Below are 115,343 nucleotides of genomic sequence, written 5' to 3'. Positions count from 1 at the left end.
CGGCCTCGCTGGCGGCGCGCCACTCGTCGGAGAGCTCGTAGTCCGGATCGGCATAGCCGGGCCCGGCCTTATGCGTGCGGGGTGCCTTGCGGCCTTCCTGATAGGCATCCCAGGCGATGTGTTCGAGGCGGTCCAGCGCCTCATCCTCCTGCCGGTATGCGGGATCCGCGAAGCGCGCAAGAAAGCGCTGGCGGAACGTGTCGCGCGCCAGGGGGGTGGTCACCTGGCCCTTGCGCACATCTTCCGGGTTGCCGGGATGGCGCGGCGCACGCGGCGCATCCTGCGATGGCCGGGCTGGCTTGGGCGGGTGCTCGGGCATGACGGTCTCCGTACGGGATGCATGTCCCGCAGACATGCAAGATGAGCGCCATCCCCGGGGGGCATGCATTGCGCGCGGCGCCCTGCGTGGCGGCCGGCCGCGCGTGCAATTCATTCGTTGCCTTGTAAGAAATGCGGTCTCGGCCGGCGGCTACGGGCTTGCCTGCGGCGTCCGGTACTGCTGCTGCAGCACGCGAAACAGCTCGTGGCTGACCTGCGCCCCACGGTACTGGCGGCGCACCACGGCGCGCAGGCGCGTGCCCAGCACCTGCGTGCGCAGGGCCCGCGCATAGCGCCGCTGCACGGCGTGCTCGCGCTTGCTGACCTCCTGCAGGATGGACCGGTCCGAGCCGTGCTTGCCGATCGCGCTTCCGGCCGACGCAGCCGGGGCTGCCGTCATGTCGGGCAGCTGCCCCAGGTCAAGCAGGCACGCCTGCAGCTCCCGCGCCGCTTGCGCAAACGCATTGGCGCGGCTGGTGAGCAGCGATTTCAGGTGGGGATTGGCCGCGGCCAGCGCTGCGCCGCGGCAGCCAAGCTCGCCTTCGCGCGATGCCGCGATCAGCGCATTGAGCAACAGGATCTTCTTCTTCGCCATGACACACCTGCCCTGGTCCGCGCGCGGACCCGTGAAGTCACCGATCGGGGCCGGCTGCCGCCGGCGGTTGCTCGCTCGCGCCGGACGTGCGCCGCACACCGGGCTCGTGCAAGGATAGCGGCTCGTTCCGCGCGCCGCCAGTGGCCGCAAGCGCGCGCTGCGAGGCGGGCGGCCACGCCTTGCGGGCCTCGCGCATGCCGCGCAGGTTCATCGCGATCAGTGCCAGCTGCAGGACCACCAGCGCCTTGGCGCCGCCGTGCCAGCCCCAGGCAATCCACAGCACGTTGCTGGCAAGGAAGACCCAGAAGCCGGCGCGCCGGCGCGCGCTCCGGCGTGAGCCGACCAGCCAGGTGGCCACCACCGTCACCACCATCGCCGGCCATTGCGCTGCCTCCAGCCACCAGTCCATGCGCCTCCTTCCGCGGCCTTCCCACCGTGCCGGGAACAACACGCGCTGCCAGAGAGCGGCAAGAAGCGTACCGGCTGGACACCGCGCTCGCATCGGCCCCATTGCCCTGCGCGTTCTTTCCATCGGCACGGGGCGCGCCGGTAGTTTTTACAAGCAGTAAGGCATCGCGCACATGAGATGCCGCGGCGCTTGCCCTTGAGGTGCCTTGGCTGGGCGCGCAATTGGAGACTGGCCGGGCGCGCTGGCACGCACTTCGCATGGCTGTGCCATCCCGCCGGCCGGCCGCAAGGCGCCGGACCGGGATTTTGTTGCTCCGTCGGAGCGAAACACCGGGAGGATTTTGTGCGGATCTGCCAGATCGACCTGACCGGAACGCCCGATGCCGATGAACACGCGCTCCAGCGCGTGGCGGCACTGGGCTTCGACCACGTACTGATCGGCGGCTGGCCGCACCTGCCCGGCGAAGACGCTTTCGCGGCTTGCGCCCGGCACGGGCTGGCCCCGCTGCTCGACATCTCACTGGACCGCTATGCGGTCGACCCCGCCGACGGCGCCGGGCCAGCTCCCGACCCTGGCTGGATCGACAGTGCGGTTCCTGCCTTCGCCCCACACGAGACCGACAGCCACATCCCCGGCGCGCGCCTGCGCTGGCATGACCAGCCCGCGGCCGAGGCGCTGGTGCAGTGGTGGGCGGCCCGGCTGCGCCAGGCCTGGGCGGCAGGCGCGGCGGGCTTCTGCTGCCGTGCGCCGGCACGCGTGCCCGGCAGGCATTGGGCCGCGCTGGCCGGCACGCTGCGCAGCGATGCCGTGCCGGCACAGGCGCGCGGTGCGCCATGCTTCCTGGCATGGACGCCGGGGCTGACGCCGGCACAACTGGATGAGCTGGCGCCCGCCGGCTTCGACGGCGCGTTCTGCTCGCTGCCGTGGTGGGATTTTCGCAGCCCCTGGCTGACCGAGGAAATCGCGCGCCTGCGCCCCTTCGGCCGGGTGCTGGCCGCCCCCGCGCTGACGCCGGCAAGCCATGACGCGCTCAGCGCGCGGCGTGCGCTGTGGACCGCCGCGGCGATCGGCGACGGCATCCTGGTGCCGGCCGGCTTCGAGACCGGCGGCGCGCTGGCACGCGACCCGCTGGCCGCGGATGGCGCCCCGCATCAGGGCGCGCCGTACGACATCACCCACGAGCTGCTGGAAACCAATACCTGGCTGGCTGCGCGCGATCCGGCGCCGGCACTGGCCGTGCGCCTGCTGAGCGGACCCGACGCGCCGCTGACGGTGCTGGCACGGCTGCCGGTGCCGGACGGCGCCTGCCCCGCTCCCGACGCGGCCGGCACCCGTAGCGACCCAGAGGTACCGGACGGTGCCCCCGCCCTGGCAGTGGTGCTCAATCCGGACCCCGCGGCGCCCGGCACGCTGGGCGCCGACCGCGTGCTGAGCGCGCTGCCGCACGCCAGCGCGCACCTGGAATCGTCACTGGGCGGTCCGGGCGGGACGGTCGATGCCAACCATCGGCTCGATGCGCTGGCCAGCATCACGCTGGCGCCGGCCGACATCCGCCTCTATGAAGTGCCACCGGTGCCCCTGACGCGGCCCGGCATGCCGGCAGCCGACGCGCGCGCGCCGCACGGCCATGAAACGCTGGCCGCCACCGGCCTGGGCAGCGTGGTGGCGGCGATGGAGGCCCCGCGCATCGCCATCGAGCACGTCGAACCCGCCTGCAACGAAGGCCGCTTCGCGGTGCGGCGCGTGGTGGGCGAGCGCGTGACCGTCAGTGCCGATATCTGGATGGATGGCCACGACAAGCTTGCCGCCACGGTGTTGTGGCGTGCGCCGGGCGAGACTGACTGGCACCAGGCGCCGATGCAGCCCGTGATCAACGACCGCTGGGAAGGCAGTTTCCCGCTGGTGGCGCTGGGACGGCATGAATTCACGGTCGAGGCCTGGCGCGACACCTTCGCCAGCTGGCTCGACGAAATCGGCAAGAAGCGCGCGGCCGGCCTCAACGTGGCGCTGGAGATCGAGGAAGGCGCGCGGCTGGTGGCCGATGCGCTGCTGCAGCCTGCCAGGAACGGGAAGCTGGGCAATGGCGGGAAGAACAGCCGGACGGCAACCGCGGACACCGAGCTCTCATCCATCGTCGACGAACTGATCACCGCCGCCGGCGATGACGCTCGCCGGCAGGAGATCCTGCTGTCGCCACGCACCGCGGCCGCGATGCAGGCGGTGATGGCAACCCCGGCGGGGCGCCCGTTTGCCTCGCGGCATCCGGTGGCCATGCCGGTCGAGGCCGATCGCCTGGCCGCGCGCTACGCCAGCTGGTACGAGCTGTTCCCGCGTTCGCAAAGCAACGACGAGACCCGCCACGGCACCTTCGACGATGTCATCGCCAGGCTGCCCGCGATTCGCGCGATGGGCTTCGACGTGCTCTACTTCACGCCGATCCACCCGATCGGCCGCACCCACCGCAAGGGCCGCAATAACAGCCTGCGTGCCGAGCCGGGCGATCACGGCAGCCCCTACGCCATCGGCGGCGCGGAAGGCGGCCACGATGCGCTGCATCCCGAGCTGGGCACCTTCGAAGACTTCCGCCGCCTGCGCGACGCGGCCGCTGCCCATGGCCTGGAGCTGGCGCTCGACTTTGCCATCCAGTGCTCACCCGACCATCCGTGGCTGAGGGACCACCCGGAGTGGTTTGCGCACCGCCCCGACGGTTCACTGCGCTATGCCGAGAACCCGCCCAAGAAGTACGAGGACATCGTCAACGTCGATTTCTACGCCGCGCCGCCCGCGGGCGCCGCGCTATGGCAGGCCCTGCGCGACGTGGTGATGTTCTGGGCCGACCAGGGCGTGCGCATCTTCCGCGTCGACAACCCGCACACCAAGCCGCTGCCGTTCTGGGAGTGGATGATCGCCGACGTGCGCGCGCGCCACCCCGACACCATCTTCCTGGCCGAGGCCTTCACCCGGCCCAAGATGATGGCGCGGCTGGCCAAGCTGGGCTTCAGCCAGTCGTACACGTACTTCACCTGGCGCAATGCCAAGTGGGAGCTGACCGAATACCTGACCGAGCTGACGCAAAGCCCGCTGCGCGACTTCTTCCGGCCGCACTTCTTCGTCAACACCCCTGACATCAACCCCTACTTCCTGCACCAGGGCGGGCGCCCCGCGTTCCTGATCCGCGCGGCGCTGGCCACGCTGCTGTCGGGGCTGTGGGGCATGTACAGCGGCTTCGAGCTGTGCGAGAGCGCGCCCTTTGTGCTGAACGGCAAGGTGCGCGAGGAATACCTCGATTCCGAGAAATACCAGCTGCGCGTGCGCGACTGGCAGCAGCCCGGCAATATCGTTGCGGAGATCTCACGGCTCAACGAGATCCGCGCCGGGCACCCGGCGCTGCAGAACCACCTGGGGCTGCGCTTCTACCATGCCGGCAGCGACGCCGTGCTGTGGTTCGCGCGCTTCATGCCGGGCACCGACTACCTGTTCGGCGACGACGTGCTGCTGGCCGCGATCAACCTGGACCCGCGCACGGCGCACGAGACCGATATCGAAATCCCGTTGTGGGAATGGGGGCTGCCCGACCAGGCCGGCCTGGCGGTGCACGACCTGATGCACGGCCGGCGCTTCGAGCTGCGCGGCAAGCACCAGCGCATCCGGCTCGATCCGGCGCAACTGCCCTTCACGGTCTGGCATGTGCGCCCGCTTGAGCGTCCCGCCCCCCGCCCACCCGCGGCGCCGGCCTCGACCGACCCGCACGGCGCCTGACAGGCATACGTGGAGACACGGATGAAACGCCTTACCGAAACCGGCAGTGCCGCCCTGCTCAACGCCGATCCGCTCTGGTACAAGGACGCGATCATCTACCAGCTCCACATCAAGTCCTTCTACGACGCCAACGGCGACGGCGTGGGCGATTTTGCCGGGTTGCTGGCCAAGCTCGACTACCTGGTCAACCTGGGCGTGGACACGGTCTGGCTGCTGCCGTTCTATCCGTCGCCGCGGCGCGACGACGGCTACGACATCGCCGACTACCGCAACGTCCACCCCGACTACGGCACGCTGGCCGAGGCGCGCCGCTTTATCGCCGCGGCGCACGCGCGCGGGCTGCGCGTGATCACCGAGCTGGTGATCAATCACACCTCCGACCAGCATCCGTGGTTCCAGCGCGCGCGCGCCGCCAAACCCGGCTCGGCGGCGCGGCGCTACTACGTGTGGTCGGACCATGACCAGGCCTACGCCGGCACCCGCATCATCTTCTGTGACACCGAGAAGTCCAACTGGAGCTGGGACCCGGTGGCCGGCGCCTACTTCTGGCACCGCTTCTACTCGCACCAGCCGGACCTGAACTTCGACAACCCGCAGGTGCTCAACGAGGTGCTGTCGGTGATGCGCTACTGGCTCGACATGGGCGTCGACGGGCTGCGCCTGGACGCGGTGCCCTACCTGGTCGAGCGCGAAGGCACCAGCAACGAGAACCTGCCCGAGACCCATGCCGTCATCCGCCATATCCGCGCCCACCTGGACGCGCGCTTCCCCGGCCGCATGCTGCTGGCAGAAGCCAATATGTGGCCCGAGGACGCGCAGCAGTACTTCGGCCTGACCGGCCCGGAGCCGGAAGGCGACGAATGCCACATGGCCTTCCACTTCCCGCTGATGCCGCGCATGTACATGGCAATCGCGCGCGAAGACCGCTTCCCGATCACCGACATCATGCGCCAGACGCCGGAGGTGCCGCCCAACTGCCAGTGGGCCATCTTCCTGCGCAACCATGACGAACTGACGCTGGAGATGGTGACCAGCAGCGAGCGCGACTACCTGTGGGAGGTCTACGCCACGGACCGGCGCGCGCGCATCAACCTGGGCATCCGCCGCCGGCTGGCGCCGCTGATGGAGCGCGACCGCCGCCGCATCGAGCTGATGAACAGCCTGCTGTTCTCGATGCCGGGCACGCCGGTGATCTACTACGGCGACGAGATCGGCATGGGCGACAACATCCACCTGGGCGACCGCGACGGAGTGCGCACGCCGATGCAGTGGTCGCCCGACCGCAACGGCGGCTTCTCGCACGCCGACCCCGAGCGCCTGGTGCTGCCGCCGCTGCAGGGCCCGCTGTATGGCTACGAAGCCGTCAACGTCGAGGCGCAGGCGCGCGACCCGCATTCGCTGCTGAACTGGATGCGGCGCATGCTGGCGCTGCGGCGCAAGCACCGCGCCTTCGGCCGCGGCACGCTGCGCTTCCTGTTTCCGGGCAACCGCAAAATCCTGGCCTACCTGCGCGAATACGAGGACGAGCACATCATGTGCGTGGCCAACCTGTCGCGCGCGCCGCAGGCCGTCGAACTGGACCTGTCCGCCTTCAACGGCCGCGTGCCGGTGGAGATGATGGGCGCCACGCCGTTCCCGGCCATCGGCACGCTGACCTACCTGCTGACGCTGCCGCCTTATGGCTTCTACTGGTTCGTACTCAGTGACGAGGCGCAGCCCCCGTCATGGCACGTGGAAGCACCCGAGCAGATGCCGGACCAGATCACCCTGGTGATGCAGAACACGAGCCGGCCGGAGCTGACCGACGCCTCGCGCCGCATCATGGCCAGCGACGTGCTGCCGCACTACATCAGCCGGCGCCGCTGGTTCGGCGCCAAGCACGAGCGCATCGAGCGCATCGAACCGGCGTACCTGCTGCCATTTGCGCGCGGCAGCAGCGGCGAAGATGTCTACCTGGGCGAGGTCGAGGTGACCCTGCCTGGCCGCACCGAACGCTACCAGCTGCCGCTGGGCATCCTGTGGGACCGCGAGAGCGCCGACAGCGTGTCGCAGCTGGCACATGGACTGTCGATGGCGCGCGTGCGCCAGGGCAGCCGCGTGGGGCTGGCCACCGACGGTTTCGTGGTCGAGCCCTTTGCGCGCGAGGTGGTGCGCGCGCTGCGCAATGACGTGCAGATGCACGCCGGCAACGACATCATCCACTTCCGCGCCGAAGCCGGCCTGGCCGCGCTGGAACTGGAGCGCGACCCGATCGAATACATGTCGGCCGAGCAGTCCAACAGCTCGCTGTCCTACAACAACACCGCCGTGCTCAAGATGGTGCGCCGGGTCTCTGGCGGCATCCACCCCGAGGCCGAGATGACGCGCTACCTGACCGCGCAGGGCTATGCGCACGCGGCGCCGCTGCTGGGCGAGGTGGTGCGCACCGGACCGGATGGCGTGCCGCATACGCTGCTGCTGCTGCAGGGCTATGTCCTGAACCAGGGCAATGGCTGGGACTGGACCCTGGACTACCTGGGCCGCGCCATCGATGACGCGCTGCCCTCGCAGGAGAGCGAGGACGAGTTTGCCGAGGCCATGAACGGCTACGCCGCGCTGGCTGGCACGCTCGGCCGCCGGCTGGCCGAGCTCCATGCGGTGCTGGCACGGCCCAGCGGCGACGACGCCTTCGCGCCGCTGCCGGCCACCGCAGGCGATGCGCGCGCGTGGGCCGAGCAAGCCCTGCGTGCGCTGCAGCGCGCGCTGACGCGGCTGGAGTCCGCGCCCGCCACCGTGCCGGGACCGGTGCGCCAGGGCTTCGAGGCCGACGTGCAGACCCTGCTGGCCGCGCGCGACGCGCTGCCCGCGCTGGTCGAACAGCTCGCCGCTGCCGCGCCGGGCAGCCTGCAGACACGCATCCACGGCGACTTCCATCTGGGCCAGGTGCTGATTGCGCAGAACGACACCTACCTGGTCGACTTCGAAGGCGAGCCCGGCCTGCCGCTGGACTGGCGCCGGCGCAAGACCTCGCCGCTGCGCGATGTGGCCGGGCTGCTGCGCTCGCTGGACTACGCCGCGGCCACGGTCGGCACCGACCGCCAGGAGCGCACCCACAGCGAACTGCCGCCGCAGCTGGCCGAACGCCGCGCGGTGCTGCTGGAGCGCTTCCGCAGCACCGCCAGCGAAGCCTTCCTGAACTCCTACCACCTGCACATGCAGGACTCGGGCACACCCTGGGTCGCGCCCGGCCAGCTGCAGCCATTGCTGGACCTGTTCCTGCTGGAACGGGCAGCCTATGAGGTCGACTACGAAGCCGCCAACCGCGTGGCGTGGATCGACCTGCCGGTCAGCGGCCTGGCGCGCCTGCTGCGCAAAGTGCTGGCGCCGGGAGACCAGCCATGAGCCCCGCCCATGGCACCCAACCCGGCATGCTGCCGGGCCACGAGCTCGAGGCCCTGCTTGGTGCGCGCCACCATGACCCGTTTGCGGTGCTGGGTCCGCACCCTGACGGCAACGGCACGCTGGTGCGCGCCTGCCTGCCAGGGGCGGCGTCGGTGCAGCTGACCGATGCCGGCGGCACGCCACTGGCGGAGATGGCGCAGCTCCATGGCGGCGGCGTCTTCGCCGCGCGGCTGCCGCGCGAATACAAGGGCAGTGCGCCCGATTACCGGCTGCGCGTGCAATGGTCCGACGGCACCGCGCAGTGCAGCGCCGACCCTTATGCCTTTGGCCTGCTGCTGGGCGAACTGGACCTGCACCTGATCGCCGAGGGCCGCCACTTCGAGCTGGGCGCCTGCCTGGGCGCGCAGTGCCAGCGCGTGGACGGCATCGACGGCGTGCGCTTTGCCGTGTGGGCGCCGAACGCGCAGCGGGTCTCGGTGATCGCTGACTTCAACGGCTGGCACCCGGCGCGGCACCCGATGCGGCTGCGCCACCCCAGCGGCATCTGGGAGCTGTTCATCCCCGCCGCGCTGGGCGCGCAGCCCGGCAGCCGCTACAAGTACGACCTGCTCGACCCGCACGGCACCGAGCTGCCGGACAAGGCCGACCCGCTCGCGCTGGCCACCGAGGCGCCCCCCGCCACCGCCTCGGTGGTGGCCGGACCGGACCAGGGCGCGCCCCCCTTCGCCTGGCATGACGCCGACTGGATGGCGCGCCGCGGCGGCACCGATGCCTATGCCGCGCCGATGTCCGTCTATGAAATCCATGCCCTGTCGTGGCTGCGGGCGGCCAACGACCCGCAACGCGGCTGGGAAATCCTGGCCGAGAGGCTGGTGCCGTACGTGCAGGAACTGGGCTTTACCCATATCGAGCTGCTGCCCATCACCGAGCACCCGTTTGGCGGCTCGTGGGGCTACCAGCCGCTGTCGCTGTATGCTCCCACCGCGCGGCTGGGGCCGCCGCAGGCCTTCGCCGCGTTTATCGACCGCTGCCACCAGGCCGGCATCGGCGTGATCCTGGACTGGGTGCCCGCGCATTTCCCGACCGATCCGCACGGGCTGGCGCGCTTCGACGGCACCGCGCTGTACGAGCACGAGGACCCGCGCGAGGGCTTCCACCAGGACTGGAACACCCTGATCTACAACCTCGGCCGCAACGAGGTGCGCGGCTTCCTGCTGGCCGGCGCGCTGCACTGGCTGGAGCACTTCCACGCCGACGGCCTGCGCGTGGACGCGGTGGCATCCATGCTCTACCGCGACTACAGCCGCGAGCCCGGCCAGTGGGTGCCGAACCGCTTCGGCGGCCGGGAAAACCTGGAAGCCGTCGACTTCCTGCGCGAACTGAACGCCGTGGTCCACGAACGCTGCCCCGGTGCGCTGACCATCGCCGAAGAATCCACCGCCTGGCCCGGCGTGACCGCCAGCGTCGCCAGCGGCGGGCTTGGCTTCGACTTCAAGTGGAACATGGGCTGGATGCACGACACGCTGCATTATCTCGGACACGAGCCCGTCCATCGCGCCTGGCACCACCAGGACATGACCTTCGGGCTGGTCTATGCGTGGTCCGAGGCCTTCGTGCTGCCGCTGTCGCATGACGAGGTGGTGCACGGCAAGGCCTCGATGATCGGCAAGGTGCCCGGCGACGAGTGGCAGCGATTTGCCGGCCTGCGCGCCTACTACGGCTTCATGTGGGCGCACCCGGGCAAGAAGCTGCTGTTCATGGGCGGCGAACTGGCGCAGTGGCAGGAATGGAACCACGATGCCGAGCTTGACTGGGCCTTGCTGGACCACCCCATGCACCGCGGCATGCACACGCTGGTGCGGGACCTGAACCGCCTCTACCGGGAGCTGCCCGCGCTGCATGCGCTGGACCACCGCCCCGAAGGCTTCCAGTGGGTGGTGGGCGACGACAACCATAACAGCGTGTTTGCGTGGCTGCGCCGCGCGGGCCCATACAGCCGCGAAGTGGTGCTGGTGGTGGTCAACATGACCCCGGTGCCGCGCTATGGTTACCGGCTCGGGGTGCCGTATGCCGGCGCCTGGCAGGAATGCCTGAATACCGATGCCGCCGTGTATGGCGGCAGCAATGTCGGCAACAGCGGCGCGGTAGCGGCAGTGGACGTGCCTTCGCACGGGCAGCCGGCTTCGCTCGCGCTGACGCTGCCGCCGCTGGCCACGCTGGTGCTGCGCTTCGATCCGGGTGGCGGCATCCAGGGCGCATCGACATGAGCCGACAGTTCGCGGACCGGCTGCTGCCGGGCAGGCCGTATCCCCTCGGGGCCCACTGGGACGGCCTGGGTGTCAATTTCGCGGTGTTCTCGGCCCATGCCTCGCGCATCGACCTGTGCCTGTTCTCCGACAACGGGCGCAAGGAGCTGGCGCGCCTGCGGCTGCCGGAATGCACCGACGAGATCTGGCACGGCTACCTGCCCGATGCCGCGCTCGGCACCCTGTACGGCTACCGCGCGCACGGCCCCTACGATCCCCCGCACGGCCACCGCTTCAACCCGCACAAGCTGCTGCTGGACCCGTATGCGCGCCAGTTGAGCGGCCCGGTGCGCTGGTCCGATGCGCTGTTCGGCTACCGCCTGCAAAGCGCGCGCGGCGACCTGACTCCGGACCGCCGCGACAGCGCCCCCACCATGCCCAAGGCGGTGGTGGTCGACGAGAGCTTCCACTGGGGCGACGACCGCCCGCCCGCGGTGCCGTGGCCGTCCACCGTCATCTATGAAGCCCACCTGCGGGGCCTGTCGATGCTGCGCGGTGACCTGCTGCCCAACCTGCGCGGTTCCTTCGCCGCGCTGTGCGACCCGCGCTTTATCGACCACCTGGTGCAGCTCGGCATCACCACCGTCGAGCTGCTGCCGGTCCACGCCATCCTGCAGGACCGCTTCCTGCTGGAGCGCGGACTGCGCAACTACTGGGGCTACAACACCATGGCGTACTTCGCGCCGGAGCCCGCCTACCTGGGCACCGGGCAACTGCAGGAGTTCAAGGTGGCGATGCGGCGCCTGCACGCGGCCGGCATCGAAGTGATCCTGGACGTGGTCTACAACCATACCTGCGAGGGCAACGAGCTGGGACCGACGGTGTCGTGGCGCGGGCTGGACAACGCCAGCTACTACCGGCTGGTGCCGGGCGACGAGCGCCACTACATCAACGACACCGGCTGCGGCAATACGCTCAACCTGTCGCATCCGCGCGTGCTGCAGATGGTGATGGACTCGTTGCGCTACTGGGTCCACTGCTACCACGTCGATGGCTTCCGCTTCGACCTGGGCACCACCCTGGGGCGCGAGGGCAACGGTTTCGATGCGGGCTCGGGCTTTTTCGATGCACTGATGCAGGATCCGGTGCTGAGCCGCGTCAAGCTGATCTCCGAGCCGTGGGACCTGGGCCCGGGCGGCTACCAGCTTGGCAACCACCCGCCCGGCTTTGCCGAGTGGAACGACAAGTTCCGCGACGTGGCGCGCCGCTTCTGGCGCGGCGACGCCGGCCACCGCGGCGAGCTGGCGGCGCGGCTGGCGGCCTCGGCCGACCTCTTCGACCGCCGCCACCGGCGCCCCTGGGCCAGCATCAACTTCATCACCGCGCACGACGGCTTCACGCTGGCCGACCTGGTCAGCTACAGCAGCAAGCACAACGAGGCCAACGGCGAAGACAACCGCGACGGCACCGACGACAACGCCAGCGCCAACTGGAGCCCCGACGGCAGCATCGAAGGCCCCACCGACGACCCCGCCATCCTGGCCTGCCGCGCGCGCGTGGCGCAGGCACTGATGGCCACGCTGCTGCTGTCGCAGGGCACGCCGATGCTGACCGCCGGCGATGAATGGGGCCGCAGCCAGCAAGGCAACAACAACGCCTACTGCCAGGACGACGAGATCTCGTGGCTGGACTGGAAGCAGGCCCAGACCCCCGGCGCGCAGCCGCTGCAGCACATGGTGCGCCGCCTGCTGGCCCTGCGCCGGCGGCTGCACTCCCTGGCCGGCGACCGCTTCGCGCACGGGCGCGAGGAACCGGCGCAGGGCATTGCCGATATTGCCTGGTTCGATACCGACGGCAAGCCGCCCACCCCCGAGGAATGGGCCGACCCGGAGACCCGCACGCTCGCGCTGCGCCGCGCGGCCGCGCCGCCCCAACCGGAGCGCGCGCAGCTGGGCTCGCTGGCGCAGGACGAAGAGAGCGATGCCGGCGCCGTGCAGGTAACCTTGCTGCTGCTCAACGCCGGCGATGCCGAGGCCTCCTTCCTGCTGCCCGGGCCCGCACTGGCCTGGACACTGCTGTTCGACAGCAGCCGGCCCGACGCCACCGAGGCCGAACTCGCGGGCGAGGCGGTCGCCGACAGCCAGGCGGTGGCGGGCCACTCGCTGGTGCTGCTGGCGGCCCAGGCCCGCAGCCGCCAGAGCGCGCCCCAGGAAAGCCCGCCGCTGGGCGCGCCGCAGGAGGCACAGGCATGAGCCGGCGCGCCACCCGCCACGACACGCCCACGCCGCTGCATGCGCTGGCACTGCGCGCGGGCCTGCTGCCCCGGTGGACGGATGCCTGGAACCAGCCCCAGACTGTGTCCGACGCCGCACTGCGGCGCGTGCTGGACGGCCTGGGCCTGCCTTGCGCCACCACTGGCCAGTGCGAAGCGTCGCGCGCATGGCTTGCCTCCGATGACGCCGCGCATGCACTGCCGCCGCTGGTCACCGCCGAGCGCGGCAAGCCGGTGGCGGTGCCGTGGCCACATACCCTGCCGCAGCGGTCCTACCGGCTGACGCTGGAAGACGGCGCCATCGTCACCGGCACCGCGGTGCGTGGCAACGACGGCAGCGCGCGCGACAGCGACGGCACCATGCTGCTGCCCGCCATCGACGTATGCGGCTACCACCGCCTGGAACTCGGCGATGCGCACACCGTGCTGGCGATCGCGCCGCCGCGCTGCTACGGCGTTGCCGATGCGCTGCGGCACGCCGGCCGCGCGGGCGAACTGACCCGGCCCTGGGGCCTGGCAGTGCAGCTCTACGGCCTGCGCCGCGGCGCGCCCTGCGGCCTGGGCGACCTGAGCGCGCTGACCCAGTGCTGCATCAGCGCGGCTGGCGCCAGCGCCGACGCCGTCGCCATCAACCCACTGCACGCCGGCTTTGCCGCGCTGCCCGAGCGCTATAGCCCGTATGCGCCGTCCAGCCGCCTGTTCCTGAATCCGCTCTATGCCGACCCCGCCGTGCAATTCGGGCAGGCCGCGGTAGACTGGGCCGTCGCCGCGCTCGGCGCGGGCGCGTCGCTGCAAGCGCTGGAAGCCCGCAGCGAGATCGACTGGGTCAAGCTGACGCCGCTGCGCTACGCCATCCTGCGGTGGCTATGGGAGCGCAGCGATGCGCTGCTGCCGCGCGCGGCGCTCGATGACTGCGCCGCCTTTCGCGCGCGCGGCGGCACCGCCTTGCACGCGCACGCCTGCTACGAGGCCATCCAGGCCCAGCGCCTGGCCGACAGCGCCAACGGCATGAACCACAACCCCGCGCCTGACTGGCGCTGCTGGCCGGTGACGCTGCGCGCGCCCGGCGATGCCGCCGTGGCGGCCTTTGCACAGGCCCATGCCGATGAGGTCGCCTACCACGCTTTCCTGCAATGGATTGCGGCCGACGGCATGGCACGCGCGCAGCGTGCGGCGCGCGGCGCTGGCATGGCGGTCGGCATCGTCTCCGACCTGGCGGTGGGGGCCGACCCTGGCGGCAGCCAGGCCTGGACGCGGCAACAGGAAATCCTGGCGGGCTTCCATGCCGGCGCACCGCCGGACCTGTACAACCCGCTCGGGCAGGACTGGGGCGTGGCGGTGTTCTCGCCGCGCGGGCTGCGCCGCCGCGGCTACGCGGCCTTCCTGGAGATGCTGCGCGCCAACCTGGCCCATGCCGGCGGGCTGCGCATCGACCATGTGCTGGGCCTGGCACGCATGTGGCTGGTGCCTGCCGGTGCCCCGGCCAGTGAAGGCGCCTACCTGCGCTATCCGCTGCAGGACATGTTGCGGCTGGTGGCGCTGGAATCATGGCGGCACCGCGCCATCATCATCGGCGAAAACCTGGGCACGGTGCCGCCGGAGCTGAATGCGGCGCTGTCGGCCCGTGGCGTGCTGGGCATCGATGTGCTGTGGTTCCAGCGCGAGGAGAGCGCGCCAGTGGATGCGGCCGAGGCAGCTCAGCGGGTGCCCGCCCCGGCGCCCGACACCGTGCCCGCCTTCCTGCCTCCCGCAGCCTGGCCGCCCGATGCCATCGCCACCACCTCGACCCACGACCTCCCCACAGTCACCGGCTGGTGGGCCGGCCGCGACCTTGCGTGGCGCGACCGGCTGCACCTGCTGGCGCCCGGCGAAACCCTCGCGGCGATGCAGGCCGGCCGTGCGCGCGAGCGCGGCGCGCTCTGGCAGGCGCTGTGCGCAGCGCGGCTGTGCAGCGGCGCCGTGCCGGACCCCGCCGATGCCCCGCTCGATGCCGTGCTGGCGTGGCTCGGCACCGCGCGCACCGCCATGCGCCTGGTGCCGCTGGAAGACCTGCTGGGCGAGGCCGAGCAGCCCAACCTGCCCGGCACCACCAGCGTCCATCCCAACTGGCAGCGCCGGCTCGATGCCGATGTACGTGCGCTGTTCGATACCCCGGCGGTGCAGGCGCGAGCCGACGCCTTGCGCGGCGGCCGCCACGGCGCACGCCATCCGCCGCCACGCGCGTAGCCACGGGTCGCCCGCAATATGTGCCGCTTGCACGACCAGAGCCGCGATCTCGGTGCAGGGATTGCTCCATCCACTAAGCTTGACCCACGCACATGCGCAGGAGCCTCGCCATGAAGGAATCTGTCCGGCCCGAGCATGCCGATGACACCCGTACCGCCCTGTCCGGCGCCAGCCTGCGCCGGGCCTTCCTCGACCACGTCTTCCATACCCAGGGCAAGCTGCCCGGCCACGCCAGCCAGAACGACCTCTACCAGGCAGCGGCGCATACCGTGCGCGACCGCCTGGTGCAGCGCTGGATCAGCACCGCCGAGGCCTACCTGGGACAGCCCTCGCGCACCGTCGCCTACCTGTCGGCGGAATTCCTGATGGGCCCGCACCTGGGCAACAACCTGATCAACCTGGGCATCTTCGACGAGGTGCGCGAGGCCATGGCCGCTGCCGGGCTGGATCTCGACCGCATCCTGGAGCAAGAGGTCGAGCCGGGGCTGGGAAATGGCGGCCTGGGCCGGCTGGCGGCCTGCTTCATGGATTCGCTGGCGACGCTGGAAATCCCCGCGCTCGGCTATGGCATCCGCTACGAGTACGGCATCTTCCAGCAGACCATCATCGACGGCATGCAGGTGGAATCCACCGACACCTGGCTGCGCAACGGCAACCCGTGGGAGATCCAGCGCTCAGAGTGGGCCGTGCAGGTGCGCCTGGGCGGCCACACCGAGCACTACACCGACGACCGCGGCCACTACCGCGTGCGCTGGGTGCCGGCCAAGACCGTGGTGGGCGTGCCGTTCGACTCGCCGATCCTGGGCTACCGCGTCAATACCGTGAACACCCTGCGGCTGTGGCGCGCGGACGCCACCGAGGCCTTCGACTTCCATACCTTCAACCGCGGCGACTACCTGGGCGCGGTCAGCAAGAAGGTCACTTCCGAGAACCTGACCAAGGTCCTCTACCCCAACGACGAGACCAGCCAGGGCAAGGAGCTGCGGCTGGAGCAGCAATACTTCTTCGTCGCCTGTTCGCTGCAAGACATGCTGCGACTGCTCGCCGTCGACGGCATCCCGGTGACGCGCTTCCACGAGAAGTTCGCGGTGCAACTGAACGACACCCACCCGGCCGTGGGCATTGCCGAGCTGATGCGGCTGCTTGTCGACGACCATGACCTGGCCTGGAACGAGGCCTGGCACATCACGCAGAATGCCTTTGCCTACACCAACCACACGCTGCTGCCCGAGGCGCTGGAGCAGTGGCCGCTGCCGCTGTTTGCCCGTGTGCTGCCGCGCCATCTCGAGATCATCCTGGAGATCAACGCGCGCTTGCTGGACGAGGTGCGGATCCGCTTCTACGGCGACGAATCGCGCCTGGCGCGGCTGTCGCTGATCAATGAGCACGGCGAACGGCATGTGCGCATGGCCAACCTGGCGTGCGTGGGCAGCCACGCCATCAACGGTGTGGCCGAGCTGCACTCAAGGCTGATGCGCGAGGACGTGCTCAAGGATTTCTACGAGATGTGGCCGGAGAAGTTCACCAGCATCACCAATGGCGTGACGCCGCGGCGCTGGCTGGCGCTGTCCAACCCGCGTCTGACGCGGCTGGTGTCGGAGGCGATCGGCGACGGCTGGATCTCCGACCTGGCGCAGCTCCGCGCGCTCGAGCCGTATGCCGAGGACGCGGGCTTTCGCGAACAATGGCAGGCCGCGCGGCACCAGAACAAGGTAGCGCTGGCCGAGCTGGTCCGCGACACCACCGGCGTGGTGGTGGACCCGTCCTCCATGTTCGATGTGATGGTCAAGCGCATCCACGAATACAAGCGCCAGCACCTGGCGGTGCTGCATGTGATCGCGCTGTACCACCGCATCAAGTCCGACCCCGGCACCGAGATCCAGCCGCGCACCTTCCTGTTCGGCGGCAAGGCGGCGCCGGGCTACGCCTATGCCAAGCTGATGATCCGCTTCATCACCTCGGTGGCCGACGTGGTCAACCGCGACCCGCAGGTGCGCGACCGGCTCAAGGTGGTGTTCCTGCCCAACTTCAATGTCACCTACGGGCAGCGCATCTACCCGGCGGCCGACCTGGCCGAGCAGATCTCGCTGGCGGGCAAGGAAGCGTCCGGCACCGGCAACATGAAGTTCGCGATGAATGGCGCGCTCAATATCGGCACCATGGACGGCGCCAATATCGAGCTGCGCGAAGCCGTGGGCAACGACAACTTCTTCCCGTTCGGACTGACCGCGCCGGAGGTCTATGCGCTGCGTGCCAGCGGCTACGACCCTGCCGCCTACTACCACAGCAACCCGCAGCTGCGCGCAGTGATCGACCTGGTCCAGCAGGGCTTCTTCTCGCGCGGGGACCCGGGGCTGTTCCGTCCGCTGTTTGACCCGCAGCAGAGGCACGACCCCTACCTGCTGATGGCCGACTTCGCCTCCTACATCGAGTGCCAGGAGAAAGTCTCCCAGGCCTTTGCCGAACCGGCGCGCTGGCAACGCATGTCGGTGCTGTCGTGCGCGCGCTCCGGGCGCTTTTCATCGGACCGGGCGATCCGCGAGTATTGCGAGCGCATCTGGCACATCGAGCCGGTGCCGGTGCGGCTGCTGCACCGCGCCAGCGGTGCGCCCTGGCAGGCTGAATCTCCGGTGCGCGCCGCGTAAGCGACGTGACGGGCACTGCGGGCGTGGGCTAGCGCACGTCCGCACTGCGCGGGAAGTTTCTACAATGGCCCATGTAACCAAGCCCGCGCTGGCGGCTACGCCCCGCCAGCATGCGCCCTCGCAAAGCGTTGTTCCGTGGGCATGGAGTTCGCGTTGGACACAAGGACCGGCCATCCGGCCGGCTCTCCCTTTGCACGTTCCACAGCTGTTCCGAAGCCAGGAGCCGAATTTGCACGCCAATCCGTTTCTTCTCGCCCCCGGCGCCCGCTCCGCCACGCCCAACCTGGCCCCGCACGACTGCTTTGCGGCGCCCGCTGCCGTCGGGCAGCCAGGCCTGCCAGGCTACGACGAACCTGCGCACGATTACCTGTTCGGGCCGGCTTGGCTGCCAGACGGCCGCGTGCGGTTCCGGCTGTGGGCTCCGGACGCAGCCGAGCAAGGCCAGGCGGTACGGCTGGAGATCGCCGGGCTCGGTCCGGTGCACATGGCGGCCGGCGCCAACGGCTGGTTCGAGGCCATCGTTGCGTGCAGCAAGGGGGCACGCTACTGGTTCCGGCTTGACGACGGCACCACCGTGCCCGACCCGGCCTCGCGCTGCCAGGCCGACGATGTGCACGGGCCCAGCATCGTGCCCGCGCCCGACGCCGCCGGCGCCTTTGCGTGGGCCTGTCCGGACTGGCGCGGGCGCCCCTGGCATGAAGCCATCGTCTATGAGTTGCACGTGGGCCTGTGCGGCGGCTTTGCCGGCACGGCGCAGCAGCTGCCGCGGCTGGCGGCGCTGGGCTTCACCGCGGTCGAGCTGATGCCAGTGGCGGAATTCCCCGGCGCGCGCAACTGGGGCTATGACGGCGTGCTGCCGTTCGCGCCCGAGTCCGCCTACGGCACCCCGGATGAACTGCGCGCGCTGGTGGACCGCGCCCACCAGCTCGGCATGATGGTGCTGCTGGACGTGGTCTACAACCACTTCGGGCCCGAGGGCAACTACCTGCACCGCTACGCCAGCGCGTTCTTCCGCGCAGACCGGCAGACCCCGTGGGGGCCGGCCATCGATTTCCGCCGGCCGCAGGTGCGGCGCTTCTTCACCGAGAACGCGCGCTACTGGCTGGAGCAGTTCCGCTTCGACGGCCTGCGCCTGGACGCCGTGCACGCGATCGAGGACGAAGGCTGGCTGGCGGCGCTGCCCGGCGAGCTGCGCACCACGCTGGCCGAAGGCGACGGCGCCAGCCGCCATCTGCACCTGGTGCTGGAAAACGACAACAACGATGCCGAACTGCTGGCCAAGGGCTACGACGCACAATGGAACGATGACGCCCACCATGCCCTGCACGTGCTGCTGACCGGCGAGGGCGACGGCTACTACTGCGACTACACCCGCTGCGCCGATGAGGGCGAGGATGCGCCTGCGGGGCGCGGCGAGCCCGCGCTGCGCCACCTTGCGCGCGTGCTGGGCGAAGGCTTTGCCTACCAGGGCGAGTTGTCGGCGCACCGCTCTGCCGCCGCGCCGGGCGTGCCGTCAAGCGCGGACAGCGTGCGCCGCGGCCAGCCCAGCGCGCACCTGCCGCCCACGGCCTTCGTCTGCTTCCTGCAGAACCACGACCAGACCGGCAACCGCGCACTGGGCGACCGGCTGGCCGGCCTGGCGGACCGCAATGCGCTGCGCGCAGCGGTGGCGCTGCAGCTGCTGTGCCCGCAGGTGCCGCTGGTGTTCATGGGCGAGGAAACCGGCACGCAGCGGCCCTTCCTCTACTTCACCAGCCACCCGCCCGAACTGGCGCAGGCCGTGCGCGACGGCCGGCGCCGCGAGTTTGCGGCTTCCGCGGCATTCCGCGACGATGCGCGCGCCGCGGCCATCCCCGACCCCAACGACCCGGCCACCTTCGAGGCGTCGCGCCCCGAGCTGGAAGACGACGGCGACTGGACCCCGTACTACCACGAGCTGCTCGCGGTGCGCCGCCGTGAACTGCTGGACCGGCTGGCCGGCTGCCAGTCGGCCGGTGTCGATATCCTGGGGCCGGCCGCGCTGTGCGCACGCTGGCGGCTGATGGACGGCATGGAGCTGAGCCTGTGGCTGAACCTGGGCAGCGAAGCCGTGCCATGCATGCGGCCATGCCACGACATGAGCGCGGCGCTGCATGAAAGCCTGCCCGGCGCCGCGGCCGAGCTGTCCGCCGGCATGCTGCCGCCGCTGGCCTGCGTCGCCACCATGTGCGAGCCCGCAGCGGCGCGCGCCAGATAATGCCCGCCGGCTTGCCGGAATCCCTGCCAGGCGGTCATGGCGATGGCGGCGACCATGACCTGCCCCGCGCCACCGCCCGGCTGCAGCTGCACCCGGGCTTCACCTTTGCCGATGCCGCCGCCGTGGTCGACTACTACGCCGCGCTCGGCGTCAGCCACCTGTACCTGTCGCCAGTGTGCGGCGCGCGCCCGGGCTCCAGCCACGGCTACGATGTCACCGACTTCACCCGCGTGCGCGACGAGCTGGGCGGCGAGCCCGGCCTGAAGGCGCTGGCCGGGCGCGCCCGCGCCGCCGGCCTCGGCCTGGTGCTGGACATCGTGCCCAACCACATGGCAGCCGACCCCACCCACAACCACTGGTGGCGCGACGTGCTGACCCACGGACGCGCCAGCCGCTGCGCCGCCAGCTTCGACATCGACTGGACCCCGCGCGACCCCGCCCTGCATGGCAAGGTCCTGCTGCCGATGCTGGGCCAGTCCTACTGGGACACGCTGGTGGCGGGCGAGCTGCAATGGGTGCCTGCAAGCGCCGGCGATGCCGCCCACCTGCGCTACTTCGAGCACTCGCTGCCGCTGGCGCCGGGCAACGTGGATGCCGCCGCCGCAACCCAGCCCGGCTGGTACGACCCCACGCAGGCCGAAGGCCGCACCCGGCTGCACGCACTGCTGGAGCGCCAGCACTACCGGCTGGCCTGGTGGCGCACCGCCGCCGCGGCACTGAACTGGCGGCGCTTTTTCGAGATCAGCGATCTCGTCGGCGTGCGCGAGGAAGACCCGCAGGTATTCGACGCCGTCCACGCGCTGGTCTTCCGCCTGCTGCGCGAAGGCTGGATCGACGGCGTGCGTGTCGATCATGTCGACGGCCTGGCCGATCCTGCCGGCTACTGCCGCCGGCTGCGCGCCGAACTGGACCGGCACGCCGCCGCGCGCCCGCCGTTGCTGCGGCTGGCGCACCCGTGGCTGGTGGTCGAGAAGATCCTGGGCCCGCGCGAACGGCTGGCGCCGGACTGGCAGGTGGATGGCACCACGGGCTACGACTTCATGGACGACGTTGCCGCCGTGCTGCACGATGGCAACGGCGAGGCGCCGCTGGGCGCGCTGTGGACGTCGGCCAGCGGCGATGCGCGCCCGTATGCCGCCCATGTCGCGGCGGCACGGCGCCAGGTGCTGGAGCGTCACCTGGTGACCGAGTACGAAGGCGCCGCCGCCTGCCTGCACGACTGCGCGAAGCAGGAGCCCGGCACGCGCGACCTGACACGTGCGGCGCTGCGGCGCGCGCTGGCCGCGCTGATGGCGGCGGTGCCCGTCTACCGCAGCTACTTTGACGCGCAACCCGGCGCACGCGACGCCTCGGCCGCACAGGCCGACCACGCCATGCTGGACCAGGCCATGCAGGCGGCGCGCGCCGAGCTCGCCCCGGACGAGGCCGTGGCACTGGCCTTTATCGGCGGCTGCCTGCGCACGCCAGCCCCGCCCGACAGCGAAACCGGCGTGCTGCGCCGCCGCCTGCAGCAACTGATGCCCGCCCTGGCAGCCAAGGCCGGCGAAGACACAGCGTTCTACCGCTACGGGCGGCTGCTGTCGCGCAACGAGGTGGGCAGCGACCCCGGCACGCTGGCGCTGCCGCCGGCGCAGTTCCACGCGCGCATGGCGGCGCGGCGCATGGCCTGTCCTCATGCCATGCTGGCCACTGCGACCCACGACCACAAGCGCGGCGAGGACACACGCATGCGCCTGGCCGTGCTGAGCGAGATGCCCGACGCCTGGGCGGATGCCGTGGCGGCATGGGAACGCGCCTGCGCACCGCTGCTGTCGACGCTGCCGCAGGCCCCGGACCCCGGCGACCGCCTGATGCTGTACCAGACCCTCGTCGGCGCGTGGCCGATGGAGGACATCGGCAAGCCTGCAGGCGGCAACACCGTCGAGGCCTTCCTGGAGCGCGTGTCCGCGTGGCAGCTCAAGGCCATCCGCGAAGCCAAGCGCCACGGCAACTGGACCTGCCCCGACGCAGCCTACGAAGCCGCGTGCGAGGGCTTACTGCGCGCCATCGCGGCGGACTGGCCATTGGGTCTGCTGGCGCATATCGGCCAGTTTGCGCAGCACATTGCCGTGGCCGGCGCCGTCAACAGCCTGGCACAGGTGCTGGTCCAGCTGACCGCACCAGGCATCCCCGACCGCTACCAGGGATGCGAAGGCTGGGACCTGAGCCTGGTGGACCCCGACAACCGGCGCCCGCCCGATTTTGCGCAACTGCGCGCGCGCCTGGGCTGCAGCGCCGGCTGGGCCCACTGGCTGGCGCACTGGCGCGACGGGCGCATCAAGCAGCAGCTGATACGCCAGGTGCTGGCAGTACGCCACGCCCATCCCCGGCTCTTTGCCGACGGGCAATACAGCATGCTGGCGGCGCAAGGCGCGCTGGTGCCGCAGGTGCTGGCCTTTGCCCGCACCGCGGATGCGCACCAGGCCATCACCGTGGTGACGCGGCTGGCGGCCTCGCAGGTCGACCCGACCATCCCGCGCATCCCGCCCGCGGGCTGGGGCGACACCACCCTGAACGTGAGTGCGCCGCAGCCGAGCCGCTGGACCGATGCGCTGACCGGCCATGTGCTGGACGCACCCATGGGCCGGCTGCGCCTGCGCGAGGTGCTGGGCGGCTTGCCGGTGGCGCTGCTGTTGCGCCAGCCGTAAGCGGCCCCGGGGCAGCGCGAACGCTCGCGGCCTCAGGACTTCTGCACCGCCGTGTGCAACACGATCGGCGTCAGCGGGCCGTGGTGATGGCGTGGCGTGCCATGCGGCACCGCCTGGCCGTGCTGCGGCGGCTGCGCGCCGTCGTGCGGACCACGCCTTGCCTGGCCGGGCGAAGCGCCGCGTTCCTGCGGCAGGTAGGGCCGGATCACGACGGCAACGTAATCGTCCTCCTTGGGCGTGACGACGATATACGCCAGGCCCGACATCACCAGGCCGACCTCACCCAGCTCGGTCGCGATGCGCGCCACGATAAAGCGCTGCAGCAGCAGCGGGTTGACGCTGTCGTCAATCGCAAGCGCGGCCGTGCAGATGGTCAGGAAGCAGCGCTCGACCTCGCGGCACACCACCACCACCTCATCGATGGCGTAGCCCGAGCGGCTGGCGCGCACCAGCACCGACACCCCCGAGCTGGGCGCGGCGCGGTGCCAGCCCGGCTTGACCTTGAAGCTGGGCAGGGCCAGGCCGGAGCCGGTGTCGTGGGCCACGGTATTGAAGCGCTGGGCGAAGTCCGTGGGCGTCATCGCAAGCAGCTGGCGCTCCACCGGCGCCGAAGACACCGAGACGGACGAGGCCAGGACGACGGTGGACAGGATGCTGGCTAGGTTCATGACTACCTCGCAACGGATGAGCCGCTCCCCCCGGCTGCGCTGTCGGGCCCGGCGGCACGCGGCGCACAGGGGGCCGCCGCGGCATGGGGCCGGCGTTGCGGGCTGTGCTCGCCGGCACTTGCCGCTCGCCAGTTTTTGCCAGCATTTCCTCCACTATAGACACGACGGCACGCAATCACACGACGGCGCAAGCATCGCGCCGGTCATGCCGCGGCGGGCGCTGGCAGGCCGCACATGCAGTTTCTGCCGCGGCTGTAAAAACTACGCCGTGTGCGCCGAACCGGCAGCGTCGCAAGCCGCACAGGACCCAGCCCCGCACCGGCGGCGCCGGCGCCGGCGCCAGGAACGGAGCTTGCAGGTCCAAGGCAGATGCGGTGCAGGAATCGCCCTGCCCGCTGCCAAGTACAGGAGGATCGTCATGACACCACGCTTCCGCATCGCCCGCCTGGCGCTGCCTCTGGCGGTGCTGGCGATGGCCGCCTCCCAGGCCGTTGCGGCCGCCCCGACCGATGCGCCGGCGGCGCCGTCTTCAACGGGCCGCACGGCCGCGCCGCGCGACACAGCAGCCGCCAGCGACCGCGCCATCACTGCCGAAGTCCAGGCCCGCCTGGCCAACGCGCGCACGCTGGACCCCGCCAGGATCCGCGTATCCACCACTGACGGCGTGGTCAAACTGGAAGGCACCGTGCGCGACGATAAACAGCGTACGATGGCAATGGAACTGGCTCGTTCGGTGCGCGGCGTGAGCGCCGTATCCGACGAGCTGCGCGCCGGCACCGACTGACCGGCAGCGCCATGCCAACCTCCGTGGAGACGCCATGAGCACCCATCGCCAGCCCGACCATGACACCACGCGACGCCGCAGCGAGCGTCCCGACCCGCACAAGGGCGGCCCCGACACCGAACATGAACGGGGCAAGCCCGGGCGCGACCGCCGCCACGATGTCGAGCGCGAGCATGACATCCCGGACGAGAACACCGAGCCGCCTTCAGTCAGGCGCCGCGGCGACAGGCCCGATGACAGCGAAGCGCCAGTGGAGAACCACTGAATCCGCCGAGCCAACCGAACAGGAGGCACGATGAGCAAGACCGTACGTACCCACCGTATCGGCCCACGCCACGGTGACCGCGTGGGCGGCACCGCGCCGGCGCCGCGCGAAGGCGCGCAGGCTTCCGCCGGCCGCCGTTCGCGCGAGAACACCGCGTCCGGTGCCGCGCGCGCCGACGCGGGCCATATCCCGAGCACGCTCGACCCCGATCTCGAACAGGAAACCGACGATATCGATGAAGAAATCGAGCAACGCGAGAATGAGGCCCACACCGCGCAGGATGAGGAAAGCCCGGAGGAAGAGATCGCCGATGAAGTGATGCATGCCGCCGAAGACCTGCCGGCCGAAGTGCCGGTCGACAAGGCCGACCACACCGATGAGCGCGAGGAACGCCCACCCCGCGCACCGCGTTAGCTAGCGCCCGGCAAGGACGTATCCGTGCGGCAAGACGAACGGGGCCCCGGTGCGCCCGGAACCCCCGTCTTGATCCGGCCGGGACGCTCATCAAAGCTACCACTATGTCGTACTGAGGTCTCCACCGTCATACTGCGGCGCTGCGGGCACCTCAAAGCGAGCCAGCAGCGGCAGGTGGTCGGAGGCCACGCGCGCCAGCGGCGAACGGTGGCTGGCCACCGACACCAGGTGCGCGCGCGGCGACACCCAGATGCGATCGAGGGCAAACACCGGCCAGCGCGACGGGAAGGTGGCGGTGTGCGGCGTATGCTCGAAATACGCATGCAGCCAGCGCAACGGCCGGCCCCACAGGAACCATTCATTGACGTCACCGAGCAGGATGGTCGGCAACGGCGGCGCGGCGGCCACGTAGTTGAGCAACTGCTGCACCTGGCGCCGGCGCTCACCGGGGCGCAGGCCCAGGTGGGTGGCAATCACGCGCAGCGCGCTCTCCCAGCCCGACGCCGTGCACGCCAGCGTGACATCGATGGCACCGCGCGGCTCGCAGCCCTTCACCGTCAGGTCGATCTGGTTCACCGCCTGCGGCGCAAAGCGCGCCAGCAGCGCATTGCCATAGTCGGCATTGCCGCGCACGCGCGTAAATCCAGAGACCACGTGCATGCCGGTATGGCCGGCCAGGTATTCCAGGGTATGGTCGTTGCTGCTGCCGGATTCCACTTCCTGCAGCGCGACGATATCGGCGTCCAGTTCCTCCAGCACCGCTGCGATGCGGTCAGGCCGATAGCGGCGGTCCGTGCCCACGGCGCGGTGGATGTTGTAACTGACCACCGTCATGCTGGCGATGCCGGCCGCGTCCGCCGCGCAGTGCAGCCCTGCCCGTGCGCTGGCGACCGCAGGCGTGTCGCCAGGGTCACGCGCCTGGGCAGGATTTACAAGAGACGGTAAGTCCGGTTGCATTCGCATGGCCGGCAGCGCTGGCCGCTAGGCTCAGGCGCCATCCAGGAACTCGTTCGGCTTGCCGATGCGGCGGCCCAGGTCGGGGGTTTCCCAACGTGCGCCCTCCATGTATGGATCCGGGGTGCGCTGCATGGTCGTGCCAGGCACGCCAGGCTGCGCCGGCACGGTCGAAGGCTGGGCCTCTGGCGCGGGTGCCAGGTCGGTCCGGGTGGGTGCGTTGGCACCCTGGCTGTACGGGTCGAACTTGTCAGTGCTGCGCGCGCCTTGCGAATACGGGTCATAGGTGCCGCGCGGCGTGCCTGGCGCCTGCGCCAGGGCGGGGATTGCGGCAGCGGCCAGGGCCACCGCTGCAAGAAGTCGGCTGGGGTGGATATGCTTCATGGTTACCTCCGTTTGCACGCGATGTGCGCGCCAGTAGCCATGGTCAAGCGAAAGACGTGCCCGTACGCCCTTCGCCGCCCCGATTCATGCGCCACTCACCCTTACGCGATGCCCACTTTCCCGGCCTCGGCATTGCCCCGCGCCAGCACCGGCACCAGTGCCGCGCCGGTATGGCTGGCCGCGTTGCGCGACAAGGCCTCCGGATCGGCCGCGCCGACGATGGCGCCGCCGCCCGCGCCGCCTTCGGGGCCAAGGTCGATGATCCAGTCGGCCTCGGCAATCACGTCGAGGTCATGCTCGATCACCACCACGCTGTGCCCGCCGTCCGTGAGCCGGTGCAGCACGCGGATCAGGCGCGCCACGTCGGCCATGTGCAGGCCCACGGTGGGCTCGTCCAGCACGTACAGCGTATGCGGCGCCTTCTGGCCGCGGCGCGTGATGTCGTCGCGCACCTTGCTCAGTTCAGTCACCAGCTTGATGCGCTGCGCCTCGCCGCCGGACAGTGTTGGCGACGGCTGGCCCAGCGTCAGGTAGCCCAGGCCCACGTCCTTCATCAGTTGCAGCGGATGGGCGATGTTCGACATGGCCGAGAAGAACTCCACCGCCTCGTCGATCTCCATCGTCAGCACGTCGCCGATATTCTTGCCGCGCCAGGTGACCGCCAGGGTCTCGGGGTTGAAGCGCTGGCCGTGGCAGACATCGCACGGCACCTTCACGTCCGGCAGGAAGCTCATGCCGATGGTGCGCACGCCCTGCCCTTCGCATGCCGGGCAGCGCCCGTCGCCGGTATTGAACGAGAAACGCGACGCCGTGTAGCCGCGCGCGCGCGCTTCCAGCGTATCGGCAAAGAGCCTGCGAATGGTGTCCCACACGCCGATATAGGTGGCCGGGCATGAGCGCGGCGTCTTGCCGATCGGGGTCTGGTCCACCTCCAGCACGCGGTCGATCGATTCCCAGCCGGTGACGGCGTCGCAGCCATGCCAGTTGTGCTCGACCTTGAGCGGCTTCCTGGTACTTGACTTGGCTGCCTTGGCCTCATCCTTCGCAGCATTGCGCGCGCGCCGGGTCGCCGGCGACGACAGCACCGAGCGGCCCACCGCGTCGAGCAGGTTGGTCATCAGCACATCGCGCGCCAGCGTGGACTTGCCCGAACCGGACACGCCGGTAATGGCCACCAGCCGCGACAGCGGAATGCGCGCCGTCACCTTGCGCAGGTTATGCAGCGACGCGCCGTGCACGGTCAGCCATTCCGGCGGATCGGCGGGCTTGCCGGCGGCACCGGGCTTCACCTTGCGCCTGGCCTGCAGCGGATGGATGATCGGGTGCGCCAGGAACTGCCCGGTGGTGGAGTCCGGCGCCGCCGACAGGTCGGCCACGCCGCCCTGCGCCACCAGCGTGCCGCCGCGCTTGCCCGCACCGGGGCCGATATCGATGATGTGGTCGGCACGGCGGATGGTATCTTCATCATGCTCGACCACCACCAGCGTATTGCCCTTGTCGCCGAGCTTGCGCAGCGCGTCCAGCAGGATCTGGTTGTCGCGCGGATGCAGGCCGATGGTGGGCTCGTCCAGCACGTAGCAGACGCCCTGCAGGTTGCTGCCCAGCTGCGCGGCCAGGCGGATGCGCTGGGCCTCGCCGCCAGACAGGCTGGGCGCGGCACGGTCCAGGCTCAGGTAGCCCAGCCCCACTTCCTCCAGGAACTGCAGGCGGCTGCCGATCTCGCTGATGACATCGCGGGCGATCTCGGCATCGCGCCCCGTGAGGTGCAGGCCGTCGACCCAGCGGCGGGTATCGGACACGGTCCACTGCGCCACGTCGACGATGGCGTTCTCGTCGAAGGTCACCGCGCGCGCGACCAGGTTCAGGCGCGTGCCGTGGCAGTCCGGGCACGGCGTGTCGACCACGCCTTCGGGCTCCTGCTCTTCCGACGGCAGGCTCTGCTCGCGGCCGCGGTTGTCTTCCACCAGCACGGTATCGTCGAACGCCGCGCGCTGCTCGCGCGTCAGTGCCAGCCCGGTGCCCACGCAGGTGGTGCACCAGCCGTGCTTGCTGTTGTACGAGAACATGCGCGGATCCAGCTCAGGGTAGCTGGTGCCGCACACCGGGCAGGCGCGCTTGGTCGAGAACACCTTGATCTCACCCACATGCGCGGTGCCGCCGTTGTGCATGGCGTGGTGCAGGCCGTCCAGCGGCGCCAGCAGGTGCATCACGCCCTTGCCGGCCTCAAGCGTCTGCGCCAGCAGCGCGCGCAGCTCGGCCTCGTTCTCGGCCGACACCACCAGGTCGCCTACCGGCAGCTCGATGGTGTGCTCGCGGAAGCGGTCCAGCCGCGGCCACGGGTCGACCGGCAGGAATTCGCCATCGACACGCAGGTGCGTATTGCCGCGCGCCTTGGCCCACTTGGCCAGGTCGGTATAGACCCCCTTGCGGTTGACCACCAGCGGCGCCAGCAGCCCCACGTGCTGGCCGCGATGGTCGCGCAGCAGCTGGGCGGCAATCGACTCCGGGCTCTGCGAGGTCACCGGCGCGCCGTCATGCACGCAATGCTGGATGCCCAGCTTGACATACAGCAGGCGCAGGAAGTGCCAGACCTCGGAGGTGGTCGCCACCGTGCTCTTGCGGCCGCCGCGCGACAGGCGTTGCTCGATCGCCACCGTGGGTGGGATGCCGTAGACCGCATCCACCTCGGGCCGGCCCGCCGGCTGCACGATGGAACGCGCATAGGCATTGAGCGACTCCAGGTAGCGGCGCTGGCCTTCGTGGAACAGGATGTCGAAGGCCAGCGTCGACTTGCCCGATCCGGACACACCGGTGACCACGTTGAACTTGCCGTGCGGAATATCGACGTTGAGCGCCTTCAGGTTGTGCTCATGCGCATTGACGATGCGCACCACGTCCTCGCCCTCGACCTCGCGGCGCGCGCGCCGTGCCTGCAGCGCGGCCTGCAGCGGCACGCCTTCGATCTCGGCGCGCTCGGCGGCAAGCGTGCCGGCTTCGCCGAGCGCCGCGTCATAGTGGATCAGCGCCTGGCCGGTATGCGATTCGGCGCAGCGCTTCACGTCTTCCGGGGTGCCGGTGCAGACCACGCGCCCGCCGGCATCGCCGCCCTCGGGGCCAAGGTCGACCAGCCAGTCCGCGGCGCGGATCACGTCCAGGTTGTGCTCGATCACGATCAGCGAATGGCCACCGTCCAGCAGCTTGCCGAAGGCGCGCATCAGCTTGGCGATATCGTCGAAGTGCAGGCCCGTGGTCGGCTCGTCGAACATGAACAGCCGGCGCGGGATGGCGCTGGGCCGGGTCCGCGACGGCGTGGCCTGCGCCGCTTCGGCAAGGAAGCCGGCCAGCTTCAGGCGCTGCGCCTCGCCGCCCGACAGCGTCGGCACCGGCTGGCCCAGCTTCATGTATTCCAGGCCGACATCGACGATGGGCTGCAGCACGCGCAGCACCGCGGGATCGGCGGCAAAGCAGGCGGCCGCTTCGCTGACGGTCAGCTCCAGCACGTCGGCAATGCTCAGCAAGCGCGGCGGCTGGCCGGGCGCGGCACGCTCGATCTTCACTTCCAGCACTTCGGGGCGATAGCGGGTGCCGTCGCAGTCCGGGCAGCGCAGGTAGACATCGCTCAGGAACTGCATCTCGACATGCTCGAAGCCCGAGCCGCCGCAGGTCGGGCAACGCCCGTCGCCCGAGTTGAAGCTGAAGGTGCCCGCGGTGTAGCTGCGCTGCAGCGCCATCGGCGCCTTGGCGAAGAGCTTGCGGATCTCGTCGAACGCGCCCACGTAGCTGGCCGGGTTGGAACGCGCGGTCTTGCCGATCGGCGACTGGTCGACAAAGACCACATCGTCGACCAGGTCCGCGCCGGTCAGCTTGCGGAACGCGCCCGGCGACTCGGTGGCCTTGCCGAAGTGCCGCGCCATGGCCGGATGCAGCACGTCCTGCAGCAGCGTGGACTTGCCCGAACCCGACACGCCGGTCACGCACACCAGCCGCTGCAGCGGGATCTCTACCGTGACGTCCTGCAGATTGTGCTCGGTGGCGCCTGCCAGCACGATGCGCGGCAGCGTGGCATCCACCGGCCGGCGCTGCCAGTGCGAGGCATCGGCCACGCGGCGGCGCCCGCCCAGGTATTCGCCGGTCAGCGTGCCGGCATTGCGGATTTCGGCCGGCGTGCCGTCGAAGATGATATTGCCGCCACGCTCGCCGGGGCCTGGGCCCATGTCGATCAGGCGGTCGGCAGCCAGCATCACGGACGGATCATGCTCCACCACCACCAGCGTGTTGCCCGCATCGCGCAGCCGGTGCATGGCCTCGACAATGCGGTTCAGGTCGCGCGGGTGCAGGCCGATGCTGGGCTCGTCCAGCACGAACAAGGTGTTGACCAGCGAGGTGCCCAGCGCCGTGGTCAGGTTGATGCGCTGCACCTCGCCGCCGGACAGCGTGCGGCTCTGGCGGTCCAGCGTCAGGTAGCCCAAACCCACGTCGCACAGGTATTTCAGGCGCGTGCGCACCTCGGCCAGCAGCAGCTTGAGGGCATCGTCCAGCATCGCGCTGGGCAGGGTCAGCTCGTCGAAGAAACGGCGGATGCGCTCGATCGGCAGCAGCATCAGGTCATGCACGGTCAGGCCGGGCAGCGCCTCCAGCCGGATGCGGTCCCAGTCCACCCCGCGCGGCAGGAAGCGGCGCGGTGGCGCCAGCACGGCGTCGGCATTGTCCTTCGAGCCCAGGCGCCACAGCAGCGACTCGGTCTTCAGGCGTGCGCCGCCGCAGGTTTCGCACGGCGTGTAGCTGCGGTACTTCGACAGCAGCACGCGGATGTGCATCTTGTAGGCCTTCGACTCCAGGTAGTTGAAGAACCGCATCACGCCGTACCAGTGCTTGTTCCACTGGCCGGTCCAGTCCGGCGAGCCATGGATGACCCAGTGGCGCTCGGCCTCGGTCATCTCCGCCCAGGGGGTGTCGCGCGGAATGCCGGCCTTGCCGGCGTAGCGCATCAGGTCGTCCTGGCACTCCTTCCAGGCCGGGGTCTGCATCGGCTTGATCGCGCCCCCGCGCAGCGTCTTGCGCGCGTCGGGGATCACCAGGCCAAGATCGACACCGATCACGCGGCCGAAGCCGCGGCAGGTCTCGCAGGCGCCGTAGGCGGAGTTGAACGAGAACAGCGCCGGCTGCGGGTCCGCATAGCGCAGGTCGCTGTCCGGGCTGTGCAGGCCGGTGGAAAAGCGCCATACGGGGCCCTCGTCGCCGTCAGCCAGCACATAGATGTTGACGCGGCCGCCGCCGCGCTTGAGCGAAGCTTCGATCGCCTCCACCACGCGCACCTTCTCGGCATTGCCGATGCGGAAGCGGTCCGCCACCACATCGAGCAGCTTGCGTGCGCCGGTGGGCGACTGCACCACGCGCTGCGCCTGCACGCGCGTATAGCCGCTGACGGACAGCCACTGCTGGACCTCCTCATCCGTGGCGGACTCGGGCAGCTCGACCGGAAAGGTCACCACGAGCCGCGCATCGTGATGCGGCTGGCCCTCGGCCGTGCGCGCCAGCAGCTCGGCGTAGATGGTTTCGGGCGAGTCATGGCGCACCGGCAGCGCGGTCTGCTTGTCGAACAGCTCCGCCGCGCGCGCGTAGAGCAGTTTCAGGTGGTCGTTCAGCTCCGTCATCGTGCCCACCGTCGAACGCGAGCTGCGCACCGGGTTGGTCTGGTCGATGGCGATGGCAGGCGGCACCCCGTCCACGCGCTCCACCTGGGGCCGGTCCATCCGGTCAAGGAACTGGCGGGCGTAGGCGCTGAAGGTCTCGACGTAGCGGCGCTGGCCTTCGGCATAGAGCGTGTCGAACACCAGGCTGGACTTGCCCGAGCCGGACGGCCCGGTCACCACGGTCATCTCGCCGGGGCGCAGGTCGAGATCGACATTCTTGAGGTTGTGCTGGCGGGCGCCGCGAATGCGGATTAGCTGCTTGCTCGACACGATTTCTCTTTTCGAATCAGGACGTTAAGGAGGTGACGGGAAGCTGCCCGACCACTGTACATCCATACAGTCTATCAGGTTGGAAAAGAATTGGTATCGATCACCTCGCCCGGAATCAGACAAGTGACGGTGCGGCGCGAGAGGCGAGCGGTTTTCATGGACGTTCGCGCCAGGCCAATGCCTGACTTTCGCTGCATTGCTATTTATCGATTACCGATATACGATATGATCCAGTCATTCAGATGTTCGGACACGGCTGAACTGTTCGCGGGCCGCTGTGTACCACGCTTCGGCAATATCCGCGCCGTGGCCGAACGCAAGCTGCGGCTGCTGCAGAGAGCGTCGACGCTGGAGTTCCTGCGCTCCCCGCCGGGCAATCGCCTGCAGTTGCTGACGGGCGACCGCAAAGGCCGCTACAGCATCCGCATCAACGAACAGTGGCGAATCTGCTTCATCTGGACCCACGACGGCCCCGCGGCCGTTGAGATCATCGACTATCACTGAGGAAGACAGACATGGTTCGCTTCAAGGACGGCATGCGTCCCATCCACCCGGGCGAAATCCTGCGTGAGGATTTCCTGGTACCGCTCAACATGAGCGCCAACGCCCTGGCCCTCGCGCTGCGCGTGACCGCGGCGCGCATCAACGACATCGTCCGCGAGCAACGTGGCATCACGCCGGACACCGCCCTGCGCCTGGCGCGCTATTTTGGCGGCGATGCGCAGTCGTGGCTGAACCTGCAGCTGGACTATGACCTGAAGGTCGCGCAGCGCGACCACGGCGAGCGCATCACGGCGGAAGTGGCGCCGCGCAATGCCGCGGCGGCCGGTCAGCCGGCCGCTGAAAAGTAGAAACCGGTATTGCCGGGGCGACGCTGCCCACGCCGCCCCGGGGCCATCCCCCTATCGCATCAGCGTTTCCGCCAGCGCCCGGAAAGCACGGAACGTGATCGGATTGTTGGCCGCGTTGCCGGCCACGGGGTGCGACGCGTATCGCACGATGGTCAGCTCGGCCTTAGGGTCGATATAGATGCGCTGGCCATGGATGCCGGCGGCCTGGAACATGCCGTGGCTGTCGTGCGAGACCCACCACATGTCGCGATAGCTCCAGCCCGGCAGCACCGGCGCGCTGGCCGACCTGGCAAACTGGTCCCGGTCGCCGCCGCTGCGGATATCCGCCACGACCGAGGCCGGAATGATCTGCTTGCCGTTGAAACGCCCGTTGCCGCGGATGGTCTCGCCAAAGCGCGCGAGGTCGCGCAGCGTGGTGTTCAGCCCGCCGCCGCCCGACTCCGTGCCGATGCTGTCCACGGTGAAGTACGCATCCTGCTCCGCGCCCATCGGTTGCCAGATCCGCTCCGAGAGCAGCCTGGCCAGCGACTGGCCCGAGGCCCTGCGCACGATCCACGCCAGCACCTCGGCATTGACCGTCTTGTAGGCAAACACCGCATTGTGGTCGCCTTCCTTCTGCAGGGTCTTCAGGAAGTCGTAGAACGTCCCCGGGCCGCTGTAGCCCGCCGGGCGGGCCAGCATGCCGCCCGCACGCGCGTAGTCCCACACCTCTGCCTTGGGATTGGCATAGTCCTCGGAGTAGCGCACGCCGATGGTCATGTCCATGACCTGCCGCACCGTGGCGTCGCCATAGGCCGTGCCAGCCAGTTCGGGCAGGTAGCGCGTCACCGGTGCCGCCGGGTCGAGCTTGCCGTCGGCCGCGAGCATCGCGGCCAGCGTGCCGACGAATGACTTTGTGACCGACATGGCGATATGGGGCGTATGCCCGTCAAGCGCGCCGAAATAGCGCTCATAGATGACCTTGCCCTTGTGCATCACCAGGATGCCGTCGGTGTAGGTCAGCGCCAGCATCTCGTCGAAGGTGCGGCGGCTGCCGTCCGCATCGGTGAACTGCACCGAGCTGATATCCCGTTCCGCACGCGGCAGCGCGCTGGCCGGGCCGGCGCCGCGCCAGACGGACGCGGTCGGCACCAGTTCCCGGACATGCGAGAACAGCCAGCGATTGCGCGGAAACCTGTCGGCGCCCGGCGTATGCGTGATCAGCTTGTCCGGCGGCGGCGGGAAGCCCTGCATCCAGCCCAGGCGGTTCGGGTCGCTGTCCAGCGCGGCGACCAGGGTCGGCGCCGCGGCTGCCGGGGCGGCCGCACTCCCGGCGGTGCTGCCGGTGCTCTGGCTCCAGGCCGGCAGACTGGCCGCGCACAGCGCCATGCATGCCAGGCGGCGCCAGGGGCGCGAGGATTCCGGATAGGTCTTCAATGACATGCTGTCTCCTTGCCTTGTCTTGTTTGAGGGATTGCCGCCCGCGGGGCTAGCCCGCCTGCGCATCCGCGCCCTGCTGGTGCTCGATCAAGGCCGCGGTCAGCTTGTCGATGCAGCGGTCCAGCGTCTGCACCTCCGCTTCCGTCAGCACGGAAAGGAACATCTTCTCCAGCATGTCGCCGCGCTGGTACGTCCGTGCGACCAGTGCTTCGCCCGCCGCGGTCAGGTAAAGGTTCAACTGCCTGGCGTCGGCCTCGCCGACTTCACGGCGCAGCAGGCCCCGCTTTGCCAGCGCGGTGACCAGCTTGGAAGTCACCGTTTTCTCCAGCAACACCAGTTCGATCAGGCGCGTCAGCGTCAGGCCCGGCTCCAGCCCGGCAAAACGCAGCACACGCAACTCCCGCAGGCCGATGCCGAACTCGCGCTCGTAAAAGCCGGAGGCGGAACTCTTGGTCATTTCGCAAAGGCGGTTCAGGCGAAACGACATGAATTCCAGGATGGAATCGGTGGTGCTGGCAGTGTTGGACATGGGAACGGGTGATCAGGCGGCCAATAGATTCTATGAGCAATAGTTTCCACGAGCAACTAACCAAGGGTAAGTACGGTTCTTCGCGCGATCGCCGGGCATAAGAAAAGGCCCGCCCCAGGATTCCTGGCAGCGGGCCGGTCCAGGCAGCGCGGCGGCCGCCTGCAGCGCTCAAGCGCGATCAGTCGAGCAGGTGCCCCATGCGCGTGCGCTTGGTAGCCAGGTACTTCTCGTTCTCGGCGTTGGACGGCACGATGTGGCGCAACTGCTCGGTGACCGTGATGCCGGCCTTCTCGAGCGCTGCGGCCTTGAGCGGATTGTTGCTCATCAGGCGCACGGACTTGACGCCCCACTGGTGCAGCAGGTCGGCGGCGAAGGCGTAGTTGCGTGCGTCGATCGCCTGGCCCAGGGCCAGGTTGGCGTCGACCGTGTCGAGCCCGCCGTCTTGCAGGCGATAGGCGCGGATCTTCTCGGCCAGGCCAATGCCGCGGCCTTCATGCCCGCGCAGGTACAGCAGGATGCCGCGGCCTTCGGCGGCAATCTTTTCCATGGCGAGCTCGAGCTGCGGACCGCAGTCGCACCGGCAGGAACCGAAGACGTCGCCGGTCAGGCATTCGGAATGCATGCGGATCAGGACGCCATCGCCCGTCACATCGCCCACGCTGAGCGCCAGGTGTTCAATGCCTGAATCGGCGCCCTTGAAGGCGTGCGCCGTAAAGTCGCCGAATCGCGTCGGCAGGCGCGCCGAGTCGATCAGCTCAATTTCTGTGTCATTCATACCGGAATTCTTGGTCAAAAGGCGGGGGCGCGGCCCGGCACCGCCGACATTATGAGCGGAATTGCACCTTCGCGCTCGGATTCCCCGCCGTGGCGGGGCGGGACGGCCGTCGGCGAAGTCCTACAGCAGTACGCGCAATCCCCTTATGCAGCCGCTTCAAGCGGGTCGGTAGACTCGGTTTACAGCACATCGCCGGAGCCGTTCCAGGCGACAAAAAGCGCAGCGCGCATCACCTGACGGCGGCCCTCGGCCCCAGCAGGAGCAGGCCATGACCGGTAATCCCTTGAACGCTGAGCAAGCCAGTACCAAGATCGCAGCACTGTTCGACACCAGGTCGGCAGCCAACGACGCCGCCGAACGGGTCTGCCATGAGGCCCATCTCCGGCGCGGGCAGGTGCGGCTGGTGCATCCATACGAAGCGCACTTCGGCCGCAAGCTGGAGCCCGAGAACGACGCCATCGCGCGCACCGCGGTGCGCTCGCATCTGATGATGGGTACGCTGGGCGCGGTGATCGGGCTGGCCATTGTCGGCATCCTGCACCGGCAGGGAGTCGAGGCCGTCATGGACAGCCCGGGATTCGCAGTCGGGGCGGCCCTCTTCCTGGGCATGGTGTTCGGCATGCTGCTGGCGGGGCTGGTGACCGCACGACCGGACCATCAACTGGTGATAACGCCGGTGCGTGAGGCCGTGCAGCATGGCCGCTGGGCGCTACTGGTACATCCGACCACGCCGCAGCAATGCAACGAGGCTATGCGCGCGCTGCGCAATACCACCGCCGAGGTGCTCAGGACGGCCTGACAAGCTGCTCAGGGCTCGACCGAAGGCTCGCGCTTGAGCGTGCGCAGCACAAAGGTCGAGCGGCTGTGGCGCAGGCCAGGCAGCTTGTATAGCTTGTGCCGCAGGAACTCCTCATAGCCCAGGGTCCCCGCCACCGCGACCTTGATCAGGTAGTCATATTCGCCGGTCAGCAAGTGCGCCTCCATCACTTCAGGCAGTTCCGCCAGCGCCTTGCCGAAGCGGTACAGCATGTCGTCGTCGTGCCGCTCGAGCGTAACCTCGATCAGCACGGTATCGGGCAAGCCCAGCGCTTTCTGGTTCAGCAGCGCGGCGTAGCCTTCGATCACCCCGCTTTCTTCCAGCGCGCGCACGCGGTTCCAGCAGGGCGTGGCCGACAAGCCGACTTGCTCGGCCAGCTTCGCATTGGACAAGCGGCCATCGCGCCGCAGTTCACGCAGGATGCGCCGGTCGGTGTCGTCGAGTTTGGGCGGCTGTGCCATCACAATAGCTCACAAAAAAGAATCGTCCGTAAATTCTGCCACAAAAGGATAGTTATTCTCCAATACAAGCCATAGTGGAGAAAATATAGAAGCCAATTTTGCGCAGCGGCTGGTAAATTTACTTTATCGAACGACCTGCCGGAAACGACACATGCCAGCCGCCACCCTCCCCACCCTGCGCCTCTCGCTGCGACTCGAAACCACCGACCCGTTCGGCACCATGGAATGGGTGCTGGCCAATGCGCGCCGTACCGGCCTGGCGCCGGCGCAACTCAGCTTCGACGCCGCCCGGCAGGCCGTGCTGCATGCCACCCTGACGGCGGAGGATGCCGGCCTGCTGTGGCTGTTCCTGCGCCGCCTCGACAATGGTTTCGACGTGGAACTGCTGTTTGCCGACGTGGATGACCCGGACAGCGACGCCGTGGCCGAGCCGGCGCCGCGCGCCGCCATGCGCCGCACTGACAGTGAGCCGGCCCTGGCCCTGTCCGCGTGAACCGCGCCTAAGCAGCCTGCGGCAGCAACTCGATCCCATCGAGCTGCGCCGCGCACGTATCGCGCACGATCGAGACAAAGTCCGCCACGTAGGGCCTGCGCGCCATCGCCGCCGGCACCGTGGCATAGAGCTCGCTCCACAAGCCTCTGGCACCGATGCGCTTGGCCAGCACGTAGTCGTGGTCGACGTAGTTCTTCACCCCCCAGTTGGGCAGCGCCGCCACGCCGCGGCGGCTGGCTACCAGCTGCAGCACCGCTACCGTCAGTTCCGCCGTGCGCCGTTCCAGGTGGATGCCCGCGGGCTCCAGCACCTCGCGGATCAGGTCGATGCGCTGCTCTGGCACCGGATAAGTAATCAGCGTTTCGCCGGCCAGGTCCCCGGCTTCGATGCGGCGCTTGTTGCGCAGCCGGTGTTCATTGGCGATCACCGCCAGGATCTCGAAGCGGAACAGCGGCGCCACCTCCAGCCCGCGTCGGGCCGCCGGCTGCGAGCCGATCACCATGTCGGCGCGGCCGTCGCTGAGCAGCGCGATCGGGTCGGCGTGGAAGCCCGCCACCAGGTCCACCTCCACCTCCGGCCAGCGGCGGCGGAACTCATCCATCACCGGCATCAGCCAGTCAAAGCAGGTATGGCATTCCAGCACCACGCGCAGCTCGCCGCGGGTGTCGCCCTTGAGCCGTTCGATATCGCGGTCGGCCGCGCTGACCGCGGCCAGCACCTCGCGCGCCAGCGCCAGCAGGCGTTCGCCCGCCGGCGTGAAGCGCAGCCCCTGGCGCGTGCGGTCGAACAGCGGCAGGCCGTAGTGCGATTCGATCGCCTTGATCTGGTGCGACAGCGCTGACTGGCTGACATGCACGCGCTCGGCCGCGGTGGCCAGCTTGCCGGACTCGGCAATCGCCACCAGCGAGCGCAAATGGCGGACTTCGATCATGCGGCGCCCCCAACCTGTTGCCCGCCTATCTTGATATGAAACTCATTCATATGTTGTTTAAAACTTGTCGCTTGATTCATTTTACGGGCAAACCGACACTGTGCGCCAGACATCTTCCGGAGCAACCTCCATGGCACGCACCCATATCCTCGGCTTTCCCCGCATCGGCGAACGCCGCGAACTGAAATTTGCGCAAGAAGCGTTCTGGCGCGGCGATCGCACCGAAGCCGAGCTGCGCGACGTGGCCGCGCAACTGCGCCGCCGCCACTGGCAGCTGCAGGCCGACCGCGGCCTGGACACGGTCGCCACCGGCGACTTCGCCTACTACGACCAGATGCTGAGCCTGACCGCGCTGCTGGGCGCGCTGCCGCGCCGCTTCGGCTTCGATCCGGCCCGGCTCACGCTGACGCAGTACTTCGAGCTGGCACGCGGCAACCGCGAGCAGCCGGCCATGGAAATGACCAAGTGGTTCGACACCAACTACCACTACCTGGTCCCCGAGCTGGACGCCGAGACCACTTTCGACGGCGGCCCGGCCTGGTTCTTCGAGGAAGCCGATGAGGCGCTGGCGCTTGGCCTGCGCGCCCGCCCGGTGCTGATCGGGCCGGTCACCTACCTGTGGCTGTCCAAGAGCCATGTGGCGGGCTTCGACCGCCTGACCCTGCTGCCGCAACTGCTGCAGGGCTATCGCCGCATCCTCGGCCAGCTCAAGGCGCGCGGCATCGAATGGGTGCAGATCGACGAGCCGGCCTTGTGCCTGGACCTGGAGCCGGCCTGGCTCGACGCATTCGACACCGCCTACGCTGCCTTGCGCGAAGCCGGCCCCAAGCTGCTGCTGGCCACCTATTTCGACACCGCCGCCGACCATGCGCAGCGCGCCGCCGCCCTGCCGGTCGATGGCTTCCATATCGACCTGGTGCGGGCGCCGGAACAACTGGCCGCATGGCAGGCCGCGCTGCCCGCGCACGCCGTGCTGTCGCTGGGCGTGATCGACGGCCGCAATATCTGGCGCACCGACCTGCGCCGCGTGCTGGACACGCTGCGCCCGGTGCAGGCCGCGCTGGGCGAGCGCCTGTGGCTGGCACCGTCGTGCTCGCTGCTGCATGTGCCGGTGTCGCTCGCGCATGAAGTGCGCCTCGATGCCGAGCTGAAGTCGTGGCTCGCCTTCGCCACCGAAAAGCTCGACGAGCTGTCCGTGCTGGCCCGCGCGTTGAATCAAGGCGACGCCGTGGTCGCCGAAGCGCTGGCAGCATCCGACGCCGCGCAGGCCTCGCGCCGCGCCTCGCGCCGGGTGGTCAACCCGCGGGTGCAGCAGCGGCTGGCAGCCGTGAGCGCCGGCATGGCCGACCGCGCCAGCCCCTTTGCCGAGCGCATCGAGCGCCAGCGCCAGGCGCTGCAGCTGCCGCTGTTGCCGACCACCACGATCGGCTCGTTCCCGCAGACCGCCGCCATCCGCCAGACCCGCGCCGCGTTCAAGCGCGGCGAGATCGGCGCGCTCGAATACCTGGAGCGCATCCGTGCCGAGATCGCCGTGGCCGTGCGCAAGCAGGAAGCACTGGGCCTGGACGTGCTGGTGCACGGCGAAGCCGAGCGCAACGACATGGTCGAGTACTTCGGCGAGCAACTGTGCGGCTACGGCTTTACCGAGAACGGCTGGGTGCAGAGCTATGGCTCGCGCTGCGTCAAGCCGCCGGTGATCTACGGCGACGTGTACCGGCCCGAGCCGATGACGGTCGATACCGCCCGCTATGCGCAATCGCTGACCGAGCGGCCGATGAAGGGCATGCTCACCGGCCCCATCACCATGCTGCAGTGGTCCTTCGTGCGCGACGACCAGCCACGTGCCACCACCGCGCGCCAGCTGGCCCTGGCCATCCGCGACGAAGTGTGCGACCTGGAGCAGGCCGGCATCCGCGTGATCCAGATCGACGAACCCGCGCTGCGCGAAGGCCTGCCGCTGCGCCGTGCCGACTGGGATGCCTACCTGGACTGGGCCGTCACCGCCTTCCGCCTGTCGGCCAGCGGCGTGCAGGACCAGACCCAGATCCACACGCATATGTGCTATGCCGAGTTCAACGATATCCTGCCCGCCATCGCGGCCATGGACGCGGACGTGATCACCATCGAGACCTCGCGCTCGGCAATGGAACTGCTGGAAGGCTTCGGCGACTTCGACTACCCGAACGAGATCGGGCCGGGCGTCTACGACATCCACTCGCCGCGCGTGCCGTCGGTGCAGGCCATGGAGCGGCTGCTCGACCGCGCCTGCGAGGTGGTGCCGCCGCAGCGGCTGTGGGTCAACCCGGACTGCGGCCTGAAGACGCGCGGCTGGGAGGAGACCGAAGCAGCGCTGGCCAATATGGTCAGCGCGGCCCGCGCGCTGCGCGCACGGCTGTCGGCGCGAGGCGCAACGACATGGAAGCGCGTCAGCAAGCCTGCAGGCGCCACCGGTGCGGCAGTGCCCCACGCCAGCGGCGCCTGCACGGCTTGCGCCACGCACGCGCACTGAGACGGCGCAGCGGCAATTGCGCTGGCAAGAAATGACAAAGGCCGCATGCCCTGGCAGGCATGCGGCCTTTGTCCTTGCTCGCGGCCTCGTCAGTCCACCTGCATCACCGCCGGCGGCATCCAGGTGCCGTCCAGCAGCACCTGCTCCGGCCAGTACGCGCGCAGCATCATGTTCAGGCCATCGGGCGGCGCCGGCAGCCAGTTCGCTGCCTTGGCGCCGGCCGGGCGCTCGTGCTGGATATAGATATCGAGCGAGCCGTCGCGGTTGTAGCGCAGGCGGTCGCGGCTGCCCACGGCGTAGCGCTGGATCGGGTTGGGAATGAACGCCTGCCGGTCGTTGTACAGCGTCAGCGACCAGAACGCGCGCGCCGGCGGCAACTGGTCCTTGTCGAAATGCAGCACATAGCGCGCCCCGCCCTGCAGCGGCTTGCCGTTGGCATCCGTGCGGGTGGAGGCATAGATCGCGTCTTCGGGCAGGTTGGCACCCAGGCCCACCCACGCGGTCACCGCGCGGCGGCCGTAGCTGGTGCCATAGGTGCCCAGGTCGCGATGCATGACCCAGCCGTTGCCGGCATCGGCATTGCCCTTGCGCGCACCCTGCACGATCGCCGCCAGCGCAGCGGTGGCTCCCTCCTGCACCGCGCGCGCGGTGGAGGGCTCCATCACCGTGGTCTTGAACGGCACCCCCGGGGTGATGCCCATGCGGCGGAGCTTGTCGACCATGGCGGCATCGGCGGGCGCCGGCGGATTGGCCGGCAGCAAGGCGGCAAAGCGCGTGAAGAAAGCCTGTGCATCCATTGCCGCCACCTGCTCCACGGGCGAGCTTTCAGGGTCGATGGCCGTGGGCCGCGGCGCGGCCTTCTCCGCCACGCGCCGCCCGCCACCCCAGGCCGACAGCGGCGTCAGCCGGTACTGGTCCTGCAGCCGGTGCACCGCCGGGAAGTCCTGCTTGCCATTGGCCTGCGTACGGCCGATCAGCCAGACCATCGACGTGGGCGAGCGGATCTCCTGCATGCCCTTGGGCAGCGTGCCGCGCCAGTCAGGCCCGGTGATGGCGAAGTTGCCGCGGCGGGTGCCGGTGGTGCGCTTGCCCGGCGACGCGAACACATTGGTCCACGCATCCATCAGCGGCATCAGGTAGTAGCGCCCGTGCGTATCGGGCACCGACAGGATGACCGGCTCCCTGGACAGGTCGAGCCAGGCCGACGAATACAGCGTGTCGGCGTTGGGGCTGACCACGTCGGTGAAGCTGGCGTCCGGGAAGGTGCGCTTGTGGTGGAAGGTATTGACCGGCGTGCGCAGCGTCATCAGCTCGCGCGTCACGTCCATCAGCACCATCGGATAGGCGAAGGTGAAGACCTCGGCGGACAAGGCCTTCATGGCCTGGTCGGACGGCGGTTGCTCGGCGACTGCCGGGCTGGTTCCGTGATCCGGCGCGGACGCACAGCCGGACAGCATGACGGCGAGCGTGACCGCGCTCGCCAGTTGACGCAAGGATGGCTTCATGACCCCGTTTTCCCAATGTTTTTGCGGCTTTTCGGGTGTTGCGGCTATGACTGCCGGCATGTCTTCCCGAAGGCGCATCTATTCCGTGCGCATCTTGTCCCGCGCGCCGGTGACCTGTCAATTCCTCTGAAGCCGGGAAGCGAGGGCAAGCGCACCGAACGCCGGCGGCATCGGTCAGGGGTGAATCATAAAGCACTATCAGGGGTGATGAAAGCCGCACGCATGGGTGGGCCTTTCCGCCTCAAAGCCTCAGCGCGTCAGGAAATCCAGCACCACCTTGCTGAACGCCTCGGCCTGCTCCAGGTTGGAGATATGTGCGGCCTCCAGCTCGACATAGTGGGCGCCCGGGATCGTCTGCGCCAGGAACACGCCATCGCGCGGCGGCGTGGGCAGGTCGCCTGAACCCGCGACGACCAGCGTCGGCGTGGCGATCCTTTCGATTTGCGCGCGCAGGTCGGCATCGCGCACGGCCAGGCAGTTGGCCGCATAGCCCGCGGCCGGGGTGGCCCCGAGCATGGCGCGCAGCGATGCCACCAGCCCCGGATGCGCGGCCGCGTACGGCGGGGTGAGCCATTTGTCGACCACCGCGGCCGCGATCGATGCCACGCCGTCGCGCCCGACCGCAGCGGCGCGGTTGGTCCAGTTCTCCGGCGGGCCGATATAGGCGGCGGTATTGCACAACACCAGCTTGCGCAGGCGCGGGCCATGGTTCAGGGCCAGCCACATGCCAGTGATGCCACCCATCGACAAACCGCAGAAACTGGCCTGGCCGATGCCAAGGTGATCGAGCAGCGCGATCACGTCGCCGCCGAGCTGCGCGATGCTGTACGGACCCGCCGGCACCGACGACTCGCCATGGCCGCGCGTGTCATAGCGCAGCACGCGGAAGTGCTGGCTGAAGGCCGCCACCTGCGGCTCCCACATGCTGAAGCTGGTGCCCAGCGAATTGGACAGCACCAGCACCGGCAAGTGCTCGGCGCCATCGAGGCGGTAATGCAGTCGGACGTTGGCGAGGTCGGCGTATGGCATGGCGTTTGGCTCAGGATCAGGGGGCTGGGTGGCGGGCGCTCAGTTCGGCGCGATGGCCGAACCGTGTTGCGCCAGCGGCGTGACCTTGATCTCCATGTACGGGTACAGCGGCAGCGTGGTCAGCAGCGTGTGCAGTTCGTCGTTGTCGCCGACATCGAAGATGCTGACGTTGGCGTACTGGCCCACCACGCGCCACAGGTGGCGCCACTTGCCTTCGCGCTGCAGGCGCTGCGACATGGCCTTCTCGTCGGCCTTGAGCTGCTCCACCAGTTGTGGATCGAGCGATGCGGGAATCTTGACGGTCATTTCGGCCATGAACAACATGGGGTCTCCTTGTCTGGGGGTACGGTGGGATGGAGGCAGCGCGGGCTGCCTCGTCAAAGATGGCGCACGCCGTCGAGATAGGCCTTGCGCCAGCGCACGATGCGCACCTCGGCAAACAAACCCGCCTCGGTGAACGGATCGGCGTCGATGAATTGCTGTGCCGCGTCGCGGGTGTCGACATCGACGATATAGATGCCGCCGCCGGCATCCGAGCCATCGTCGTTGAGCTTGGCGCCGCAAGCCAGCAGCAGCGCCTTGTTGGCTTCCAGGTAATCCAGGTGGCTGGCGCGGGTGGCCTGGCGCACGTGCTGGAGATTGGGCTTGTCGACGGTTTCGATCAGGTACGGCATGGCAGTCCTCCTGTCAGCGGCGCGCTGGCCGCGGGTCAATGTCAGGCAATCTGCGCGCCCCACAGCAGCAGCGCGGCAATGTAGATCAGGCCCACCCAGAACATCATGATCACGGTGTAGCCCATCACGTCCTTCAGGTTCAGCCTGGACAGCGCCAGCGCCGGCAATATCCAGAACGGCTGCACCAGGTCGTTCCAGGCATTGCCGAGCATCACCGACATCGAGGTCTGGCTGACCGAGCTGTTGATGGCCTTGGCCGCATCGACCATGAACGGGCCCTGGATCATCCAGTGGCCGCCGCCCGACGGCGCGAAGAAGTTGATCACGAACGAGCTGAGCAGCCCCCAGAACGGCAGCGTCTGCGGTGTGGCGATCTCCACGAACACGCGCGAGATGGTATCCACCAGCCCCGAGCCGGCCATGATCGCCATGATGCCTGCATAGAACGGATACTGCAGGATGATGCCGGAAATGGTCTTGATGCCTTCGTTCAGCTTGGCCACGTAGTTGACCGGCGTGCCCAGCAGCAGCACGCCCGCGAACAGGATCAGGAAGTTGATCAGGTTCAGGTCGAGCGAGCCGCCCTGCGTGAAGTAGATGACCGCGTAGGCCATGCCGCACAGGCCGATGGCCAGGCTCAGGATACGGCTGTTGTTCAGGCGCGCGGCCAGGGTGTTCTCGCCGCCCATGCTGTGGGCCGAGCCGGCCTCGGCCTTGGCGGGTTCCTGGTCGCGGCGGATCTCCACCACATCGGCCGGGTTGCGCGGATGCAGCCAGGCATTGAGCAGCGGCAGCGTGACGATCACCGCCAGGCTGGTCAGCAGCATCGGCGTGGAGAAGATGGTTTCAGACAGCGGGATCACGCCCATCAGCTTTTCCATCGGGTGGCCCGGGGTGGAGATCAGCACCGGGATGCTGGCCGACAGGCCCAGCCCGTACAGGGTGAAGCCGCTGTACGCGGCGGCGATGATGAGCGGGTAATGCACGCCACGGACCTTCAGCGCCAGCTTCCTGGCGATGATGCCGCCGATCACCAGCCCGAAGCCCCAGTTCAGGTAGCTGCCGATGCCGCCCACCAGCGTGGCGACGATCACCGCGGTGCGCGGCGAGTGCACGGCGCTGACGATGCGGTCGAGCATGCGGTCAGTGAACGGCGCGGTGGCCAGCACGTAGCCCATCGCCAGGATCACCGCCATCTGCGTGGTAAATGCCAGCAGGTTCCAGAACCCCTTGCCCCAGCCGGCGATCACGGCCGGCGCTGCCTGCCCTTGCACCGTCACCGCCAGCGCCATCGTCAGCAAGGTCAGGCCGATGGCAAATACGAAGGGATCCGGCAGGTACCGGCGCATGAGTTCGGTGAAGAACCCGGCAATCTTGCTCATAGCTTCCTTGTCTCCAGTTTCGGCCAAAGTTACGCTATTAGAACTACAGTTCTATATGCGAACTTCGCAAATACGCGTGGCTATGCTAAAGGCCGGTCGACCGGTTGGTCAAGGAAATGGGGACGCGCGATTACATTCGTTTCGCGCAACAATTATTGAATGAGACCTGGAATTTTCTACGCAGGCCATGCAATGCGGCAGATCGGCAGGATCAATAGCGCATCTGCACATCATCGACCTTGCCCGTCCGCGCGTTGTACAGGCAGGCATAGTGGAAGCCGATCGCCGACGAACTGTCGTCAGGCTCGAACACGCCTTCGCCATTGACCGAGGTTTGCGCATTGGGGCGCAGGTAGTACTGCTCGCGGTCGGCCATCAGCATCACGCTGCCAGGCTGCGGGTAGCGGCGCTTGAGGGCTTCCGCCACGGCCGGCTCGCAGGCCGTGGACGCGGCCCTGGATGCGGCTTGTGGATCGACGGTGATGCGGGTGGTGGCCGGGGGCACCGGGCGCGGTGCCATCTGCGGCGGCGTTTCGCAGGCGGCCAGCAGGCACACCAGCGGCAGGCACAGGCAAGAAGCTCGGATCACGCGGACCTCCTCAGAAGGAGGGCGCCGGCAACGGGCACCCCAAAAAGTGAAGCGGAGCTATCAGGTTACTGCCTCTGGCCGGAAAAGCCAAAGCCGGCGCGCCCGGGCAGCCGGGCAATGCCCCGCCGATAGCGAATCCTTGAACGCGGCTAAACTATGGCACGCGGCAGCGCCCCGGGTTCCGGCCAGGTGCGTGCCGCCAGCACAACCATGATGCCGACACAATGACAACCACAGAGACAAGCGGCAACCGCCCTGCCACCCCTGCCCCCCTGCTGCGCACCGCCGCCAGCCTGCTCGTCGTGCGCGATGCGCCGGCCGGCATGGAAGTGCTGCTGGTACGCCGCGTCGAACGCGCCAACGACCGCAGCAGCGCCGCCTACGTCTTCCCTGGCGGCACGCTCGACGCGCAGGACAAAGCCCTGCACGCGCATGCCCACGGCCTGGACGACGCCCTTGCCAGCGAACGCCTGGGCCTGCCGGCCAGCGGCCTGGACTTCTACCTGGCCGCCTTGCGCGAATGCTATGAAGAGGCCGGCCTGCTGTTTGCCTGCGACCGCGACGGGCGCCCGCATTCGCCGCACCAGCTCGACGCCGCCCGCCAGGCGCTGCTGCGCGAGGCAGTGCAGCGCGGCGGCCCCGGCCTGGCCCACGCTTGCGAGCAACTGGGCCTGCACCTGGCGGCCGACCGGCTCGCCTATCACAGCTACTGGCTGACGCCGCCCGGCCTGCCCAAGCGTTTCGATACCCGCTTCTTTGTCGCCATCGCCCCCGAAGGCCAGATGGCCGTGCCCGACGGCACCGAGATCGTGGAGCACCGCTGGGTCCGCCCCGGCGAGGCCGCCGATCCCGCCAGCGGCCTGCTGCTGATGCACGTCACGCGCCGCACGCTGAGCTCGATCGCGCAGTTTGAAAGCGCCGCGGCCTGCTTCGCCTATTACTCGCAGTTGCGCGGCATTGCCTGCATCATGCCGCGGCTGGCCACCGGCGCAGCCGGCGTGCGCCCGGTGATGCCCAACGAGCCGTGCTACGCCGAGATCGGCCGCATCGATCCCGACGGCAACACGCACGGCCGTTATGAGCTGGCACCGGGCGTGCCGGTACGGCTGTCCGAGCGCGTCTGGCGCGTGACCGCCAACAACGGCAGCGTGATGACGGGCCCGGGCACCAACACCTACCTGGTAGGCGGCGGTGCGCGCAATGAATGGGCCGTGATCGATCCGGGCCCCGACGATGGCGAGCATGTGCGCGCCATCCTTGCTGCCGCACCCGGCCCGATCCGCTGGATCCTCGCCACGCATACCCACCTGGACCACTCGCCCGCTGCCGCCGCGCTGCAGGCCGCCACCGGCGCCACGGTGCTCGGGCGTGCCGCGCCAGCCGGCCAGTGGCAGGACCTCAGCTTCGAGCCACAGCGCGAACTGGACCACGGCGAGCGCCTTGCCATCACCGAGGACTGCACCCTGCGCGTGTGCCACACACCGGGCCACGCCTCGAACCATCTCTGCTACCTGCTGGAAGAAGAAAAGACACTCTTCACCGGCGACCACGTGATGCAGGGCTCGACCGTCGTCATCGGCCCGCCCGATGGCGACATGCGCGCCTACCTGGACTCGCTCGCAGCGCTGCAGGACGAAGACCTCGACTGGCTGGCGCCGGGCCATGGCTTCCTGATCGCGCGCCCGCAGGACGCCATCCGCATCCTGGTCCGGCACCGGCTGCAGCGCGAGGCCAAGGTCGCTGCCGCGCTGCGCGAACTGGGTCCGGCACCGATCGGCGAGCTGCTGCTGCGCGTCTACGACGATGTGCCGCCGCGCATGCATCCGGTTGCGCAGCGATCGCTGCTGGCGCACCTGCTCAAGCTGCGCGATGACGGCAAGGCGCAGGAAACGGACGGCATCTGGTCGAACGCCGCGGCGTAACACCGGGCGCGGGCATCGGGGCCACTTGAAGATTTTTGGCGGGGGGCTTGCGCAAACCAGAAATTGCGCTACAATGGCGCCTCTCGTGTGCGGCTGTAGCTCAGTTGGATAGAGTACTTGGCTACGAACCAAGGGGTCGTGGGTTCGAATCCTGCCAGCCGCGCCACCTATGCAGAAAGAAAAAGGGCTTCCGGAAACGGAAGCCCTTTTTTCATTGCGGCGCTCGCATCTGGCGCCACCCTCCCCACTACCACCGATAGCGCGCGCCGACCGTTCCGCCCGGGTTGCGCCCCGCCCTCACCTTGAACCACAGCTTCATGCCGGTCGACGTATTGCCATGCGCGCCGATGTTGAAGGAGAACAGCCCGCGCAGCAGGTCGGCATCGATCTTGGTGCCGTTGATGTTGATGACCTGCTTGCGGCTGTCCTGCCACCAGTCTGCCTCGACAAAGGGATAGATGCCGGCCAGCCGCGTCGGCTGCGCGCCGTACAGGCGCACGCCGATACCGGCGGCGCTGGCATCGCCGGGCATGGCTTGCATCGGCATGCCGGAGACGGGGGACATGCCAGGCTGGTAGGCCAGCTGCAAGCGCGGCTGGATGGTCAGCCCGCCTGCGCGCGGCACCACGGCATCGACCGCCAGCGCCATGGTGCGCACGCGACTGTCGGCAAAACCGCCTGCGCTGGTGATGTCGTCCAGGTGCAGCGACACCCGGCGCGGGCGTTCGGCCATGGCGGCAGTTTCACGGTCGACCGCGGCAAGGCCGGGAGCATCGTCATCGGGCCCGGGGCCTAAGGCGAGCGTTAACGCGGATGGGGACGACTGCGACGGCGCGGCATACTCGACGGTGACGGGCTCGGCGGGCGTGGCGGACCAGGCAGGAGCAGCGGTGTCGGCAACCAGCAGATCGGGCACGTCGGCCATGGCGGGCTGCCCGGCTTGCGCCTGCAGCGGCTGGTCCCAGCCGGAGACGCCCTGGCTTTCCGGAACGGCGTCATCTGCATGGGCCAGTGCACACATCAGCATGGCCAGGATGACGCTGTACTGCAGGTGATGCAGGACCATGCCGTGGTGCGCGGCACATGCGTGCCACCCGGGGCAAGTCCCCGCCTCCCTTTCTCTCGATGACAAGACCGTAGTCATGGCAACCACCTTCGGACGTTATATGTGCCTGCCCGATGAGCTTGAGCATAGGTCAAATGCCCTGCCAGCGTTAGCCGGTAATGTTCGGCCGCGCGCGCCCCGTACGACCCTGTCAGTGAGCAAATTCGGCCTGGCCGCTGCGCCTTTTCGTCAATAATGGCGGTAATGACAAATCTTGCAGACATCGCCCGGCAAGTTGCCGCCGGGAGCAAACCTTATGGCCTTGTGGCAACGTGCGCGCCGGCGTGAGTCCGAACCCGGGGGCATGGCACCGCCGGCCGGACGCAGCCGCAGCCTGAAGCGCAAGCTGGCGATCGCCACGGCGGTCGGCGGGCTCTGCACCCTGGTGCTCGCCGCGCTGGTGATGGCCCGCTCGTATGGCGACTTCACCTCGGCGCGGCAGAACCTGTATGACATCTCGGCGTACCGCGAGCTGCTCGAGGCCGCCAACGTGCTGTCCGCGGAACGCGGACCGGCCAACAGCGTGCTGGGAGAGCCACCCTCGCCCAACACTCCCGCGCGCGAACGCCTGCAAGCCTTCCGCGCCCGCAGCGATGCCGCGCTGGCGCGCCTGGCCGCGCCGCCGCCGGCACCCTTCGGCCTGCACAACCACCACCTGCCGCCGCTGATGGTCGAGCGCGTGCGCGAACGCCTGGCGCGGGCGCGGGCCGAGATCGACGAACTCGCCGGGCGCCCGCGCCAGGACCGTGACATGGACGAGATCCGCCATGCCATCGAAAGCATGTTCGAGGTCGTGGACGCGCTGCAGCCGGCCATCGCCTGGCAGGTGCGCGAACTGTCCGCCTGCGACGACGGCCTGGCGGCGCCGGCGCTGACCGGCAGGATGCTGGGCGACCTGCGCGAGTATGGCGGGCGCATCGCCTCGCAGATCATGGCGCCCGTGGCGGCGCGCCAGCCGATGCCGGTGCAGAGCCTGGTGGATGCCACGCGCTCGCGCGGCCGGCTGCTGGAGCTATGGCAGCTGGCGGGGCCGGCGTACAACATGTTCGGCGCCGTGCCCGCGCTGGAGCAGGCATACGCCGACGCCGGCCACCAGTTCTTCGGCCAGGGCCTGTCGATGATCGACAGCCTGGTTGCGCAGGGCCGCGTGTCGGGCCATTACTCGATGACGCCGACGGAGCTGACCAACCGCTATGTGCGCACGCTGGAGCCGCTGGAGCGGCTGCGCAGCGTATTCCTGGACGAGGTGGTCGCGCATTTCACCGCGACGCGCGCGCAGGCGCTGCGCGAACTGACGGCCGCGTGCGGCACGTCGGCGCTGATCCTTGCCGTGCTGGGCTACGTGCTGGTGTTCATGCAGCGCTCGGTGTTCCTGCCGCTGCTGCGCGCCGGCGACGAAGTGATCGGCCTGGCCGAGGCGCGCGACCACCCGCAGTACGCTGCGCCAGCGGCATCCGCCAGGCCCGCGGCGGAGATGCGGCGCCTGTTCGATGCCATCGAGATCCTGCGCCGCAAGCTGCGCGAGCGCGCCTCGCTGACCGAACAACTGGAACACCAGGCGCGCACCGACAGCCTGACCGGGCTGCTGAACCGGCGCGCGCTGGAGCTGGTGGCCGCGCAGTACGCGGCACACGACAGCGCCAGCCTGGTGCTGATCGACGTGGACCGCTTCAAGCAGATCAACGACCGCCATGGCCATGCCGCCGGCGACCAGGTGCTGCGCGACATCGCTGCGATGATGCGCGCACTGGTGCCGCCCGAAGGCGTGCTGGCACGCTTCGGCGGCGAGGAGTTCGCGCTGCTGCTGTCGCACGGCAGGCCGGGCGAGGCCGCCGCGCTGGCCGAAACCCTGCGCGCGGAAATCGCGTCGCGCCCGGTCTACCTGTCGGGCAGCACCCAGCTGTGCGTCACCGCCAGCTTCGGCGTGGCCATCGGGCGCGGCGGCGAGCGTCACTGGCAGCGGCTGTTCGGCGCGGCCGACGCTGCCATGTACCGCGCCAAGGCCGAAGGGCGCAATTGCGTGCGCGAGGCACAGCGCGAGGAAGGGGTGGCAACCGGATGAAGCAGGCCGGGCCCCGGAACCAGTACGGAAACGATGGACGAAAAAAAACCGCATCGCTGCGGGTTTTTTTCGGGCTGAAACGAAGAAAGGCTCGCTTGCGCGAGCCTTTCCAAATATTGGTGCCCAGAAGAGGACTCGAACCTCCACAGTGTTGCCACCGCTAGGACCTGAACCTAGTGCGTCTACCAATTCCGCCATCTGGGCTTCGTTTCGCTGCATTGCTGCTTCGATGCGAAGAAGGAAATTATGCCGAGCGCGTCAGGAACTGTCAACACCCTGACACAAAAAATTTGTGATTCTTATTGCCCGCCGCCGCGCCGCAGGAAATCCACCTGCGCCGGCCGGCCAGGCAGGTCCAGCGCGGCCATCGCAGGGGGCATGCTGGCGATGGTCTTGCCGGCACGCAGCACCCGCAGCCGCGTGGCGCGCAGGCGGATTGCCTCCACCGGGTCGCGCGCCTGCAGCAGCACCAGGTCGGCGCGGCAGCCAGGCGCCACGCCGTAGCCATCCAGCCCCAGGATCTGCGCGGGCGTGGCGGTCACCGCGGCGAAGCAGGCGCGCATGGCCTCCTGCCCGGTCATCTGCGCAACGTGCAGCCCCATGTGCGCCACTTCCAGCATGTCGCCGGAGCCCAGGCTGTACCACGGATCCATCACGCAATCGTGGCCGAACGCCACCGGCACGCCGGCCGCCAGCAACTCCGGCACGCGCGTCATGCCGCGGCGCCGGGGATAGGTATCGTGCCGCCCCTGCAGCGTGATGTTGATCAGCGGATTGGCGATCGCCGCCACGCCGGCCTCGCGCATCAGCGGAAGCAGCTTGGACACGTAGTAGTTGTCCATCGAATGCATCGAGGTCAGGTGCGAGCCCGCCACCCTGCCCTGCAGGCCGAGCCGCACGGTCTCGCTGGCCAGCGTCTCGATATGGCGCGACAGCGGGTCGTCGCTCTCGTCGCAGTGCATGTCGACACGCAGGCCGCGGTCCGCCGCCAGCTCGCACAACAGCCGCACCGATTCGGCGCCCTGCGCCATGGTGCGCTCGAAATGCGGGATCCCGCCGACCACGTCGACGCCCATGTCCAGCGCGCGCTTCAGGTTGTCCAGCGCGCCGGGCGCGCGCAGCACGCCGTCCTGCGGGAACGCCACCAGCTGCAGGTCCAGGTAGGGACGCACGCGCTCGCGCACGTGCAGCAGCGCCTCCACCGCCAGCAGCCGCGGATCGCACACGTCCACATGCGAGCGGATCGCCAGCAGCCCGCGCGCCACCGCCCAGTCGCAATAGGCCAGCGCGCGCTCGACCAGCGCTTCCTGCGTCAGCATCGGCTTGAGCTCGCCCCACAGCGCGATGCCTTCGAGCAGCGTGCCCGACTGGTTCACGCGCGGCAGCCCGTACGACAGCGTGGCGTCCATATGGAAGTGCGCATCGACGAACGGCGGCGTCACCAGGTGGCCGGCCGCATCGATCTCGTCGGCGGCGCGCGCGGCCAGTGCCGGCTCAACCGCGGCGATGCGGCCCGCGGCAATGCCGATATCGATGTCGGTGCGCCCGTCGGGCAGGTTGCAGTGCCGCAGGATCAGGTCGAGCATGGAGGTCTCTCAGGCAGGAGGCACGGCGATGTTCTCACGGCGCCGGCTCCGGCGCCACGGCGTCATGCGCGCCGGTCGCGTGCTGCGGGCTCGGGGTCGAGTCCGCAGCCGCGCAGCAGCAGCGCCACCAGGTGCTCGGTGGCCTGCGCATAGTCCTGCTGCTCCAGCTGGCTGACGCCGAGCACCGCGCATACCTGCGACTCGAAATCCGCATAGGTCTGCGTGGCCGCCCAGATCGTGAAGAACAGGTGCTGGGGGTCGACCGGCGCCATCTGGCCGCGGTCGATCCACTGCTGCACCACCGCGGCCTTGCGCGACACCAGTTCGCGCAGCACCTGCCGCAGGACCTCGCCGATCTCATGCGCGCCGTGCAGCAGTTCATTGGCAAATACGCGCGACGCATCCGGATGACTGGCCGACAGCCGCATCTTGGCGCGGATGTATTGTTCCAGCGCCACCTGCGGTGGCAGCTCGGCGCGGATGATGTCGGTCTCCGACAGCCACAGCTGCAGCGTATGCGCCAGCACGGCACGGTACAACGCCTGCTTGGTGCGGAAGTAGTAATGCAGGTTGGACTTGGGCACCCCGGCGCGCACCGCGATCTCGGCCATGGTGGCGCCGGCAAAGCCCGCGCGCGCAAAGACATGCTCGGCCGCGCGCAGGATCATGGCCTGGTTCTCCTGCCGGATGCGCCCGCCCGGCGCATCGCACGCGGGCAGCGGGCGCCGCGCCGCGGCGCTGGCCTGCGTGTCCATCAGCGCGTGCCGTAGAGGCGGTCGCCGGCGTCGCCCAGCCCGGGCACGATATAGCCGTGCTCGTTGAGCGTGTCGTCGATGGCCGCGGTGACGATGCCGACCTCAGGGTGCGCCGCGCGCAGCGCGCGCAGCCCCGGGCGCGAGGCGATCAGGCACACGTACTTCATGGTGGTGACGCCGGCCTCTTTCAGGCGGTTCAGCGCGGCGATGGCCGAGTTGCCGGTGGCCAGCATCGGGTCCACCACGATCACCATGCGCTCCTGGATGTCTTCCGGCATCTTGAAGTAGTACTCGATCGGCTCCAGCGTCTCGGGGTCGCGGTACAGGCCGATATGCCCGACGCGCGCCGCCGGCAGCAGCTCCAGCATGCCGTCGATAAAGCCGTTGCCGGCGCGCAGGATCGACACCAGGCACAGCTTCTTGCCCGACAGCACCCGCGACTGCATCGGCGCGATCGGCGTGCGGATGGCGACCGTCTCCATGGCCAGGTCGCGCGTGGCTTCGTAGGTCAGCAACTGGCTGATTTCACGCACCAGCCGGCGGAAGTTGTCGGTGGTGGTGTCCTCGCTGCGCACCAGGGTGACCTTGTGCTGCACCAGCGGGTGGTCGACGACCAGCACGCCGGCCAGGCCGGCAGCATCGGCATCGAATGTATCAACAGCGGGAACAGCGGACATGTCGTTCATGGTGACGCTCCTGATGCCAGGTTTCACATGCAATGCCTGCCGGCAACGTCGGCCGCCTGGCGGCCGACTTGCTCAGAACACGGTGCCGTCGCTGATGATGGCGAACGGCGGCGCGCCACCCGGGCGCCGCTTGGCGGCAATGCGGCGCCCCGCCGCCCAGGTGCCGCCTTCGAGCACGCGCGCCAGCGGGAAATTTTCTTCCTGCAAGCCAAGCGCCTGGCGCACGCCGTCGGCCACCAGGTCCAGGCCGGTCACGGTCAGCGCGCGCCATTCGACGATCACGGGCTCATCCACCGCATGCGGCACGGCGGCAAAGCCGGGGTCGCGCGGCACCATCAGCTCGAAGTCGTAGAGCAGGCCGCCGTTGCGGTATTCGGGCAGGCCCGTCAGCGCGTCCAGCCCGGTCACGGTCAGGCCGGCGTCCTCCAGCGGCTCCAGCAGCGAATAGGTCAGCCATTGCGTGAGCTTGTGGAACGGCACCAGCCCGCCCGGCGCGGCCGGATGCCGCCAGCAGTCGCCCAGCGACACGCCTTCGACAATGATCCGCCCCGGCCATACCGGCCCCAGGCCGACCAGCAGCGTGCGCAGCAGGAAGCGGGCGTCGAGCTGCCCGTTGACCGCATGCGCCTTCAGGTAGTCGTACAGGTTGCCCAGCCGCGCCGGCCGGCCGAACAGCGCCGGGGTCGCCTCCATCACCTCGCCCAGGCGGCGCAGCAGGCCGGCGCGGCCTTCCAGCCCCACCAGCGGGTTGTGCTGCGCGACCTGGAAGGCGTGGGCGATGCTGTCGGCATCGATGCGCTGCAGCCGCTCGGCGTCCGCGCGCAGCGGATCGCCCGGCGCGGCCGAGAAGCCGCCGCGCGCGAACAGGTCGAAACTGGCCACGCCCAGCCCTTCCGAGCGCGTCAGCACCAGGTCGCTGGCCGGATCGCGGTAACGCCAGTCAGGGCCGGCACCGGCATCGAGCAACACGCTTGGAATCACCAGGTCGATGCCGATGCGGGCGCGCTCCTCGCGGTGCTCGGGCCCGCTCAGCGCGGCACGCTCGCACAGCACCTGCCAGCGGTCCGCGCGCTGGTCGACGCCGGCGCTTTCAAAATGGCGCCAGCGGCTGTGGTACGGCACCTGCAGGTCCGGATAGCGCTGGCGGATGGTGCTGGCGACATAGTCGGCAATGGCATGCACGCGGTCCGGATGCCAGGTGAAAAGTTCGGACGCGCCGCTGGCCACGTGCTCGGTGACCGCCGCGCAATGCGTGCGCACCGCCTCGGCACACAGCAGCGCCGAAGCGGGATGCCCTTCCGGCACCGGGCTCAGCCAGCCGGCACCCGGCCGCATCTCGTTACCTGTGCCCTGGCGGTCCATGCCGGGCTTGCCATCCTCGGGAAACATCGTCATTCGTTCAACCCCCTGCCCTTTGCCAGGGCCAGTTCGTTCGCATCCGGCGGCGTGTAGTGCGTAAAGTAGCCCGCGGCCACCTTGGCATCGATCTCGACACGGGCGTCGGCGGGAATCAGGGTCTCGGGGATGGCCACCTGCTCGACCACCTCGATGCCCTGCGCCACCAGCGCGCCATGCTTCATGTTGCTCATCGACGCCCAGCGGTCGATGCGGCGGATGCCCAACCAGTGGAACACATCCGGCATCAGCTCCTGGAAACGCATGTCCTGCACGCCTGCCACGCATTCGGTGCGGGCAAAGTAAGTCTCGGCACGGTCGCCGCCCACCTGCCGCTTGCGTGCGTTGTAGACCAGGAACTTGGTCACCTCGCCCAGCGCGCGGCCCTCCTTGCGGTTGTAGACCACCAGCCCGACACCGCCCTGCTGCGCCATCTCGATGCACACCTCGATGCCATGTGCCAGATACGGCCGGCAGGTACAGATGTCTGACCCGAACACATCCGATCCGTTGCATTCATCGTGCACGCGGCAGGCCACGCGGGTTTCGGGCTTGCCCAGCTGGCTCACGTCGCCGAAGAAATACAGCGTCATGCCGCCGATGGGCGGCAGGAACACCTTCAGGTCCGGCCGCGTCACCAGTTCCGGGAACATGCCGCCGGTCTGCTCGAACAGGCTGCGGCGCAGCACGCTTTCCTTGATGCCGAAACGGGCCGCCAGCCCGGGCAGGTACCAGACCGGATCGACCGCAGCCTTGGTCACGCGCACATCGCCGTTGGCATGGAGGATGTCGCCGTCGGGCTTGAGCCGGCCGGCCGCGATGGCCGACATCAGCTCCGGCATGTTGATATGCGCGCGGGTGACGGCGATGGTCGGGCGGATATCCACGCCGGCCGCGATGCGGTCGGCAAACACAGTGGAAACCAGGTGGCCCCAGGGATCCAGCGAGACAATTTTCTCCGGGTCGCCCCACTGCGGATGCGGGCCGATGGCCTCCGCCGGCGCGGTATCGGTCAGGTCGGTGCGATGGTCGCGCTGCAATGCGCCCGCGGCAACCGCCAGGGCCCGGTAGATCGCGTAGGCACCTGCGTGAGTACCGATCACATTGCGCTGCGCCGGATTCGCCAGGCTGGCAATGACCGGCCCGCGCTCGGCCGCCGTGGGGGCGCCCCAGTGGATAGGCTCGGCCGGCTTGTCGCGGCGTGCGTGCGAGGTCAGGACGATATGGTCGGACATGGCACCCTCGGTTCCCGATGGAATCCTGACCAAATGGTCAGGTTTACGATTCCATACTAGGCAACCTTTGTGCCATCGCCCAATGCCGTTTACGCGAGTGTTGCTCCGATGTGTGTGGCGCCGAACGCAAGTTCGGGCGGGCGGCATGCACGCATGGCGTGCAGGCGGCGTGGCATAACGGGTGCACAAGCACCAACAAGAAGCGCGCACGGCCATGCTGGCACGGCGCCGTCCGGGAGAAGCCGTACCACCGCTGCACGACCGTGCCTGCAAACGTTACACGCGTTGCCGGCTGGCGCGGTCGCGGCCGTTGCCCAGCAGCGCACGCAGCGCCGCCAACGGCCGGGCGCTTTCGATGTAGCGATAGAACAACGCGCCGGCCACATTGCTGAGCGCCCATGCTGCAACCATGCCGAGCGCGTTCAGCACCGGCCGGCCTGGCGCCAGGTTCGACACCAGCGCGTTGACCAGCAGGCAGACCGGAAAGTGAACCAGGAACACCGAATAGGAAATGCGCCCGAAGAAGCCGACCACGCGCGCCCGCGGCCAGCGCTCCAGCCAGCCGCCGCGGCGCGCCACCGCCAGCAGCAGCGCAGTGGCCAGCGCCACCGCGATGCGCAGCCGGAAATCGAAGGCCAGCGCCGCCAACGCCACCGCGCCGAGGACCAGCAGCGGCAACACCGGGCGACCGGGGTTGGACGCCCAGTAGGCCAGCGCCCCCATGCCATAGGCGCCGAAGAAGTACAGCGCCCAGATATCCCACGCGGCATCGCGGTTGAACCAGAACAGCGACGCCACTGCCACCAGCGCCACGATGCCAATGCTGACCCCGGCACCCGCCGGCGCTTTCCCGCACGCCGCGGCGCGCGCGGCCCACAGCGCGCCCAGCAGCAGCGCAAACAGCTGCAGGTCGATGGCCACGTACCAGACCCCGGCCGAGAGCGCGTCGACATCGAGCACGTTATGCAGCAACGTCACGTGCGCCAGGAACTGCAGCAGGCCGGGCGGCGCGGGGATCGAATCATGCACCATCCATTGGCGCGCCAGGGCGGCACCGGCGATGCTGAGCAGCAGCGCCGCGGCAAAGGGCACCACCAGCTTCTGGTAGCGCCGCCACAGCACCAGCAGCGGATGCTGGCTGATCTCCAGCCGGCCATGCGGCGCCAGGCTGCGCGCGGCGAGGAAACCGCTGACCACCAGGAAGACCTGCACGGCGATGCGGGCGTAGTCGTACAGCCAGTCCACCAGCCCCGGGGCCAGCCGATACGCGGTATCGGACATCGGGCCATAGAAGGCCAGGTGATGGAGCACGATCAACTGGGAGCTGATTGCTTTCAGGGCGTCAATGCACGGCAGGCGCGACGGACGGGGGCTCATTGTTATAGGAATGTTGCGATTGCACGGAGGGGGCAATTCTACCTGCTTGCACCGACTTCAATATGGCGCGTACGCCACTACATGGAGATTCGTTACACACTGCCCCGGCATGTTGCGAGTTTGCCGTCGCGGCCCAATACACCTGCAGGATAGATACGGGGGACGTCAGGCTTGAACCACCCATTGAAGGGGCGTTTCGTTGTGCGCCAGTAGGCTAAGCTAGATCCAGGATTGCCACTTTGGGGCCGCTTATGCAGCGCCGCACGCACTTCCCCCGCACCGGTCACGCCTTCCGTTGCGGCTTGGCTGAGTGCTCCCTCATCGCCCTTCTGGCCGCGGCCCTGGCGGGCTGCGAGGGAGTCCCCCGGGATACCGCGGCGACCCCGCCACCGCCGCGTCAGCCGATTGCGCCCAGCGACGACGTGTACCCCGCCCCGACCACGGTACGCGACACGCGACCTGCGGTGCGCACTCCGTAGGCGGCGTTTTTCCTACGCGGCCGGCATCCGGCCCTTGCACCCGGATGTCATCCCCCTGTCATCCACCCCAAACAAAATGCCATCCAGACAGGGTGCAGGCACCCGTCCGCCAGCCGCCTTCTGCGGCAGTGCAGCGACGGAATGTCTTGACGCCCCGTTTTTTCCACCTTCAATGAAAACGTTTTCATCCGGAGCTGCAAGCGTGAATCGCAAAGATCCAGCGGGGGGCAGGCCCGACACGACAGGTGGCGCCACCCTGATCGACGTGGCGCAAGCCGCGCGGGTGTCGCTCGCCACCGCATCGCGCGTGTTCAGCAGCCCGCACCTGGTCCGCGACAGCACGGCGCAGCGCGTGCGCGAGGCGGCGCGCCGGCTCAGCTTTCGCCCCAACCTGCTGGGCAGCAAGCTGCGCGCCCAGCAGACCCGCATGATCGGCGTGATGCTGCCAACGCTGGAAAACGCGGTGTTCGCCGAATGCTGGCACGGCATCGAGGAAGCGGCGCTGGCGGGCGGCTATTCGCTGATGCTGGTCACCAGCGGCTACGATCCGGCGCGCGAATGCGAGCGTGTGGAGTACCTGCTGCGCCATCGCGTGGACGGCATGGTGCTGACCGTGGCCGACGCGGCGCACAGCACGGTGCTGGATCAACTCGACGGCGAGGGCGTGCCCTACGTGCTGGCGTACAACCAGGCCGGACCGCGCAGCCGGCGTCATTCGGTATCGGTGGACAACCGGCGCAGCGCCTGCGCCGGCGTGGAGGCCCTGATCGCCGCCGGGCACCGCCGCATCGCCGTGGTATCGGGCGCCTTCGTCGCCTCGGACCGCGCGCGCCAGCGCTTTGCCGGCTATCAGGACGCCATGCGCGCGCACGGGCTAAGGCCCGCCACGCCAGTCTGCCTGCCATCGCACACCGCCAGCAATGCCGAACAGATCCGCGCGCTGGTCCGGGCAAACGATGCGCCCACCGCCTTTTTCTGCACCAATGACCTGCTGGCCATCGGCGTGATCTCCGACCTCAGGCGCCTCGGCCTGAGCGTGCCGCGCGACATCTCCGTGCTGGGCTATGACGGTATCGCGCTGGGCAGCGTGGTCGAACCGCCGCTGGCCACCGTCGTGCAACCCAATGCGGAGATCGGCGCCAGCGCCGTCGGCCGGCTGCTTGCCTGGCTGCACGATGGCGGACGAGCCTCGGCGGCGCTGGCGCGCGTCACGCTGCTGCCGCACGCACTGCGCGTCAACGGCACCGTGGCCGCTCCGCCGTCACCGTAACCGCGTGCGCATGTTGCATTCCCCACCCCTGTCCTCAACCAAGGAGCCTCTCATGCAACCTATTCCTTCCTGGCGCCGCCCGCTGCGCTGGATTGCCCTGGCGCTAAGCGCTGCCGCGTTCAGCCAGGGCGTGGCCGCCCAGACCGCGATCTGCTACAACTGCCCGCCCGAATGGGCCGACTGGGCGGCACAGATCCGCGCCATCAAGGAAAAGACCGGCGTTGCCGTGCCGCTGGACAACAAGAACTCCGGCCAGTCGCTGGCGCAGCTGGTCGCCGAGAAAGCCAGCCCGGTGGCCGACGTGGTCTACTACGGCGTGACCTTCGGCATCCAGGCCAAAAAGGATGGCGTCACCGCCGCCTACAAGCCCGCCCACTGGAACGACATTCCCGACGGCCTGAAAGACCCGCAGGGCAACTGGTTCGCCATCCATTCCGGCACGCTGGGCTTCATGGTCAATGTCGACGCGCTGCGCGGCAAGCCGGTGCCGCAGTCATGGGCCGACCTGCTCAAGCCCGAGTACAAGGGCCTGGTCGGCTATCTCGACCCCGCCAGCGCCTTCGTAGGCTATGTGGGCGCAGTCGCGGTCAACCAGGCCATGGGCGGCACGCTCGACAACTTCGGCCCGGCCTTCAAGTATTTCAAGGACCTGCAGAAAAACCAGCCGATCGTGCCCAAGCAGACCGCTTATGCGCGCGTGCTGTCCGGTGAAATCCCTATCCTGCTCGATTACGACTTCAACGCCTATCGCGCCCGCTACAAGGATCACGCCAACGTTGCCTTCGTGATCCCCAGGGAGGGCTCAGTGGTGGTTCCCTACGTGATGAGCCTGGTCAACAAGGCGCCGCATGAGGCCGAAGGCCGCAAGGTGCTCGACTTCGTGCTGTCCGACGCCGGCCAGGCGCTGTGGGCCAACGCCTACCTGCGCCCGGTGCGCGCCGGCGTGGTGCCTAAGGAAGTACAGGCGCGTTTCCTGCCGGCCACCGAATACGCACGGGCCAAGGCGGTGGACTTCGGCAAGATGGCCGACGTGCAAAAGGCGTTCAGCGAGCAGTATCTGAAGGAGGTGCGCTGACGACTGGCGATGGTGTCACCCGCCTGATGGTTGTCTCCCCGCAAAGGGGGAGACAACCGGGCGGCTCACCCAAACCATCGCCCCCCCCCATCACCCCGTCGCTGCCATGACAAACCGATCCCCCTCCCTCTTCCTGTTCGCCTTGCCGGCACTGGTGGTCTTCCTGGCCTTCTTCTGCCTGCCGATGGCGCGGCTCCTGGCGGTCAGCATCAACGGCGAGCAAGGCGCGGGCGTGTACTGGACCGTGGTCTCCAGTCCGCGCTACCTGCACAGCCTGGTGGTCACCGTGCTGCTGTCGGCCGCCGTGACACTGGCCACGCTGGTGATTGCCGGCATTGCCGGCACCTTCCTGCAGCGCAACGCGGTGCCTGGCAAGTCCGTGCTGGTGGCCATGCTGAGCTTTCCGCTGGCGTTTCCCGGCGTGGTGATCGGCTTCATGGTCATCATGCTCGGCGGCCGCAACGGCCTGCTGGCAATGGTCGGCGACAAGGTCGCCGGCGAGCGCTGGACCTTTGCCTACGGCCTGGCGGGGCTGTTCGTCGGCTACCTGTACTTCTCGATCCCGCGCGTGATCCTGACCGTGATGGCGGCCGTGGACAAGCTGGACGCCTCGCTGGAAGAAGCGGCCCGATCGCTGGGCGCCAGTCCCTGGCACGTGGTGCGCGACGTGATGCTGCCCGCGATGATGCCGGCCATGATCTCCAGCGGCGCGATCTGCTTTGCCACCAGCATGGGCGCGTTCGGTACCGCCTTCACGCTGGCCACGCAACTCGATGTGCTGCCGCTCACCATCTACAACGAGTTCACCAACTACGCCAACTTCGGCATGGCCGCTGCGCTGTCCATCCTGCTGGGCACCGTCACCTGGGCCTTGCTGGCGCTCGCACGCTGGTTCTCCGGCGACGCCGTGGCCGCGACCGCCTAGGAGCCAACCCATGACCCCAACCCATCGCCGCCCCGGCTACTGGCTGCAACTGGCGCTCACACTGGCAGTCTGCGCCTTCATGACCGTGCCGGTCGTGCTCTCCGTGCTGGCTGGCCTGACCAACAATATCTTCATCGGCCTGGAAAGCGGCCTGACCACGCGCTGGCTCGCGGAAGTCTGGTCGCTCTATCGCAATACCATCTTCCTGTCGCTGCTGATCGCGCTGGCCTGCCTTGCCTGCACGCTGGTGCTGGGCGTGCCGGCCGCGTACTACATGGCGCTGCGGCGCAACCGCATCACCCGGCTGATCGAGGAACTGCTGATGCTGCCCGTGGCCGTTCCGGGCCTCGCGACCGCGCTTGGCCTGATCCTGCTCTACGGCACCTGGCAGGCCCTGCGCACGAGCTGGCTGTTTATCCTGATCGGCCATGTGCTGTTCACCCTGCCCTTTATGGTGCGTTCGGTGCTGGCCATCCTTGCCGCCATCGATATCCGCACGCTCGAAGACGCGGCGGCCAGCCTTGGCGCCAGCCGCCTGCAGCGTTTCTTTACCGTGGTGCTGCCCAATTGCCGCCAGGGCATCCTGGCCGGCGCGCTCATGGTGGTCACGCTGTCGGTGGGCGAATTCAACCTCACCTGGATGTTGCACACGCCCACCACCCAGACGTTGCCTGTGGGCCTGGCCGACAGCTATGCCTCGATGCGGCTGGAGATCGGCTCGGCCTACACCATCGTCTTCTTCGTCATGATCATTCCGCTGCTGGTGCTGATGCAGGCGCTCAGCGCGCTGGGCGCGCGTTCCCGCAAGTACGTTCCCGAAGCGGTGCCCGCCCCTGCTGTTGCCGCCACGCCGGCCAACCCTCATACCGAGACCCGTCATGCATGAACCCACCACCATCAGGCTGCGCGATTGCGGCAAGACGTTTGCCGACGGCACGCTGGCGCTGCAGCCGCTGGATCTCGACATCGGCGCCGCGGAAACCGTGGTACTGCTAGGCCCGTCCGGCTGCGGCAAAACCACCACGCTGCGCATCATCGCCGGGCTGGAGTATCCCGATGCAGGCGGCGAAGTCTGGTTCGGCGATACCTGCGTGACCGCGCTGCCGATCGAGCAGCGCGGCGTGGGCATGGTGTTCCAGAGCTACGCGCTGTTCCCCAATATGACCGTCTCCGAGAACATCGGCTACGGGCTGCGCGTGCGGCGCGTGGACGCCGCCACGCGCCGCACGCGGGTCGCCGACATGCTCGCGATGATGCATCTCGAACCCTTCGCCGACCGCCGCGTGGACCAGCTCTCGGGCGGCCAGCGCCAGCGCGTGGCGCTGGCACGCGCCATTGCCGTGCAGCCGCGCGTGCTACTGCTGGACGAGCCGCTGACCGCGCTCGACGCCAAGCTGCGCGACGCCCTGCGCGCCGACATCAACCAGTTGCTGCGCAACCTGGGCATCACCGCCGTCTATGTCACGCATGACCAGGCCGAGGCCATGGCGCTGGGCGACCGCATCATCGTAATGGACAAGGGCCGCATCGCCCAGACGGGCACGCCGCAGGATATCTACCGCGCCCCGGCCAATGCCTTCGTGGCGGATTTCATCGGCACCATGAACCGCCTGCCCGCCGCTGCCGAGAACGGCGCCTGGCGCGTGCCTGGCGGCGTCGTGCCCCGGACGCACGAATCCGCGCCGGCGCAGCGCGCCGACCTGATGTTCCGCCCCGAAGACGTGGCGCTGGTGCACATGGACAACGCCCATCTGCACGGTAGCGTGGTCACGGCCCTGTTCCTGGGCAACTGCACGCGCCTGCTGGTGGAAGTCGGCGCCGCCGCGCCGCTCATCGTCGACACCACGCGCCGCGACAACTGGCACGCCGGAGACCGCGTCGGCCTGCGCATCGACACCGGCCACCTCATCACACTTCCCGAAGCCCTGGCAGCATGAACACCGCCCCCTACCTGGTCGCCCACATCACCGACCTCCACATCAAGGCCGGCGGCAAGCTGTCGTACCGGCTGGTTGACACCGCCGGCGCGCTGCACCGCTGCATCGACGCCCTGCTGGCAGCCCCGCAACAACCCGACGCAGTGATTGTCACCGGCGACCTGGTCGACTTCGGCGCCGAAAGCGAATACCAGTTCCTGCGCCAGATCCTGCAGCGGCTACCCATGCCCGTGCGGCTGCTGCCGGGGAATCACGACAGCCGCGGCGCGCTACGCCGGGTCTTTGCCGATCACGACTACCTGTTTGCCACCGGCAGCGGCGAAGACCCGGTGCACTACAGCATCGACGCGGGCCCGCTGCGGCTGGTGGCCTTCGACTGCACCGTGCCGGGCCAGCCCGGCGGGCACGTCGATCCCGGCGCGCTGCCATGGCTGGAAGCCGCACTGTCTGCCGACCCGGCCCGCCCCACCCTGCTGTTGCTGCACCATCCGCCGTTCTTTACCGGCATCGGCCACATGGACGAGCAGGGCCTGGCCAACTCCGACGCGCTCGAAGCCATCGTGCGCCGCCACCCGCAAGTGGAACGCGTGCTGTGCGGCCATCTGCATCGGCACATCACGCGCCGCTTCGGTGGCACGGTCGCGATCACCGCGCCCGGGCCGGCGCACCAGGTGGCGCTGGACCTGGACCCGCAGGCGCCCTCGTGCTTTCGCATGGAGCCGCCGGGCTACCTGCTGCACTGGTGGCATCCGGCACACGGACTCGTGACGCATGCGGCAGCGATCGGGGACTATGGGGCAGCGCATCCGTTCTTTGACGCGCAGGGCAAGCTGATCGACTAGCGGTGACGCTCTGGCAGGTTGTTCGTAAGCGCCAGGTGATGGCCTTGCAAAAGTACACGAATGGCGAAGCCATGCGTCGCAACCGCTTGCGCCATGTCCCAGCTTGCAGGTGGAGTCATCCGCGATGATTCCACCGCGGAGACTCCTCACCGAGGTGGTTTGCTGCTTTGCAGATCCGCTATTGCCAAACGGAGAATCAACGACGCATGATCGCCACGATCGAATCGACGCGGGTTCTGTCACAGGCCATTGCGATGCCATCTGCAAACACCGGTTGCGCCAGCCGTGTCAGCACATCACCCGGAGGCGCCTCCACCACCAGCCTGGCGCCATTGGCTCGTGCCAGCAGCATGGCTTCATGCCAGCGCACCGGCGTCGCCATGTTCTGCGCGAGATCCTCAGCGATCTTGCGTGGATCGCGCAGTTCGCGCGCCTTGCTCGCACTGAAGTAGCGCAACGTAGGCGCCGACATCGCCACCCCCTGCATGGCTTCGCCCAGGGAGCGCGCGGCGTCTGCCAGCAGCGGACAGTGCGACGGGACGTGGATGGCGACCGGCCTGGCGGCCTGCGCGCCAGCCGCTAGCGCCAGCGTCGACACTTCCGCCAGCGCCGACAGCTTGCCCGCGATCACAATCTGCGTGGGGGCGTTGAAATTGGCCAGGTACACCGGCTGCTGCGGCGTGCAGACCTGCGCCACCAGCGGTTCGAGCCGGTTCCGGTCCAGGCCGAGGATCGCCGTCATGCCATAGCCATGCGGAAAGGCCTGCGCCATCAACTCCCCGCGCAAGCGCACTAGTCGCAACGCATCGGCAAAGGCCAGCACACCTGCGGTCACCGCCGCCGCATAGGCGCCGATGGAGAGGCCGGCCACCGCGTCGGCGCGGGCGTCATGCGCGACCAGGCAGCGCGCCATGGCCACGCCTGCCGTCAGCAGGCAAAGCTGGGTCCATACCGTGGACTGCAGGCGTGTCGGCGTATCCATCTCCGCCGCCGGCACCTGCAGCACGTCTTGCGCCTCGGCCAGCACCGCGGCCACCGCGGGATGCGCGGGCAGGTCCTTCAGCATGCCGGGCCGCTGCGCGCCCTGGCCGGGGAAAGTAAGCAGGACATTCATGCCGTGGGTTGCCAGGGATCGTCGCACAGCCGCGGGCCGTGATCCGTCTTCAGCAGCACCCTGCCGCCGCTGCGCAGGCGTTCCAGCAGCGAAAAGCCACCAAACGGGGTCGCGACCTGTATATCGAGCCTGGCCGGCGCGGCGCGCTGCAGCTCGGCCAGCAGGTCCAGATGCGGGGCCGGGAGCGGTTGTGCGGCCTGCACGACGAGGTCAAGGTCGCTGTCGGCACGCAGCACGTTGTGCAGACAGGCGAGCGAGAAGCCGGCGCTGCCAGTCACGCCCCACCGGATACCGGCGGCGTCGAGCCAGTCGGCGATGGCCTCGAGCGCGAGGATTGCCGGCAGGGTCGCCAGCTCCGGCCGCCGCCGCCAGGCACGCTGCGCGGCCAGGTCCATCGGCGTGACGATCTTGCGGATCGCCGCGGGCGTGATCCAGGTGCCGAAGCGTTCCGCGCGCGTACCGCCGCGCAAGCCGACGGGGACTGCGCCAGGCCGGCGGCCGTCGCGCCGCACGACCAGCGGGATCTCGCGCAGCGCTGGCAGGCAGACCCATTCCGGCAAGCCGTCGCGGCCCAGGTCGCTGGCCGGATCGCCCGGCCAGACCAGGTCGTGTGGCGCGGGCGTCGCAGTGTTCAGGCTTGCCATTGCCGCGACAGGCAGTCACGCACTGCAGCCGACGCCTTGCGGTTTGCGCCCGCCAGCCGGCCGGACAGTCCGTGGGTCGGGTCGCGTCGGATCTCCGCCAGCGCGGAAAGGATGGTGTCGCGCGCCAGGTGCACATCGGCCGGCACCGGGGCGCTGGCCGACTCGACGTCGATCAGCCGCCACAGGATGCCCAGCGTGGCGAAGTTCTCGATGTCGTAGGCCATCGGCGGCACCGTCGACGCCAGCGCCTCGAGGTCCTCGACTGTGCGCATGGTGACCCTGGCGGCGGCCTCCTTGCCCATCGCATGCACCAGCACGCCCTCGTCATTGAGCGCGATGATGCGGTTGGCCTGGTAGCCGTGCGCGAGGAAGGCTCCCGACATGGCACGCCCGACGATCAGCGCCACCACCGGATGGCCGGCCAGCCGCGCCTCGGCATAGGCAGCGACAGCGCCAGCCAGCGCCTGGTGGATGCCGAGCGCTTCTTCGCGCCGGCCGTACGCCTGGCTGGGGGTATCGACGATCGCCACGATGGCGCGCCTGACCGGCAATTCGCGGTCCGCTTCGATCGCTTCGCGCACCGCGCGCGCCAGCGACCAGCCTTCGAGCAGACCGGCCTCGCCATGACGTGCCCGCGGAAAGCGGCTGTCGGCGTCAGGCACCAGGGCGATCCAGCGAACCGCGGTCCCCGCCAGTTCGCCGTCGGCAACCAGCACTGAGTCTGGCAGACCCGGCTGGACCTGCGCCGCGGGCGCCAGTGCCTGCAGCCAGCGTTCACCACGGCTGGGTTCGCGCGCGATAGCGGTTTGGGTTGGTGAGTTCATGCGTCGGTCCCCCGTTGCAACAACGCCTGCACATCGGCCGGCGTGGGCTGCGCACTGGCGTCGTACGCCTGCAGTGCGGCCAGATATTGGGCGTATTGCTCACTGCGATAGCTTCCGTCGACCGGGCCGCGCAACAGTTCGGCGACCTGCCTGCGCATCGCGTCGCAATCGTCATCGACATACGCATCGGCGAAGCCGGTGGCAACGCGCTGCGTGCCGCCGGTAAAGCTCCAGATAAAGGGCCGGTCACGCGAGTCGTACTCGGCGATGCCCGCCTCCTGCTCGATCACGGCCGGGCCGTTCAGGCCGAGGCGCCCTTCCTGCGTCATCACCAGCGCGGTACACAGGCCCGCGGCAATCGACATGCCGCCGAAGCAGCCCACCTGCCCGGCGATCACGCCGACTACCGGCTGGTAGCGGCGCAGGTCGACGATGGCCGCATGGATCTCGGCAATCGCGGCCAGGCCGAGATTGGCTTCCTGCAGGCGCACGCCGCCGGTTTCCAGCAGCAGCACTGCGCGCGTCGGTTCGCCGCGGCGGTTGTCCTCGGCGGCCAGCTCGAGTGCGCCGGCAATCTTGGCGCCGCCGACTTCGCCCATGCTGCCCCCCTGGAAGGCGCCTTCGATGGCCAGCACCACCACCGGCATCCCGTCGATGCGCCCCTTGGCGACCACCACGCCGTCATCGCTCTGCGGCACCACACCCTGGGGCGGCAGCCATGGCGACTGCAGGCCGTCGAACGGGCCCGCCAGTTCGCGGAAGGTGCCCGGGTCCAGCAGCGCACGCGCGCGCTCGCGTGCCCCCAGTTCGATAAAGCTGTTGCGCGCCAGCAGTTCCGCCGTGTTCATGCGCCCTCTCCTGGTTGCGGGTCGCCCAGCACCTCGAAGGCCTCCGCCAGGCGCATGCCGACCACGCCCGGCGTGGCGCCAAAATCGTGGATGCGGATCTGCATCGACGCGCGCGGCTCGGCGGCAAAGACGCGCGCGAGCTGCGCATCCCAGACACGGCCATAGCCATTGACCGAGGTGGTGACCTCAACCGTGGTCACGCCGCCGCTGCCGGGCTCGACCAGAACCTCGAGGTCGCCCGACCCCACCACGCCCACCAGCACGCGCGCCCTGGCAGGCTGCCCCGCCGGAAATTCAAATCGTAGTTGTTCCATCAAAGTCCCCTGAATTGTTGCCCATCGAGTCCTGCGACAGCCGGTCGAGGAAGATCGTCGCGGCCAGCAAGTCCGCCGCGCCGCCCGGCGAGGCGCGCTGCGCCAGCATGCCGGTGTCCAGGTTGCGCAGCTGCCGCCGTCCCACCACCGTGCCCGCGCCACCGGCGGCGAGCACCGCCTTGGCGCCGGCCTGCATGTAGTCCAGGCCCTTGCGCCCCGACCTCGCCAGCACGCAGGTATCGTCCAGCTCGCTCATCAACGCCAGCAGCGCATTGAGACGTGCCGTGGATTCGGTGTCGCCGCGCGCGCGGCTGCGTTGCAGGGCCGGCAGCGCCAGCCGCATCACGTGCGGGAACCCTGCCCGTGCCTGGGCCCGCGCACCGCCAACGCCGTACGCCAGGCAGGCGAGTTCGCCCTTGTTGCCGGTAACCACCGGCCGGTGGCGGTCGGGCAGCGCGGCGATGGCACCCGCCGTGGCACTGATCGCCGCGGCACTGGCGCGCTGCCCGGCCGCGCCGAGCTGTCCCGCGGCGCCGACCAGCAAGCCGATGCACCAGATCGCGCCGCGATGCGTATTGACACCGCCGGTGGCGGACAGCATCACCGCCTCGGCCTCGCGGCCGAGCGCGCCCAGTTGCTCGCGCAGCCCATATCCGACGCGCGGCGCCTGCAGGCCGGCATCGGCCATGGCCGCGAACGACGGGCCCAGCGACTGCGCCGAGCGCAGCATCAGCGGCAATGTCAGGTCGGCATGTGCGCCGCTACCACGGCTGTCGACCAGGCCAGGCTTGGGCGACAGCCGTGCTTCTTCCACGATCGCGCTGACCGCAAGGCCAGCGAGTGCCTGGGCGCGGGGAGCGGCCACCGGCTGGTGCCGGTGCTGCGCCGGCGTGTGCAGGATCCTTGCTGCTGCGCTCGCCATTACCAGCTCCGGAAGCGGGCGGGCGGCGCGTACAGCCCGCCGGACCAGTCCACCAGTTCGGCCATGCTCTTGGCCGCCAGCAAGCTGCGCGTGGCCTGGCTGCGCTGCACGCACAGGTCTTCGGGCAGCGCGATGAGGCCGTCGCTGCGCATCCGGCGCGTCGTGGCGGGGTCATGCGTCATGCCGATCGGCGTGACGCCCGCCACTGCGGCAATCATCCGGCGCCGCTCTTCCAGCGATTGCGCCTTGTACAGGTAGGCGATGCCTTCCTCGGTCAGCACGTGGGTAACGTCGTCGCCGTAGATCATCACCGGGGCGAGCGGCATGCCGCTTTCGCGCGCGACGTCGACCGCGTCCATCGATTCCACGAAGGTGGGCTTGCCGCCCGCCTGGAAGGTCTCGACCATCTGCACCACCAGCTTGCGGCCGCGCGCGAGCGGATCGTCGGTTTCGATCAGGTCAAGCCAGGCTGGCGTCGGGTGCCGCCGCCCGCCGGGCTGGTGGCCCATGTTGGGCGCGCCGCCAAAGCCCGACAGCCGCCCGCGCGTCACGGTGGACGAGTGGCCGTCGCCGTCGATCTGCAAGGTCGAGCCGATGAAGAGGTCCACCGCATACTGGCCGGCAAGCTGGCAGAAGGCCCGGTTGGAACGCATCGAACCGTCCGCACCTGTGAAGAAGACATCCGGGCGCGCGGCGACATAGGCCTCCATGCCCAGTTCGCTGCCAAAGCTGTGCACGCTCTCGACCCAGCCGGTCTCGATGGCGGGGATCAGCGTCGGGTGCGGGTTGAGCGTCCAGTACTTGCAGATCTTGCCCTTCAGCCCCAGCGACTCGCCGTAGGTGGGCAGGATCAGCTCGATGGCCGCGGTGTTGAAGCCGATGCCATGGTTGAGCGACTGCACCTGGTGGCGCTCGTAGATGCCCCGGATCGCCATCATTGCCATCAGCACGTGGACCGGCTTGATCAGGCGGGGGTCGCGGGTAAACAGTGGCTCGCAGAAGAATGGCTTGTCGGCCTGCACCACGTAGTCGATCCAGGAGCCGGGCACGTCCACGCGCGGCAGGCCGGCGGGGTTGTCGACGATCTCGTTGACTTGCGCAATGACCAGCCCGTCGCGGAAGGCCGCGGCCTCTACCAGTGCCGGCGTGTCCTCGGTGCTGGGGCCGGTGTAGAGATTGCCCTCGCGATCGGCCTTGTAGCCGGCGATCAGGACGACGTTGGGGACCAGGTCCACATACAGCCGCGCATAAAGCTCGATATAGGTGTGGATCGCGCCCACTTCGAGCTGGCCGTCCTCCAGGAACTGCGAGATGCGGATGCTCTGCGCGCCGGCGTACGAGAAATCCAGCTTGCGCGCGATGCCACGCTCGAACAGGTCCAGGTGTTCCACCCGGCTGACGCTCGGGATGATCATGTGGAGTGCATTCACACGCGCGGGATCGACCTGTGCCAGCGAGCGCGACAGAAAGTCGGCCTGCTTCTGGTTGTTGCCCTCCAGCACCACGCGGTCGCCCGAAAGCAGCACTGCCTCCAGGAAGGGCACAATATCGCTGGTCGGCACCAGCTTGCCCTGGGCAATGGCGGCGGCGTTCTGCTTGCGGCGCGCCTTGGCTTCCCTGCGGGTGTTCCATTGGCGGCCTGTGCTGGTGGTGGTCATCGCATCTCCGGGCTGACGTCTGTCTGATGTGCCCACCTTAAAACAGGCGGCGCCCACCGAACAATCACGTTGGGCGGAGAACCATTACGCTGGCCGGAAGCAAGGCCTGAAGCGCGGCCGGACCCAGCCTCGGCGTCTTATGGCTCCGCGTCGCGCATGGCCATGCGGCACACCGCGGCCAGCGCCAGCAGGTTGGGATCGCGCTCGCGGCGGCGCAGGAAGCTCAGGCCGATGGTCTGCTTGATGTCGTATTCGCCGGCCAGTGGCACGAACGCCACGTTGCGCGAATACACCCCTTTCACCCGCCCTGGCAGAAGCGTGTAGCCGATGCCACCGCCCACCAGGTTCATCAGTGAAAAGATATCGCCGACTTTCATCACCACATTTGGCGTGAATTGGGCAATACGGAAGGCCTCGACAAAGCCGTGATAGGTGACGAAGCCCTCGCTCAACGCCACGAACGGCTCGTCGCGGCAGGCTCGCAGGTCGACCGCCGGCATGGAGGCGTAGGGCGAGTCGGCAGGCGCCGTAAAGAAGATATCGTCCTCGAACAGCGGGATCGACTCGATCTCCGGGTCGGGCTCGGGCACGGCCATCAAGGTGGCATCGATAGAGCCCTGCTTGAGTTTGTGCAGAAGGTCCGCATTGGAGCCCAGCACCAGTTCAGTCTGCAATTCCGGGCGCCGCAGCTTCAGCCCGATCACGATCCTGGGCACGGTCTGGACCGTCAGCGAGTAGAGCGAGCCGATCTTGAGCTGGTCGGCCGAAAAGCCGGCGGCCTCGCGCGTGGCGCGGATGCCGTCGGCCATGGCCTTGAGCACTTCTCTTGCCGTATCCGCCAGCACATAGGCCGCATCGGTCGGGATCAGGTTGCGGCCCTCATGCCGGAACAGCGCGCAGCTCGTGCCCTCTTCCAGCGAGTGCAGCGCACGGTGCACGCTGACCGTGCTGGTGTCCAGGATCTCGGCCGCCTTGGCCAGGTTGCCGGATTCCATGAACGCCAGCAGGGCTTCGAGTTTGCGGAAGGTGATCTCTTCGCCAATGCGGATTCTCATGGTTCTGGGCTCGGGTGTGGGGGCGGCCTTCCATCTTAGCCGCGTGGCGGCCAGTTCGCATGATTAGCTGGCTTGGCCGAGCCATCGCGACCGGAACTCAGAGCACGACAAAGATAAACCACAGCACAACCGGCGCGGTCACGGTCACCAGCGCCCCATAGATCATCAGCTTGCGGAAGAAAGCCTGCCGGTCCACGCCCTGGGCGTTGGCCAGTACCAGCGCACCATTGGTCGAAAACGGGCTTACGTCCACGATCGTCGAGGACACCGCCATCGCCGCGATAAAGCCGATCGCGCTGACGTCGGAGCCTTGCTGCAGGAACGGCACGGCAAGCGGGATCAGCGAGCCCAGCACCGCGGTCGACGAGGCAAACGCCGACACCACCGCACCCACAAAGCACAGCAGCAGCGCCGCCATCAGCGGCGAGGTCAGGTGGGCCACGCTATGGCCGACGAAATCGATCGTGCCCATCTTGTCCATCACGCCCACAAAGGTGCTGACGCCGACGATCAGCATGATCTCGGGCCACGACACCTGGCCCAGCGCGCGCTTCTGCAGCTCCGGTGCCATCAGCGTGAGCACCAGCGCGATGGTCAGCGAAACGAAGCCGATATCGAGCTTGAAGTAGAGCGTGAGGACGGCCAGTGCCACCAGGCCGGCCACGGTCAGGTACTGGTAGAGTCCGGCCGGCGCCTCGGCGGTGCCGGCGGCATCGCCCTCGAACATCGATCCGCGGTCGCGCGCTCTCGTCTTCCGCTCTTCCATGCCGGCCTCGGCCTCGGCATCGCCATAGATCTGCGCGCCCTGTGCCGGCACGGCGTGGGCGCCGAAGGGATGGCCCATGGCCAGCACACCGTCGGCGACCGCCTGCGGCGCTGCCACCGCCGGCGCCGCTTGCCGCATCAGGCGCAGGCCGCCGAATGCGACGAACAGTCCCGCGGCCACGGCAAGGTTGACACCCAGGCTGGCAAAGGCCGTCGCCATCTCGTTCAGCGGCAGCCCCGCCTTCTGCACGATCTTGTTGGTGATGCCGCCATAGATGCTGATCGGCGAGAAGCCGCCGCCCTGGGCACCGTGGATCACCATCAGGCCCATCAGCAGCGGGTTGATGCCGTAGCGCGCGGCGAACCCCAGCGCGATCGGCGCGATGATTGCGACCGCTGCCGGGCTGACCGCGCCGACCGAGGTCAGCACCGCCGCGATCATGAACATGATCCACGGGATCGCCGCGATCCGGCCGCCCACGGCGCGTACCGCAAGCCTCACCAGCCAGTCGATGGTGCCATTGTTCTGCGCCACTGCGAACAGGTATGTGATGCCGACCAGCGTCAGGAACAGGTCGGCGGGGAATCCGGCCAGGATAACCTTGGCCGGCATGGCGGCAACCAGCGTGCCGACCAGGAATGCGCCGACAAAGGCCAGCGCGCCCATGTTGATGGGCAGGACCGTGGCGATGACGAACATCAGCCCCAGGACAGAAATGGAAATCAGGTGTTGCGACATAGCGGCTCCGTCGCGGCAGGCGCGCCGGGGCGCCCATCGCTTGGTAGGAATGACGTGGGATTGGTTCTCGGCGGGAACTGCCGAAGGTGATGCGCCGCTACGGCAAGGTGTGGAAGGGGTAGGCCGTCACATGCGTCTCCTTGGTGGATATGGCCTCGCTTGAATACTTCAAGTCGGCGCCATTTTTGAGTCTTGCTTTTGAGCCAAGAATAAGGTGGCGGACAATGAGCATCAATTAAGGTGCGGGGGCAATCCTTACGGAGACCGGAATAGCATCGGGAGGGCGAGTCGGGCAAAAGCCCTGTGCAAACGCAGAGGTGAAAGCTGCTGCGGGTCGAGCCACGAGGTGTGGTGAACCCAGGCGACGACGTGACGTGCGAGCGGACTGTCGAGAACGACCAATGGATTTAAGGCGGTCCCCCGCGTATGCGGGGTGAGGAACCACACTGGGTCATCAAGCCGCGAATTTGCTCGATCACGCTTGCGACCTCATTCGCGCGGGCCTCTTCAATCTGGGCTCACTTTACCCGCCGGCGATCCACGCGACATGAGGGACGGAGTTTTGCCAGGCTGGTGGTGAATAGTGGGCCTCCCGTGAGTTGAACACGGCACCAACGGATTATGAGTCCGCTGCGCTAACCAGGCATGAGCTAGAGGCCCAATTGGAAGGGGTAAAGCCGTCAGCACAAGGTTCGTCGGCCTCAGCTTTTCTCAGCAGTACCCCCATCTTGCATCAATCGGCTGGTTGGCGACATCGCGTTACCAGCCGAGGCAAGGATCACGCCGACGCTTCAGGCGACGCTACAGCCGGAACCACTTTCTTCGCCGAAGCCCGTTTTTTCGTCACGGATTTCACTGCGACCGCCTTCGGGCCTGCTTTCGCGGCGACCTTGCCCTTAGTAGCGGGTGCGGCCTTTTTCGCGACTGCTTTCGTTACGGCAGCTTTATTGCCCGTCGCCTTCTTGGCGCCTGCAGCCTTGGCCTTCTTTGCCAAGAGCTTGTCCTTTGCGGCTTGCTTTTCAAAGCGGGCCGCGGCCTTTGCGGCTTCCGCTGCCTGGGCAACCTCGCGCTTTGCCGCTTCAATTGCCTTCTTCGTGTCGGCGCGCAGCTTCAGCAAGCGCTTCTTCGCTGCCTGTGCCTCGCGGGCAAGCACGCTGGCCTTTTTCGTCGGCACGGCCACCTTCTTTGCGGCAGGTTTGCCCTTGGCAGTTGCACTTACCCGTGTCGTTTTAGTTGTTGCGACCATGTTTGGTTATTCATAGTTGTGAGTGAAGCGCGGAGTATAACCGCACGAGTGGCGTTACATAATACGTTTACCCCAAATGGCAAAGCACCGAACATTGCAATGCGATTTGACTACCCCCCTGTCGATCGGGACTCGGTTGCCTGACGGCAGGGTTGCGTCATATCGGGGCAAGCCCAAGTCATGGCGCATTTTCCCGCGCCTGGGCAACGGAGCAGGCCCAGACCAACCGCCCCGTTGCCCTGCCCTGCTCAGGACAAGCATTCCCCGCTGTCGCGCGCATCGCTGCGCGCACCGTCGGTGAAGCCATCGCGCGAGCTGATGCGGGCGCCATCGGTGTAAGGGTCAGGCTTGCGCATGCCGTCCAGGTACGGATCAAAGCCACGGACCGCGCACACGGACCTGCCCTGATGCGCGACCACGGGCAGCATGGTGGCCTCGGTGGACGGACTGTGCGCGCCATCGGTAAAGGCGTCGCGCTGGCCGCTGTGTCCCGGCGCGGCGACGACCAGCCCATCGGCATAGGCACCGGCGTGGGCGGTCTGGCTGAGCCCGGCGGCAAGTGCGGCAGCGGCAAGCAGGGTCTTGGCAAGAGTCTTATGCATTGCTATCTCCAACAGGGTGTCGGCGGCGTTGCCGCGACGGCACTCCTCGTGCAGGCGATCAGCTACGGAACGGTACGGCCCGCACGGGATCGCCTCTGCCGTGCAAGCCGTTGCCTGGCGTGAACCGGCTGCCATCCGACGTGGCAGCGGCGTCGCGCCGGACTTCTGGAAAGGGGTACCTGCGCCCCATGTCGCAAGCGTGGTGCGTCAGGCGGGCCTGATGTTCTGATTCACGCGAAACAGGTTGGCCGGGTCGTATTTGCGCTTGATCTCCGCCAGCCGCGCATAGTTGTCGCGATAGGACGCCTTCACGTTGTCATTGCCCTCGTCCATCATCATGTTGATGTAGCCGCCGCCAGCAGAGTGCGGATGCAGGGCCAGCCAGTAGTCCTTCGCCCACTGCACGATGCGATCGTTGTTGGCCGGGTCGGGATCCACGCCGACAATCACGCTGGCAAAGTTGGCATCGCGGTAGCTGAAGGCCGTGTCGTCGCAGCCGGCGCGATGCGCTGCACCATTGATCGGATACAGGTGCATGGTCGAGTGCATCGACGGCAACTGCTGCCCGTACTTGATGTGCAGATCGATGGCCTTGTCGCTCAGGTCGCTGACGAAGTCCGCTTTCCAGTACCACTGCAAGCCCGCCGGATACAGTCCGTCGAACAGGCCCTGCAGGACAGGCCAGGGTATTGGCCCGGCAAAGTCCACCGCCGGCGGCATGGCCTCGCGAATCGGACGGAAATGCGTTTCGGCCTGGTCGAGCGGGCCGGTGTAGCACCACACCACTGCGCACATCTTCTGCAGGTGAATTTCCTCCGGGAAGGGCGCTGCGGGAGGCACCGTGACGAAACCGAACCAGCCATTGATGTCCTGCGGCGCACTCAGGATGAAGTCGCGCCACCATGTCATCAGCTCGCGTGCCTGCTCCATCGGCCACAGCATCGGGCCGCCATAGACCGTGGCTACGGGATGAGCCTTGAACTCGAACGACGTCACCACGCCGAAGTTGCCACCGCCGCCGCGCAACGCCCAGAACAGGTCGGCGCTTTCGTCCTCGCTTGCTGTGACGACGCGCCCGTCGGCCAGAACGACCTCGGCGCTGAGCAGATTGTCGATCGTCAGGCCGTAGGCGCGGCTGAGGTAGCCGATGCCGCCGCCGAGCGTCAGTCCGCCCACGCCGGTGGTCGAGATGAAGCCACTCGGCGTCGCCAGCCCGTAGGCACTGGCGGCGTGATCCACATCGCCCCAGGTGCAGCCACCGCCAACCCGCAGTGTCTTGCGTCCGGCATCGACAAACACGCCCTTCATGGTCGACAGGTCGATCACCAGTCCACCATCGCATGTGCCGAGCCCGGCGCCATTGTGCGCGCCGCCACGCACGGCCAGCAGCATCCCGCCGTCGCGCGCGGCGTTCACCGCCGCGATGACGTCCGCAACATCGACGCAGCGCGCGATGATCGCAGGTCGCTTGTCGATCATTCCGTTGTAGACGGCACGCGCCTGGTCGTAAGCCGCGTCGCCCGGCTGAATCAGTTGTCCCCGAAAATGCGCCTTGAGTGCGGTTGCGACGGGTTCGCTCAATGAAGCTTCCATGGTTGCCTCCTGTCCGGTTGGTATGCAGGAGTTTTAGCAACCTCGGCGTTTTGAAAGCGTTAGGTGAACCGTTACAAAGGGATTCTGCCTCCCGACCGGCGCGCAGTGGTCGAGCCGAAGCTAACGCGCGAGTAACGCCCGCGCCTTGACGATGTCGGGCTGATCGAAGCCCTCGGTGAATCGCGCAAGCGGCGCCTCGACCACCTCATGCGCATTGACGCGCCCCTGCGAGGTTCGCAGCGTTGTCAATGACAGGGTGGCACGCAGCTCAAGCGGTAGCGCGTGCTGGGCTGTGGCGATCTCGATCGCCTTGATCAGCGATGACTCGGCTTCGGCGAGGTTGGCGGTGCTGCGTAGCAGCAATTCACCGCGCAGACGGTACAGCTCGGCGTCCACCCAGTGCTCGCCAGTGCGCCCGACGCATTCGAACGCGTGGTCCAAAGCCGCCAACGCAGCCTCGGTCTCTCCTACGTCGCCCTGGCATTCAGCGAGCATGGCCAGATACAGCGGCAGACGCAGGCGTGCGCCCGTTGCGTGAAAGCCCTCGATCGCCCCCTGCATCGCCACCACGGCGTCGGCGCCGGGCGCCTGTTTCGCGTTCGCCCAGGCGAGCAATATGCCTGCCCAGGCAAGGTAGTAGCCTACGTGGTACTGTTCGGCGATCTCGTGTGCCTGGCGGGCATAGTGCAGCGTGAGACCGTGCTCATGTCGCAGCGCATGCTGCGTCGCGAGATATGACAGCGCGAGCGCCTGGGAGAACGGGTGTGCTACCCGGTTCGCCACCTCCAGCGCTTCGCGTCCACGCTGAAGGGCCTGATCGGCAAGCCCCCTGAACCACAATGCGTGCGCCGACCACGCGGCGGCCAGCACGCCGAAGTTACCGCCCATCAGGGACGCATGCTCGGCGTGCTGGGCCTCGTCATAAGCGCGGTGCGCGCGTTGATACGCGGGCTCGGCAGCCATCCAGTCGCCTTGCTGGACCAGACTACCCATGACGCTGGTCCATGCCATCACCGAGTAAGTACCGGAGCCCAGCGGCCCCAATCCCGCAATCAGTTCCTCGCTCAGGCTACGTGCCTGTGCAAGTTCCGCCCTCACTACCAGGAAAAATGAAAGGCTGACCTGGGCGCGTGCTTGCTGACTGGCGTCACCCGCCAGCCGGCTCAGTTCCACCGCGCGTCGCAGCGGCGCCTCCAGTTCGGGGGCCGCCCAGCCTCGGGCGATGCGAATCGGTGGCGCCAGGTCGAGTTGCAGGGCCAGCGATTGACTGGCGCGCTCCTGCGGATCGGCAATCCGGTCCGCTTGCACCAGCCCGCGCGTCAGCAATGCAATGGCATCGTCATAGGCATACACACTCTGCGCAACGCCGGCCGCGCGCCGATAGAACGCCGCCGCCTGGGCTGGCAGGCCCGCCCGCTCATAGTGCGAGGCGATCTGCGCGCTTGCCGCGTCGGGCGCATCGCCTGACGCCTGCTCGAGCGCTCGCGCCACGCGCAAATGCAGGCGGCGGCGCTGTAGCGGACTCACGTCGGCGTATGCCACGTCGCGGATCTTGTCATGGCTGAAGTCAAACGCCAGGCCGCCACCGTCGGTCTGGCGCACGATGCGCCGCTGCCACAGCTCGTCCAGCGCGCCTGCCAGGGCATCCTCGCCGAGGTCGCCTGCCTGGGCGAGGATGTCGGTCGTGAACGCCCGTCCAATGATTGCAGCAACCCCGACGATTTCGCGGGCGCCCGGAGGAAGCTGTGCCAGCCGGTTCGAAATGATGGTGTAAACCTTGGGCGGCAACTTCGACGCCATGCCGCCCTGTGCGTCCCCGACCGGCATGGTGTCGGAGCGGGCCCGCATCATTTCGACCGCAAACAGCGGGTTACCCTCGCTCTCTTCGAACAGCCGGGTTGCCTCCGTGTCGGCCAGCGGCCGGTCCAGGATCTGGGCCGCTATCTTTGCCGTTTCGGCGGCGTCCAGTGTCCCCAATGAGATCTCGATGAACTGGTCGTCGCGGCGTAGTGCGTCCAGCAGCCGGTTCGCCGCGTGCAGCGGCATGATTTCCTCGGGGCGCGCCGTTGCGACCACCATAAGCCTTGCCGCCGCGTCGAAACGCATCAGGAAGCGCAGCCATTCGAGCGTCTCGCCGTCGCACCATTGCAGGTCGTCGAGCAGCAGTAGCAGCGGCCCGCCTTGTGCAAGCACCGCTCGCGCAAGCGCCTCGAAAAACCGTTGGCGTTGCCAGTATTCGGTAAGAGGCGACGGCGGCGACAGTCCGGATTGCTGCGTGAGGAATTCCGGCAACAGGCGCGTGACCTCGGTCAGCCACAGTTTGTCGAGCTTGCCGATCGCACCACTCAGGGCAGGGCTGCGCAGCCAGCCGGTCACCGGTGCAAACGCGAGCCGTCCCTCGGCCGCATAGGCGCGCGAATGCGCCACGGTGATGCCTTGCTCGGCCAGATGGACCAGCAGTTCCTCCGCCAGGCGCGATTTGCCGATGCCGGCTTCGCCCAGGATCAGGACAAACTGCTTGTCGCCCAGCTGGGTACGCTGCCAGACTTCAAGCAGCCGGCGCCATTCGCCATGCCGGCCAATCATTGGCAGCATCGCATCCCGAGGGCGTTGGCGCTGCATTGACGCAGCCTGCGCAGCCAACCGCGCATAGGCCTCGCGCATGGGGTCGCCGGGCAGGACGCCCAATTCGCGCGCGAGCGTTTCCACACAGCTACGATAGGCGCGCATGGCCGATGCGTGATCGTGGTTCAGCGCGTGCAGGCGCATCAGCGCCAGGCAGGTGGGTTCGCGGCACGGGTCGAGCCGCTGCAACTGCAGTGTGTACTTCAACGCCTTTGCATAGTCGCGCCGGTCTTCACTCAGTTGACCGAGGCGCGCGAGCGCCGTGATGCACTGTTCGCGCAACCTTTCGCGCTCAGGGTGGATCCACTCGTCATAGCAGTTGGCCAGCAGGTCACCGCGATAGAGATCGGCGGCATGCGTCAGCAGCGCTTCTTCAGCGCCTGCGTCGCCGTGCCTCGAGGCCCTGGCCGCAGCCGCAAGCGCGGACTGGAACTGCGCTACATCGAGGTCAAGCGGCGAATCGGGCAGCCATCGCACCGTTTGCGCATCGGCATGGACAAACTGATCTGCCTCCGGCCAGGTCTTGCGCAGCTGAAACAGCAGTTGGCGCAGGGCATTGCGCGCCTGCGCCTGCGAGGAATCAGGCCAGAACAGTACGGCGAGCTGCTGCCGCGTCTGCGGTGCGTCGCGATGCAGGACAAGGCAGGCGAGCAGCGCCTGCAAGCGGGGGGAGTTTGCGTTAAACAGGGGCGCGCCAGCGCCGTCGAGCTGGAACTCGCCAAACAAACGGACGGAGAAGCGGGCCTGCGAAGTCATGCTGGAGCGCAATGCGGCACAATGCGATGGGGAGCTCCTGTAGGCAGCGTGCGGTGCGCACTGCGCTAGCGCTCGTGCGGGAACTCTCCAACACGCAAGCCCGCGCGAGCGCAATTCATGACTATACTCGCGTTGGCGCGTCCCATCCGGCCAACATCGACGAGCAGTCACTCCCTTTCCCGCTAGGTCCTAGCCGAAGACCTCGGATGCGTCCGTCATCAGTCTAAGCCCATGGGCTCGGATTCGCGCCTGGGCACGCCGGGCAAAGACTGATGCATCCAGGTTTGACCCGAGCTTCCGTACGCCGTGGGAGACTCGCCGAAAAATGAAATCAACTTCGTTTTCGGTGAAGTCGCCGTAGGCAAGGTATGCCCTCAGCATCTGGTTAAGGTAGGCATCACACTCACTTCGCTGCAATACGAGTGCGCTTGCCAGCAGAGACCGCGAGTGCCACCGCAGCCACCGGCGTCTCCAGTGCTTGTAGTCGTCCTTTACCAATTGACCCCTCCATTGCCCGGCGGCACTTTTCTTTACGCTGCCCGCAATCACCAACGAGTAGGGAGCACGCGGCGCGCTATTTGAAAATCATCATAGCGTGACGGAAATAGCAGGGCAATCGGCTTTCCTCTGGAGAAGGTCCCACCAAAGAGGGGGTGTGGCGAGAATCTTGCGGTTGAGGGAAATCGTGTGGATCGCCGAGCGAAGCGGCGGGCGGGCACTCCGACCGGCCGCTCCCAATTACCCGGGGCGGGCCTCAAGTCAAAGATTGAGGCGCTGGAAATACCCGGTCAGTTCGAGGTAGCCCCGTCCGACCGCCTTGCCTCCCCGCAACGCCGTCACCGCGCCCTCCCAATAGACCGCGCCGGTGCTCGCGCGGCTATCGAGTTCCTGATCATCCATCAGCGGTACCAGTTCGAGCGCGAGATCGCCTGCCCTCAACCGCATGGCAACCGGATAGCTCGTGCCGGTATGAGGCGAGCGCCAACGGCGTGCCGGCATGAAATTGACCTCTTCGGGAGCCAGTACCTGGACGCGACCGTCGCTGCCGCGCAGCGTGCCGCCTCCCCAGAACTTGCGCCCCGCCTTGTCCCGGATCTGGAAGGCCATCAGCGCGCCGCCGTCATCGAGGTTGAGGCCGAGCCAGTCCCAGCCGACGGCCTCGTCGGCCAGCAAGGTCGACGACCATTCGTGATCCAGCCAGGCGCTGCCGTGCACGGTTTCCTGCAGGCTGCGCCGCTCCAGGGTGCCGCTCACCTTGAGCCCCGGCTGGCTGTAGTAATAGCTCGCCTGGGCCGCCAGCGGGCCCTTGCGGCTGTATCCCCGTTCGCCCTGCAGCAGCAGCCGTTGGGTTGGCTCCATTGTCAGATCGAGGGTGAAATCCCGCGCGGGAAATCTGGCTCGGTAGCGCCCCGTGGTCTCTCGGTGCAGCGACCAGTTGCCGATGTACACATCGGTATCGGCAGTATCGGCAAGCGCCAGGCCGAAGCCGCTGCGCGCCGCACGCTGGTCGTGCTGGAGCTTGCCGGCCACGGGATCGCTCAGTGCGACATTGGCGAACAGCAGTTGCTGCGGCGCGAAGCGGCTTGGATTGGCCTGGTCAAACTGCGGGCGCGAGCGGAAGAACGTAACCTGGAAGCCGAGCGGCGCTCCTGCCTGCGTCTGCAGCCAGCCGGTGGCATACCACCATTCGGTGCGATAGTCGGGGTGCGCGCCGTGGTCGCGCGGGAAGGCCAGGGTTCGGCCTGCGGCGACTGGCGGATAAGCGGGCGCTGCGCCCAGCGCCGCGGCCGCCACGCCGGAACCCGGCAACAACAGCAGGAATGAGCGCCTCTTCACCAATCCTCCAGAACCGCGCGCACGGCGCTACGCGACATCGCCTGCCGCCCGCTCGCCAGCGCAGCCAGCGAGGCCGCCGCCACCACCGCGCTTGCCACCTGGGCCAGGAATACCCAAGGCACATGCAAGCTCATGGTCCAGTGGAACGACTGCGGATTGACAACGTGAACCAGGATGACCGCGATGACCCATCCCAGCGCAAGACCGGCTACCACGCCAAGCAGAGCGAGTAACGCGCCCTCCAGTGCCAGCATCGCGCCGATCTGCCAACGCATGAAGCCGAGATGCCGCAGCATGCCGAATTCGCGCGCGCGCGCCAGGGCCTGCGCGCTGAAACTGGCGCCGATGCCGAATAGCCCGATCACGACCGCTATGCCCTCCAGCAGGTAGGTCACTGCGAAGCTGCGGTCGAAGATTTTCAGGGTGATGGCGCGAATCTCGCCAGGCTCGGAGAATGTAATGTGTTCACCGCCGGCGACGCGCTGGCGCAGACTCTCCTTGACCTGCGCCGGGCCCGTGCCCTGCTCCAGCCACAGGGCGACGTCAGTGACACGCAGCTCGTCCGTGAGCCGCCGATAATCGTCCTGGCTGATCACCACCGTACCGTGCTGGCGTGCGTAATCGCGCCACACGCCGCCCACCAGGAAGGCGACGGGCCGGCCCTGCAGCGGCAGCGTGATACGTTGCCCCGGGCGGAAGCCATAGAGGTCGACCATCGCCTCGCTGACCCATACCGCCGGCGGATCACCCGGCTGCGCCGCGACGGGCGCAGCCGTCAGCGGCAGCCGCGCGCCCGGATTGCGCGGGTCGATCGGCCGGGCAATGACCGTGACGGGGGGACGCTCGGGATCAAGCAGGATCTGGTTCGAACGTAGAAACTCGGCACGCGCAACGCCACGGAGGCTGGCGATGGCCGCCTGGTCGTCAAGCGAGAAATACGCGCTATCGCCGCTTGACGAAGCACGCAGATAGAGATCGGCCGGCAGGACATTGTGCAGCCAATCGTCCACCGAGATGCGGAAGCTTGACACCATGATCGCCATCGCGGCCATCAGGCTAAAGCTGGCGACAATGCCGGCCAGGGCGATGGCGGCGCGGCCCGGTGCGCCGGCGAGCTGGGTCAGGGCAAGCTGCGGCACAGCCTGTCGCAAAGAGGGCAGCAAGCCGAACACAAGATGCGCCAGCCGTGGCATCAGCAGGATGGCGCCCACCAACAGAAGCGCGATCGCTGCATAACCGAAGACCGGCAGATCCGCCACCGGCCGCAGTGGCGTCAGCCCGAGCCCGGCTGCCATCGCAGCAAGCCCGGTCCACGGCGGGCGTAGCCGCTTGAGCGGCGTCTCCTCATCGCCCGCCTTGAGCGCCTGCGCCGGCCGCGCGCGGGCGGCCTCCCATGCCGGTGCGAGACTGCCGAGCACCGCCGCCGACAGGCCGAGCGCGAAGAAGATCAGCGCTGCCGGCGCGTCGAAGCGGACCCTGGGCTTTACACCTTCAAAGTAGCCACCGCCCAGATCGCCGCCCGCGTACCCGAGCACCGCGGCGGCGAGGACGAAGCCAAGCGCCAGGCCGAGCATCGCGCCGAGCGTGCCTTGCGCCGCGCCTTCCGCCAGCAGCAGCCGCAGCAGACCACCGCGTGTCACCCCGAGGGCGCGCAACAGTGCAAGCTGCGAGCGCCGCCGCAGCACCGATACAGCCTGCATCGTGAACACCAGGAAGGCGCCTGTGAACAGCGCCACCAGCGCAAGCACGTTCAGGTTCACCCGATAGGCGCGCGACAGGTTGGAAGTCCGGCGCGCGTTGTCCTGCGGCGAACCCGCCACCACCCCTGGCGGCAGCAGCGCGGCCAGCGCTTGCGCAAGGTTGCCGGTGTCCACTCCCGGCCTGAGCTTGACGTCGATCCGCTGCAGCAGGCCAAGCCGGTCGAGGCGCCACTGCGCTGCTCCGATATCCATCACGCCCAGGCGCAGGCCCTCGCCCGCCGCCGGCAGCGTGCCGGCAATACGCAGCGTAAGCGCGGTCAGCCCGACTTGTACGGTGAGCGGGTCCCCGGGCTTGAGATCGAGCCAGCTCAGCGCCGCCGGCGAAAGGAACACGGCGTCGGGATCGAGAACGTCGAGCTTGCCCGCGCGCTCCTCGGCGGGCCGCCCGATCAGATTGGGTGTCACAGGCGCCGCCCGGAACACATCGATGCCAAACAGCGTCAGCGCACCGGTGCGCCCCGGCACCAGCGCAGTGACTTCCACCACGGGGCTGGCCGCCGCCACCTCCGGCAGGCCCGCGATGCGCGGATAGAGCGATTCGTCGAAGCCCATGCGCGGCCCGCGGATCTCCAGATCGGCATTCCCCATCAGGGAGCGCACCGCCTGGGAAAACTCCGCCAGTGCAGCGTGGTTGACCAGATGCACGCCATAGCCCATTGCCACACCGATGGCCACGGCAAGGATGCCGATGATGGCGCGTCCGGGATGGGCGCGCAATTCGCCCGGGAGTAGCGCAAGGCCGAGTGAGCGCGGCGTTCGCATGGCTTAGGCGGCCGCGCTCATCGGCGGCTGTGGCCCCAGCGGCGTCAATCCGCCTGGCGTCAATTGCAAGACGCGATCCGCCGTCGCCGCAGCCACTGCCGAATGCGTGACGATAATCGCGGCCGTGCCGTTTGCGTTGACCAGTTCGCGCAGCAGGCTCAGCACCCGCGCGGCCGTCTCGTGATCAAGGTTGCCAGTCGGCTCATCCGCCAGCAGCAGCATTGGACGGTGTACCAGGGCACGCGCAATCGCCACCCGCTGCAACTCCCCGCCGGAAAGCTCGCGCGGCAGACTGTCCTCGCGCCCCTCAAGCCCAACCGCGGCGAGCATCTCGGCAACGCGCGCCGACGCCCCTTTTCGCTCGAGGCCGTTCAACAGCAGCGGCAGCGCCACGTTCTGCGCCGCGCTCAAATTCGGCAGCACGTGGAAGGCCTGGAACACGAACCCCAGCTTGCGACGCCTGAGCAAGGTTGCGGCATCGTCGTCCAGCTTGCCCAGATCCTGTCCGTCGAACTGGATGCGGCCACTGTCGGGCCGATCCAGACCGGCGATCAGGTGGAGCAGCGTTGACTTGCCCACGCCCGATTCGCCCATGACGGCGACAAATTCGCCGGCGTCCAGCGCAAGACTGACTCCGTGGAGAACCGTGCGCGGTCGGGCGCCGTTGTATGTCTTGGAGACATCTGTAAGGGTCAGCACAATGTCGTCAGCCTCGCGTGGCGCGTCTCTCCGTCAAAGCTGTGACGGGAAAGCGGACACAAGCCATTCTGCCACCGTTGAAGTGCATGGACTTGTCGAAGAAGGCCGCTAGAAGTCGGACGATTCGCACTGGGAACGGTGCAGCCACTTTGCCATTTCCTGGCGCTGGTTCGCTTCGCCGCCGATCGGGGGGACTACCGTGCTTCAGGTCACCGCCGGAACCACAGCATCGAGAGCCCGCATGCCACCCCCAGCAGCAGGACCGCTGCTGCCGAGAACAATGCACTGATCTCGGTTTCCTTGCGCTCGAGCGCGAAGCGGGCGCTGAGCTGGCGATACACCTGGCTCAGGTCCGCAGCCGAGCCTGCCTGGAAGTACTCGCCGTTCGTTATCGCCGCTACCGCCCGCAAGGCGGGTTCATCGAGCTGCATGTAGTAAGACAGGCCCGACTCTGCCGCGGCTCCGCCCTGCGGCGTACCGAAGCCCACCGTATAGACGCGCACGCCGCGCTGGGCGGCCATGCGCGCGGCGTCCAGCGGGTCCGGGCCGGTGGTGCGGCGGCCATCGCTGAGCAGGATCACCGCACCGTGCCGATACGAGCCGGGCTGCGCCGCCGGCCGTTCCTGTTCGCGCTTGCGGACGGCATCCGCCGCGGCGGCCTCTGTCAGCGATCTGCCGCCGGGCCCGGGTGCGAGCGACTCGCCGCTGAAAAGGATGGCTTCCAGGTCGATGCCATCGTCGGGGAACAACACTGCCAGCGCCTGGATCAGCCCGCTGCCGGTCGCCGTGCCGAGCTGGAGCTGGAAGCGATCGATTGCGTCGAGCATGTCCTGCCGGTTGTCGGTGGGGGGCAGCACCACGGTCGCGGTGGCGGCAAAAGAGACCATGCCCAGGCGCACGCTGGCCGGCAGCCCGACGATGAGATCCCGGGCAGCCTGCTTGGATGCGCCGATGCGGGTGGGTGCAACGTCGGTCGCCGCCATGCTGCGGGAGGTGTCCATGGCCAGCACCAGGGTGATGGTGTCGGACGGCAGCGTGATCGTCGCAGTAGGACGGGCGCAAGCCAGCAGGGCCGCGCCCAGCGCGAGCAGGAAGAGCAGCGGCGGAATGTGACGCCGCAGCCGTTGGCGAGGGCCCAGGGCGGCGCGCGGCAGCGCAAGGCTGGCGTATAACAGCGCGATTTTCTTGCGCCGCGCAATCAGGTACAGGTAAGCGGCTGCCAGCAGGGGCAGCGCGAGCAACAGCCAGAGCATTTGCGGCCAGAGAAACTGCATGCACCTGCTCCTTGGCGCGTGGGTAAGACGATGGTACTGTATTTTTCACGGCGGGACGGGACCTCGGGGGCGGAATGAGACGGGTAACGATCTACGGATGGGTCTCGGCAGCGGTGGCGCTGGTGCTCGCGGCAGTCGTGGGCTCTGCCTGGCTGTTGCAGCCGACGCCGCGCGTCCTCAAGCAAGCCGACATCGACTCCGCCGTGCTGCACACGCTGGAAACCAAGCGTCTGCCTTCGCGCACAGCCAGGGCGGCAGAGGCGGTTCGCGAGTCGGTGGTGGAAGTTCGCAGCTATGCGCCAGCCGAAAAGGCTGCGGACAAGCCGAAGAAAGCGGCATCCGCCCCCCACGCCAAGCGTGATTCCCCTGCCACACGCCGCAAAGCACCTCCCGAATCGCCCCCGCTATCCCCGCCGCCCTCGGGCGATGAACTCGCCAAAGGCGACCCACCTGGCGGCAAAGGCGAGTCCGGCGGCAAGCGCACAGCCCGCCACATCGGTTCGGGGGTGGTCGTGACCGAAAGCGGCATCATTCTCACCAGTTACCACGTCGTCGCCGACGCCCTGCGCCTGGAGGTCAGGTTCCACGACGGCCACACGGCCGAGGCCTCGGTGGTGCAGGCGTTCCCGGAGAAAGACCTAGCCGTGATCCGGCCCAGTTCCATCCCCGACGACCTGCCGCCGGCGACGCTCGGTTCCAGCCGGAACCTCGCGCCCGGCACTGAAGTCGTCGCGGTCGGCTTTCCGTTCGGCATCGGCCCGTCGGTGTCTGCCGGCGTGGTGTCGGGGCTCGACCGCAGGTTCGTCTTGCCGGACGGCAAGCGGGACCTGGACAAGCTCATCCAGTTCGACGCCGCCGCCAATCCGGGCAACTCCGGCGGACCGCTGGTGAATCTGGATGGCGAGGTGGTAGGGATCGTCACCGCCATCCTCAACCCCAACCAGAGCGGCACTTTCCTCGGCATCGGCTTTGCTGTCACCATCGAAAGCGCCGGCGCTTCCATCGGATCCTCTCCTTTCTAATCGCGGGGGCCTATGAACGACCAAACCAGGGGCGCAGTGGACAGCGCCGAGTTGATGGAACGCCTGCTGTATGAGGTGAAGCGCGTGGTGGTGGGGCAGGACCACTTCCTCGAACGGGTGCTGGTGGCGATCCTTGCGGGTGGCCACCTGCTGGTGGAAGGCGTGCCGGGCCTGGCCAAGACGCTGACCGTCAAGACGCTGGCCAGGACCATGAGCGGCTCCTTCAAGCGCATCCAGTTCACGCCTGACCTGCTGCCGGCCGACCTGATAGGCACGCGCATGTATAACCAGGGCACGGGCGAGTTCTCCACCGTGCGGGGTCCGGTCTTCGCCAACCTGCTGCTGGCCGACGAGATCAACCGCGCGCCGGCCAAGGTGCAGAGCGCCTTGCTGGAAGTGATGGAGGAGAAGCAGGTCACCATCGCCGGCGAGTCCCATCTGGTGCCCACGCCCTTCCTCGTCATGGCCACGCAGAACCCGATAGAAACGGAAGGCACCTACCCCTTGCCTGAGGCGCAGGTCGACCGTTTCCTGATGAAGGTCCTGGTGGGCTATCCCAGCGAGGAGGAGGAGGCCGTCATCGTCAACCGTGTCACCGGCCCCAGCATCAGCGTGAGCCCCATCGCGACGCCGGAGCGCCTGGCAAGCCTGCAGGACGAATGCGGCAGGATCTATGTGGATCCGAGCCTGCTCCAGTATGCAGTGCGCGTGGTGGCGGCCACCCGCAAGCCGGGAGGCTACGGGCTGGAGGACCTGGATCGATACATAGCGTTCGGTGCCAGCCCCCGCGCCACCATCGGCCTGATCGAAGGCGCGCGCGCCCTGGCGTTCCTGCGCCGCCGGCACTATGCGCTGCCCGAAGACGTGGTCGACCTCGTGCCGGATGTCTTGCGCCACCGCCTGGTGCTCTCGTACGAGGCCATGTCCGACGGCGTGACTGCCGACCAGCTCGTCACCCGCATCCTGCAGGCGCTGCCGGTCCCGGAGCGCCCATTGGAATCCCATGTTCGGGCGCCTGCGCAATAGGCGCCGGAGCGGCCCGGAAGCCGCACCCCGCAGCACACCCGCCGGCACGGCGCTGGCCAGCGTCGACCCAAGGCAGACCGAGGCCTTGCTGCGCCGCCTGGAATGGACCGTGGTGCGCCGCCTCGATGGCCTGCTGCAGGGCGACTACCGCACGCTGTTCCGCGGCTTTGGGCTGGATCTTGCCGACCTGCGCGAATACCGCCCCGGCGACGACGTGCGGCACATCGACTGGAACGTGACGGCGCGGCTGCAGACACCGCACGTGCGTGAGTACCAGGAAGACCGGGAGGTCTCCGTCTGGTTCCTGCTGGACCTGAGCGGATCGGTCGGTTTCGGCTCCGGCAGCGTGAGCAAGCGCGACCTGTTGAGCGACTTCACCACCGTCATGGCGCTGCTGCTGACGCGCTATGGCAACCGGGTCGGCGCCCTGCTCTACGGCGGGGCCACAGACGCGGGCGCGTCGGTGGTGCCGGCGCGCTCGGGGCGCCGGCACCTGCTGCACCTGCTCGACCGCATGCATGCCACACCGGCCGCGTCGCCGGGCGACACCCGCTTGCGCGACCTGCTGGAGCGCGCACGGGCGGTCGCGAAACATCGATCGGTGCTGTTCGTGGTCTCCGACTTCATCAGCGCCCCGGGCTGGCAGGCATCGCTCCAAATGCTGGCCCGGCGCCATGAGGTCGTCGCCGTGCGGCTGGTCGACCCGCTGGAGATGGCCTTGCCCGACCTGGGCCTGGTCGTGCTGCAGGATGCCGAAACCGCGGAGCAGATGTTCGTCGACACGCACGACCCGGCCTTCCGCAAACGCTTCGCCGCCGCCGCCCAGGCGCGCGAGGACGAGTTGCGCCTGGCCTTCACCAAGGCCGGCGTGGCGTGCCTGACGCTGTCGACCTACGCCCGCCTGGACCTGGCCCTGCTGCACTTCACCCGCCGGCGCCGCCATCGTCGAGGGGCCGCTGCGCCAGCAAAGCAGGAGAACGGGCCCAAGGAGGCAGCATGACCGATGCCATAAGCCGGCTACCCGTCTTCAGCTTCCTGTGGCCAGGCATGCTGTGGTTGCTCGCGCTCGTCCTCGTGCTGTCCGCTGGCTACCTATGGCTCGACAGGCGCCGGCGCCACGCCACGGTGCACTCTCCCACCCTGAAATCCGTCGGCGTTGCCATCAGGGGCGGCGCGACCTTGCGCCGCCACGTGCCGCCCATGCTGCTCCTGCTGGCCCTGGCCGCGCTGACCCTCGCCATCGCCCGACCCCAGGCAGTGATGCTGCTGCCCTCGCACATCGAGACCGTGGTCGTGGTCATCGATCTGTCCGGCAGCATGCGCGCGCAGGATATCCAGCCCAGCCGCATCCGCGCCGCCCAGCAAGCGGCCAAGGTTCTGCTCGACACACTGCCCGCGGGCGTCAGCGCAGGAGTAGTCGCAATGGCCGGCACCGCCGCCGTGGCACAGGCGCCCAGCCGCAGCAAGGATGCCGCGGCCACGGCGATCGACCGCCTCAAGCCGCAAGGCGGCACCGCGCTGGGCAATGGCCTGCTCATCGCGCTGACGACGCTGCTGCCGCAGACGGCTGGTGACGCCGAGCGCCTCATGAACGGCGACACCACGCCGCTGCAAAAGCCGGACGCATCCCGCAGCGGCGAAGCCGTGACGCCCGGCTCTTATCCCTCCGGGGCGATCGTCCTGTTTTCCGACGGTGAAAGCAACACCGGCCCGGCCGCGACGCAGGCGGCGCAGCTTGCCGCCGCGCACGGCGTGCGCGTTTATACCGTCGGGGTTGGCACGACCGACGGCGTGGTGCTCTCGGTCGATGGCTGGTCGGCGCGCGTCAGGCTGGATGAGAAGGTATTGAAGGAAGTCGCCAATGCAACAGGGGCAGAGTACTTCCCGCTTGAGAATGCCGCGCAACTGAAAAAGGTGTACCGGGCGCTCAATATGCGGCTGGCATTTGGCAAGCGCGAACAGGTGGAAATTACTGCGTTCTTCGCCGCGCTGGGGGCGTTGCTGGCCACGTGTGCGGGGCTGCTGTCGTTGTGGTGGTTCGGGCGCGTGATGTAGGCACGGTGGCTCTGGCGGAGGAAACCCGGGCGTCCCTTTGCCGCAGCTGTGCCCCACACTCGGAGCCACTCAGTCACCGCCCCCTGCCCACAACGAAGTCCCAATAGCTTTTTCGGAGATCGGATCCTCGCACCGAGGATCGGAATCCATGCGCGCATTGTAGCTGGCTCATCAGCGTTTCCGCGGCAGACTTCGTCGTTGCCCCCGATTTTGCGGTCTCCAACAACGGCTATTTGCCGCACCTTCCCCTGTCTGCTGGTTTAGTGTCGCGCCACCGCGTCGGCGTCATCCCGAACTGCGCAGTGAACCAACGGAAAAACGAGCCATAAGCGGAGTATCCGAGCGACTCGGCAATGCGTCCCAGCGAGAGGCTTCCGTTCTCCATGTAGTGGATGACGAGATCGCGCCTTACGCCATTGACCATGTCGGAGAAGACCTCTCCGGCGCTTTCGAGCTGGCGTTGCAGCGTGCGCACGTTTATTCCTGCATGCGCTCGAAACGCTGGACCGCATGGTGCGCAAGGGGGTCTACAAGGGCCCGCTGAACCTGACCTGCATCGGCATCGGTGGCGGCCACCATGGTCCGCATCCGTACAACCTGTTCGACTTCATCCAGCGTGCACCGGATGGCTGCACCGTTACCGCCGAGTCGTTGTTCAAGAACGTACTCCCGTGGAACACGATGGCGTTGGCGATGGGGATGCCGATGCTGCTCGAAGAAGTCGCGCGCTTTGACGCGCATTCTCAAAGCAAGAAGTGAATCTCTTCCATCCAGCACACCATGCCAGTCAGCTTCATGCTCTGACTGGCATTTTGACCCATTCAAGCGCTTTCCATGGTTTTCCTGCTCCAGTCACCCCCTAGCGCCAACAATAGCGCAATGCGCTGGTTGAGATGATCGCCCCTCAGGTGGATCAGATCCATCTCGGCAGCCAGCATTGCCTGCCGAGCCTTCAGGACGCCGCGCGGATCGGAAGCACCAATGCTAACGCGCGCCTCCTCGCGCTGTACCAATAGCTGGCTCTCGTTCACCCGATCCTGCATTTGCCTGGTGCGATCTGCAAGATTCGATTCGGCACGCAACCCCGCATCGACCTCGCCCAGTGCCTGCAGGGCACTGTTGCCATAGGCGATCATGGCGGCCTTCTGCTCGGCGCTGTAGTAGTCCGCCCTCGCCTTGAGCTCTCCTCCCGTGAACAGCGGCGCGAAGATCGCGCCATTCAGTCCCTTGATCGGAGTGCCGGACTGGTTGAGCAGCAGCACGTCGCTACGGATGCCGGTAATGGCCGCGCTGATTGAAATGCTTGGCAGCCGCGCTGCCTCGGCGGACTGCCTCAGGTCGAAGGCCGCGGCGACGCGGTGCGCCGCGGCAGTCAAGTCCGGGCGGCGATCAAGCAGGTCTGCAGGCAGGCCTGCCTGCGGGGCTATGGGCATGGCGGGCAACTCCAGCTTCGCCACACTATTCCCGACTTCCCCGGCAGGGTAGCGGCCCAGCAGCAGCTCCAGGGCTTGCGCGGCCTGGCTCCTGGCCAGTTCGGCCTTCCGCAGCGAATCCACCTGCGTGCGCAGCGCATTTTTCGCTTCCACCGGTTCAGTATCCGGTGCCGCCCCAATGGCAACCCGCCGCTCGCTGATCTGCACCAGTTGCTCCTGTACCGCCACGGCCTGTCGCTGCCGGTCCTCCAGCTTTGCTGACCGGATCAGCGTGAACCATGCTTTGGCAGTAGCGGCTGCGACGACGCGCTGCGCCCAGAGATATTCGTCCGCGGTAGCGGCATACTGGGATTTTGCGGCACGCGATTGTGCACGGATGCGGCCCCAGAGATCGATCTCCCAGCTCGCACCAATCGAGAGGAACTGGGTTTCCGAATGGCCAGCCCTGCCCTTCACGCCCGCGCTCGGTAACAGGCCGCTGCTTTGCATGGTAACGAGTGCCTGCGCCTGCTCGACGCGCACTGCTGCCAGCCTGAGATCGCCGTTGTGCGCAATCGCTTCCCGGGCCAGCCGCTGCAGCTCAGCATCGTCGAAGCTTGCAAGCCAGTCGTCCGCGGGCTCGCCTGCTGCGGCCTCGTTTGCCCAGGTGCGCTGCCATTCAAGCGCGGGGACCGCCTGGCCTCGAAGGCTGGCGCTATCCGGCGGCGCCTGCAGGGCGCAGCCAAAGAGCATGGCGAGCGGCAGCGCCAGCAGTACCGGAAGGGTCTTGTTGAGAGATGACGACACAGGCTTGCCTTTAATGGAGCTTGAATACCAGATAGTTCAGCTTGGAACTGACGCGCAGGAAGACCATCCGAACGATATGGAACATCTTCATGTGCGAGGTGTAGATGGCACCCGCGCCGACCGCCCCGACCGGAAGCATCTGGCCCTTCGATTCGTCGCGCAGGTCCAGCTTGACGGCGAACCGGTTCGGTACGGCTTCCGTGGCACCAGTGTTCGGAATCATTCCACCCTGCGCGAACTGGCCTTGTGATTGCGCCCAGACGATCGAATCCACCCTTGCCTTGATGATTTCACCCGGGTGCGTCGGCAGGTAGATCTCGGCGGCATCCCCCGTCTTGACGTTGTATAGCTCGTTCTGCTTGTAGAAGGCGACCACCTCCTGCTCGTCCTCAACGAAGCTGAATGCCGGCGAGAACGGAAACGGGACCAGCATCGTGCCCACGCGCACCTGCAGGTTCACGACCTTGCCGTCGGCGGGCGCCCGGTACTCGGTTTGGCCAAGTTCCCATCGGGCGTTCTCGAGCATGACTTCGGTTTCCGCGCGCTTGGCGCGCGCCGTGGCGATGGCGGCGAATTCCCCCTGGCTTTTGGCAGACAGCTTCTGCCTGGCCTCGTCCTCGACGGCTTGAGCGCTGACCAGTTCGCCTTCCAGTTCGTGCCGCCGCGCCAGGGCATCTTCCCGGTCAAACTTCGATCCGGCACCTGCCGCAAGCAGTGCCTCATGTTCCCTGAGCCGCTGTCGGGCGAGCGACAGCTTGGCTTGTACCGTGGCAACCTTGCCGGCCGCTCCGCGCACGGACTCGCTGAGTTGGCGAGCAACGGCCTGCGCTTCGGCAAGCGCGGCATCGTCCGCCATCAACCTGCCCTCAAGTTGCCTGACCGAGGCCTGATAGGGCGTCGGGTCGATGCGCAACAGGACATCGCCTTTCTTGTAGTGCCGGTTACCCTCGGCCGGAAGTTCGACAATGCGCCCCCTTGCCTGCGGCACCACCTGGAGCACCTTGCCGACCACCCTGACATCATGGGACGAAGGTGCCACCACGTTCAGCGTCAGGACCAGCAGCGTCAGGGCAACCACCGGAATCGTGACCACGATGACCATGGACGTCGTGTTCCATGGCAGCCATTTGAACTTGAAAAAGATCAGCCAGACGGCCAGCGCGTAGATAGCAAGCAGCAGCGCATCCATTCAGCTCTGCTCCCCTGCGCCGGACGTAGCGCCGCGTGCCGGCGCCCGCAGGGACGCGACGTTCCCGGGCCGGCCGATGGGGGCATGTGCCGCGCCTCGCGCCGCTTCGTCTTCCGGCAGTTTGTCGGTGCCATAGGCCGCCCGGTAGAACACCGGCTTGGTGTGTGCCCAGAGCCAGGCCATCGGCCACAGCAGTCCGCCGAAGAAGAGCGAAAGCAGGCATAGCGCATGGATGGCTTCCCTTTGCGGATGCTGTTTCCGGTGGGCGACCTTATCCGGCCAGATATGCAGCATCCAGAACAGGTAGATGGCTGCGAGCGGCACGAATATCATCACCACCCAGGAGATGGCATTGGCGGCGCTCTCGAGGGCCTTTCCGCTGAGGAAGGAGGCGAACGCTGGTTCATGCATTGCCAGCAGGCCAACGCCCGCCAGCAGATATTGACGCAGTTTCATCGGGGAAATAGAGAGATCGGGCACCAGGGCCCGGTGTTTGACTTGCCAGGTACTGGTTGGGTTGAGAACTACAGTGTGCTGGCCGGCGCAGTACCCGCTGATTCGCTGCGGCTGTTCCTGGCGGCGCTATCCGGCATGCGCCCCGCTTGCCGGCCGGATTGTGCATCCGCCGGGCAGTTCCGACACGGGCTGGCTGGAACCGGCCCGGTTGACCTTTCGCTGTTGCCGGCCGGCACATCGTCCGCGTACAGGAGGTTGTACTTGCTCTGGCCGGCATTGCTGGCGGCACGGCAGGCCGCGGATTGCAGGCCGGCGCCAGTACCGGAGCAGGCTTCCGGCCGCGCGGCGGTGTCTCGCTGCGCGTGAGCGGGCAGGTTCTGCGCGTACGATTGCGCGGCGCCGGCAATCAGCAGGGCCATGACAAGGTTGGGCACCCCACGACCGCGCGCGCTGGCGCCCGCTATCGAGACAGCCGAAAGGCAGTGCTTGATCATTCCTGTAGTTTCCTTCGAAGTGGATCAGATACCGTCGACGCAAACCGGCGCGGCCGGTCGCATCTCCGTGGATGTGCACACCTTATGCCGGTGGCGCGGGCGGGGCTATCAAAGAAATTAGAAAGTGAGGGTGCGTCGAATCGATGCGCGCCAAGGGCCGCCCGGCATTTCGAATTCCTTTGATGGCCACCATGGCGAGGCAGGCTTACTCTGTCCGCCGTCGTATGCCCTCCCAGGTGAAGATCAGGTTCACCTGAACTGACTATCCAATGAATGCTGTTTCCGCGATTTCCACATGTGTTATTGCCATTGCCACGGCAAGCGCCATCTCAGGATGCGCGATCCCTACCTCTGAGACCTGGCATCCGTTCCAGGAGCCCTGGCCGTGGACCAAGATCGTCACTGTCAACCAGACCGATCATGACGTGCTGGCACTACGCGCCGGCCCTTGCGAGACCGGACCCGCGTCGCGGCGCTCGCTGTCGGCACCCTCCTTCTGCTTCCTTGGCACCAAGCCGGAGGGGCCCATCGCGATAACCTGGAGCGATGCCATAGCCGGCACGGAATTCCATGCCGCATCCGAACAGGGCGAACTGCTTGCCTCGACGGCACCCCTGCCACGCCTTTGGCGGGAAACGCCTCATGCGGGCAACGCCATCGGCAACTTCCTCTGCGTGGTCCTACGCAATGATGCGCGGGTAGATGTTGCCGTTACCGCCAGCGCAGAAGCCTGCGCCGTTCTTTAGGACGCCTCTGGCATGTTGCTCGGCGCGGTAGACCGGCTGCCGCCAGCCCGGTCTACCTCCGCGGTGCCGCCGTGCACACGGCAAGAGCAAGACTTCTACGATTGCTCATGAACTCTCCTGAGGAGGTGCCAGGCCGGGGCATGGCGCCATCTTTCCCCGGTGGCGGGGATTCGCGCCTCGGTGCGGCGGCAATCAGCGCCAGCCAATGCGCCCGGCCGGGGCACAGAGAAAAATACCCCCCGTACAGGCGGGCGAACCAAGGGCCTCGCAAGGGGGCAGTACCCAAGACGAGTGCGTGGTGCCTTAAGCAGGCATCCAGCCTTCCCCTCAATGCTGACCGCGCCCAGGTGCATTCACAATCATAGAAGTCAGAAAGCCAGCGGACGGGAACCGCAGGCGACCCCGTTCTCACCACGCCCGCGCTCGCATACGCTCATCAGGCCTTGAACGATGAAGGCGGACTGCAGTTCGATCTCGTCGTCCCAGCGCTTGGCTTCAGCCACGTGGCCGTGCAGGTCAGCGCAGAGTTCGGACAGTCCTGAGCGCCCCACGACCCCGAGCGTCCCCGCGATACGATGCAGCAGCCGTTCCATGTGGCGGATGTCTCGCGCTGCCCGGACCGCCTCGAATTCGTTCAGGTCCACCATGGTCTGCGCCAGGAACGCTTCGGCGTATTCTCCGGCGACCGACGGCAGCTCAGGGAGATCGTCATCGGTTAGCAGCACTGGCGCCGCCCCACCATCCGTGTGTGGCGGGTCGGCCTTGGCGGCAACAGCATCGAGCACCGAAGCCAGCGTCGCCAGCGACACCGGTTTCGTGAGATAGCCGGTAAATCCGCTTGCCAGCCCCTCGGTAACGTCCTTCGGTCTCGCGCTTGCGCTTACGGCATAGACGGGTATCTCCGGCCTGCACCGCCTGATTTCACGAAGCAGGTCGAATCCATTCATTACGGGCATGTCCACATCCGTCAGCACTGCATGCACGCCCTGCTGCGACAACACTGCCAAGGCCTCGTTGCCGTTGCCTGCTTCGATAACGCTCGCACCTAACAGGTGAAGCTGGTCGTGCAGCAGTTTCCTGTTCAGCAGATTGTCTTCCGCGACCAACACGGAAAGGCCCGCGAACAGCGCTGCAGACTGATCGTGTATGGCAGCCACGACACGGTCTTCGTCGACATGCCTGGTCTCCGGAGCATTATTGAGGACCGCCTGTGCAGCGGCATGGATACCGGCCAGGCTGTAGGCAGACACCTCCCGGCTGCCATCCGGCCGTATGGTCGGGACGAGCGGGCCCAGTTGCTTGAGCCACACGATAGTGGCGGGGTTCCGCCACCACGCTATGACTTGGGCCGGATCCAAGGACTCGGTCACGAGCAGGCAGTCGAACCTGTCCCCGTCAATGGGCTCGTCGATGCTGGACCGAAAAAATGGCTGTGATGATCCCCAGTCGAAATGGTTCAGCATTCCTTCGAGGCACTCTGGCTCACGGGACAGGACCAGCGCGCGGCGCGGCGCCGGGCGCCATTGCGCCGGGGTCTGATGCCCGCCCGGCGGGCTGAGCGGCAGGCGAACCGTGACGCGCGTGCCAACGCCTAGTACGCTGTCCAGCGTGATACGTCCGTTCATCCGCTTCACCAGCCGCATGCAGATTGACAGTCCAAGCCCGGTCCCGCCGGCCTGCGCGAGACGATTGTTGCCGACCTGGGAGAATGGCTGGAACAGCCGTTCCTTGTACGCCTCCGGTATGCCAACGCCGGTATCGGTGATGACGATCTCAAGGTTTTCATCCACCCATTGCGCGCGCAGGACAATCTTCCCCGCCTCGGTGAATTTGAACGCGTTGCCAAGCAGGTTGTTGACGATCTGGGTCAGGCGCACCGGGTCAAGATTGAGCCGCGCCGGAATCTCCTTGCCATATACCGCGAAGAAGCTCAGCCCACGCCGCGCCGCAAGCGGAGCGTGCGAGATTGCAATGCGACCCAGGAGTTCCGTGACGACGACGGGCTCCTCCGCCAGACGCATCGCTCCCACGTCGAGCTTCGAAAAATCGAGCACGTCATTGACGATCTGCAGCAACCCTTCGGCCGACACCTGCATGGCGCTTACCCGCGCCCGCTGCTCCGGCTCCAGCCTACCGAGGGCCACGAGCTCCATGTTTCCCAGCAGCGAGGAAAGCGGCGTCCGTATCTCGTGGCTCATCGACGCAAAGAACGCCACCTTGGCCTTGGCCGCAGCCTCGCTGGCGAGCCTCGCTTCGTGCAACAGCTGCTGTGCGCGTGCCGCTTCGGCATAGGTGCCGGTCAGGAAGCGATAGTTCCAGTATCGATACATCGCGAACAGCAAGGCGAGAAGCGCGGCCGTAACCAGGCCGGTTACAAGCAGTTCCTGCCGCATTTCCCGGAACTGCTGCCCTAGCGGCAGTGCGAAGACCAGGTGGCCGAAATCCGCAATGAGCAGCGGGCGCCGCAGGGCCCATCCATAGTCCTGGACCCAGTGAAACAGCCCCTCCGGAAGTCCCTCCAGCCTGGCGTCCAGGCGCCGTGCGTTGGCCCGTGCACCTGAAGCAACCAGTGGCGTGCCCAGGCGATCGACGACAATTGGCTCCGGGATCGACAAGTTCGGCCAGGCTGGCCGAAGCAAGTCTTGCAGCGGGATCCGCGTCAACACGATGGCGTAAAGTGCGTCGCCTTTCGCGACCAGCGATGCGCCAACCATCTCCGGACTCCCTCCGGCCGCATTCGCCGGGATGCCCAGCCATATGACACGCTTCTCCCGCGCTGCCTGCAAGAGATCCAAGTCGCGGCTCGGGAACCGTTCAAGAATCATCGTGGTGATGCTTGACGACGACAGCGGCGGAAGGGCCGCAGCCACGCCGGATCCCGATGCGTCGGGCGCTTCATACCGATACGTCGCCCCGTTCGCAATCGAGATCATCTCGATCGAAGGCTTCTGGCTTGCGGCAGTCAGCGTCCGGACAGCCTGGTCGCAACTCTGCTCCAACACCGGATCGGGAGGCGCAGACGGAGACACCTGTGTGCATAGACTGCCGGCATGCCCGCGCTGCGCCACGGGGACTTTGCCATTGCTGCGCAACTCAAGGATCAGGTTCGTCGCCGTCAGGGTGCTGCGGCGTTCGAGCACCGCATCGACGACGCCTTGCTCATACAGGCGCGCGACCTGCTCCTGGGCGCGCAGGGATTCATTCAGGCGGGCAAGCATTGCTGCCGAAGCGATCGCGATGGCGACCAGCCCCAGCAGCAGGACCACCATCGAGAACACACGGCGCTCCCGCTGCAGATTCCGCTCAACCGAGTGGTCGGCGTGTAGTGGCGATTGCTGCGAGCGCTCGCGCTCTTCCTGCATCAGGTAAGACCGTTGTCGCGTGCGTACGTGACAAGGTCCGCATTAGTGGTGATATTCAGCTTGCGCATTGCCGAGCGCTTCTGCGTCGCAATGGTAGCGAGCGATCGATGGAGATATCCCGCGATTTCCGTGAGCGTGCTGCCAGTCGCGAACATCCGCACAACTTCGATCTCCCGCGGGGACAGCGGGCTTGCCGTGCCGTTGACCAACGCCCCCGCACTTGACATCCTGGCCGCTATGCCCGGCGACAGGCGCTGGCCAGTACCTGTTATTGCATCGACACAGATTTGCCTCAGGATGCCCGGCTCCTCGTTCTTACCGACGATGGCCGCAACGCCCATCTCCTTGATGCGCGTGAGCAGTCCGCCATTGGTCAACATCGTGAAAACCACGATCGGTGTATGTGGACGCGACTGCCTGAGCCGGTGGATCAGCCGAAGACCGTCATCATTGACCTGGGAGCGCTCCATCGTGAAATCGGTGACGATAAGGTCAGGTTGTTGCGTTTGTAGCGCCGCAAAGAGCTCTTTTCCTGACGAGCATATTGCGCAAATCCCGACATTCGGGATCTCGCTCAAGGTGGCCTTGACTGCAAGTTGAATTACCGGATGATCGTCTGCGATGACGACGGAGATGACAGGTGGCGGCATGCGCGTTAACTCAGACCGGCAGCACGCTTGTATGGATCGGGGCGACGTGCCCAACCGGCGGAACTGGCTGCATAGAGCACCGGATTCTACCAAGGGGTACTCACCTTCATTTGACAAAACGGGACATATATTTGGCTGATCGTCCCACGCGGAGTAATCGTACTGCGTCCCAGTCAAAGCTCTTCCAGGCGCGATTCCTGTCTAACCGTGCACGCGAGAAGCTAGCGTAAAGAGCACGCGTTCATATAGATCACCTCAAACGGAAGACATCGCAGCAAGACGCTTGCACCTATTCTCGCTGCCTTAAAGCGCAAGCGTCACCACGCGCAGCGTGGCATCGTCTGGACACGCTAAATCGGCAAATCCAAAACGTTTAGCCAGTCGCCGCATGGCGGTATTCGACGACAAAACATACCCTTCCATGCATCGATAGCCGCGGCTCCGAGCGATGTCGATCAGTGTGCCCAGCAGTCGGCTGGCCAGGCCGAGCCGATGCCAGTCATCGGCGACAGTCACCGCAAACTCGCAGGTATCGCTGCCCGGCGCGGCGGCGTAGCGTGCGCCACCCACAATAGACGACCCCTTGTTTTCCGTGGCAAGCGCTACCAGCGCAAACTCACGCTCGGCCGACGGATGCGTCGCTTGCTCGAGCATCGCTTCCGGCAGCTGTTGCATGGCGGCCATGAATCTGGCGTAACGCGCATCGGCAGAAAGCCTGTTAAATGCCGCTAACAGGCCGACCTTGTCGTCTTCGGTAATCTCCCGCACCAGCACTTCCCGTCCATCGCACAGGGGCACGGTGAACGGGACGAAGTTTGTCGCGTCAGACTTGGCTTGCATGGCAACGGTGTCGTAAGGAATGAAAGCGAGTTCGTTGAATCGCCCCCGCAGCATTTGATAGTAGCTGATCCGGCGCAGTTTTCCGATATCGAACATAGGCGATTACGCACGACATCGCCGCCATCGAGCTGTATTGTCGCGCCAGTCCGACCGGAATCAATTTGCCCCCGGTCTCCGCTACGAGCGTCTAGAATGCTGGGTGAGCCAAGACTCACAGAAGCTCGAATGGAAGTCGTTTCCGTGCCAAAGGTCCAAACACACATAATGAACTGAGGAGAGCGACATGACCGTGCGCAAATTGCCAGCAGTTGGTTTCGCAGTCCTGATGGGACTGATTTCTATAGGCGCGGCCGCCCAGCCGGCACAAGGATCCCAACCGGGAGCGGCGCCAGCCGAGGTGCCGAAAGCTCCCCCGACTACGGCCCAGGCCAAGGCTCTGATTGCCGAGCGATTCAAGGCTGCCGATTCCAATCATGACGGCAAGCTGACTCGTGACGAAGCTCAGGCGGGAATGCCAAAGGTCTACGAAAGTTTCGACAAGATCGACGTAAAAAAACAGGGTCACGTCACCGAGCGCCAGATCGGTTCCTATTGGATGAAGAAGACCAAGGATCAGATGCAGAAGGAAGATCCGATCTGGAACTGAAGGCATCCCCTCTTGAACCGGCTGGATGAGCCTTGTGCCGTCAACCCACTTTAGTTTCCTCGTGGAAGCTTGGCTAGCTGATACGTTCAGGCATAGTGGCCACCCGATGCCCAACGACTGGATGCCAGCTAGACTCCGGGCGCCACCCTTTTTCCTCCCGCGCTGTCAACGAGCGCTGCGTTTCACGCCATGATATTGACGCCGCCGTCCACATACAGCGTTTCGCCCGACAGCCGCCGGGCGTAAGGCGTGGCCAGGAAGGCGCAGGTGTATCCCACATCCATAATATCGACCAGCTCGCCAAGTGGAGCGCGTTCCACAGCGTCAGCAAGCATCAAATCGAAGCTCTTCAGCCCGGACGCAGCGCGAGTCTGCAGCGGCCCGGGCGAGATCGCATGCACGCGAATGCCGCGCGGGCCCAACTCGTACGCCAGGTAGCGTGATACCGCTTCCAGGGCGGCCTTCACCGGGCCCATGACGTTGTAGTTCGGCACCACCTTGTTGGCGCCGTGATAGCTCATGGTGAACATCGTGCCACCATCGCCCATCAGGGGCGCTGCCAGCCGGGCCATGCGCACGAAGGAGTGGCAGGACACATCCATGGCCTTGGCAAAGCCTTCAGCCGAACAATTGAGCAGGCCGCCCTGCAGATCGTCTTTCGGCGCCCAGGCCACCGAATGCACCAGGATATCGAGCTTTCCCCACTGCTCCCCGATCCGCGCAAACAACTCGTCCATTTCCTCCTGGCTCGTGACATCCAGGGGGAGGAAGATGGAAGCGTCAAGCTCCTGCGCCACCGGCTCGACAAACTGGCGCGCCTTTTCGCTGGCATAGGTAATCGCCACCTCGGCACCCAGTTCGCGGAAGGCCTTGGCGCACCCGTAAGCAATGGAGTGCTCGTTCGCAATCCCGCAGACGAGTGCGCGGGCGTTGGCGAGGATAGGCAGTTGTTGCGCTGCAGTCATGTCACTCTCTCCTGGATTCATTGTTGCCAGCGAGCCGTAGCTGCCATGCCGCTGGCTTGGTCGGCTGTAGCGGTGGTCATCGAGCGGGTGCCGCCAGGACCTCCCTGGTATGCCTGGCAATCATCAGTTCCTCGTTGGTCGGGATGACCCAGACCGGGACCTGGCCCGAGGCTAAGCTGATGCGCGGTCCGTCGCTGGCGTTCGCCGCGGGATCGACACTCACCCCCAGCCATGCCGCCAGCCGGCATACGCGCTCGCGGATCGGCGCGGCATGCTCGCCGATGCCAGCGGTGAAGACCAGCGCGTCCAGCCCCTGTGCGGCGGCGGCCAGCGAACCAAGCTCCCGGGCGACGCGGTACGTGTACAGTTCGACGGCAAAACGGGCCTGCTCATCGTCGCTGGCGAGCAGCGCGCGCATGTCGCTCGACAGGCCGGAGACGCCAAGCAGACCGGATTTTCGATAGATCAGGTCCTCGATGGCGCGGGCATCCATGCCGAGTTCGCTGATCAGGTAGAGGATGACGCCCGGATCGAGGCTGCCGCAGCGAGTTCCCATCGGCAGGCCATCCACCGCAGTGAAGCCCATCGTGCTGGCCACGCTGCGCCCCGCCACCAGCGCACACATGCTGCTGCCGTTGCCGAGGTGGGCCACGATCGTGCGGCCCGCCGCCGCACCCGCATCAACGCTCGGGAGGACATTGGCGATGTACTCATAGGACAGTCCGTGGAAGCCGTAGCGCCTGACGCCGCGCGCGCTGATCTCCGCGGGCAATGCGAATGCCTGTGCCACTTCCGGCTGCGCCCGGTGGAAGGCGGTGTCGAAGCAGACTACTTGGGGCAGTTCCGGGCGCCTCTCGGCAAGGATGCGGATCGGTTTGAGATTGTGTGGCTGGTGCAGGGGTGCGAGCGGGCATAGCGAGTCCAACTCTGCCAGTAGCGCGTCGGTCACCCTTTCCGGCTGGGTGAAGCGTACCCCGCCGTGCACCACCCGGTGCCCGACCGCGCTCAGCGTATGCCCTTCCCCATGGCCGCGCAGGAAGTCCGCCAGGAAGGCAATGGCCCCCTCGTGCCCGAGCGTGGTACCGGCATCCCACCGCCTGGTCTCGACCTCAGCGCCCACGGCGTCGGTGGCGTGGAATGCCGGTGCCGCGTAGAGACCTTCGATGCTCCCGCGCAGCACCAGCCTCAGTGCATCGTCATGGGTATTGTAGGCACAGTACTTGATGCTCGACGAACCCGCATTCAGGACCAGGATCAGTTCGGCCATGGCATCACCCCGCCACCTGGCCGGACTCGCGGCGTGCCTTGGCCACCAGCGCGGCCACCGCGCACGACGCCAGCCGGGTCATGACCGAGTCGGCACGGCTGGTCAGGATGATGGGCACGCGCGCGCCCAGCACGATGCCTGCGGCGTCGGCGCCGGCCAGGAAGGTCAGGCTCTTGGCAAGCATGTTGCCGGCGTCCAGGTCAGGCACCAGCAGGACATTGGCGCGCCCGGCCACCGGTGAGTCTATCTTCTTGATCCGCGCCGCGTCCAGGTTGATCGCGTTGTCCAGCGCAAGCGGTCCGTCGACGATCGCGCCGGTGATCTGGCGGCGGTCGACCATCTTGCACAGCGCGGCGGCATCCAGTGTGGACGGAACCATCGGGTTGACGGTCTCCATCGCCGACAGGATCGCCACGCGTACCTCCTTGACCTGCAAGGCATGGGCCAGGTCGATCGCGTTCTGCAGGATGCCGGCCTTCTCGGCAAGCGTCGGGGCAATATTGACGGCGGCGTCGGTGATGATCAGAGCGTCCTCGTGGCCGGGCACATCCATCACGAAGCAGTGGCTGATGCGCCGGCCGGTGCGCAAGCCGCTGTTACCCGCGACCACGGCTCCCATCAGCTCATCGGTGTGCAGACTGCCCTTCATCAGAGCCTCGGCCTTGCTTTCGCGCACCAGTTGCACGGCGGCAGCCGCTGCCGCATGGCTGTGCTCGGCATCGACAATCGGGTACTCGCGGATGTCAATGCCGGCCGCGCGCGCGGCGTCCTCGATGCGGGAACGCGGCCCAACCAGGATCGGCGCGATCAGGCCCAGCCGGGCGGCCTCTGCGGCGCCTTCTAGCGAAGACTGGTCGCACGGATGCGCCACCGCGGTCGGTGTAGGCGGCATGGCCTTGCAGTAATCAATCAGGCGCTGGTACTTCTCATGCTTGGCGTTCACGGGCCACTCCTGCGTCAGGGTCGTCGGTGTCGGTCGGCTGCGAGGCGGTGTGCCAGCCGCGGCGCGCTAGGACGCGCGGGTGAGCGGCGCGGCCGCGCCGCGGACGCGTTCCGGCTTGGCGCCGAGCGCCGTGCGGATCCGCTCCAGCATTGCCGTCTGCTCGACAGTGGGCCTGGCGCCAAGCAGGCGCTCATCGACACGCAGCTTCTCCGCCAGCGCCTGCAGCCGCTGGCGGTCGGCCTGATACCTGAGCAAGGCCGGCAGCGTCGCGAGGGCCTGTACGGGCGCGTACCGCGTGATCAGCTCCTGCCTGCCGCGGATCTCGCGCCAGGCGTCCGGCTCAAGTTCCGGCAGCAGATCGGCGTAGTCCGTGACCAGCTCCTTGCGCAGCTCCAGCCTGGACAGCGGCAGGGGCTCACCCCTGCGGCTCAGCAGGCAGGCCAGCCGGGCAATGGCCTCGGCGTATCCGCCTTGCCCGACCGCGGCCAGCGCCGCTTTGACTTCCGGCAGGTCATGCGGGTCGGTCGCCGCCGGGGCACCCGCGCGGGCGGAAGGCTCGCTCCTTGGCTGGAACGGGAACAGGTTGGCGTACACGTTGAAAAAGGTGTATTCGGTCATCGCATCGCGCACGGCCCGGTATGCGTCCAAACCGGCGCTGAGCATTTCCGCGCCCACCTGCTCTTGCTGCCGCAGCGGATGATCCGGTTCCAACGTTTGCCGGCTGGCCCGGACCGCGTCGGCGGCGGGCTTCAACCATGCCATCCACGGATTCAGGTCCGAGAACAGCCAGTTCTGCATGCGTAGCGGATGGAATTCGCGCAGCACCCGCGCTGTCATCTCATTGGACACCGCCTGGACGTAAGGCTGCGCAAACAGCTCGTAGGCGCGCTGCGTGAAGTCCGACAGGTTGGCGACCGTCTCGAACGGCTTCTCGTCAACACGCTCAAAGCGGTTAAGCCTGCTGGCGATTTCCTCGAGCGAGTGCTCCTCGAACTGGACCTCATAGTCCACGCCATTGCTACCCTTGCGCTCACGGATGACCATGCCGTAGAGCCCAGGCGGCAGCAGTTCGATGCTCTTGAGCACCGAGACGATCTGTGCGTGCTCCTTCTGCGCGACCTTGCCGGAGACGAAGATGCCCAGATGGCCGACGCTCCGGTGCATCATGCCGACAATCACCTGGCCGCGAGCCTTGATCTCCTCGGTACTGCCGTAGATGTCCACCACCCAGTTGAATGCCTGCTGCGGCGGCGTGATGTTGTCGCCCATCGAGGCAAACAACACGATGGGCGAGCGGATCTCGCGCAGATCGAACGCCTTGCCGCCGGCGTTCTTGACTTCACCGCCCCAGAGCTTGTTGCCGACGAACAGGTTGCGCGTGATCCATTCGATCTCCTCGCGGTTCATCAGGTAGTAGCCGCCCCACCAGCGTTCGAACTCAAGAAAGCGCGGCGGCTCGGTATCGGCCTTCTTGTACAGGTTGTAGTACTTGTCCCAGAGACTGTTAGCCGGATTCAGGTTTTCGAAATTTTGTACCAACCAGGCGCCGTCAAACTTGCCGTTGCCGAGATCCGCCGTATACGACGCCAACCACGTGCCGCCCAGGAGCCCGCCGGAATAGCGCATCGGGTTGTCGCCTTCGCCCTCGCTCCAGGCACCGCTCCAGTACGACATCGGCGCGCCGTTGATCACGATCGGCCCGGTGTCGTCCGGGTCCGAGGCGCCGAGCATCATCGCAGCCCAGCCGCCTTGGCAATTGCCGATGATGGCTGGCTTGGCGCTGTGTGGATGCAGTTCACGCACTTTCTTGATGAACTGTTGCTCGGCCTCGCACACGTCCAGCAGGGTCTGTCCCGGCTCGGGATCGCGGAAGAAGATGACAAAATACACAGGATGGCCGGCACGCATTGCCACGCCGACCTGCGAGTCGTCCTTGAAACCGCCGATGCCCGGGCCATGGCCGGCACGCGGATCGATGATGACGTAAGGGCGGCGGCTATCATCGATCGTCACGCCATCGGGCGGGATAATCTTCAACAGCGCGTAGTTGACGGGCCGTTCGAACTGGCGGGCATCCAGAACGGTCTCGTAGCCAAAATGCAGGACCGGCTTGAGCCCCTGCATGGTGTTTTCGACAAAGTTGTTGCCCCGTTGCCTGAGCGTGTCCCAGAACAGGATGGCACGCTGCATGCTGTCGATGGCATAGGCATAGCTGCTCATCGGGTCCATGCCGGCCATCGGGTTGATCGGGCCGGCGCCCGGCTCCCCAACGGCTTGCTGCACGCGGCCACTAAAGGCCTCCTGCGCATTCTTCAGGCGCTTTTGCAGCACCATGCCGGTCTTGAGGCCAACTTCACGCGCGTGCACCAGTTGCTTTGCTGCATCCATGCCGTTCTCCGCTGCGAATTTTGTGACACGGTTGGCCAGGCGTGGCAGCCCAGCCCCCGATGTGCGTCGTGCTTCGAACTATAGTGTCGACCGTGGTCGCAATAGAACTTAATCTTTTCGGACGATGAGATAAGAAGGATTTCTTTCCAGGACGGCAGGATGAATGACCATATCCTATTGGACTCTGCGTGCGCTATGCTGAACTGGCGCGGCGCACACACCGCGGACCCGCTGGAGGAACGATCATGCGTTATCGCCTGCCCGCCTGCGTGACTGTCACAGTGGCGGCCCTTGTGCTGGGCGCCTGTGCCACTCTCCGGCCCCTGGAAACCGCAGAGGGCATGCTCGGCGGCCCGCAGCATGCCGTGCGCGATACGTTCGGCGCTCCCACGGAAACCTACCAGCTCGCTGATGGCACCACTCGGTGGATTTATTCGAAACAGCCGCTCGGCTTCGAAGTCTACGCGGCAGACTTTGACGCCAACGGCAAGCTTACGAGCTTTCGGCAGATGCTGACCGAGAAAGAAATCTACGAGGCACGCCCGGGGGTCTGGACCAAGCAGGATATTGCCGAGCGCTTTGGCCGTCCGCGCGAGCCCATCCAGTACTACCCGCTGATGAAGCGCGAGGCCTGGTCTTACCGGCTCTATGCGGGCGCCTACATGCCAGCGCATTTCAGTGCCTACTTTGACGAACGCGGCGTGCTCGACCGGACCATGATCATCGTCGATGCGATCGGCGGCGACACGCGAGACGGCAGCAAGTAGGTCGGAGCCGCACGGCACCGCCGAGTCCGAGTTACAGACGATTGCCGGAGGGCCCAGGCAAGGCTTTCGGGGCAGGGAATTTGCTTATGACAACAATGTCCTTCGCCCGCCCCAACCAAGGGTATACCCTCTCGTCTTTGCCTTTGCCGGCCGCTTTCCGGTTTCCCCCGCATGCCTGCCTTCACCCTGCCCGCCCTGTCCGCCCGACTCCTCCGCGCCCGCCGCTCGCTGGCCGCCGTCGCCCTCGCCGCCATGTCCGCGGCCGCGCTGACGCCGGCACTGGCCAGCACCCAGAGCCCTGTGCTCGACAAGATCCGCGAATCCGGCACCATCGTGCTCGGTTACCGCGAGTCGGCGCTGCCATTCTCGTTTGCCGATGACAAGGGCCAGCCGGCCGGCTATGCGGTCGACCTTTGCCTGCGCGCTGCCGAAGCAGCGCGCAGGCAACTGGGCCTGAAAGACCTGAAGGTGCGCTGGATGCCGCTCACGCCGCAGAACCGCATTCCCGCCGTGGTCAACGGGCTGGTGGACCTGGACTGCGCGCCCAACACCAATTCGCTCGAGCGCCAGAAGCAGGTTTCGTTCAGCGTCTCGCACTATGTGTCGACCGTGCGCATGCTGGTGCGCGCCGACTCGGGCATCCGCTCGTTCGGCGACCTGCGCGGCAAGACCGTGGTCACCAGCGCCGGATCGACCGGCGACCGCCACGTGCGCCGCATGAAGGCCCAGTACGGCTACCACGACGTCTACGCCAAGGACCATGGCGAATCGTTCCTGCTGCTCGAATCCGGCCGTGCCCAGGCCTTCGTCATGGACGACGTGCTGCTGGCCGGCCTGCGCGCCCGCGCCAAGGACCCGTCGCAATACGTGATCGTGGGCCCGGCGCTGTCGGTGGAGCAGAATGCGCTGATGCTGTCCAAGGCCGATCCGGAATGGAAGCGCCTGGTCGACCAGGCGCTGGCCAACACCTTTGCCGGCCCGGAGGTCACGGCGCTGCAGAAGCGCTGGTTCCAGCAGCCCATTGGCAGCCGCGGCATCAACCTGGCGCTGGCGCCGTCCGGCGAGGTGCGCGCGGCCTGGAAGCACCCGTCGGACGCGGTCACGGAGTAAACGGGCAAGCGGTCCCGAACCCCAATTGGGCTGGTGCCGCAATTCAGGGTTTCCATGAGGCCGTGGCGCCGGGGCAAGCCCCAAGTTGACAGCGATGAGCGATGTTGGCGACACTGGGCCGAGCCGTCCCGTGCAAGGGAGAGGCCACATACACGACCGCCCGACGGCGGCATTTCTCAGGAGAAACCATGAACAAGTACGTCGCGACCGCGATCGCACTCTGCCTTGGCGCCGCTTCTCTGGCCGTGCAGGCACAGACCGGCGGCAAGAAGCAGTTCGATCCGTATTCCCAGGGCGCCAAGTCGGGTGAGAAGTTCGACCCGTACAGCCAGGGGGCCAAGGCCGGCGACAAGTTCGACCCGTACAGCCAGGGCGCGAACAAGAGCACCCGCAGCGACCTGACCGACGCTTCCGCGCCGGCCGCCGAGCAAAAGCCGGCCAAGAAGTCCACCAAGAAGAAGAGCAAGAAGAAGGCCGCTTCGGCGCCGGCTGCCAGCTGAGCCGCAAGCGCCTGACGCAAAAAAACCCGCCTTGGCGGGTTTTTTTGCGTCGTGCCCAGGCGCACAAGCCTATGGCGCTTGCGTGTCGCGCTCCAGCGCGGTGACATCGACGCGTTGCACCTTGTCATCCTGGCGCACTTCAGTGCGCAGCACGAACGCGTCGGCCGGGCAATACCAGTCGGTGACGTGCATCACGGTCGGCTCAACCTGCACCACTTCTTCGCCAACCAGCACCGGCCCCAGCGAGGTGCGCTTCTCGAAGGTAACCGGCAGGCATTCCTTGCGCCCCAGGACGGTATTGATCGTCTGCCGCTTGCCGACGTGGCGCGAGCCGATATGGATCGACGCATGCTGCGCTCGCATGGTGCTGACCACTTCGTCCGATCCCAGCGGATAGACCTTCAGCGAGACACTCGATTCAAAGGTCTCGCCCTCCAGCGTGGCGCCCTCGCGCAGGTCCAGGCCGGCGTAGTTGAACACGCCCATGCCGCGGAAGGCCGCCTCACCGTACATGCGCGCGTAGCGCGCGCGGGCGTTGATGACGGCATGCTGGCTCTCGATGCTGGTCGGGCCGCCGGGCGAACTGCGGTCGATCACCACTTCATGCACCTGGGTGGTAATCACCGGCGGCCCCATCAGCGCCGACAGGGCAGTCTTGGAATTGATCTCCAGTTGGGCGCGGCAGCCGGTCGGGCTGCGCACCACATCGCGCAGGGTCATGCTGACCGACATTGGCATCACGCCGTCGCCTTCCATCTGCACATGCGAGCCGGAGCGAAACCATGGGGCACTGCACAGCACGGCCGCCGCCGCTGCCTGCGCCTGGCTTGCCGCGGCCTGCGCCACCGCCGGGCCGGCGCCCGGCAGCACCACACCCTGTGCGCCGGCATGCTGCGCCAGGGCCATGGCCGCGCCCGCCACCAGGCCTGCCAGCCGGTCTTGCTGCGCCTTTTTCTTCACATGAATCCCCGTCTAGAGTTTCCAGGCGCCCCCGCCCCAGCGCCCGGCCTGCCAGGCGACCGCCTGGACACTGAAATTATCGCGTTTTGTTGCATGTGTAACTCGGATTTTTCGCGCAGATCCTGTGGCAGCCGGTGGCCGACGCGCTGGCGGTGCTATGGCTGATCGGCTCCTGGGCCATCGTTTGCGGCATTCTGCTTATCCGCATGGGCCTGCGCCGTGCCCAGCGCCGGCGGGTAGCGTGCAACAGCCGGCCTGAGCAGCACTTTCCCCCTCCCCCGCGGCAATCCGGCACCCCGCAGGCCGTCTCCGGCACCCGCCGGGGGCGGCCTGCCCACCGTGCTACCATTGCCGGCCTCGCGTGTGCCGAGGCGGCAGTGGCGTGCGAGGCGCTGCCAGCGTGCCAGCCGCAGGCGACTTGCCTCCCTGGTGTCCACCAACAGGCAAGGCCATGCGTTGTGATGGCTTCCCGTCACCGCGCGCCCCACGCAGGACCATCGATCCGTCGCGCTTTTCCAGGAGATCTATGCGTAGTTCATCGACCTCGCGGGCTGCCGCGCTGTCCGTTGGAGCCACCACCGCCAGTGCGGTCGCACTGGCCAGCCTGTTTATCCTGCTGGTCTGGTTCGGCACCCTCGACATGCGTCACCTGCTGCGCTCCGATGAAGGCCGCTACGCCGAGATTGCCCGCGAGATGTTCGCCACCGGCGACTGGGTCACGATCCGCTATCAGGAACTCAAGTATTTCGAGAAGCCGCCCTTCCACCTGTGGGTGACCACGCTGGCCTACACGCTGTTTGGCGTGGGCGACTGGCAGGCGCGGCTGTGCGTGGCCCTGTCCGGCATCCTGGGGCTGGGCGTGTCGATGCTGGCCGCGGCACGCTGGTACGGCCGGCGCGTGGCGATGCTGACGGGGCTGGTGCTGGTTTCCGCGCCGATGTGGAATATTGCCGGCCACTTCAACTCGCTGGACATGACGCTGGCCGGCGCCATGGCGTGCGTGCTGGCCTTCATGCTGCTGGCCCAGCACCCGGATGCCACCCGCGCCGAACGCCGCAACTGGATGCTCGCCTGCTGGGCGGCGATGGGCGTGGCGGTGCTGGTCAAGGGGCTGGTCGGGCTGGCGCTGCCGGGGCTGGTGCTGGTGGTCTACACGCTGGTGACGCGCGACTTCCGCTTGTGGTGCCGCCTGCATCTGCCGGGCGGCATCGTCGCCATGCTGGTGGTGACGGTGCCGTGGTTCTGGCTGGTGTCGGAACGCAATCCGGAGTTCCTGCATTTCTTCTTTATCCACGAGCACTGGCAACGCTATACCTCGAACGTGCACCAGCGCGAAGGCGCGATCTGGTTCTTCGTGCCGCTGCTGCTGGGCGGCTTCCTGCCCTGGCTGGGCCTGGTTCCGCAAATGTGGAAGGCCGTGCGCGAGCGCGCCGGCGTCGCTCGCGGCACCTCGCCGCGGCCATTCCAGCCCGCCCTGCTGGCAGCGCTGTGGGCCGTGGCGATCTTTGTCTTCTTCAGCCTGTCCGGCTCCAAGCTGCCCGGCTATATCGTGCCGATCTTCCCGGCGCTGGCGCTGCTGGCCGGCGTGGCGCTGGACACGTTGACGGAACGCACGTGGCGCTGGCAGGTCAATGCCATGATTGCCCTGGGCGTGGTCGGGCTGCTGGCGTGCCCGTTTGTCGGCATGATGGACAAACCCAGCACGCCCAATGTGGTCTATCGGGAATTCGCAGTGTGGACCGGCATCGCCTTCGCGGTGATGCTGGGCGGCGCACTGCTGGCGCGCCGGCTGCTGCGCACGCGTGGGGTGTTTCCCAGCGTGGTGGCCTATGCGCTGGCGATGTTCATCTGCTCCACGGTGGCGCTGCGCGGTCACGAAGCCATGGGCCGGCCCAGTTCCGGCGCGGACCTGGTGCCCGCCATTAATGCCGTGCTGACCCCGGACATGCCGCTGTACAGTGTGGGCATGCTGGACCACACGCTGCCGTTCTACCTGCGCCGCACCACCATCATGGTGGCGCATCCCGATGAGCTGGAATTCGGTATCGGCCAGGAACCGCAGAAGTGGATCCCGACCATCGATGGCTTTATCGCGCGCTGGCAGGACGGCAAGCGCGCGGTAGCGATCATGTTGCCCTCGACCTACAACGCACTGGCTGCGCGCGGCGTGCCGATGCACAGGATCGCCGGTGACCGCCGCCGTGTGGCGGTCGCCAATTTCGCGCTGCCGGGCAATGGCCCGCAGACGCAAGCCCCAGGACAGTAACCTGCAACTCCTGCTACTCCTGCACTACGCAGTGCCATGACGCTTTCCACCTTCGCTTTCATCCTGACCGGCGTGCTGCTCAATGCGGCTGCGCAACTGTTGCTCAAGGCCGGCGTCAATGCCATCGGCGCGATCACGCTGGACCGCGGCACGCTGCTGGTGACGGCGCTGCGCGTGCTGACCCAATGGCCGGTGCTGGCCGGGCTGACGCTGTACGTGGTCAGCGTGGGGGTTTGGATCGTAGGGCTGTCGCGCGTGGATGTGTCGATCGCCTACCCGATGCTGTCGCTCGGCTATGTGGTCAATGCACTGGCCGCCTGGTGGCTGTTCGGCGAGATGATCGGCCCCTTGCGCGTGGCCGGCATCCTGCTGATACTGGCGGGCGTCTTCCTGATCGCCCGCTCATGACGCGCCTGCGCGCACGCCGCCAGGTCCGACACCGACCGTACTTCTTCGCCCTGCCATGACCGCATCCGCCCCTGAGTTCCTGCCTTTTGTCCGGCCTGACATCGACGCCGCCGCCATTGCCGAAGTCGGCAAGGTGCTGGCCTCGGGCTGGATCACCTCCGGCCCGAAGATGCAGGCCTTCGAGGCTGCGCTGTCAGGCCTGTTCGGCGGACGCCCGGTGCGCACCTTCGCCAATGGCTCGGCCACGATGGAGATCGCGCTGCGCATTGCCGATATCGGGCCGGGCGATGAGGTCATCACCACGCCGGTCACCTGGGTCGCCACCGCCAACGTGGTGCTGGCAGTGGGCGCGCGGCCGGTGTTCGTCGATATCGAACCGCGCACGCGCAATCTCGACCTGGATGCCGTCGAGGCCGCGATCACGCCGCGCACGCGCGCCATCATGCCGGTGTACCTGTCGGGGCTGCCGGTGGACATGGACCGCCTGTACGCCATTGCCAGCAAGCACGGGCTGCGCGTGATCGAGGATGCCGCGCAGGCAATCGACTCGCGCTGGCGCGGCCAGCGCATCGGCGCCTTTGGCGACCTGGTCAGCTTCAGCTTCCAGGCCAACAAGAACATCACCACCATCGAAGGCGGCTGCCTGGTGATGAACACGCCCGAAGAAGCCGTGCGCGCCGAGCGCCTGCGGCTGCAGGGCGTGATCCGCACCGGCATGGACGGCATGGATGTCGAAGAGCCCGGCGGCAAGTTCAACCTGACCGACGTCAACGCCGCGGTCGGGCTGGCGCAGCTGGGCAAGCTCGACACCATCACCGCGCGCCGCGCCGAGCTGGCCGAGACGTATTTCCGCTGTGCCGCCGACAGTGGCCTGGAGGCGCTGGGCATCGAGCTGCCGCAAGCGCTGGATGCACACGATGCCACCACCAACTGGCACATGTTCCAGGTGGTGCTGCCGACCGAGCGCCTGCAAGGCGGCCCGGCCCGGGCGCGCCAGCAGGTCATGGAGGCCATGCGCGAGCGCGGCATCGGCACCGGCGTGCACTACCCGCCCATTCATCTTTTTACCTACTACCGCTCGCTCGGCTGGCGCGAAGGCATGCTGCCGCATGCCGAACGCATCGGGCGCGGCATCGTCACGCTGCCGCTGTTCCCCGCGATGCAAGCCACCGATGTGGAGCGGGTCTGTGCAATCCTCAGCGAAACATGCAAACGTCTCTCCAAATGAGCCCGGTCGAAGTCTCGGTCGTCATTCCGGTCTACAACGAAGAAGACGGGCTGCAAGCCCTGTTCGACCGCCTCTATCCGGCGCTGGATGGCCTTGGCGAGTCGTACGAGATCATCTTCATCAACGACGGCAGCGTCGACCGCTCGGCGCAGCTGCTGGCGGCGCAGTTCCACAAGCGCCCGGATGTGACCCGGGTGGTGCTGTTCGCCGGCAATTTCGGCCAGCACATGGCGATCCTGGCGGGCTTCGAGCAGACCCGCGGCAAGATCGTGATCACGCTGGACGCCGACCTGCAGAACCCGCCGGAAGAAATCCCGCGCCTGGTCGAAGCCATGCGCGCCGGCCACGACTATGTGGGCACCATCCGCCGCCAGCGCAACGACACCGCGTTTCGCCGCTATGCCTCGCGCGCGATGAACCGGCTGCGCGAGCGCATCACCAAGATCCGCATGACGGACCAGGGCTGCATGCTGCGCGCCTATGACCGCAACGTGGTCGACACCATCAATGCCTGCCGCGAGGTCAACACCTTCATCCCCGCGCTGGCCTATACCTTCGCCTCGAATCCCGTGGAAATCGAAGTCGGTCACGAGCAGCGCTTTGCGGGCGAATCCAAGTATTCGCTGTACCAGCTGATTCGCCTGAACTTCGACCTCGTGACCGGCTTCTCGATCGTGCCGCTGCAGTGGTTCTCGGCGATCGGCACGATCCTGTCGCTGCTCTCGGGCGTGCTGTTCGTGGTGCTGCTGCTGCGGCGCTTCGTGCTTGGATCGGAAGTACAGGGCGTGTTCACGCTGTTCGCCATGAACTTCTTCCTGATCGGCATCCTGCTGTTCGGCGTGGGCCTGCTGGGCGAATACGTCGGCCGCATCCACCAGGAAGTGCGCGACCGCCCGCGCTACCGCATCAAGGCCGTGCTGGAAGCGGACCAGCGTGTCACGCCGGCGGGCGCGGGCGCGGGCGCGGGCGCGGGCGCGGG

Annotated in this window: 91 protein-coding genes, 3 tRNA genes and 2 pseudogenes (1 of these 96 running past the window's edge); 39 read left to right on the top strand and 57 right to left on the bottom strand. The window is 67.5% G+C overall.

Features of this window, described 5'->3' with window-relative positions; translation table 11 throughout:
• From AC3WLE_RS00480 to AC3WLE_RS00470, 3 genes are all read right to left on the bottom strand, one after another.
• Positions 1-319, bottom strand: the 5' portion of a protein-coding gene (locus tag AC3WLE_RS00480) for a flavodoxin family protein (RefSeq protein ID WP_492355730.1). 824 nt of this gene lie to the left of the window's left edge; the window shows 319 of its 1,143 coding nt (coding positions 1-319); its start codon is at positions 317-319; its stop codon lies off the left edge, out of view.
• Positions 320-469: 150 nt separating this feature from the next.
• Positions 470-913: a PA2169 family four-helix-bundle protein gene (locus AC3WLE_RS00475; protein WP_492351061.1), complete on the bottom strand. Its 444-nt coding sequence runs from the start codon at positions 911-913 to the stop codon at positions 470-472.
• 37 nt (positions 914-950) lie between these two features.
• Positions 951-1,322 carry a hypothetical protein gene (locus AC3WLE_RS00470; protein ID WP_492316895.1) on the bottom strand — a complete coding sequence of 124 codons (372 nt, stop codon included), beginning with the start codon at positions 1,320-1,322 and terminating at the stop codon, positions 951-953.
• 342 nt (positions 1,323-1,664) lie between these two features.
• On the opposite strand from AC3WLE_RS00470, the gene AC3WLE_RS00465 reads away from it, so the two are divergent.
• The 8 genes from AC3WLE_RS00465 (at position 1,665) to treY (ending at position 22,774) form a co-directional block, all read left to right on the top strand.
• Positions 1,665-5,081 carry a maltotransferase domain-containing protein gene (locus AC3WLE_RS00465; RefSeq protein ID WP_492355729.1) on the top strand — a complete coding sequence of 1,139 codons (3,417 nt, stop codon included), beginning with the start codon at positions 1,665-1,667 and terminating at the stop codon, positions 5,079-5,081.
• Positions 5,082-5,102: 21 nt separating this feature from the next.
• Positions 5,103-8,462 (top strand): maltose alpha-D-glucosyltransferase, encoded by a 3,360-nt coding sequence (gene treS / locus AC3WLE_RS00460; RefSeq protein WP_492355728.1) that lies wholly within the window; start codon positions 5,103-5,105, stop codon positions 8,460-8,462.
• Positions 8,459-10,729, top strand: coding sequence for a 1,4-alpha-glucan branching protein GlgB (glgB, locus tag AC3WLE_RS00455; protein WP_492355727.1), 2,271 nt, complete (start codon positions 8,459-8,461; stop codon positions 10,727-10,729). Before treS ends, glgB begins: the two co-directional genes overlap by 4 nt.
• Complete coding sequence (gene glgX / locus AC3WLE_RS00450; protein WP_492355726.1) at positions 10,726-12,960, top strand: glycogen debranching protein GlgX; 2,235 nt, start codon at positions 10,726-10,728, stop codon at positions 12,958-12,960. Before glgB ends, glgX begins: the two co-directional genes overlap by 4 nt.
• Positions 12,957-15,206 (top strand): 4-alpha-glucanotransferase, encoded by a 2,250-nt coding sequence (gene malQ, locus AC3WLE_RS00445; protein WP_492351056.1) that lies wholly within the window; start codon positions 12,957-12,959, stop codon positions 15,204-15,206. Before glgX ends, malQ begins: the two co-directional genes overlap by 4 nt.
• A gap of 110 nt (positions 15,207-15,316) precedes the next feature.
• A complete protein-coding gene (locus AC3WLE_RS00440; RefSeq protein ID WP_492340427.1) occupies positions 15,317-17,851 on the top strand; it encodes a glycogen/starch/alpha-glucan phosphorylase in 2,535 nt (844 codons plus the stop codon).
• 229 nt (positions 17,852-18,080) lie between these two features.
• Complete coding sequence (treZ, locus tag AC3WLE_RS00435) at positions 18,081-20,087, top strand: malto-oligosyltrehalose trehalohydrolase (RefSeq protein WP_492355725.1); 2,007 nt, start codon at positions 18,081-18,083, stop codon at positions 20,085-20,087.
• Positions 20,087-22,774, top strand: coding sequence for a malto-oligosyltrehalose synthase (treY, locus tag AC3WLE_RS00430; protein ID WP_492355724.1), 2,688 nt, complete (start codon positions 20,087-20,089; stop codon positions 22,772-22,774). The genes treZ and treY overlap by 1 nt, the downstream gene beginning before the upstream one ends.
• A 32-nt stretch (positions 22,775-22,806) precedes the next feature.
• On the opposite strand, the gene AC3WLE_RS00425 is transcribed toward treY, so the two are convergent.
• On the bottom strand, positions 22,807-23,442 hold the full coding sequence (locus AC3WLE_RS00425) for a malto-oligosyltrehalose synthase (protein ID WP_492316886.1): 636 nt from the start codon (positions 23,440-23,442) through the stop codon (positions 22,807-22,809).
• Between the two features lie 418 nt (positions 23,443-23,860).
• Here AC3WLE_RS00425 and AC3WLE_RS00420 point away from each other — a divergent pair, with 418 nt between their 5' ends.
• The 3 genes from AC3WLE_RS00420 to AC3WLE_RS00410 are packed head-to-tail and all read left to right on the top strand — an operon-like array spanning position 23,861 to position 24,905.
• Positions 23,861-24,226: a BON domain-containing protein gene (locus tag AC3WLE_RS00420; RefSeq protein ID WP_010814552.1), complete on the top strand. Its 366-nt coding sequence runs from the start codon at positions 23,861-23,863 to the stop codon at positions 24,224-24,226.
• Between the two features lie 34 nt (positions 24,227-24,260).
• Positions 24,261-24,491 (top strand): hypothetical protein, encoded by a 231-nt coding sequence (locus AC3WLE_RS00415; protein ID WP_010814553.1) that lies wholly within the window; start codon positions 24,261-24,263, stop codon positions 24,489-24,491.
• A 30-nt stretch (positions 24,492-24,521) separates the two neighbouring features.
• Positions 24,522-24,905 (top strand): hypothetical protein, encoded by a 384-nt coding sequence (locus AC3WLE_RS00410; RefSeq protein WP_010814554.1) that lies wholly within the window; start codon positions 24,522-24,524, stop codon positions 24,903-24,905.
• Between the two features lie 102 nt (positions 24,906-25,007).
• Here the strand turns inward: AC3WLE_RS00410 and AC3WLE_RS00405 are convergent, their stop codons facing one another.
• The 3 genes from AC3WLE_RS00405 to uvrA form a co-directional block, all read right to left on the bottom strand.
• Entirely contained in the window at positions 25,008-25,868 is an 861-nt protein-coding gene (locus tag AC3WLE_RS00405; RefSeq protein ID WP_492316885.1) for an endonuclease/exonuclease/phosphatase family protein, read from the bottom strand.
• Between the two features lie 24 nt (positions 25,869-25,892).
• Positions 25,893-26,243 (bottom strand): endonuclease, encoded by a 351-nt coding sequence (locus AC3WLE_RS00400; RefSeq protein ID WP_492316884.1) that lies wholly within the window; start codon positions 26,241-26,243, stop codon positions 25,893-25,895.
• 101 nt (positions 26,244-26,344) lie between these two features.
• Positions 26,345-32,206 (bottom strand): excinuclease ABC subunit UvrA, encoded by a 5,862-nt coding sequence (gene uvrA, locus AC3WLE_RS00395; protein ID WP_492355723.1) that lies wholly within the window; start codon positions 32,204-32,206, stop codon positions 26,345-26,347.
• A 225-nt stretch (positions 32,207-32,431) separates the two neighbouring features.
• Here uvrA and AC3WLE_RS00390 point away from each other — a divergent pair, with 225 nt between their 5' ends.
• Both AC3WLE_RS00390 and AC3WLE_RS00385 read left to right on the top strand, forming a co-directional pair.
• Positions 32,432-32,710 carry a type II toxin-antitoxin system RelE/ParE family toxin gene (locus AC3WLE_RS00390; protein WP_035815279.1) on the top strand — a complete coding sequence of 93 codons (279 nt, stop codon included), beginning with the start codon at positions 32,432-32,434 and terminating at the stop codon, positions 32,708-32,710.
• Between the two features lie 11 nt (positions 32,711-32,721).
• Positions 32,722-33,057, top strand: a complete 336-nt coding sequence (locus AC3WLE_RS00385; protein ID WP_492316882.1) for a HigA family addiction module antitoxin — start codon at positions 32,722-32,724, stop codon at positions 33,055-33,057.
• 51 nt (positions 33,058-33,108) lie between these two features.
• Here AC3WLE_RS00385 and AC3WLE_RS00380 read toward each other — a convergent pair whose 3' ends face one another.
• From AC3WLE_RS00380 to ribA, 3 genes are all read right to left on the bottom strand, one after another.
• Positions 33,109-34,479, bottom strand: a complete 1,371-nt coding sequence (locus tag AC3WLE_RS00380; RefSeq protein WP_492316881.1) for a serine hydrolase domain-containing protein — start codon at positions 34,477-34,479, stop codon at positions 33,109-33,111.
• Between the two features lie 46 nt (positions 34,480-34,525).
• A complete protein-coding gene (locus tag AC3WLE_RS00375; RefSeq protein WP_010814561.1) occupies positions 34,526-35,005 on the bottom strand; it encodes a MarR family winged helix-turn-helix transcriptional regulator in 480 nt (159 codons plus the stop codon).
• A gap of 178 nt (positions 35,006-35,183) precedes the next feature.
• A complete protein-coding gene (ribA, locus tag AC3WLE_RS00370; RefSeq protein ID WP_010814562.1) occupies positions 35,184-35,780 on the bottom strand; it encodes a GTP cyclohydrolase II in 597 nt (198 codons plus the stop codon).
• 268 nt (positions 35,781-36,048) lie between these two features.
• On the opposite strand from ribA, the gene AC3WLE_RS00365 reads away from it, so the two are divergent.
• The gene (locus AC3WLE_RS00365; protein WP_492351049.1) at positions 36,049-36,579 is read left to right on the top strand and encodes a riboflavin biosynthesis protein RibA; all 531 of its coding nucleotides are present in this window, start codon (positions 36,049-36,051) and stop codon (positions 36,577-36,579) included.
• Between the two features lie 8 nt (positions 36,580-36,587).
• On the opposite strand, the gene AC3WLE_RS00360 is transcribed toward AC3WLE_RS00365, so the two are convergent.
• Positions 36,588-37,058, bottom strand: coding sequence for an Lrp/AsnC family transcriptional regulator (locus AC3WLE_RS00360; RefSeq protein ID WP_492355722.1), 471 nt, complete (start codon positions 37,056-37,058; stop codon positions 36,588-36,590).
• 151 nt (positions 37,059-37,209) lie between these two features.
• On the opposite strand from AC3WLE_RS00360, the gene AC3WLE_RS00355 reads away from it, so the two are divergent.
• Positions 37,210-37,551: an AsnC family transcriptional regulator gene (locus AC3WLE_RS00355; protein WP_492351047.1), complete on the top strand. Its 342-nt coding sequence runs from the start codon at positions 37,210-37,212 to the stop codon at positions 37,549-37,551.
• A 7-nt stretch (positions 37,552-37,558) separates the two neighbouring features.
• On the opposite strand, the gene AC3WLE_RS00350 is transcribed toward AC3WLE_RS00355, so the two are convergent.
• Positions 37,559-38,482 carry a LysR family transcriptional regulator gene (locus AC3WLE_RS00350; RefSeq protein ID WP_010814566.1) on the bottom strand — a complete coding sequence of 308 codons (924 nt, stop codon included), beginning with the start codon at positions 38,480-38,482 and terminating at the stop codon, positions 37,559-37,561.
• Positions 38,483-38,612: 130 nt separating this feature from the next.
• Between AC3WLE_RS00350 and metE the strand changes: the two genes are divergently transcribed.
• Complete coding sequence (gene metE / locus AC3WLE_RS00345; protein ID WP_492355721.1) at positions 38,613-40,991, top strand: 5-methyltetrahydropteroyltriglutamate--homocysteine S-methyltransferase; 2,379 nt, start codon at positions 38,613-38,615, stop codon at positions 40,989-40,991.
• 89 nt (positions 40,992-41,080) lie between these two features.
• Here the strand turns inward: metE and AC3WLE_RS00340 are convergent, their stop codons facing one another.
• The 6 genes from AC3WLE_RS00340 to AC3WLE_RS00315 all read right to left on the bottom strand — a co-directional run bounded on the left by AC3WLE_RS00340 (position 41,081) and on the right by AC3WLE_RS00315 (position 46,170).
• Positions 41,081-42,496, bottom strand: a complete 1,416-nt coding sequence (locus tag AC3WLE_RS00340) for a DUF1254 domain-containing protein (protein ID WP_492355720.1) — start codon at positions 42,494-42,496, stop codon at positions 41,081-41,083.
• 249 nt (positions 42,497-42,745) lie between these two features.
• A complete protein-coding gene (pcaD, locus tag AC3WLE_RS00335; RefSeq protein ID WP_492355719.1) occupies positions 42,746-43,525 on the bottom strand; it encodes a 3-oxoadipate enol-lactonase in 780 nt (259 codons plus the stop codon).
• A gap of 39 nt (positions 43,526-43,564) precedes the next feature.
• Complete coding sequence (gene catC, locus AC3WLE_RS00330) at positions 43,565-43,849, bottom strand: muconolactone Delta-isomerase (RefSeq protein WP_013953231.1); 285 nt, start codon at positions 43,847-43,849, stop codon at positions 43,565-43,567.
• Between the two features lie 53 nt (positions 43,850-43,902).
• Positions 43,903-44,199, bottom strand: coding sequence for a YciI family protein (locus tag AC3WLE_RS00325; RefSeq protein ID WP_492316874.1), 297 nt, complete (start codon positions 44,197-44,199; stop codon positions 43,903-43,905).
• A gap of 41 nt (positions 44,200-44,240) precedes the next feature.
• Complete coding sequence (locus AC3WLE_RS00320) at positions 44,241-45,581, bottom strand: short-chain fatty acid transporter (protein ID WP_492355718.1); 1,341 nt, start codon at positions 45,579-45,581, stop codon at positions 44,241-44,243.
• 211 nt (positions 45,582-45,792) lie between these two features.
• Entirely contained in the window at positions 45,793-46,170 is a 378-nt protein-coding gene (locus AC3WLE_RS00315) for a hypothetical protein (RefSeq protein ID WP_035815245.1), read from the bottom strand.
• 224 nt (positions 46,171-46,394) lie between these two features.
• Between AC3WLE_RS00315 and AC3WLE_RS00310 the strand changes: the two genes are divergently transcribed.
• Complete coding sequence (locus tag AC3WLE_RS00310) at positions 46,395-48,092, top strand: MBL fold metallo-hydrolase (RefSeq protein WP_492355717.1); 1,698 nt, start codon at positions 46,395-46,397, stop codon at positions 48,090-48,092.
• 89 nt (positions 48,093-48,181) lie between these two features.
• A tRNA-Arg gene (locus AC3WLE_RS00305) sits at positions 48,182-48,258 on the top strand.
• Positions 48,259-48,339: 81 nt separating this feature from the next.
• Here the strand turns inward: AC3WLE_RS00305 and AC3WLE_RS00300 are convergent.
• Entirely contained in the window at positions 48,340-49,236 is an 897-nt protein-coding gene (locus tag AC3WLE_RS00300; RefSeq protein WP_492316872.1) for a hydrolase, read from the bottom strand.
• A gap of 217 nt (positions 49,237-49,453) precedes the next feature.
• Here AC3WLE_RS00300 and AC3WLE_RS00295 point away from each other — a divergent pair, with 217 nt between their 5' ends.
• On the top strand, positions 49,454-51,259 hold the full coding sequence (locus AC3WLE_RS00295) for a GGDEF domain-containing protein (RefSeq protein ID WP_492355716.1): 1,806 nt from the start codon (positions 49,454-49,456) through the stop codon (positions 51,257-51,259).
• Between the two features lie 117 nt (positions 51,260-51,376).
• Here AC3WLE_RS00295 and AC3WLE_RS00290 read toward each other — a convergent pair.
• From AC3WLE_RS00290 to AC3WLE_RS00260, 7 genes are all read right to left on the bottom strand, one after another.
• Positions 51,377-51,463: transfer RNA gene (locus AC3WLE_RS00290), tRNA-Leu, on the bottom strand.
• A 95-nt stretch (positions 51,464-51,558) separates the two neighbouring features.
• Complete coding sequence (locus AC3WLE_RS00285; RefSeq protein WP_492355715.1) at positions 51,559-52,845, bottom strand: amidohydrolase family protein; 1,287 nt, start codon at positions 52,843-52,845, stop codon at positions 51,559-51,561.
• Between the two features lie 62 nt (positions 52,846-52,907).
• Positions 52,908-53,600: a TetR/AcrR family transcriptional regulator gene (locus AC3WLE_RS00280; RefSeq protein WP_492316869.1), complete on the bottom strand. Its 693-nt coding sequence runs from the start codon at positions 53,598-53,600 to the stop codon at positions 52,908-52,910.
• A complete protein-coding gene (gene upp, locus AC3WLE_RS00275; RefSeq protein ID WP_492355714.1) occupies positions 53,600-54,286 on the bottom strand; it encodes a uracil phosphoribosyltransferase in 687 nt (228 codons plus the stop codon). Before upp ends, AC3WLE_RS00280 begins: the two co-directional genes overlap by 1 nt.
• 72 nt (positions 54,287-54,358) lie before the next feature.
• Positions 54,359-55,681 carry a URC4/urg3 family protein gene (locus AC3WLE_RS00270; RefSeq protein ID WP_492355713.1) on the bottom strand — a complete coding sequence of 441 codons (1,323 nt, stop codon included), beginning with the start codon at positions 55,679-55,681 and terminating at the stop codon, positions 54,359-54,361.
• Positions 55,678-56,916, bottom strand: coding sequence for a GTP cyclohydrolase II (locus AC3WLE_RS00265; RefSeq protein ID WP_010814581.1), 1,239 nt, complete (start codon positions 56,914-56,916; stop codon positions 55,678-55,680). Before AC3WLE_RS00265 ends, AC3WLE_RS00270 begins: the two co-directional genes overlap by 4 nt.
• A 276-nt stretch (positions 56,917-57,192) precedes the next feature.
• The gene (locus AC3WLE_RS00260; protein ID WP_492351037.1) at positions 57,193-58,293 is read right to left on the bottom strand and encodes an acyltransferase family protein; all 1,101 of its coding nucleotides are present in this window, start codon (positions 58,291-58,293) and stop codon (positions 57,193-57,195) included.
• 651 nt (positions 58,294-58,944) lie between these two features.
• Between AC3WLE_RS00260 and AC3WLE_RS00255 the strand changes: the two genes are divergently transcribed.
• The 6 genes from AC3WLE_RS00255 (at position 58,945) to AC3WLE_RS00230 (ending at position 64,821) form a co-directional block, all read left to right on the top strand.
• The gene (locus tag AC3WLE_RS00255; protein WP_492316865.1) at positions 58,945-60,042 is read left to right on the top strand and encodes a substrate-binding domain-containing protein; all 1,098 of its coding nucleotides are present in this window, start codon (positions 58,945-58,947) and stop codon (positions 60,040-60,042) included.
• Positions 60,043-60,094: 52 nt separating this feature from the next.
• Positions 60,095-61,117, top strand: a complete 1,023-nt coding sequence (locus AC3WLE_RS00250) for an ABC transporter substrate-binding protein (protein ID WP_479942089.1) — start codon at positions 60,095-60,097, stop codon at positions 61,115-61,117.
• 106 nt (positions 61,118-61,223) lie between these two features.
• A complete protein-coding gene (locus AC3WLE_RS00245) occupies positions 61,224-62,042 on the top strand; it encodes an ABC transporter permease (RefSeq protein WP_492316863.1) in 819 nt (272 codons plus the stop codon).
• Positions 62,043-62,052: 10 nt separating this feature from the next.
• A complete protein-coding gene (locus AC3WLE_RS00240) occupies positions 62,053-62,928 on the top strand; it encodes an ABC transporter permease (protein ID WP_492316862.1) in 876 nt (291 codons plus the stop codon).
• Positions 62,921-63,979 carry an ABC transporter ATP-binding protein gene (locus tag AC3WLE_RS00235; protein ID WP_492316861.1) on the top strand — a complete coding sequence of 353 codons (1,059 nt, stop codon included), beginning with the start codon at positions 62,921-62,923 and terminating at the stop codon, positions 63,977-63,979. Before AC3WLE_RS00240 ends, AC3WLE_RS00235 begins: the two co-directional genes overlap by 8 nt.
• Complete coding sequence (locus AC3WLE_RS00230) at positions 63,976-64,821, top strand: phosphodiesterase (protein WP_492357179.1); 846 nt, start codon at positions 63,976-63,978, stop codon at positions 64,819-64,821. The genes AC3WLE_RS00235 and AC3WLE_RS00230 overlap by 4 nt, the downstream gene beginning before the upstream one ends.
• A gap of 196 nt (positions 64,822-65,017) precedes the next feature.
• Here AC3WLE_RS00230 and mdcH read toward each other — a convergent pair whose 3' ends face one another.
• The 18 genes from mdcH to AC3WLE_RS00140 form a co-directional block, all read right to left on the bottom strand.
• Positions 65,018-65,935: a malonate decarboxylase subunit epsilon gene (mdcH, locus tag AC3WLE_RS00225; protein WP_492316859.1), complete on the bottom strand. Its 918-nt coding sequence runs from the start codon at positions 65,933-65,935 to the stop codon at positions 65,018-65,020.
• Positions 65,932-66,579, bottom strand: a complete 648-nt coding sequence (locus AC3WLE_RS00220; RefSeq protein WP_492357178.1) for a malonate decarboxylase holo-ACP synthase — start codon at positions 66,577-66,579, stop codon at positions 65,932-65,934. Before AC3WLE_RS00220 ends, mdcH begins: the two co-directional genes overlap by 4 nt.
• Positions 66,567-67,403 carry a biotin-independent malonate decarboxylase subunit gamma gene (gene mdcE, locus AC3WLE_RS00215; RefSeq protein ID WP_492316857.1) on the bottom strand — a complete coding sequence of 279 codons (837 nt, stop codon included), beginning with the start codon at positions 67,401-67,403 and terminating at the stop codon, positions 66,567-66,569. The genes AC3WLE_RS00220 and mdcE overlap by 13 nt, the downstream gene beginning before the upstream one ends.
• Positions 67,400-68,251: a biotin-independent malonate decarboxylase subunit beta gene (locus AC3WLE_RS00210; RefSeq protein ID WP_492357177.1), complete on the bottom strand. Its 852-nt coding sequence runs from the start codon at positions 68,249-68,251 to the stop codon at positions 67,400-67,402. The genes mdcE and AC3WLE_RS00210 overlap by 4 nt, the downstream gene beginning before the upstream one ends.
• Positions 68,248-68,565, bottom strand: coding sequence for a malonate decarboxylase subunit delta (locus AC3WLE_RS00205; RefSeq protein ID WP_492316855.1), 318 nt, complete (start codon positions 68,563-68,565; stop codon positions 68,248-68,250). Before AC3WLE_RS00205 ends, AC3WLE_RS00210 begins: the two co-directional genes overlap by 4 nt.
• Positions 68,546-69,487, bottom strand: a complete 942-nt coding sequence (locus tag AC3WLE_RS00200; protein WP_492357176.1) for a triphosphoribosyl-dephospho-CoA synthase — start codon at positions 69,485-69,487, stop codon at positions 68,546-68,548. The genes AC3WLE_RS00205 and AC3WLE_RS00200 overlap by 20 nt, the downstream gene beginning before the upstream one ends.
• A complete protein-coding gene (mdcA, locus tag AC3WLE_RS00195) occupies positions 69,487-71,145 on the bottom strand; it encodes a malonate decarboxylase subunit alpha (protein ID WP_492357175.1) in 1,659 nt (552 codons plus the stop codon). Before mdcA ends, AC3WLE_RS00200 begins: the two co-directional genes overlap by 1 nt.
• A 137-nt stretch (positions 71,146-71,282) precedes the next feature.
• Positions 71,283-72,200 carry a LysR family transcriptional regulator gene (locus AC3WLE_RS00190; RefSeq protein ID WP_492357174.1) on the bottom strand — a complete coding sequence of 306 codons (918 nt, stop codon included), beginning with the start codon at positions 72,198-72,200 and terminating at the stop codon, positions 71,283-71,285.
• A 97-nt stretch (positions 72,201-72,297) separates the two neighbouring features.
• Complete coding sequence (locus tag AC3WLE_RS00185) at positions 72,298-73,704, bottom strand: SLC13 family permease (protein WP_492357173.1); 1,407 nt, start codon at positions 73,702-73,704, stop codon at positions 72,298-72,300.
• A gap of 584 nt (positions 73,705-74,288) precedes the next feature.
• Positions 74,289-74,364, bottom strand: a tRNA-Ile gene (locus tag AC3WLE_RS00180).
• A 118-nt stretch (positions 74,365-74,482) separates the two neighbouring features.
• Entirely contained in the window at positions 74,483-74,950 is a 468-nt protein-coding gene (locus AC3WLE_RS00175) for a fumarate hydratase (protein ID WP_492316850.1), read from the bottom strand.
• A gap of 248 nt (positions 74,951-75,198) precedes the next feature.
• Positions 75,199-75,552, bottom strand: coding sequence for a hypothetical protein (locus AC3WLE_RS00170; protein WP_492357172.1), 354 nt, complete (start codon positions 75,550-75,552; stop codon positions 75,199-75,201).
• A gap of 207 nt (positions 75,553-75,759) precedes the next feature.
• The gene (locus AC3WLE_RS00165; RefSeq protein WP_492357171.1) at positions 75,760-77,145 is read right to left on the bottom strand and encodes an FAD-binding oxidoreductase; all 1,386 of its coding nucleotides are present in this window, start codon (positions 77,143-77,145) and stop codon (positions 75,760-75,762) included.
• A gap of 120 nt (positions 77,146-77,265) precedes the next feature.
• Positions 77,266-80,526: an AfsR/SARP family transcriptional regulator gene (locus tag AC3WLE_RS00160; protein WP_492357170.1), complete on the bottom strand. Its 3,261-nt coding sequence runs from the start codon at positions 80,524-80,526 to the stop codon at positions 77,266-77,268.
• Positions 80,527-81,285: 759 nt separating this feature from the next.
• Complete coding sequence (locus tag AC3WLE_RS00155) at positions 81,286-82,362, bottom strand: lipocalin-like domain-containing protein (protein WP_492357169.1); 1,077 nt, start codon at positions 82,360-82,362, stop codon at positions 81,286-81,288.
• On the bottom strand, positions 82,359-84,884 hold the full coding sequence (locus AC3WLE_RS00150) for an FtsX-like permease family protein (RefSeq protein WP_492357168.1): 2,526 nt from the start codon (positions 84,882-84,884) through the stop codon (positions 82,359-82,361). The genes AC3WLE_RS00155 and AC3WLE_RS00150 overlap by 4 nt, the downstream gene beginning before the upstream one ends.
• 3 nt (positions 84,885-84,887) lie before the next feature.
• Entirely contained in the window at positions 84,888-85,583 is a 696-nt protein-coding gene (locus AC3WLE_RS00145) for an ABC transporter ATP-binding protein (RefSeq protein ID WP_492316844.1), read from the bottom strand.
• Positions 85,584-85,792: 209 nt separating this feature from the next.
• Positions 85,793-86,857, bottom strand: coding sequence for a VWA domain-containing protein (locus AC3WLE_RS00140; RefSeq protein WP_492316843.1), 1,065 nt, complete (start codon positions 86,855-86,857; stop codon positions 85,793-85,795).
• Positions 86,858-86,931: 74 nt separating this feature from the next.
• Between AC3WLE_RS00140 and AC3WLE_RS00135 the strand changes: the two genes are divergently transcribed.
• Genes AC3WLE_RS00135 through AC3WLE_RS00120 form a run of 4 tightly spaced genes read left to right on the top strand, consistent with a single transcriptional unit; the run spans position 86,932 to position 90,960 of the window.
• Positions 86,932-87,879: a S1C family serine protease gene (locus AC3WLE_RS00135; protein WP_492351021.1), complete on the top strand. Its 948-nt coding sequence runs from the start codon at positions 86,932-86,934 to the stop codon at positions 87,877-87,879.
• A gap of 12 nt (positions 87,880-87,891) precedes the next feature.
• Positions 87,892-88,905: an AAA family ATPase gene (locus AC3WLE_RS00130; protein ID WP_439669149.1), complete on the top strand. Its 1,014-nt coding sequence runs from the start codon at positions 87,892-87,894 to the stop codon at positions 88,903-88,905.
• Positions 88,883-89,905, top strand: coding sequence for a DUF58 domain-containing protein (locus tag AC3WLE_RS00125; RefSeq protein ID WP_492316841.1), 1,023 nt, complete (start codon positions 88,883-88,885; stop codon positions 89,903-89,905). Before AC3WLE_RS00130 ends, AC3WLE_RS00125 begins: the two co-directional genes overlap by 23 nt.
• Positions 89,902-90,960: a VWA domain-containing protein gene (locus AC3WLE_RS00120; protein ID WP_492357167.1), complete on the top strand. Its 1,059-nt coding sequence runs from the start codon at positions 89,902-89,904 to the stop codon at positions 90,958-90,960. Before AC3WLE_RS00125 ends, AC3WLE_RS00120 begins: the two co-directional genes overlap by 4 nt.
• A 229-nt stretch (positions 90,961-91,189) precedes the next feature.
• On the opposite strand, the gene AC3WLE_RS00115 is transcribed toward AC3WLE_RS00120, so the two are convergent.
• A complete protein-coding gene (locus AC3WLE_RS00115; RefSeq protein WP_492316839.1) occupies positions 91,190-91,435 on the bottom strand; it encodes a helix-turn-helix domain-containing protein in 246 nt (81 codons plus the stop codon).
• Positions 91,436-91,443: 8 nt separating this feature from the next.
• Here AC3WLE_RS00115 and AC3WLE_RS00110 point away from each other — a divergent pair.
• Positions 91,444-91,662, top strand: a pseudogene (locus tag AC3WLE_RS00110) (3-keto-5-aminohexanoate cleavage protein); the annotation flags it as partial.
• A gap of 119 nt (positions 91,663-91,781) precedes the next feature.
• On the opposite strand, the gene AC3WLE_RS00105 reads toward AC3WLE_RS00110, so the two are convergent.
• From AC3WLE_RS00105 to AC3WLE_RS00090, 4 genes are all read right to left on the bottom strand, one after another.
• Positions 91,782-93,179, bottom strand: a complete 1,398-nt coding sequence (locus tag AC3WLE_RS00105; protein ID WP_492316838.1) for an efflux transporter outer membrane subunit — start codon at positions 93,177-93,179, stop codon at positions 91,782-91,784.
• A 10-nt stretch (positions 93,180-93,189) separates the two neighbouring features.
• Positions 93,190-94,368, bottom strand: a complete 1,179-nt coding sequence (locus tag AC3WLE_RS00100) for an HlyD family secretion protein (RefSeq protein ID WP_492351017.1) — start codon at positions 94,366-94,368, stop codon at positions 93,190-93,192.
• Positions 94,369-94,824 (bottom strand): DUF3302 domain-containing protein, encoded by a 456-nt coding sequence (locus tag AC3WLE_RS00095; protein WP_492316836.1) that lies wholly within the window; start codon positions 94,822-94,824, stop codon positions 94,369-94,371.
• Positions 94,825-94,892: 68 nt separating this feature from the next.
• A complete protein-coding gene (locus AC3WLE_RS00090; RefSeq protein ID WP_492316835.1) occupies positions 94,893-95,318 on the bottom strand; it encodes a hypothetical protein in 426 nt (141 codons plus the stop codon).
• 269 nt (positions 95,319-95,587) lie between these two features.
• Between AC3WLE_RS00090 and AC3WLE_RS00085 the strand changes: the two genes are divergently transcribed.
• Positions 95,588-96,064 (top strand): hypothetical protein, encoded by a 477-nt coding sequence (locus tag AC3WLE_RS00085; RefSeq protein ID WP_492316834.1) that lies wholly within the window; start codon positions 95,588-95,590, stop codon positions 96,062-96,064.
• 368 nt (positions 96,065-96,432) lie between these two features.
• Here AC3WLE_RS00085 and AC3WLE_RS00080 read toward each other — a convergent pair whose 3' ends face one another.
• The 3 genes from AC3WLE_RS00080 to AC3WLE_RS00070 form a co-directional block, all read right to left on the bottom strand.
• Positions 96,433-99,426, bottom strand: coding sequence for an ATP-binding protein (locus AC3WLE_RS00080; protein WP_492357166.1), 2,994 nt, complete (start codon positions 99,424-99,426; stop codon positions 96,433-96,435).
• Positions 99,426-100,076 carry a response regulator gene (locus AC3WLE_RS00075; RefSeq protein WP_492316832.1) on the bottom strand — a complete coding sequence of 217 codons (651 nt, stop codon included), beginning with the start codon at positions 100,074-100,076 and terminating at the stop codon, positions 99,426-99,428. The genes AC3WLE_RS00080 and AC3WLE_RS00075 overlap by 1 nt, the downstream gene beginning before the upstream one ends.
• 303 nt (positions 100,077-100,379) lie before the next feature.
• Positions 100,380-100,916, bottom strand: a complete 537-nt coding sequence (locus AC3WLE_RS00070; RefSeq protein ID WP_492357180.1) for a GNAT family N-acetyltransferase — start codon at positions 100,914-100,916, stop codon at positions 100,380-100,382.
• Positions 100,917-101,199: 283 nt separating this feature from the next.
• Between AC3WLE_RS00070 and AC3WLE_RS00065 the strand changes: the two genes are divergently transcribed.
• Positions 101,200-101,562, top strand: coding sequence for an EF-hand domain-containing protein (locus AC3WLE_RS00065; RefSeq protein WP_492357165.1), 363 nt, complete (start codon positions 101,200-101,202; stop codon positions 101,560-101,562).
• A 182-nt stretch (positions 101,563-101,744) separates the two neighbouring features.
• Here AC3WLE_RS00065 and fabI read toward each other — a convergent pair whose 3' ends face one another.
• The 4 genes and pseudogenes from fabI to AC3WLE_RS00045 all read right to left on the bottom strand — a co-directional run bounded on the left by fabI (position 101,745) and on the right by AC3WLE_RS00045 (position 107,125).
• Positions 101,745-102,527, bottom strand: a complete 783-nt coding sequence (gene fabI / locus AC3WLE_RS00060; RefSeq protein WP_492316829.1) for an enoyl-ACP reductase FabI — start codon at positions 102,525-102,527, stop codon at positions 101,745-101,747.
• 76 nt (positions 102,528-102,603) lie between these two features.
• A complete protein-coding gene (locus tag AC3WLE_RS00055; RefSeq protein ID WP_492351012.1) occupies positions 102,604-103,794 on the bottom strand; it encodes an acetate/propionate family kinase in 1,191 nt (396 codons plus the stop codon).
• Between the two features lie 4 nt (positions 103,795-103,798).
• Positions 103,799-104,803 (bottom strand): annotated as a pseudogene (locus tag AC3WLE_RS00050) (phosphate acetyltransferase); the annotation flags it as partial.
• On the bottom strand, positions 104,804-107,125 hold the full coding sequence (locus tag AC3WLE_RS00045; protein WP_492357164.1) for a DUF3141 domain-containing protein: 2,322 nt from the start codon (positions 107,123-107,125) through the stop codon (positions 104,804-104,806). It lies immediately after the preceding pseudogene.
• A 245-nt stretch (positions 107,126-107,370) separates the two neighbouring features.
• Between AC3WLE_RS00045 and AC3WLE_RS00040 the strand changes: the two genes are divergently transcribed.
• From AC3WLE_RS00040 to AC3WLE_RS00030, 3 genes are all read left to right on the top strand, one after another.
• Entirely contained in the window at positions 107,371-107,892 is a 522-nt protein-coding gene (locus AC3WLE_RS00040) for a hypothetical protein (RefSeq protein ID WP_492351010.1), read from the top strand.
• A 171-nt stretch (positions 107,893-108,063) separates the two neighbouring features.
• Positions 108,064-109,002: an amino acid ABC transporter substrate-binding protein gene (locus AC3WLE_RS00035; protein WP_492357163.1), complete on the top strand. Its 939-nt coding sequence runs from the start codon at positions 108,064-108,066 to the stop codon at positions 109,000-109,002.
• Positions 109,003-109,190: 188 nt separating this feature from the next.
• Entirely contained in the window at positions 109,191-109,502 is a 312-nt protein-coding gene (locus AC3WLE_RS00030) for an amino acid ABC transporter permease (protein ID WP_492351009.1), read from the top strand.
• A 69-nt stretch (positions 109,503-109,571) separates the two neighbouring features.
• Here AC3WLE_RS00030 and AC3WLE_RS00025 read toward each other — a convergent pair whose 3' ends face one another.
• Complete coding sequence (locus tag AC3WLE_RS00025) at positions 109,572-110,462, bottom strand: hypothetical protein (RefSeq protein ID WP_492351008.1); 891 nt, start codon at positions 110,460-110,462, stop codon at positions 109,572-109,574.
• A gap of 526 nt (positions 110,463-110,988) precedes the next feature.
• On the opposite strand from AC3WLE_RS00025, the gene AC3WLE_RS00020 reads away from it, so the two are divergent.
• From AC3WLE_RS00020 to AC3WLE_RS00005, 4 genes are all read left to right on the top strand, one after another.
• Positions 110,989-112,728 (top strand): glycosyltransferase family 39 protein, encoded by a 1,740-nt coding sequence (locus tag AC3WLE_RS00020; protein WP_492357162.1) that lies wholly within the window; start codon positions 110,989-110,991, stop codon positions 112,726-112,728.
• Positions 112,729-112,764: 36 nt separating this feature from the next.
• Positions 112,765-113,136 (top strand): EamA family transporter, encoded by a 372-nt coding sequence (locus tag AC3WLE_RS00015; RefSeq protein WP_011617364.1) that lies wholly within the window; start codon positions 112,765-112,767, stop codon positions 113,134-113,136.
• Positions 113,137-113,191: 55 nt separating this feature from the next.
• A complete protein-coding gene (locus tag AC3WLE_RS00010; RefSeq protein ID WP_492357161.1) occupies positions 113,192-114,364 on the top strand; it encodes a DegT/DnrJ/EryC1/StrS family aminotransferase in 1,173 nt (390 codons plus the stop codon).
• The coding region (locus AC3WLE_RS00005; RefSeq protein WP_492363558.1) for a glycosyltransferase at positions 114,343-115,343 on the top strand (1,001 nt) is incomplete at its 3' end. The genes AC3WLE_RS00010 and AC3WLE_RS00005, both read left to right, overlap by 22 nt.

Source organism: Cupriavidus sp. FW306-1B-F12B, from assembly GCF_058781795.1.
The sequence above is the reverse complement of the archived record's forward strand: the minus strand, read 5'-3'. Positions and strand labels throughout refer to the sequence as shown.

Bases quoted from the DNA above. Each gene is read 5' to 3' on its own strand.
- mdcH (WP_492316859.1), bottom strand. From the start codon at position 65,935: ATGAATGTCCTGCTTACTTTCCCCGGCCAGGGCGCGCAGCGGCCCGGC.
- malQ (WP_492351056.1), top strand. From the start codon at position 12,957: ATGAGCCGGCGCGCCACCCGCCACGACACGCCCACGCCGCTGCATGCG.
- AC3WLE_RS00020 (WP_492357162.1), top strand. From the start codon at position 110,989: ATGCGTAGTTCATCGACCTCGCGGGCTGCCGCGCTGTCCGTTGGAGCC.
- metE (WP_492355721.1), top strand. From the start codon at position 38,613: ATGGCACGCACCCATATCCTCGGCTTTCCCCGCATCGGCGAACGCCGC.
- AC3WLE_RS00270 (WP_492355713.1), bottom strand. From the start codon at position 55,681: ATGACGATGTTTCCCGAGGATGGCAAGCCCGGCATGGACCGCCAGGGC.
- upp (WP_492355714.1), bottom strand. From the start codon at position 54,286: ATGAACGACATGTCCGCTGTTCCCGCTGTTGATACATTCGATGCCGAT.
- AC3WLE_RS00300 (WP_492316872.1), bottom strand. From the start codon at position 49,236: ATGACTACGGTCTTGTCATCGAGAGAAAGGGAGGCGGGGACTTGCCCC.
- AC3WLE_RS00250 (WP_479942089.1), top strand. From the start codon at position 60,095: ATGCAACCTATTCCTTCCTGGCGCCGCCCGCTGCGCTGGATTGCCCTG.
- AC3WLE_RS00035 (WP_492357163.1), top strand. From the start codon at position 108,064: ATGCCTGCCTTCACCCTGCCCGCCCTGTCCGCCCGACTCCTCCGCGCC.
- AC3WLE_RS00210 (WP_492357177.1), bottom strand. From the start codon at position 68,251: ATGAACACGGCGGAACTGCTGGCGCGCAACAGCTTTATCGAACTGGGG.
- AC3WLE_RS00235 (WP_492316861.1), top strand. From the start codon at position 62,921: ATGCATGAACCCACCACCATCAGGCTGCGCGATTGCGGCAAGACGTTT.
- AC3WLE_RS00380 (WP_492316881.1), bottom strand. From the start codon at position 34,479: ATGTCATTGAAGACCTATCCGGAATCCTCGCGCCCCTGGCGCCGCCTG.
- AC3WLE_RS00475 (WP_492351061.1), bottom strand. From the start codon at position 913: ATGGCGAAGAAGAAGATCCTGTTGCTCAATGCGCTGATCGCGGCATCG.
- treS (WP_492355728.1), top strand. From the start codon at position 5,103: ATGAAACGCCTTACCGAAACCGGCAGTGCCGCCCTGCTCAACGCCGAT.
- AC3WLE_RS00065 (WP_492357165.1), top strand. From the start codon at position 101,200: ATGACCGTGCGCAAATTGCCAGCAGTTGGTTTCGCAGTCCTGATGGGA.
- AC3WLE_RS00090 (WP_492316835.1), bottom strand. From the start codon at position 95,318: ATGATCAAGCACTGCCTTTCGGCTGTCTCGATAGCGGGCGCCAGCGCG.
- pcaD (WP_492355719.1), bottom strand. From the start codon at position 43,525: ATGCCATACGCCGACCTCGCCAACGTCCGACTGCATTACCGCCTCGAT.
- AC3WLE_RS00340 (WP_492355720.1), bottom strand. From the start codon at position 42,496: ATGAAGCCATCCTTGCGTCAACTGGCGAGCGCGGTCACGCTCGCCGTC.
- AC3WLE_RS00045 (WP_492357164.1), bottom strand. From the start codon at position 107,125: ATGGATGCAGCAAAGCAACTGGTGCACGCGCGTGAAGTTGGCCTCAAG.
- AC3WLE_RS00070 (WP_492357180.1), bottom strand. From the start codon at position 100,916: ATGCAAGCCAAGTCTGACGCGACAAACTTCGTCCCGTTCACCGTGCCC.
- treY (WP_492355724.1), top strand. From the start codon at position 20,087: ATGCCCGCCGGCTTGCCGGAATCCCTGCCAGGCGGTCATGGCGATGGC.
- AC3WLE_RS00055 (WP_492351012.1), bottom strand. From the start codon at position 103,794: ATGGCCGAACTGATCCTGGTCCTGAATGCGGGTTCGTCGAGCATCAAG.
- AC3WLE_RS00260 (WP_492351037.1), bottom strand. From the start codon at position 58,293: ATGAGCCCCCGTCCGTCGCGCCTGCCGTGCATTGACGCCCTGAAAGCA.
- AC3WLE_RS00385 (WP_492316882.1), top strand. From the start codon at position 32,722: ATGGTTCGCTTCAAGGACGGCATGCGTCCCATCCACCCGGGCGAAATC.
- AC3WLE_RS00010 (WP_492357161.1), top strand. From the start codon at position 113,192: ATGACCGCATCCGCCCCTGAGTTCCTGCCTTTTGTCCGGCCTGACATC.
- AC3WLE_RS00415 (WP_010814553.1), top strand. From the start codon at position 24,261: ATGAGCACCCATCGCCAGCCCGACCATGACACCACGCGACGCCGCAGC.
- AC3WLE_RS00310 (WP_492355717.1), top strand. From the start codon at position 46,395: ATGACAACCACAGAGACAAGCGGCAACCGCCCTGCCACCCCTGCCCCC.
- AC3WLE_RS00390 (WP_035815279.1), top strand. From the start codon at position 32,432: ATGATCCAGTCATTCAGATGTTCGGACACGGCTGAACTGTTCGCGGGC.
- ribA (WP_010814562.1), bottom strand. From the start codon at position 35,780: ATGAATGACACAGAAATTGAGCTGATCGACTCGGCGCGCCTGCCGACG.
- AC3WLE_RS00120 (WP_492357167.1), top strand. From the start codon at position 89,902: ATGACCGATGCCATAAGCCGGCTACCCGTCTTCAGCTTCCTGTGGCCA.
- AC3WLE_RS00325 (WP_492316874.1), bottom strand. From the start codon at position 44,199: ATGCCGTACCTGATCGAAACCGTCGACAAGCCCAATCTCCAGCACGTG.
- AC3WLE_RS00350 (WP_010814566.1), bottom strand. From the start codon at position 38,482: ATGATCGAAGTCCGCCATTTGCGCTCGCTGGTGGCGATTGCCGAGTCC.
- AC3WLE_RS00015 (WP_011617364.1), top strand. From the start codon at position 112,765: ATGACGCTTTCCACCTTCGCTTTCATCCTGACCGGCGTGCTGCTCAAT.
- AC3WLE_RS00295 (WP_492355716.1), top strand. From the start codon at position 49,454: ATGGCCTTGTGGCAACGTGCGCGCCGGCGTGAGTCCGAACCCGGGGGC.
- AC3WLE_RS00075 (WP_492316832.1), bottom strand. From the start codon at position 100,076: ATGCCGCCACCTGTCATCTCCGTCGTCATCGCAGACGATCATCCGGTA.
- AC3WLE_RS00360 (WP_492355722.1), bottom strand. From the start codon at position 37,058: ATGGCACAGCCGCCCAAACTCGACGACACCGACCGGCGCATCCTGCGT.
- AC3WLE_RS00320 (WP_492355718.1), bottom strand. From the start codon at position 45,581: ATGAGCAAGATTGCCGGGTTCTTCACCGAACTCATGCGCCGGTACCTG.
- AC3WLE_RS00080 (WP_492357166.1), bottom strand. From the start codon at position 99,426: ATGCAGGAAGAGCGCGAGCGCTCGCAGCAATCGCCACTACACGCCGAC.
- AC3WLE_RS00140 (WP_492316843.1), bottom strand. From the start codon at position 86,857: ATGCAGTTTCTCTGGCCGCAAATGCTCTGGCTGTTGCTCGCGCTGCCC.
- AC3WLE_RS00240 (WP_492316862.1), top strand. From the start codon at position 62,053: ATGACCCCAACCCATCGCCGCCCCGGCTACTGGCTGCAACTGGCGCTC.
- AC3WLE_RS00420 (WP_010814552.1), top strand. From the start codon at position 23,861: ATGACACCACGCTTCCGCATCGCCCGCCTGGCGCTGCCTCTGGCGGTG.
- AC3WLE_RS00165 (WP_492357171.1), bottom strand. From the start codon at position 77,145: ATGGAAGCTTCATTGAGCGAACCCGTCGCAACCGCACTCAAGGCGCAT.
- fabI (WP_492316829.1), bottom strand. From the start codon at position 102,527: ATGACTGCAGCGCAACAACTGCCTATCCTCGCCAACGCCCGCGCACTC.
- AC3WLE_RS00365 (WP_492351049.1), top strand. From the start codon at position 36,049: ATGACCGGTAATCCCTTGAACGCTGAGCAAGCCAGTACCAAGATCGCA.
- AC3WLE_RS00200 (WP_492357176.1), bottom strand. From the start codon at position 69,487: ATGGCGAGCGCAGCAGCAAGGATCCTGCACACGCCGGCGCAGCACCGG.
- AC3WLE_RS00160 (WP_492357170.1), bottom strand. From the start codon at position 80,526: ATGACTTCGCAGGCCCGCTTCTCCGTCCGTTTGTTTGGCGAGTTCCAG.
- AC3WLE_RS00375 (WP_010814561.1), bottom strand. From the start codon at position 35,005: ATGTCCAACACTGCCAGCACCACCGATTCCATCCTGGAATTCATGTCG.
- AC3WLE_RS00230 (WP_492357179.1), top strand. From the start codon at position 63,976: ATGAACACCGCCCCCTACCTGGTCGCCCACATCACCGACCTCCACATC.
- AC3WLE_RS00265 (WP_010814581.1), bottom strand. From the start codon at position 56,916: ATGTCCGACCATATCGTCCTGACCTCGCACGCACGCCGCGACAAGCCG.
- AC3WLE_RS00355 (WP_492351047.1), top strand. From the start codon at position 37,210: ATGCCAGCCGCCACCCTCCCCACCCTGCGCCTCTCGCTGCGACTCGAA.
- glgB (WP_492355727.1), top strand. From the start codon at position 8,459: ATGAGCCCCGCCCATGGCACCCAACCCGGCATGCTGCCGGGCCACGAG.
- AC3WLE_RS00245 (WP_492316863.1), top strand. From the start codon at position 61,224: ATGACAAACCGATCCCCCTCCCTCTTCCTGTTCGCCTTGCCGGCACTG.
- AC3WLE_RS00130 (WP_439669149.1), top strand. From the start codon at position 87,892: ATGAACGACCAAACCAGGGGCGCAGTGGACAGCGCCGAGTTGATGGAA.
- AC3WLE_RS00150 (WP_492357168.1), bottom strand. From the start codon at position 84,884: ATGCGAACGCCGCGCTCACTCGGCCTTGCGCTACTCCCGGGCGAATTG.
- AC3WLE_RS00440 (WP_492340427.1), top strand. From the start codon at position 15,317: ATGAAGGAATCTGTCCGGCCCGAGCATGCCGATGACACCCGTACCGCC.
- AC3WLE_RS00280 (WP_492316869.1), bottom strand. From the start codon at position 53,600: ATGGACACGCAGGCCAGCGCCGCGGCGCGGCGCCCGCTGCCCGCGTGC.
- AC3WLE_RS00400 (WP_492316884.1), bottom strand. From the start codon at position 26,243: ATGAAGCATATCCACCCCAGCCGACTTCTTGCAGCGGTGGCCCTGGCC.
- AC3WLE_RS00185 (WP_492357173.1), bottom strand. From the start codon at position 73,704: ATGTCGCAACACCTGATTTCCATTTCTGTCCTGGGGCTGATGTTCGTC.
- catC (WP_013953231.1), bottom strand. From the start codon at position 43,849: ATGTTGTTCATGGCCGAAATGACCGTCAAGATTCCCGCATCGCTCGAT.
- AC3WLE_RS00175 (WP_492316850.1), bottom strand. From the start codon at position 74,950: ATGGTCGCAACAACTAAAACGACACGGGTAAGTGCAACTGCCAAGGGC.
- mdcE (WP_492316857.1), bottom strand. From the start codon at position 67,403: ATGAACTCACCAACCCAAACCGCTATCGCGCGCGAACCCAGCCGTGGT.
- AC3WLE_RS00255 (WP_492316865.1), top strand. From the start codon at position 58,945: ATGAAAACGTTTTCATCCGGAGCTGCAAGCGTGAATCGCAAAGATCCA.
- glgX (WP_492355726.1), top strand. From the start codon at position 10,726: ATGAGCCGACAGTTCGCGGACCGGCTGCTGCCGGGCAGGCCGTATCCC.
- AC3WLE_RS00030 (WP_492351009.1), top strand. From the start codon at position 109,191: ATGAACAAGTACGTCGCGACCGCGATCGCACTCTGCCTTGGCGCCGCT.
- AC3WLE_RS00040 (WP_492351010.1), top strand. From the start codon at position 107,371: ATGCGTTATCGCCTGCCCGCCTGCGTGACTGTCACAGTGGCGGCCCTT.
- AC3WLE_RS00410 (WP_010814554.1), top strand. From the start codon at position 24,522: ATGAGCAAGACCGTACGTACCCACCGTATCGGCCCACGCCACGGTGAC.
- AC3WLE_RS00285 (WP_492355715.1), bottom strand. From the start codon at position 52,845: ATGCTCGACCTGATCCTGCGGCACTGCAACCTGCCCGACGGGCGCACC.
- AC3WLE_RS00100 (WP_492351017.1), bottom strand. From the start codon at position 94,368: ATGGATGCGCTGCTGCTTGCTATCTACGCGCTGGCCGTCTGGCTGATC.
- AC3WLE_RS00220 (WP_492357178.1), bottom strand. From the start codon at position 66,579: ATGGCAAGCCTGAACACTGCGACGCCCGCGCCACACGACCTGGTCTGG.
- AC3WLE_RS00125 (WP_492316841.1), top strand. From the start codon at position 88,883: ATGTTCGGGCGCCTGCGCAATAGGCGCCGGAGCGGCCCGGAAGCCGCA.
- AC3WLE_RS00205 (WP_492316855.1), bottom strand. From the start codon at position 68,565: ATGGAACAACTACGATTTGAATTTCCGGCGGGGCAGCCTGCCAGGGCG.
- AC3WLE_RS00405 (WP_492316885.1), bottom strand. From the start codon at position 25,868: ATGCGAATGCAACCGGACTTACCGTCTCTTGTAAATCCTGCCCAGGCG.
- AC3WLE_RS00190 (WP_492357174.1), bottom strand. From the start codon at position 72,200: ATGAGAATCCGCATTGGCGAAGAGATCACCTTCCGCAAACTCGAAGCC.
- AC3WLE_RS00425 (WP_492316886.1), bottom strand. From the start codon at position 23,442: ATGAACCTAGCCAGCATCCTGTCCACCGTCGTCCTGGCCTCGTCCGTC.
- AC3WLE_RS00135 (WP_492351021.1), top strand. From the start codon at position 86,932: ATGAGACGGGTAACGATCTACGGATGGGTCTCGGCAGCGGTGGCGCTG.
- AC3WLE_RS00170 (WP_492357172.1), bottom strand. From the start codon at position 75,552: ATGCATAAGACTCTTGCCAAGACCCTGCTTGCCGCTGCCGCACTTGCC.
- mdcA (WP_492357175.1), bottom strand. From the start codon at position 71,145: ATGACCACCACCAGCACAGGCCGCCAATGGAACACCCGCAGGGAAGCC.
- AC3WLE_RS00085 (WP_492316834.1), top strand. From the start codon at position 95,588: ATGAATGCTGTTTCCGCGATTTCCACATGTGTTATTGCCATTGCCACG.
- AC3WLE_RS00470 (WP_492316895.1), bottom strand. From the start codon at position 1,322: ATGGACTGGTGGCTGGAGGCAGCGCAATGGCCGGCGATGGTGGTGACG.
- AC3WLE_RS00095 (WP_492316836.1), bottom strand. From the start codon at position 94,824: ATGAAACTGCGTCAATATCTGCTGGCGGGCGTTGGCCTGCTGGCAATG.